Here is a 92,288-nt window from a genome sequence, read left to right on the forward strand (position 1 = left end):
CAGCGCATTGCCGGACGCGCACTCACGATGCGCTTCCTGCCGCCGCGCCCCGACCTCGTAGCCGCGATTGATACGCTCGCCGCCGAAGGCGACTGGGACCGCCGATACTACGCGCGCGCCTCCGAGGAAGCCCGACCGGGAGACATCGTCGTAGCCGAACTCGGCGGCGCCGACGGCCACGTGCTTTTCGGCGGCATGGGCGCCCTCGGCATCAAGCTGCGCGGAGCCGCCGGTGTTGTCGTCGACGGTGGCAGCCGCGACCTGGCCGAACTGGTGGGCGACCAGTTCGCGGACTTCCCGGTCTTCGCCCGTTTCTTCGACGTCACCACGACGAGCTGGCTCGGCGTCGAATGGAACGCGCCGGTGCGGATCGGCACGACGACCGTTCTACCGGGGGACGTGGTCGTCGCCGACGAGACGGGCATCCTCTTCTTCCCACCCGCGCTGGTACCGGAAGTCCTGCGCGCGGCGGAAGAACAGGCAGACGTGGAGGAATACGAGCGCGACCTGCTGCGCTCCGGCGAACACCCCTTCCGAGACGTCTACCCCCTTTCGCCCGAACTCCGGCGCGAATACGAACGCAACCGCTAGCGCGCCGCGCCCGGCGCGTTGTTGAAAGTTCCTCGCGCGCCCAGCCACCTACGTGAGGTTCGTGCGGGCGTGTGCGGGCATGGAAGCGACAACCACCTGCGCCGTATCGACGTCCCAGAAGTAGTAGATGCGGAGGCAGCGGGTGCGGTCCCGCGTGTTGCCGCCGTTCTTGATGTGCCACTCGATGTCGACGTTGCGGCCATTCCACTTCATGGGGCTGAAGGGGAGGTCGGCCTCGCCACATGGTTCGTTGTAGAAACCTTCGAGGACGGGCACACGGGGATTGCCGCCACCGTTGCGACGGCGATCGCGATAGGCGGTTGCGAGCCAGACAAGGCAGCGGGCCGCCTGCTCGACATCGCGGAAATCGGGATCCTTGACCCCGCGGCGGGCAAGCGGGGCAAGCACGAGCCTGCCGGCCAGCTTCTCTTCGACCCAGGGCGTCAATGCGGCCCAGGAAGGCGGAACCGGCTCGAACGAGGGAGTCGCCTCTTGCCTGGTGAGCTCCGCCAACCGCGGCAGCTTCCCTTCCAGGTCCCTGATGCGGTGGCGTAACTGATCCCGTTCGGCTTCCACCTCGGCAGCGTGCGCCAACGCCTGCTCCTCGTGCGCACGGGCGGTCTCCATACGGTTCACGGCTTCCGCAAGATCCGATTCCGCCTGCGCCGCTCTCGAAAGCGCCTGCGCCTCCGCCTCAGCCGAAACGGCATCCGCCTCGGGCCCACCGGGCGGCCCCTCAGAAGGCCGAACGCGCAAACCCCTCCATTCGGCGGCGTAGTCGCGGCAGGGATCAAACGGCTCCCCTTTTGGACCTACGATCTCGAGGCACCGCCGGCTGGCCGCGTGCGCCTCCCGCGTCGCCGTGGCGACGGCGTCCAACAGTTCCGCGGCGCGCCCGTCAGCGTCGACGTGAGCCTGCACGCGCGCCATCCCATCCGCCTTCCCGTCACCGTCATCGGGGGTTCCTCCGGTGTAGAGGGCGAGCAGTTCGTCACGCAACGCGAGCCGGCGGTCCTCCGCCTTCCGCCACGATTCGGCAGCGCCGTTCAAGTCCTTGCTCAGGCGCGCGACGTCCTCGCGGAACGCTGACAAGTCGATGGTCTCCCGCATGAGACACGACAGGCGCCACTGGGCGTCTATCTGCTGCAGGGCGGGCCGGAGCCACTCGGCGCCGGTCTCGTCGAGCACCCGTGCGAGCGCGTCCCGCACACCGCCCATGAGGTCGTTCGCCTGGAGTGCGGTCGCCGCTGGCCCGCGCAATTCGTCGAGTCTTCCTACCTGTTCGCACAGGGTCTTCAAACGGCGCGGTTGACGGGGATCTTCCACCAGAATCGCCACGGTACCGACGACGGCGCGGCAGGCATCCGCCCACGTAGCAAGTACTGTCGCGTGGTCGACCACGCCGTTCGGCACTTCCGCGGCGAAACCGGCCCCGGGCATTGTCTCGTTCTCGCCGACTCCCGTCACATCGAGCAGCGGCGCGAACTCATCACCAATTGCCTCGACCGCGCGCCCCGCCCATTGCAACAGCCGCGCATCCTCGAGCAGCGTGGCGACCGCGAAGATCGCCAGCGGAACGGCCTCTTGCACTTTCGGCGCCAGCGCTGCCCAATTGCGGACATCGTCCCGCAGATCGGACAGCACCGCGAGGGCCAGATCCTGCCAATGCGGCGGGCCGAAGACCGAATCGACGATACCCGGGAAGTCGGCGAGCGCGGCCTCCGCGCGTGCTTCTTCCAGCGGCCGGTCGAGCAGATTCGGGTCATAGGCAAGCAACGCTTCGTACTCGAGCGACGGCGGAATGCGGCCGTGACTCTCCTCGCCCATCTCGATGCCTGCCTTCCAGAGCGCCAACCGCTGGTCCGGCATTCCGTAGAAACGGAGCAGAACCTCGCGTTGACGGTCCGCGGTCTGCAGATCCTTTAGGTCCGGTGACCAAATGTCGGGAACGTGCGCGCGCACCTGCCGGATGATTCGCTCCTGCTGCCTTCGGTTCGCGATCCCAAGAAGACGGGTGAGTCTCGTGCGTCCGGCGTCCGGATCGAGGAATGTGGCGGGAAGCCCCGCCGGTATGGGTAGGCGCTTCCTGTGAAAGGGTACTTCGGTACCCTCCGGTGCACGCGGGACCGGTACTGCCCGCGGATCTTCCGGTGTGACTGTGGCGTTTTCGGCCGCGGAATCAGCGGCGTCGGCGCGGAGTGCGGTCTTGCTGTGCTCGTCCATCTCGCATGCCCCCCAGTGGCGAATGCGGATGGGAAAGCAAAGTTCATGCCGTCAAGTCAGCCGGCGATCGACCCCCACGACTCGGCAAGATGCGCGGCCGTCCGCCAGGCCAGCGCCTGGGCGGTCAACGTCGGGTTGCGGGCGCCGCTTGTCCCCATTACCGAGGCCCCGAGGATGCCCAGGTTCGGCACCTCGTGCGAGAAGCCCCAGCGGTCGACGACGTTGGCCTCCGGGTTGTCCCCCATGCGCGTGCCGCCGTACGCGTGTGTGGACGGACCCATGGTGCCGAGACCGGAGCGAATGACCTCCGTGGCCCCGGCCGCGCGGAACCACTCCTCCATCCGGTCCTGCATGAAGGTGGCTATTCGGCGCTCGTTGTCGTGAAAATCGGCGGTTATCCGGCAGACCGGGTCGCCGTACGGGTCGGTCACCGTCGGGTGCAGGTCGAGGTAGTTGCCCTCGTAGGGCAGCGTCGTCTTCTGAATGTAGGTATTGCACCAGCGGTCCGCGTTCTCCTTGATGAACGCCTTCCAGTCGGCGCCCCAGCGCGGTGCGCGGCCGAACGTCGGCATCCGCGCGGCAGCAATTGGGCGGCGGTCCGAGTAGACCCACAGATTGCCGCCACCTATGAAGTCGACATCAGAGTGATCGAAGTTGTCGTCCGCCCAATCGTCGATCGCTACGCCCTGCGCCGGCAGGCCATACCAGCGGTTCAGCCGGTACGGGAAAAGCGCGGTGACGCCCGCGCCGGTCGCATGCGTCATGTAGTGGCGACCTACCTGCCCCGCGTTATTCGACAGGCCGTTCGGGAACGCGGGCGATTTCGACAGGAGCAGCAGGCGCACGTTCTCGTAGGTGTAGCCGGCGAGCAGCACGACGTCGGCCGGCTGGACGTAAGTCTCGCCATCCTTCACGTACGAGACGCCCGTCACGCGTCCGTTGCCATCCACCTCGATGCGGCGCACGTGCGCGTGGGTCACCACCTCGAGCCGCCCGGTCTCCTGCGCGCGGGGTATGGTAGAGACCGCCGTCGAGTTTTTCGCGTCGAGATGACAGCCGCCCCGATCGCAGAAGCCGTGGTAACCACACGCCGCACGGTCCTGGTAACGAACTGAGTTGACGGCGGCGGGACCGGGGAACGGATGCCAGCCGAGGCCGCGCGCCGCCTCCGCCATCTGATCAATGAAGCCGGTCCAGCGTAGCGGCGGCATTGGGTACGGACGGCGCCGCTCCCCTTCGAACGGCGAGCCGCGCTCGTCCATCACGCCGCCAACGTTGCCCGCCTGCCCGGAGACGCCGATCGCGTACTCGACCCGGTCGTAGTACGGCTCGAGTTCTTCCAGGCCGAAGGGCCAGTCCTCCACCGTCGTGCCGGCCGGCAGACGCGACGTCCCGTAGCGGCGGGCCGTCTCGCTGACGACGGCGAAGTCCCACTGGGGCAGCCGCCAGCTCTGCGCCCAGTAGTGGAGCGTGGTGCCACCCACCGCGTTCATCATCGGGTGGAGCGGTCCACGGGGCGAATCGGGCGCAGAAGCGTTCCGTCGATGAACCGGAATCTCGCGGTTGGCTTTCTGCGCCGAGTCCGGCCAGCCACGGTAGTTGTTGTTCAGCTCGTCCGGCGCATGGTCGCTCGCGCGCAACCAGCCACCCGCCTCGAGCGCGACCACGTCGACGCCCGCCTCGGCCAGCGGCAACGCGGCCACGCCGCCGACAGCGCCGATGCCGACCACCACGACGTCGCGCCGCTGCAGCTCAACCGCCACCGATCCTCCTTGCGCGGGCCGCGGCGAATGCCGGGAAGTCGTAGGCGGACACCTGCCGTGCCGGCGGCATCCGATCGATCCGCTGCAGGTCGGGCGGAACGCTGGTTCGCAGGCCCGGGTAACCGAGCAGCTCCCAGCCGATGAAGTCGGCGTTTCCACCGTAGGCCGGGTCGGAGAACGTGCCCTCGATGGTATGCGTGCGCAACAGTTCGAAGAACGCGGATGCGCTCGGCATGAAACCTGTCGCGGCATTCGATTCGAGGGCCGCCAGCAGGCGGTCCTGAACGGAGGCATCGAGGGCGCGAAAGCGCGCACCTCGTTCGGCCTCTGCGTAGCGATCAAGCGCGGCGAGGCCTGCCCGGTACGCCGGAAGCGATGGGGCAAGCGCGCCAGCCAGGGCACGGTCGATATAGCGCGCGGCGCCCGCTTCGAGAGCACCCGGGCCCGCAGCGTCCGAGGGGATCAGGCGGCCGACGACCGCCTCGAGGTTGGCCCCTTCGGCTTCCGTAAGCGTCTCGAAGGGGGTCCCGGACTGGGTCCCCATCCGGGTGGCCGCCGCACCCTGGCCGGGCAGGACGGAAGGCCAGGTTAGCGCGGCGCCAGCCACAACCGTCCGCTTCAGCATCTCGCGTCGCGTCAGGTCCCGGGATGGCATCTCGGCTCCCGCCTACCGTATCACGGAGCCGTCAGGGTGGCCTGTGGTACGATCACCCGGCGTCGGGCCGGGGTTGCGTCTGGCCAGGGGCTATCTGATACGGTTGACCTGGTGTCGCCCGGACTCGGGCCATACGACGCAAGGACTTTCAACTTGGGGCAGCACTATGAATGACCCAAAGACCCGATATACACCGGCTACGGACGCGAAACGTGTGAAGTACGTCAGGCGGCTGGACAAAGTGTCCAACATCCCGCCCGATCTTCTCGAGCGCCTCGAGCCGGTCACCCGTGAGTACGTGTTCAGGGCGAACGACTATTACCTGACCCTCATCGACTGGAACGACCCGGACGATCCGATTCGTCAGCTCATCATCCCGCGCGAGGAAGAGCTGCGCGAGTGGGGCAAGCTCGACGCCAGCAACGAGCAGTCGGTCACCGTCGCCCACGGCGTGCAGCACAAGTACATCGACACCGTCCTCCTGCTCTGCAACGAGGTGTGCGGCGCGTACTGCCGCTACTGCTTTCGCAAGCGGCTCTTCATGGACGACAACGACGAGGTGACGAACGACGTCAGCGCCGGGCTGGCCTACATCGCCGATCATCCGGAGGTGACCAACGTTCTCCTGACCGGCGGCGATCCGCTCCTGATGAGCACGCGCCGCCTGGTGGAGATATTCGATGCGCTGCGTGGCATAGAACATGTCCGCATCATCCGGATCGGATCGAAGATGCCCGCGTTCGACCCGTGGCGCGTGCAGCGCGACGAGGAACTGCAGGCCGCGTTCCGGAAGTACTCGACGCCGGAGCAGCGAATCTACCTGATGGCGCACTTCGACCATCCGCGCGAACTCACGCCGGAAGCAATCGCGGGCATCGACACCTGCATCCGGAACGGTGTCATCTGTGTCAATCAGTGCCCGATGATCCGCGGAATCAACGACGATCCATACACGCTCGCCGACATGTACGAGACGCTGTCGTTCATCGGCTGTCCGCCGTACTACCTATTCCAGGGGAGACCGACGGCGGGCAACGAGCCCTACGAAGTCCCCATCGTCGAGGGATGGCACATCTTCCAGAAGGCGCTCAGCCTTGGCTCCGGACTGGCGAGGCGAGCCCGCTTCGTCATGTCGCACGAGAGCGGCAAGGTGGAGATCCTGGGGGTCGACGAGGAGCACATCTATCTCCGCTACCACCAGGCGAAGGATCCCGACGACCTGGGCCGCTTCTTTGTTCGACGGCGGGACGATAGCGCGTACTGGCTGGATCAGCTCGAACCGGTCGACGCAGCGCTGGCGCTCGGACGCTAGGAGCTTGCGCCGTAGCAGTTTCGCGCCAGCGAAACTTCACAACGCGCCCGCAAGGGCGCGCAAGAAGCCGGCCCCCACCCGGGGGAACGTGCATGCCCGCTCGCCGGGGCCGTTATTCGAAAATCTATGCGCGCGGGCGGTTGCAGTCTGGCCGCGCGTCGGTTAACGTCTGAGATATGGACAGACAGAGACTTACCCTTCCGGCGGTACTGCTAGGGCTCGCGATCCTCACGGCGGGTTGCGCCGAGCCGCCCACGGCCCAGGTGGATGCCGCGAAACAGGCGCTCGGGGCGCTTGCCGGCGATGCGGCGACCTATGCGCCCACGGCGTACTCGACGGCCGAGAACGCAGTGGCGGAACTCGACGCGGAGCTGGCGACACAGGAAGCGAGCTTCGCGCTCCTCCGCGACTACGAGCGGGCTATCGAGTTGGTTGGGGCGGTCGAAGCAGCCACGGGTCAGGTTCGAAACGCGATTTCAGCCGAACGGCAACGGCTGGCCGACGAAGCGAACGGGCTCGTCGCCGACGCGAACCAGACCATCACCGACACTCGAGCATCGATCGCCGAGATCGACGAGGACGATTTGGAGGAGGGCCAGACGGAGGCGTGGGAGGCGGATCTCGCGGACGTGTCCACGTCGCTCGGGGAGGTGGCAAACCTGATCACGGCCGATCAACAGGCCGACGCGCGCCGGGAGGCCGAGGCTGCCGCGGATGCCGCAAGCTCGGTCGAAGGCGCGGTGACGGCGTTCGCAGCCGAACTCGAGGCGGCGCGCCAGGCCGCGGCCGAACGAGCCGCGCGCGGGGAGGTGACCATCCCGCGCTCGGTGATGGTCAATGGCCAGTCTCTGGGCGCCGGGATGTATCTCCTGCGACTCGCTGAGGAAGCGCCGAACGCCGCCGGACGCTGGGTCGAGTTCGTCAGGGAGGACGAAGTAGCCGGACGCGGGCTGGCCGTCGTCATTCCGGATGCCGACATTAGCGAGGTCGAGAAGAGTCCCGGGCCGCGGAACGAGGCGCGGGTCATGGAGTTGAGGGAAGGCGAGTACGTCCGCGTGTGGCTCAACCGCGACGGCACGAACTACCTGCTCCACCTGCCGACGTCGTAAACGCGCGGCCCGCCCGCGCCCGTTAGCCCGAAGCGCCGGTCAGGCGCTCCAGCGTGTCGATCAATGCGTCTATATGGGTGGCGTGGGTACGGAACACTTCGACGCAGGGGCGAAGCCAGAAGTGGTCGTTCAGCCAGCTTCCGGTGACGAAGACGTGTCCGTCGGCATGGATCGCATCCTGCAGGTCGAGCGTCGCCCGATCCGCCTCCTCCTCTGAACTCCCGGACGGACGCCGCCGGAAGCACATCGTGGAGAGTTCCGGGGGCGGACCCGTCTCGAAGCCGTCCAGGGCGTCGATGCGCTCGTGCAGGTAGCGCGTCAGCACCACCTTTTCCTCGAGCGCGGCGGCGAACGGCGCGGTGCCGTGCAGGAACAGCGGAAAGAGCATGCGTAGCCCACGAAAGTGCTTCGTCAGCTCGATCGACTGCTCGGACGGAGACGGATCGGCTGTCTCCGACTCCACCAGGTACGGCGCACGGAAACGGAGGGCGTCGAGGTGCGCGGCGTCGCGGACCACGACGGCGCCGGCGCCGTACGGTACGAAGAGCGACTTGTGCGGATCGAGCACGACCGAGTCGGACTGCTCGATCCCGCGGAAACGCGGCCGGAAGGCCTCCACCAGCATGTAGAAGCCGCCGTATGCGGCGTCGACGTGATGCCACAGGCCTTCAGCGCGTGCGATGACGCCGATTGCCTCGAGCGGATCGATCGCGCCGCTGTTCACTGTCCCCGCGGTGGACAGCACCAGCCAGGGCGTCAGGCCCTTTCGTCGATCCTCTACCACGAGACGCTGCAGCTCGTCCGGCACCATCCGGCGCCGCGCGTCGACCGGCACGGTACGCCAGGACGCCTCGCGCAATCCGACAATGTGCAGCGCCTTGGCCGCCGCGTAGTGCAGCTCCTCGGTGGCGTATACGACAAGCGCCGGAATCTCTGCCGACGCGACCCCACGGGCGTCTCGCGCCGCGAGGATTGCGGTCAGGATGGCCACGCTCCCACCCGACGTGAGCACGCCGCCGGCGGACTCTGGGTAGCCGACAAGATCCGCGATCCAGCGCACCATCCGATGCTCCGTGCGCGCCGCGCCCGGACACGCCGGGGAGTACCCGGCGAAGGTGTTGGACACCGCGGCCAGGTAGTCGCCCAATGCGCTGGCGAAGAGGCCGCCGCCCGGCACCCAGCCGAAGTCGCGCGGATGCGCAGGGTTGACGCCCTGTCGCTCCACCTCCGTGGTGACTAGAGCCAGCAGCTCGTCGATCGAGCGCCCTTCAGGGCCGAGGTCCAGGCCACGCATCGCGGCGCCGTCGTCCGGCGTCCAGTACGCCGGTCCGGTCTCCAGGGCCTCGAGGAACCCCTCGGCATGCTCGACGACCGCCGTCGCCAGACGGCGACGCTCGTCTGGGCCCGGCTCCAGCGCCGCCGCCGCACGGCGCAAGGCCTCCGCCTGGTCTCTCAGGTCGCGCATCCGTCTCGACGGGAGTGGTCCGGCAGCCGCCCAACGGCGTCAGGCAGGGGCCGCCTCCCCCGCGCCGGCGGGCGAAGGAAAGTGGAGCGGCACCGGCTCGTGCCGGGTCAGGTAGCCGAACTCCTGTCGAAACTCTTCCGGCGAGATCCCGACGGTGGCTGCCAGCCGCGAGAGCTGACGGGCGTCGTCGAAATCCTCCCGTCGCAACCGCAGCATGTAGCGATGCGCAATCCGATAGCGCGTCGACCAAAAATCGACGAGCCGCACGCGAAAGCGCCCCTGCTTCCGGTCGATCAGCTCGTCGAACGGGATGGGCACGAACTGACCCGCGTCGATGGAGACAAGGTCCGCGTTTCCACCCGCCAACAGGTGCCGCGCCGCGCAAAAGCCGAGGTCGCGCGTGTACTCCATGTCCGCCGGCACCGGATCCGCGCTCCGCAGCTCGTAGCCGATGTTCTTCGCCACCGTGGTCGCCTTGAGCCCGAAACCGGCGAGGCGTCTGGCCACCTGGGCGCGGAGGATCTCGCCGAGATTCACCTCGGCGATTCGGACATGGCCATGCTCGTCCCGCTCGACGTCGGCGAGCTCGCCCAGATCCTCTTGCGCGATATGGAGGGCCAGTCCCTCCGCGATCACGGCCACACCATCGCGGCGGCCCGTGGCCAGGCGCTGAATGATCGAGCCGGCGAGCGAGTCCACCACCGTCCGAAGGGGCACCCGCCCCTGTCGCCACTCCTCGGGGATCAACGTGATCGTCGCGCCCGCCGCCTTGCCGATGCCGAGCGCGAGGTGCCCCGCCTTCCGCCCCATTGTGATGACGAAGTACCAGCGCGACGTCGTCTTGGCGTCCATCATCAGGTTCTGGACGATCCCGACGCCGACATGGCGCGCCGTCTGGTAGCCGAAGGTGTCGATGTGCGGCGGCAGATCCAGATCGTTATCGATCGTCTTCGGGACGTGGGCGGTACGAATGCGCCCCTTCGCCTTCCGAGTGACTTGCATCGCGGAGAACGCGGTGTCGTCGCCGCCGATGGTGATCAGTTGCGAAACGCCCAACTTGATGAGCGACCGGACGGTTGTCTCGAGCAACGCCGGATCGCTGGTCGGGTTGGCGCGTGATGTGCCCAGCACGGATCCGCCCCGGAAGTGGATCCGGCCCACGTCCTCGATCCCGAGCGGTTGCGCCCCCGAAAGATCTCCCGTCATGATCTCCTGGAACCCATTCCGAATTCCAACCACCCCGACTCCCGCGAGGCGACTTCGGATGGTCGCGGCGCCGATAACGCTATTGATTCCGGGCGCCGGGCCGCCGCCAACCAGGATGGCGAGCCGGTTGGGTTGACTCATGCCGCAAATGCTACTCGCAGGCGGGCGCCAGATGGGTGATGGAGACCAGGTTCAGGCGCGTCCCGGTGTCGTCCTCGATCAGCATGCCCTTCGCCCAGACCTTGTGGCCGACGTGCCGTGCGACGCCGAACTCGTCGAGCGTGCCGATCAGCGCTACGCGGCCCTCGCCGAGCGGCGCTCCGGGGGGTGGCTCGGGCGGAATGCGATCCTGGATGACTTCCGGTTCGGTGACGCGCGCAAGCTGGAAGCCGTTCGCTTCGTCGCCCTCTACGCACCCCACCATCATCATGAGCGGCATTGGTTGGCCTGCGGCGGGCGCCAGAACCGGACCCCCTGCGGACGCCGGGAGCAAAGCGCCCGCTCCGACGATGCTGACGGCCAACCCCGCCGTTGCGAGGGCGCGGCGCCTGTCACCGGCCATCGTCAGTCGCGCCCCGATACGCCGGGCGCGTCCTTGCGCCACCAAGCGTTACCGAAGTTCGTGAAAGGCCCGCCGTCCACCGAGATTCGCGCTTCCACGCGGTAGTGGACCGGCGACACCAACCGTGTAACCAGGCGCAGCACAACCTGGCTACCATCCGCCTCGAACGGAGCGGACTCGTAGTGGATGGTGTAGAAGCCCCCCAGGTCACCGCCTATCCGGCCCGCCATCAACCGCGTAGTGCCTCGACCGTCGGCCTCCTGGCGGACGAACGCGCGTTGGCCTTCCAGGTAGATGATGGTGGCCGAGACCTGGAACGGGCCGTCCGGACCCTCCGCTTCTATCGTCGAGCGGTAGTTCCGGCCGTCGCCGCCCGGATGAAAGGTCTCGATGCCGGTGATCAGGCCGCCGGTACCGAGGGGGCTGTCGGGAACCCGCCACTCGAACGTCCACTCGCCGGGAAAGTACGCGTCGTAGTCGAACGTCGGCACCTCGTCACCCGCCTGCGTCGGGCGTCCCAGATCGGGAATCTGTCCCTGCGGCAGGGGGCGGTCGGGGGGCTGTGCCACCGCCGCGGGGGGCAGATGCAAGAGCCCCGCCATCAGGAGCGTGAGGGCAAACGCCACGGACGCGCGAGACACCGCTCAGCTACTCGTTGTCGTTGTTCGAAGGACGCTGCTTCGTCAGATCCTGGCTCTCGACGGTGTACTCGGTGAACGCCTGGTACATCTCGTCCCAGCTCTGCTGTCCCCAGTACACCTCGAGGTGCGGACCCGGGTTCCAGCGGTTGTTCAGCGAGTTGTCGTACACGCCGATGCCGGTGATCTTGCTGCCGGCCGGCAGGTACAGCGGCTCCTCAAGCTCGTAGTGGATCTGCCAGTTGAAGTCGAACTCGGGGACGTCGAGGATCGTTACCTCGCTGCCGTCGGGGTAAGTAACGACCCACTTGAGGCTCTTGCCCCGCAGGTGCATGTGGGGCGACATCCCGTAGAGCGTGATCGGTTCCAGGATCGGCGTGATGCCGGTGATCTTCCAGTCCTCCTGGTACGGCGGGATGTTCGGGATCTGCGCGCGCCGGAACTTCCCGTCTTCGTCCCGAGTCGGCTTGATCTCCTCACCCTCGACGATATAAATGTCGGTCCCGAACGGATCGGTCGGAAAGGCGTTCCCCGCCTGACGCGTCAATACCTCGTGGGTCACCGGCACGGTGTTCCACCAGAGGCCCAGCTTGCTCCGCTCCCGTTCCGGCTTGCCGGTCGGGTTGTAGTGCATCGTCCAGCGGATCCACTTGCCGGCGGTCACCCGCTTGCCGGTGCCGGGCCGATGCCGCTCGACCCCGCGTCCCGGGACGTACGAGAGGAGCTTGCTCGTCCCCGGCAGGTTCACCTCGTTGAACACCGCCTGGGCGACGCCCCCACCCGTTGCCTCCTCGCTCTCCGGCGCGGCGTTCGGGTCGTCCAGCAGGAGGCCGTCGGGACCGACCATCTTGCCGGCCGGAAGGTCGACCACGTAGGCGCCCGAATGATGCACCACCGCGTAGTTGCTCGGCCGCATCTCGAGCACCTCGGCGAAGCGATCTTCCTCAAACGGGATCTTCACGTAGAAGTCGATGTAGTCCTCTTCGCCCTCGGCCGGAATCTCGTACTCCACCGGAAGCTCGAAGACGTAGTCCGGCTCGCCGCCCTCATAGGTCCAGCCCTCCGGGAAGTCGGGCAGCGCTGGCAGGTCGGCGTCGTTCCCCTTCGGCGCGCCCCCATCCACCCAGGCGACGATGGTGTCGATCTCGAACTGTTCGAGCCGCTTCTCGTTCCTGAACTTCAGGCTGCTCTCCGGATCGGCGGGCCAGGGGGGCATCGTCCGCGATACGACGAGATCCTTAATCGATCGCGCCCACGGACGGCTCTCGACGTACGACGTGAGTGACATCGGCGCAATGTTGCCGGGGCGGTGGCAGGTGACGCAGTTGTCGAACAGGATCGGCGCCACGTCCTTCGCAAAGGTGGGTACGTCGCCCTGCTCCGCACCTGCAGTCGCGGGGGCGGCCAACACGAACACCGCCAGCACCGGTGACACCGCGCCAATCAGAAGCCGCTGCATCTCCATCGTCAGTTCCCCCCGGTTCCCGTGTTCAGGCGGTCGAACAGGTCCAGCTTGGCCCTTCGCACTTCGCGTGTCGTGGCAATGTTATCCCCGAACTCCAGCCACTCGTCGTCCCCCGCGCGGTAGCGAGGCCATGTGGCGAGCCCATCGCCGTTCGGATCGCCCGTCCGTGCAAAGTTGACCCAGTAGTCGGAAAGCGCGTCCGCAAGCTGATGGTCCCAGTCGCTCCAGCCCAGTCCCACGACGCGCGTGTTCGCGAACGCATAGGCGAGGTCGCCGGAGTGGTACGCCCCGTACCCGTCCGAGCCGTCTGGCATCTCTATAGCGGCCGCCTCCGGCGTGTAGAGCCGGAAGACCGGCGGCGGATGGCTGAAGAAATAGAGGTAAGCGTCGTTTCCGCCGGTCTCGATCGCGCGTGCCCAGGTGCGCATCTCCCAGACGAAGCTCCGGTCCGCCTGGATCATCTGCGCGCCCCACTTGGTCGATTTCGCGATCTCCTCGTCGTACAGGTCGCGCACCACTGTGGCCGCATCGCCGTACTGCTCGCCAAGGAGCGTCGCCAGTTCATCCATCGTCCGCTCCGGCATCGTGGCGTAGAGGGTCGAGCCCTCGTTCGCGAGGGCGCCGACGATCACGGGGACGTCGTTCTGCTCGCCCGCCGCGAAGATGGCGGCCGCCGGCCGCGGCATGAAATGACCATCGACGATGGCCCCCGCGTTCAGGTCGGATTCAAGGACCGTCTCGGCGTCGAGTGCCCGGAGCGCGGACAGCGCCTCGGCATCGTCGCCCTCGACGCCCAGCGCCTCGGCCGCCTCGACGGCGGCCGTGTGGGCGCGCTCGAGATCGGGCCGGTCGCGTCCGAAACAGCCTCCCGAGTGGCCAATCGCCCGGTGGAACAGTCCCCTGGCGAGCGGTGAAGCCTGCAAATAGCAGACACTCCACGAACCGGCCGACTGGCCGAAGATGGTGACGTTTCCGGGATCGCCACCGAAGTTCGCGATGTGATCGCGCACCCACTGCAGCGCCGCCACCTTGTCGAGCAGGCCCTGGTTGCCGGACGACCCGTCGGCAGACTCCGCGGTGAGCGCCGGGTGGGCCAGGAAGCCGAACGGCCCGAGCCGGTAGTTGATGGTGACCAGCACCACGCCCTTCTTCGCCAGGTTGGCGCCATCGAAGATCTGCGCGCTCCCCCAGCCGCCGGTGTGCCCGCCGCCATGGAACCAGACCATGACGGGCCGCGCCTCGCCGGCGGTGGAGGCTGCCGTCCAGATGTTGAGATAGAGGCAGTCCTCGCTCCGGTCGAGATCACCGCGCGTATAGACGGAAGTCGCGGGGGTCAGGCGCTGCCAGCAGGCTGAGCCGAACGTCGTGGCGTCGCGAGTGCCGTCCCAGGCGGCTGGCGCGACCGGTGGCTGCCACCGCAGATCGCCCACCGGGGGTTCTGCGTAGGGAATGCCCCGGAAGACGAGGACGTTGTCTTCGCCCGTCACGCGTTCGCCCTCGAGCCTGCCGAGACCAGTATCCACCACGGGACCGATCCCGTCGGACATCGCCTCGGGCGCGGGCCCGCTGTCGCCCGGGCCGCACGCGGCCACCAGGGCAACCAGCACGACGGACAGGAAATCACGGGAATACTGGCTGGTCATCGACTGAGTCAACTCCTCCGGGCGGTCACTTCGCCGCGGCCTCGAGATTGCGGGCCACCTCCAGAATGTGGCGCGCGTCGTAGTTGCCCTCGTGGCAGGCGTACTCGTAGGTCGGCCCCTCGCGTTTCATGAACGGGAACTCCGCCGTCCACGGCTGCGTCCAGGTGGTCGGATCGGTGACGGTGAACTCGTACCGGATCGTCGCGTCGTCAATGCGCGTGAACCGCTCTTCCACGTGCAGACCGACACTTGATCCGTTGAAGTGCACCCTGTCATTAAAGCGCGTCGTTTCGACGACGAGCGTTTCTCCCTCCCAGCGGCCACGCGAATCCCCCGCCCATTCCCGAATTGCATCCGGCGCGTGCGGGCGGCCGTCGAGAGGAATGATCCGCGGAGGATTCGTCCGCATTTCCTGCGCGACGACCACGTAGTCCTCCGTCTGGAAGATCTGCATGAGATCGTTGTACGACGGGGGAAGCATTGGGGGACCTTCGTGGCGCCAGGCCAGGCAGCGCTCCTGCAGGGTGCGGGTCTGGTGACTATCGAACGACTGCACCGGATTGTTGTAGACGAGCCACCGGCTCTCCGCCCTCCGGATCGCCTCGCGCTCCTGCGCCGACGGAATGAGCGGTGGAATCCGGCCGTTCGGCGGATCGGTGATGAGCGAGGTCCGGCGGGTCGTCAGCTTGCGCGGATCCTGCTCGCGCAGCCAGATCGAGTTGTCGTAGTGGATGTTCTCCTGGGTCTGCCGGGTCACCTCGGCCCGTTCCTCATCGGTCTCGGCCGCGAGCACGCTACGCGCGCGGAGTGGGTCGACGCCTTCTGCGGTAAGGAGCTCGTTGAGCTCGGCCAGCTCCTCTTCTGAGAGCAACCCCTGATCCGCGAGGTTCTCGGGGCGCTCCAGCGGCGTGTAGGTGGAACTCGTCCAGTACCCTTGAAGGTCCGGATGACCCCACGGCGTCCGGTCGGACGGCGCATCACCCGATTGTGCGACAACGGGCGCCACCGCCAGCGACGCCGCCGCGAAGGCCCCAGCCGCCAGATGCAACACCACAGGTCGTCGGCGCATGACAACTTCCCCCTTCAGCCGGATCGGACCATCATGGCCTGACCGGGGTCAAGTTGCAATACCGGCCGCGTCGGCCTCAGGCGCCGGGTCTGGGTAGGACGCTCGAAGAACCGGAATCGGACGCGGTGTCCCAACAGGATCCGGCGGGACGGACCGCCCGATTCCGAGTTCGTTGCTGACCGAAGCTCGTTGCTGTTAACATTCACACTTACGCTTGCACGAGCAGCACGATAGATGATGACAACTGCACGTTTTTCTCCTGTACGAATGGCGCTCCGGTTCGCGGCGATGGTGGCGCTCGTTGCGACTCCCGCATGGGCTCAGAGCGGTGACGTTCCGCGCACTTCCTGGGACGACCGGCCCGACCTCAACGGCGTCTGGCAGACCATGAGCACCGCCAACTGGAACCTGGAAGACCATCAGGCCTCGGCCGGTCATCCCGACCTGGGGGCCATCGGCGCGCAGCCCCCGGGACAGGGCGTGGTGGTCGGTGGGGAGATTCCCTACACCGCCGAGGCGCGGCGGCAGCGGGACGAGAACTTCGCGAACCGGATGGGCAACGACCCGGAGGCGAAGTGCTTCATGCCTGGCGTGCCCCGCGCCAACTACATGCCCTACCCCTTCCAGATCATCCAGGGCGACCGGAAAATCCTCATGATCTACGGCTTCGCCGAGGCGAACCGGACGATCCACATGGACAAGGAGAATCCCGAGTCACCGCCGCTTGACAGCTGGATGGGCCGATCGCACGGCCGATGGGAGGGCGACACGCTCGTCGTGGACGCCGAGGGCTTCACCGGCGAGCAGTGGTTCGACCGAGCCGGCAACTTCGCCAGTTCGGGACTGCACGTGACGGAGCGTTACACGCCAATGGGGCCGAACGTGCTCCGTTACGAAGCGCGGCTCGAGGATCCGAACACCTTCACCCAGCCCTGGGACATCAGCCTCCTGCTCTATCGCCGGCTGGAGGAGAACGCGCGGGTACTGGAATTCAAGTGCATCGAGTTCTCGGAGGACCTGCTGTACGGCCACCTGAGGAGGGTGCCGAGCAGGCCGCCACCGGACCAGTAGGACTTTGATGGCCGCATCGACGCGGAGGAGACAGGCCATGACCACCACACGCATTGCACTGACACTATTTGCCGCGGCGCTGTTTGTCGCCGGCGCTCCGGAGATGGTCCGGGCCGCCGAGGCGGACTACCACCATGTGTACATCACCTCGTCCGCGCCTCCCGAATCGGTCCGGTGGTACATTCGGCATCTCGGCTGCGAGGCCATCGCCGACCGGGACGACGCCGCGAACTGCCACGGCGTCGACGTGGCCTTCATCGTGCAGCCGACTATGGGGAGCACGCAGGGCACCGGCGTGAACCACATCGGCTTCTCGTTCGCCGACCTGACGGCGAAGATGGCGGAACTCGAGGCGGTCGGCGTACGCGGCTCGGGCGTCCGGCTTCAGCGCTTCTCCGATGGCTCGACGCTGCGCGAATCGCCGGGCGGCTATCTCCATGGCTACATCTTCGACCCGTGGGGCACGCGTATCGAGATGGTGGAGGATTCTGACAAACTCGGTTTCCATCACATCCATCTGAGTGCGACCGATCCGGCGGCGACGCTCGCCTGGTATCAGCAGATGTTCGGCGGCGAGCAGGCCACGCACGCGGGAACGGACGACGGCCTGCAATTCGACAACCTCTGGATCTTCGCGACCGAGCATCCGGAAGGGACGCCCGCGACGACCGAGGGGCGCGCAATCGACCACATCGCCTTCGTCGTCGACGACCTCGACGCGGCGGCCGAAGAGATGCGCTCGGCAGGTGTCGAGTTCGCCGAGGATCCACAAGTGCCCGCGAACGGCCGCACGTCGGCCCGGCGCGCGCTCGTCCGCGGCCCGGACAATGTCCGGCTGGCGGTGGTGGAGACGGGTTTCGCCGGCATCGACAGTGCGAGCGCGGCGCGGGTCTTTGCCGACGTGACCGAACCGTTCGACACGCCGCAGACACCGTGGGGGGAGCCGGATCTGCAGGGGGTCTGGACCGGCAACGCGTCGCACGGCATCCCGCTTGAGCGCCCCGAGGACCTGGTTGACATCGACTCGCTCACTCCCGAGGAGGCGGCGGCGCGGCGCGAGCGCGGCACGCTCGGCAGCATTTGGGGTTACGAGCGCGAGTGGCGCGACACGACGCTCAGCTACGACAAGAACGCGCCGTCGACGCAGGTGGCGATGATCATCGATCCGCCGGATGGCCGCATTCCCCCGCTGACGCCGGAAGGCGAGCAGCGCGCGGCCCAGGTGGCGGCCGACAACCGTCGCTATTCGACCAGCAACGTGGCCGGGCCGGAGGAAGTATCCCCCTACGTCCGCTGCATCACGCGCGGGTTGCCGAACCTGATGTTCCCGGGCGTCTACAACAACGGCCTGCAGATCTACCAGGGTCCCGGTTTCGTCGCCATTCAGAAGGAAATGATCCACGAGACGCGGGTCATTCCGACGACCGCCCAGCCGCGGCTGGGCGACAAGCTCGACACTTGGCTGGGCGACCCGCAGGGCCGCTGGGAGGGCGACACCCTGGTCGTCGAGACGACGAACTTCAACGGCCGCGCGTCGTTCCGCGGCTCGAGCCCCGACATGGTGCTGACCGAGCGGTTTACGCGGCTCAGCCCGACGCGACTGGAGTACCAGTTCACGGTGAGCGACCCGGCCATCTGGACCGCGCCGTACACGGGTCGCTTCACGTTCGATCTGGACGACGAGCAGTATGAACTGGTCGAGTACGCCTGCCACGAAGGCAACTACGGGATGACGAACATCCTGAGCGGCGCGCGGGCGCGCGAGGCCGAAGAGGCTAGCGGCCGCTAGACCAGCCACACCGACAAACCGAGAGGGCCTGGGAACAACAAGATCAGCGAGGTATTTCACCGATGCGGAACAGACTGACACTGACTTGCGCGGGTATCGCGCTCGCAGTCTTGCTGGCGGGCGGATCGGCGCTCGCGCACCACGCATTCTCGGCGGAGTTCGACGCGACGAAGCCGGTGGCGTTGCGGGGCAAGATCACCAAGATGGAGTGGATCAACCCGCATGCCTGGATGCATCTCGAGGTGACCAAGGAAGATGGCACCATCGAGAACTGGATGATCGAGGCGGGCCCGCCGGGAGCGCTTGTCCGGCGCGGCTGGCGGAAGGACTCGGTCACTCCCGGTATCGAGGTGCTCGTCGAGGGCTACCAGGCGATTGACGGCGCCCTACGCGCCAACGGCCGCGACGTGACGTTCCCCGACGGGACACGCCTGTTCGCCGGATCGTCCGGCACCGGCGCTCCGCTCGACGGTCGCGACCCGACCGAGCCGGCGCGCTAGCCGGGTGCGCCGGCCTCCGGGCCGGCACAAGTCAGTTTCTTCTGGATCTGGAACACGCGGCACCGCCACGCACTCGGCGGCAGCTACCGCGCTGCTTCTTCGGCCAGCCGCGCCGTCCGTAGCATCCCCACGATCGACACGTTCCCCTCGTGGCAGGCGAACTCGAAGAGCGCCTCGTCGCCGCCACGGTCGTGTAGCGGTAGTTCCGCCGTCCACGGCGTCTCCCACGTTGTCGGATCGGCAAGCGTCACGTGGTACATCAGGGTGTCCGCCGCCACCCGGGTGAACCGCTCCACCAGATGCAGGCCTTCCGCTGCCCCCTGGTACTCGCTCTTCGGTGAGAAGTTCGTCGTCTCGACCACCAGAGTGTCGCCTTCCCATCGGCCCCTCGAGTCGCCGTTCCATTGCCGCACCGACTCGGGAACGTGCGGCCTCCCGTCGATCGGAATGATCCGCGCGTCGTGGAAGGCCTCCATCAGAAAGACGACGTGATCCGGCGTCTGGAAGATCTGGTAGTAGCTGTACGGGCCGGCGCCGAAGTTGCCGCCCAGGCGCGGCACACCGGTCGTAATGCAACGGTGGTTGTTGCTCAGGTCCTCGGGTCCGAGCTTCTCGTTCCAGCCCCGATCGACTTCGGCGAGCCGCGCCGCCCCGTCCGGCCGCCGCGGCGGGATCCGCCCGTCCGGCGGGTCGATCACCAAAGAGGTCCGCTCGTCGAACACGAAGCCGATCATGCCGATCGAACTGCTGGTGGACCATGCCTCGTAGGTGTCGACATCCTGGACCGCGGCGCGGAAGGCCCCGTCCGCCGTGGCGAACGCACTCCGGCCGTTGTCGAAGATCCGGTCCGCCCGTTCCTGCAGCGTAGCTACTTCCTCCGCGGTCCACTGGTCGCGGTCCGCCACGTAGGCGGGGCGCTCGAGGGGCGTGCCGCTGTCGCTTACCCAGACTCCCGACAGATCCGGCGTGCCGTCCGGCAGACGCGGCGTTTCCCAGCTCTCGGCCGCTTCCTGCGCCGCGGCCGGAAGCGCGATGAATCCCGCCGCAAACGCCGCCAGCGCGAACGTCACGACCGCCGGCCGCAAGCCGGCGATGCACCGATCCGGCATCCGTTCCTGCATGCGGAGCCTCCCCTGGTACTGGGGCCATCCTACCCCTTTCGGGCACATCTGTGATACGAATAGTGCCGATCAGCGGATGACCGCGACCTAGTGAGGGAGACCGAAGAATGTCGAAGGAAACGACCCGGCGTGATGTCCTGAAAGGAAGCGTGGCAGCGGCAGGTTTCGGGATGGTGGGGCTGCCTCACTGGGCGATGCCCGCACTCGCGCAGGGCGAGACACTGATGGAGTTCACGGACGTTCCGGAGGACACCCAGTGGATCCGCGGACCGGATCGCCGGATCATCGACGTCCGGCAGATCGACGGCCAATTCACGCCGATCAATCAGTTCTTCACGACACAGCATTACGGCCACCCCGAGATCGACACCGCGACGCACCGGCTGCGCGTCTCCGGGCTGGTCGACACGCACCTCGAACTCTCTCTCGCCGACCTGCGCTCCATGCCGAGCCGCGATCTCGTCTTCGGCTTCGAGTGCTCCGGCAACCGCGGCCCCCTCAACGGCCTGTCGAGCAACGGCCGCTGGACCGGCGTCCCGCTGCGCGCGGTCCTCGAGCGCGCAGGTGTGCAGGACGAGGCGCGCGAGTTCGTCTTCTTTGGCGCCGACCGCGGCGAGGAAGAAGTCCTGTGGCGTGGCCGGACGTTCAACGTCGATCAGCAGTACGGCCGGAGCCTAGAGCGAGATCAGGCCCTGGGCGACGAAGCCCTCCTCGCCTATGACCTGAACGGGGAGCCGCTGACCGCACACCAGGGCCGCCCCCTGCGGCTGCTGGTGCCCGGCTGGTACGGCGCGCCGAACGTCAAGTGGCTGGCCGAGATCCACGTGCAGAAGGACCAGTACCTCGGCCGGTGGCAGGCCCGTTCCTACCGGACGCTCAAGGGCGAGATGGTCAACGGCGAGATGAAGTGGAAGGAAACCGCCATCTCGACCATGCGCCTGAAGTCGTACGTCGCGCGGGTGACGGCGGTCGACGGCGCGCACAACGTCTTCGGCGTCGTGCTCAACGACGGGACGCCGATCCACTCCGTCGAGGTGCAGATCGACAACGGTCCGTGGCAGCACGCAACGCTCGACCCGTCCACGATGAGCGAGAGGTACTCCTGGAAGTTCTTCAACTACCGGTGGGAAGGCGCCACTCCGGGTGAGCACACCGTCACGTCGCGCGTGACTGACGCCAATGGCAACGTGCAGCCGACGGCGGAGGAACTCGAGAACAAGATGACGTTCCTCGAGTCCAACGAACAGTTCCCGCGGAACGTGATCATCGCGTAGGCAGCAGGTGCGCCGGCCGGTGCGCCGGCCTCCAGGCCGGCAGGGCCCTACTCGACAGTCGCGCCCGAACAGCTCGACCCGGCGCCCGCCGTGCACCCGAAGCAATGGCGGTCGGTCACGATCGTGCGCGCTTCAAGTGCGCCCAGATCGAAGTCCCCGATGTGCCGCGGCGATCGTCCGTTCACCGGTAGTTCCAGCATCTGATTGAAGTCGCAGTCGTACAGGGTCCCGTCCCAGCCGACCGACAGCGTGTTCCGGCACATGACGCCTCTCGCCGCCGTCGGATTGTAGGCATCGACCAGCCGGTGCATGTAGGACTCGAGGTTGCCCGATTCAATCAGCCATTCCAGGAACCGGCTGATGGGCATATTGGTGATCGTGTACAGCGCGTCGAAACGGATGCCGTACCGCCGATCCAATTCCCGCTTCCATTCCTGCTCCAGCGAGGCCTGTCTCGGCGGCAGGTACGCTCCGACCGGATTCGTGACCAGCACGAGCCGCAATCCGGAGCGACCGGCGCCGTAACCCGCCGCATTCAAGCGCTGCAGCGCCTCGATCGACTTCTCGAAGACGCCCTCGCCCCGCTGCGCATCGGTATTGAGTTGCCGGTAGTGCGGCAACGAACAGACGACCTCCACCCGGTGCCTGGCGAGAAAGTCGACCAGGTCCGCCTGCGACGGCAGATTCAGAACCGTCAGATTGCAACGGTCGATCACGTGGCGGCCGAGGGCGCTGCACTGCTCCACCAGCCAGCGAAAGTTCGGGTTGAGTTCCGGCGCTCCGCCGGTGATGTCGACCGTCGGGATAGCGGTCCCGCGCAGCGCCTCGACACACTGCACCATGGTCTCACGCGTCATCACTTCGCTCCGATCCGGCCCGGCATCGACATGGCAATGACGGCAGGTCTGGTTACAGAGCTTCCCGACGTTGATCTGAAGGACCTCGAGGCTCGTGGGACGCAGCGGATGCAGTCCCCCCGCATGGAGCGCCGCCGCAAACTCCCGGTCGATTGGCAGGCGACGCAACACGGCAAGCTGCTCGCGGGCTCCGGCCAGCGGGGCCTCGCGCGCGGAAAGAGTCGGCAGCGCTATGGCCATATACGTGTCAGCGCCCGGAACCCATAGTGAACGACAGCTTGGCAGACACCCGCGTCACATGCCGATGCGGCCAGCGCGATTCCGCATCTGGACACCGTGAACCAGCGACGCGCCGCCCCGGATGGCCGAGGCGACGTGGACCGCTTCGGTCATCTGGTCCACGTCGGCGCCTTTCTCCAGGGCGTCGGCGCTGTAGGCATCGATGCAATACGGACACTGCACCGCATGGGCGACCGCGAGGGCGATCAGCGACTTCTCGCGGGCCGAAAGGGCGCCGTCTTCGAACACGGCGTTGTACCAGGCGAAGAACTTCTCCGCCAGTTCCGGCCGGTTCTTGCCGATCTCAGAGAACCGTTCGAGGTCGTCCGCATGGTAGTAGGTGTCGTGCATGGCTCCCGGCGCACCTCCCAAAACGGCTGGCGCTATGGCGCCTGACGTTTCTGGTTTCATCGTACTCCAAGTACCCCGAACCTGTACCGTGCGCGTAGGCCCTTGGTCACGGATCTGGTCGGGCTGCCAGCGAGCCACCCCCACGGTCGGCGTACTGACAGAATGTGACAGTCCTACCGTGTAGAAGGGAACCTCAATGAGTCGCCCCGCCCGCCTGCTGGATCTCGTGCAACTCCTGGCCGGACGCCGCGCGCGGCCGCTGAAGGAAATCGCCGAACGGTTCGGGATCTCCGAACGGACGGCCTACCGCGACCTCGCGGAGCTCTCCCTCCGCGGGATTCCGGTCTACCGGAACGACTACGGCTACCAGCTCGTCGAGGGCGCCACGATTCGCCCCCTTGCACTGACCGCGGCGGAACGCGCCGTGCTCAAACTGCTGCTCGACAACCCCGCGGCCCGGAAGGCGCCGGACGTGGTCAAGACGTTGGATCTCGTGGAAGCGAAGCTCGACAAGGCCACCCGCCAGCTCGAGGAAACGCCGGACGCCCTGACCCTCGCGGGCCCGGAACGATCGGGCGCACTCGCGCCGGGGCTGACTTCCCAGCTTGAAGTGGCGATCCGGGAACGCAAACCCATCTCCATCCACTACCGCTCGCTGGCAGGAGGGCTCCTGGCCTGGCGCGGCGTCGACCCGTACGGGCTGTTCCACCGCGAGAACGCGTGGTACCTCGTCGGGCGCTGCCATCTCCACGACGAACCTCGCACTTTCCGGGTCGATCGGATCTCCCAGGCGAGACCGCTGACCGGAACCTTCAACCGGCCAGAGTTCGACATCGACAGATTCCTCGAGAGCACCTGGGCGATCTACCGTGGCCGTAACCTGCACGACATCGTCATCCACTTCGACCCGTCGTTCGCCCCGCTGATAGAGGAGGGGTCCCACCACCCGACGGAAACAGTGGCGAAGCTGGGCAATGGAGATCTCGAGTACTGCGTGCAGCTCTCGCACCTCGAGGAGATCGCCCGCTGGGTCGTCAGCTTCGCTGGCCAGGCCCGAGCGGTCCAGCCCCCGGAGCTCGTCACGCTCGTCCATGAGATTGCGTCTGCCGCCCAGGACGCCCACGACCCAAAGGCCGGCAAACGCCCCAGCCGGCGGCAACGGCCACTCCCCGGCCTTCCCACTCTCGACGAACCGTCGGACCAGCGCCCGTTGATCTGACCCTGGATCGCTCTGACAGGTTCTGACACGTCGGCCCCCTACGGTTGACTTCGTCCGGTCGTCACCCGCCAATCCCGGCGATGTCTGGTCGGAGTAAGGAGTCCGTCGTGCAGAAGCTCACAGTCATCGTTGCCATCGTGACGGTCGTCGTAGCGAGCCTGCCCCCCCTGGTCGAAGCTGGTCCTATTCGCGAATCGGCGGAACGCGCCGCCGTCGCCGCCGCGCGCCGGGCAATCGTCCTTCAGGACTGCGATGCGGCCGCAACGCAGGGTCGAGAAGATGCCAGGGACGCGCAGGGCCGCACCGGTTGGTTCGCGGGAGGTCTGATTCTGGGCGTGATCATGCCGATCGTGGCCCATGTCAGCGCGCCGCAACCAAGCGCCAACATGTTGTCCAGGCAGGATTCAACGACGGTGAACTGCTACACGGCGGGCTACTCCGCCGAAGCCAAGTCGCGCCGGGTAACGAGTTCCTGGCTCGGTACCGCGGTATGGGCCGGGGTCGTCGTTGCTGCCGTAGCGGCGGCTGACGATCCGTACTCCTACTAGCCAACAGGCACTGGTCGCCAACTACATACAGGTTTGCGGTGCCGGAAGTCCCATTCCGGCCCGCTCACCTGCCTTGGAAACGACCAGCAGCTCACATTCCCGCGAGCAGGCTCGCCATCTCACGCAGGCCAATCGCCTCGATATCCTCCGCGATCGGGTAGCGATCCTCGCCGGAGTAGACGACAAACGATCGATCTACTTCCAGGTCGTCGCGCGCGTGGTAGAAACCGCGTGCCAGTGCAGGCGCAAGGCCATGCTTTACCTCGATCGCCCAGCGGCCGCGGCGGCCCGGCAGGTCAAGCACGAGGTCGATCTCTGCTCCCGCGGACGTCCGGTAGAAGCCAGCGTCCGTAAAGGACGGCGCAACGCGCAGCAGGTTCTCGATGACGAAACCCTCCCAACTCGCGCCGACCACCGGATGCCCCATCAGAGCCCCGTAGTCATCGATTCGAAGCAGAGCATGCAGAAGCCCGCTGTCACGGACGTAGACCCTCGGCGACTTGACAAGTCGCTTGCGAACGTTTGCATGGACGGGCCGGAGCCGCCGGACCATGAGCAGGTCGACCAGGAGGTCGACATAGCGGCTGACGGTCGGTGAACTGACCGACAACGATGCCGCGAGCTTCGAAGCGTCCAATAGCGTGCCCTGGCCGTGGGCCAGCATGGTCCAGAGCCGCTCCAGCGTTTCTGCCGGAATGCGCGGCCCGAACTCGGCAACTTCCCTCTGCAGATACGTGCGCACGAGGTTGCCCCGGTAGGCAAAGCTGTCGACGTCGGTGTTCGCAAGGAAGCTGAGTGGGAACCCGCCACGCAGCCAGAGACTTCTGGTGGCCGCCGCCTCGGACGGCACTTCCATTACGTCAAACGGCTGCAGTTCGATGTACTCGATCCGGCCCGCGAGGCTTTCGCCCGACTGACGGAGTAACTCCATCGAAGCCGATCCGAGAACCAGGAAACGGCCGATCCCTCGGCCCTGCCGACGCCCCTCATCGATGATCCCGCGAAGCTCACGAAAGAGCTCCGGCGTCCGGTGAATCTCATCCAGGACTACCAGCCTGTCTTGGTACTCCCGCAGGAAGAGCGCCGGGGACGTCAACTTCTCGCGCGCCTCGGACGTCTCCAGATCCAGGTACAGTGCGTCCGCGCGCGTGGCGATCTGATGCGCCAGCGTTGTCTTGCCCACCTGGCGCGGGCCGATCAGCGCCACTGCCGCCTGACGCCCGAGACCGCGCATCATATCGTCGGCCACCCTCCGATCTATCATCCTTGCAATACTAATGGCGTGCGTTTAAATTGCAAGGTTGGAAGGGAGATACCATGCCCAGACTGAACACCACGCTAACCGTCGCCCTGACACTCTTCGTCCTGACGCCGCCCGCAACCGCCCAGCAATCCGAACAGCCGGAGAAATACCTGCTGCTTGCCACCAACCGCACGGGCACGATGGAAGAGGAGCTAAACGAGGCCGGCGCGCGCGGCTACCGCTTCGCTGGCGCGCAGGGTGGCGAAACCGCCTTCGGAGGTCGTGAAGCGGTCGTCATCATGACACTCGACCCGGAAGGGCGCCGTTTCCGCTACATGCTGCTCGCGACGAACCGCACGGGTACGATGCAGGAAGAGATGAACGCGGCTCCAACCGAGTACGACTTCGCCGGCATGACCGTGTTTTCTTCGACGTTCGGCGGCCGGGAGGCCGCCGTCATACTCGAGGCCGAAATCACCGACTGACTGCCGTCAGCTCCCTGGCTACCGCGGCGACTCTTCGTGGGTGTGCATCTGCCGTTCGCCGGCCTCGACGGCCATCCGCCCCGCCGCCAGCCTATGCTTGTTGGTGACGCCCTCCCAGCACCCTTCCTCGTAGAACTCGTAGGGCTCGTCGGGGATGCGGGTCGTCGTGAACGCCAGCGTAAAGGGCTGCGTAAACACGGTGGGATCCTCGACCGTCGCCTCGTAGTGGAGCGTGTCGGCGTCCGTCAGGGTCCATCGCTCGACCACCCGGAGCGACTCGCTGTAGAAGCTCCCATGGGAATCGAGCCACGGCACGTCGTTGAAGTTCCTGGTGTCGACGACCAACGTGTCGCCCTCCCAGCGGCCACGTGAGTCGCCGTTGAACAGCACGATGTCCTCGCCCACGTGCGGGCGTCCGTCCATCGGGATGATGCGGTAGGCGTGGGCCCATTCGTAGAGAATGACGACGTAGTCGGCGTTCTGACGTATCTGCAGATCTCCGCGATAGTTGCTGCGCGGCACCCCGAGCAGCAGGCAGCGATCCTCCGGATCGATGTGTTCCAGCTCGGTAGGTGTCTCCATATCCCACAGATACTGGTTTCGCTTCTCCAACGCCCACTGCTGGTAGGGAATCCGCCCGTCCGGCGGGTCGGTAATCAACTGAAAGGGAAGCCCCAGGCGCTCCGGCCCGCGGCTCTGCATTCGGGCGTGGATCGGATCGCAGCAACCGTCTTCGATGCTGTGCGACGCGTTGACGGGTCCACCGCGCCAGTACCCCTGCAGGTCGGGACGGCCATCGTCAGTGCGAGGCAATGCCCCGGACGGCTCCTGACCCGCGACTGACAGCGACGCAACGGCAAGAACGGCGGCAAGTGCGAGCACCGTCCGGATCACTCGACTACTCATCGAAACCCCCTCGAACCTGTCAACGTTTGGGTCACTTGTCAGCCGCCAGTTCCCGCTCGGAATAGGCATAGCACTCGTACTCCAGAAGCTGGAGGTGCGCCTCCTGGCGACGGTAGAGCGGCATGCTAATGGTCCACGGCCGCGTGAAGACGTTCGGATCCTCGATGGTTGCTTCGTAGAGCAGATGATCGGGGCCTGTCGGCGTGTAACGCTCGACCACGTGCAGGGCCTCGCTGTGGAAGTTCCCGGCCCGATCGAACCAGGTCCGATCGTTGAAGTGGATGACGTCGACGACCAGCGTGTCACCCTCCCATCGCCCCCGCGAATCCCCCATCCAGAAATCGATGTGCCCCTCCGGGTGCGGACTGCCGTCCATGTAGATGGTGCGCGTGACGTGCAGGTACTCGTACAGAATCAACACGCGATCCGAGAACTGCAGGATCTGAAACGGATACGGCATGTACGTGATCCGCGGGACACCCGGCATGTAGCACTGCGTCTCGGGGTCGGCGGTCAGGCGGTTCTCGTAGTTCTCCTGCTTCTGCGCCAGCGCCCACTCCTGGTACGGGATCTCGTTGCCGACGACGACGCCCTGCCCGGCTGGCACGCCGGCGCTCGCGGAATGGTCCTGAATATCCCAGGCGGCGGTGTTGAGCGCCTGCCAGATCCCCTGGAGGTCGGGATGACCATCCGGCGTGCGCGGGGGAACGTAGGCCTCGTCGGAACTGGCCTGCGCCAAACCCGCCGACGGCAGCAGGACGATCAGGCAGGTGCAGGCGGCCGCGACAACGACCGGCAGGGACCGCATGGATGCGCCGCGTGTCTAGCGCTGGCCAGGTGGCACCGGCGCTCCGGTGCCCGACGACCCGGCGAAAAAGTCGCGGCCGTCCGGGAACGTGATGGTGATGCCGTTGGCGGTCGGCGTCCCGTCCTTGGCCATGTAGCCCTCGACCACGAACTCGATTCCAACCGGGAAGTCGCTGCGTCGCAGGCCACGCCGCAATAGCGCGGTCGGATTACCGAGCTCGACCGCCCAGTTCACGACCTGGCCGTCGACACCCTCCACGTCCATGTGCAACCACCCGTGCGGGTTGACCCACTCGAGTTCGGTCAACTTGCCCTGAAGCGTGATGGGCTTCTCGATGTCGAACTCCGCCGAAAACGAGTGGTGCGCCGATCCGGTTGAAGCCACCAGCAGCACACCGGCACTCACGAGCGCGATCGCCAGCGTTCTCATCGGACTGACCTCCTCATGTACCGCGCCGGCCGCCCGGGGAAGTGGGGCGTCAGCCCGTGGCCGAAGGCCAATGGTGGCGCTCCACGCAACTCTGCCCCTGAAGCTACCGCAAGTGCAGATGCACTGCAACACTTGGCATTCCAATCCCGCCTGCGCGACACTCCCCGCGAAGGAGCGCCATGACGCGCGCTTCGCCCGGCACCGTCGCTCCGGAATAGGTCCGGACCACCGCTCGCGGCTATTGCGCCGGCAGGAGACGGATAATCCGGTCGTCGCCGTGCCGCGGCTCGCCACGGCCATCCCGATTGCCCGTCGCAATGAACAGCTCGCCGTCCGGGCCCGCTACGACGTCGCGCAGGCGACCGAACTCGCCCTTCAGCAGACGCTCGGTTCCGGCGATTCGGTCGGGATCCGCCCGATCGAAAAGCACGCGCAGGAGGTGTGCGCCATCGAGGGCCGCCAGGAAGAGATCGTGCTGGAAACCGCCCATCTCCGACCCTGCGTAGAATGCGGCCCCGCCCACGACCATTGACCCGGAGACAAGCAGGTCGGGCCGACGCATTCCGGGCAGCATCGCTTCGTCGACACCCCCCGGCCACCCGTAGTTGCCCCCCGCCTCGACGCGATTGAGCTCCGTGGTCCCGGGCCGGCCCGGTTCGGCTACCCACAAGGCGCCGGTGACCGGATGCCAGGCGAGGCCGCGCGGGTCACGATGCCCCATCGAGTACACGGGCGACGCACGCGGATTGTCGCGTGGAGTCGTCCCGTCCGGCCGCAGGCGCAGGATCTTGCCGCCGTACGACGCCATGTCCTGCGCCGCCCCGGAATCCGCATCACCCAGCGCCACGTAGAGAAGACCGTCGGGCCCGAATCGGAGCGCGCCGCCGCCGTCCAAGGCAGCCAGCGGCAGGTCATCGAGCAGGATCGCCGCCTCGGCCAGCGTGTTCTCCACCTCGCGGTACCGGACAATTCGCGCCACCGGTGACGCGTTGGGGCCAACCCTGGCCTGAAGCAGATAGACGAGACGGTTGTGCTCGAACTCGGGGTCGAGGGTGATCCCGAGCAGGAGCTCATCGCCGGCAGCGAGCGCTTCGCCGAGCGTCAGCGCCGGTTGCGGCACCAGCCGTCCTTCCTTCACGACTCGCACCCGGCCGGGTAGCTCGGCTACGAACAGACGGCCGTCTGGAGCGAACGCAAGGCCGGTCGGGACTTCAAGGCCGCTCACTACGGTCTTCGTCCGGAACCGCGTTCCGTCGAGAGCCGCGAACTCTCCGCCGACACCGTCCGCGGACCGTGGCGCCGACGGCCCGGGCAGCGACGGACGTTCGGGAACGGCCGTCTCCTGGGCGTCAGCCCGGGGAATCGGATATGTCTTGCCATCGCCGCCAACTGGACGCCCGAAGAAGATGAAGTCGTTGCTGAACAAGCCGTCCGGATTCTGGACCTGCACGAAGTGGATACCGGGCAGTGACTGGAGTTCGATGACAACCCGCTCGCCCAGGCAGTCGGGCAGTTGTCCGCCTTCGCAACGCACATGGCCGGGCACCCGTCTACCGTTGACGAAAACGCTCGCTCCCTCCCGGATGTGCCGGCCACCGACGAGGATGCTTCCGTCCGACGCTGACGGGAATTCCTGGGCGCCCCGCTGCTCCTGAATCGGCCCGACGCTCCAGAGGGCGGGCTGCGGATGGTCGACGTCCACGTTGACGCCGAGACGCGCGGTGAAAGTGCCGACAAAGCGGCCCTCGGCCGCAAGCGCCATCAGCTCGGCGCGGCTGAATGACTGCGCATCATCGCCTCGCACGGAGTAGAAGCCACGGTCGAACTGCAATGCCACCGACGTCGCGGCCGCGCCCGTCAGGAACAGGCCCTCACCCCTGAGGAGAACGGCGCCTTCCCGCGCGGCCAACTCCAGGGCGTCCAGCAGGTCCTCCGTCAACGGAGTCTCGCCGGACGTGTGGTTCAACGTGACCTGCCGGGCAAAAGCCCCGGAGAAGCCGGTGCTACCCTCCACCACCATGTCCCAGAAGACCGCGCGCTGGCCGCGCAGGGCGCCCCACACGCTCCGTTCGGGAAAGGCATTGTCCCGGTCGGACTGGCCTCGAAGGTCGATCACGTTCCAGCGACCCTGCGGCAGGATGAGCCACCGGTCGTAGGCGCCTCGCCACGTCGGTGCGTCCATGCCGGTGAACGGCGTATTCGTACTCACCCAGAACGGCATCCGGTGGCAGTTGCCGCACGTGTTGATTCTGCCGTCGCTTCCGTCGGGCACCCCGTGCATGTGGAAGCGCTTGAACCCGGTCGCCGCATCGTCTGACAGGACGTTCGAATAGGAGCGCCGCTGGGCGGGCGGGTACGGAACACTGAGCAGGAACTTCGCCAGATCATCGCGCTCGGCCCCGGACAGGGCGCCCGCCTTGCCCTCGTCGTTGACGGGGCACTCCCCCACCAAGCACATGGTGGTCCGGAGCGTGGCGTCCACCAGAAACCGCGTGCAGCTCTCCTCATCCCCGATGTCGCAGTTGGGCGCCACGCCCGTCCGCGTACTGGCCGTGTTGACCCCGCCGTAGGGATCGCCCGGAATCCCGTCCCAGTGATAGGGAGCCGTATCGCGCAGACCGCGAATGGGCATCGTCGAGCGGGGCGGGATCTGCGTGCAGCCCTGCCGGTCGCAGACCGGAGTGTTCAACACCCACACCAACTGGTCGGTGTGACCATCCGGATGGCAGCTCTCGCATGAGAAGGTGCCCGTCGTCGACGCCCCGGCGTCGTTGAACGCGACGCGCCCGCGCTTGACGGCGGCATGCGTCGGATCGTCGAGCCCGATGGTCGCAACGACACGCGGGGCGGAGGAATCGGATACGTCGACGTGGGAGACCGTGTTGGCCACCGCGTTGAGGACCCAGGCTCCCGCGGGACCGCCGCCCGCGTTCGATTGGAGCGCGATTCCCCTGGGCGCCGCGTCCACGTCCGTGCGCCCGAGCACGTTCCCGCTCGCCGTATCGACGGTGAAGAGCTTGTCCGAACCGGCCGCGGCAACCACGAGCGTGGAATCATCCTCGCTGATCTGAATCGCGAAGGGCGTAGCCAAGGCCAGGCCCGGCGCCGGATGGACCGGCGGCAGCGGTTCCAGTTCGATGAAGGCGGGCGCACCACAGGCGCCGCCGAGGCAATCAACGCGGGTAATCCGATTGAGGAAGGCGCGGTTCTCCATCTCCGCCAGCCCTTCCTTCTCGGTGCCGGCGCGGCCGTTGGAGTCGTTCCGGGCTTCGGTCTGCGCGACAAAGACGCGCCCCCCGGAGTCGACGACGAGACCGTAGAGCAGCGTGCCCACCGTGCTGACGACGTCGACAAGCCTGTCGTTGCCGGTCTCGAACACGAAAAGGTCGCGGTCCGGAATGCCCGGATGCTTGACGATGTCGACGTCGATGCCCAGGGAGAGCACGTTGTTGTTGTCGACCACGTGCACCTGGGCGTCGAACGTGCAGAGTTCGCCACCAACCCTGCCGCGACAGCCCGAGATCTGCGTCTGATTGTTGGACTCGAACGGGATGACATACAGAAGGCCGTCCCGGACGACGAGGGCGCGCGGATCCTGCGCCGTGATGGCAAGCCGGTTGACTACTTCGCGGGCACCCACGTCGATCACGGCGACCTGGTTCTCGGACGAGAGAGCCACATACGCCTTCGCATTGCTGGCGAAGGCGATACCCACCGGTTCGTCGAAACGGGTCGCTCCGGTTTCCCTGTCGAAATCCTGAACGGTGGCGACGACCTGCAGATAGGTGAGGCTGTCCGGATTGGTGTCGATCACGCTCACCGAGTCCGAGACATGGTTCGCGGCCCATACCTCGAGACCGTCCGGTCGCACCGCAAGCCCCACCGGGTCGATTCCGACGTCGATCCGCGCGACGACGGCGCGGCTGGACGCCTCGATGACGTCGACCGTGTCGGCGGGCGTGTTCGCGACGTAGACGTAGCCGCGATTCACGACGATCGGCGATGCATGGGGGCTGTTGAATGTCGGATGTCCCGCATCGCGCCAGCGATCCTCAGCACCTCGCCCGACCGGCTGGCCGAATCGCAGCGGGGCGGCGACACCGGGCGCGCTTCCGGCGCCCGCGTCGATGGGAAACTGCCGGGCATCCGTCAGGGCGAGCGCTACGAAACCCCCGACGGCAACCAGAATTCCCTTCGACAGCCGTGGCCGCGCCCCTGTCATCAATGGTCCCGCGAAACCAGTCCGACCTCGTAGTAGTATGAAACCGCGGTCAAGGGAGATCTATTGCAGGCTGGAGGTTCGTCCAGGGTAGCGCTGACGGCGGTGCTCGTGGTTGCCGGCCTGGGAGCAACTACCCCGATCAGGGCGGCGGCCGAGCAGGACGCCGCACTCGCTGACGCCGTGCAGCGCGGCGACGCCGAGGTGGTCCGTTCGCTGCTCGCCCGGGGCGCCGACGTCGACGCCGCGCAGGGCGACGGCGCAAGGGCCCTGCACTGGGCTGCCCACCGGAACGACGCGGAGACGGCGGCCACGCTGATCCGCGCGGGCTCCGACGTCCACTCGCCGAACCACTACGGCGTCACTCCGCTGGCCCTCGCGGCGCGCACCGGCGACGCGCGGATCCTGTCGCTCCTGCTCGCCGCCGGTGTCGATCCGAACGACCCCGGCCAAGCGGTCAACGCCGGCGAGACACCACTCATGCTGGCCGCGCGGACCGGCCAGGTCGACGCGGTGCGCGTGCTCGCTGACGCCGGCGCCGACGTCAACGCACAGGAGACCTGGAACGGCCAGTCGGCCCTCATGTGGGCCGCCGCCGAGGGTCACGTCCCGGTCGTCGAGACGTTGATTGCGCGCGGCGCCGACATTGCCGCCCGCTCCAATACCGGCGCGACGCCGCTCCTGTTCGCCGCGCGCAAGGGGAGCATCGGCAGCGTGCGCGCCCTGCTGGAGGCAGGGGCCGAGGTCAACGAGGCGCGGCCGGACAGGGCGACCCCGCTGCTCGTAGCGGTTGTCAACGGGCACGAGGATCTCGTCGACCTGCTGCTCGAACGGGGCGCCGATCCGAACACCGAGGGAGGTTCTACCCGACTGACCGTACAAGGGATGCGGGCCCAGCCGATGCCGCTCGAAATCCGCAAGCTCGGCTACAGCGAGCGCGAGTCGGAGGGCATCATTCCCGGCAACATCTTCGGCCGGGTCCTGCAGGCGGCCGTGCACGTCGCGAACTGGCACATCAGCGATCAGTTCATCTCCGTGAACCTGGACCGCCTGCGCGTGATCCGGGCCCTGCTCAACCACGGCGCCGACGTCAACGGCCGGAATACGATGGAGGAACCCCGCTGGTCGGGCGCACGGTACCGCCGGCATATGACCGGCGCAACGGCGTTCATGCTGGCGGCCAAGGCGGCGGACGTCGAGGTGATGCGGCTGCTGCTCGAGCACGGCGCCGACCCGGCCATCAACACAGAGGACAACATTACGCCGCTGATGGCGGCGGCGGGCATTTCGTGGGCATCGAATCAGGACCGCGCGAGCGAGGCCCAGGTGCTCGAGGCGGTCCGGCTGCTGGTCGAGGAGCTGGGCGCCGACGTGAACGCGGTCAACGACGTGGGCGAAACGGCGATGCACGCGGCGGCGTACCGCGGCGCCAACAGCGTCGTCCAGTATCTCTACGACCAGGGCGCCGAGCTCGACGTGGTGGCCCTCGACGGGCGTACGCCGCTGCGGGTCGCGGACGGCGTGGAGTACGGCAACTCGTTCGCCGCCCACCCCCACACGGCAACCCTGCTGCGACAGCTCGGCGCCAGCGAGATCCCATGCCCGGCGCCCTGCGCGGCCGCGATACCAGAGGAGGCGCTCGGACGGTGAGGGGCCGCGAAGCCGTGGAGCAGCAGGGTCGGAGATTCCTGACGCGGGCGGTGTTGGCGTGCCTGGCGGCCGTGCTCGGCGGGCCTGCCCTGCACGCGCCGCTGGACGCGGCGCCAGCGGCGCCGGCTGCCGCCGCGGCGAGACCGGCCGCCGCGACCGCCGCGCAGGCAACGGAGCCGGCTCCTCGCGCCGTCCTGCAACGCTACTGTTTTACCTGCCACAACGAGCGCCTCCGCACGGGCGGGCTGGCTCTCGACGCTCTCGACATGACGCAGGTCGGCGAGCACGCGGACGTCTGGGAGGCGGTGATCCGCAAGCTGCGGACCGGCGCCATGCCGCCCGCCGGACGCCCGCGGCCCGACCCTGCGACCTACGACGCCATCGTAGCCTGGCTCGAAACGGAGCTCGACCGCGCCGCCCTCGCCAGCCCCGACCCCGGCCGGCCTACCCTGCACCGCCTGAACCGCACGGAGTACCGCAACGCAGTCCGCGACCTGCTTGCGGTCGACATCGATCCGGCCCTGCTCCCCGCCGACAACGCGGCGTACGGCTTCGACAACAATGCCGACGCGCTCACCCTGTCATCGGCCCTTACCGAACGCTACCTGGGCGCAGCCGCGCGGATCGCCGAGATGGCGCTCGGGCGGCCGCGCGGCACGCCCGCACCGGAGACGTTCTTTGTCCCGACCGACCGCGATCAGGACACCCGGGTGAGTGACGAGTTGCCATTCGGCTCGCGGGGCGGCGCCTCGTTCCACTACTACTTCCCGGCCGACGGCGAGTACCTGTTCGAGATGCGGCCGAAGGAAAGCGGCGTCGCGGGCGGCTTTGAAGGGGTAACCGCGGAGCCGCACGAGCTCCATGTAAGCCTCGACGGCGAGAAGGCCTGGACCGGCATCGTGCAGAGGCCGCCGGACGTGCGCGGCGACGAACGGAACCGGCTGATCCTGGAGAGCATGCGTTTCCGCGCACCGGTGTCGGCCGGCTCCCGTCGGGTGCGGGTGTACTTCACCGCCAAGACCTCCGCCTATGTGGAGGACCTGTTCGATCCCTACCTGCGCCGTGATCCGTACCGGGCGCCGAACGGCGAACCGCGAGTATCCAGTGTCACGATTACGGGCCCGTTCCCGGAGACTGCAGCACCCGGAGACTCGCCCAGCCGCCGCCGGTTGCTGATCTGCGCCCCGCCCCCCGCCGCCGCCGAGGCGGAAGCTGCCGCCTGCGCGCACCGGATTATCGCAACGCTGGCCCGGCGCGCCTGGCGGCGCCCGGTCACCGATGCCGACCTGGAGATCCCGCTGGGCCTGTATGGCGACGGCGCCGCCCGGGGCGGTTTCGAAGCGGGCATCGAACTCGCGGTGCGGGGGATTCTGGTCAGCCCCAACTTCCTGTTCCGCTTCGAGGACCAGCCGGCGTCGGTCGAATCCAATACGCCATACCGCATCTCCGACCTGGAATTGGCCTCGCGCCTCTCGTTCTTCCTCTGGAGCAGCGTCCCGGACGACGAGCTACTCGACCGGGCCGTCGCCGGCGAGCTACGCGACCCGGAAGTGCTTCGGGAACAGGTGCGGCGAATGCTGTCGGACCCGCGCTCGCAGGCGCTGGTCGACAACTTCGCCGGCCAGTGGCTGCACATTCGCAACGTGGCGGGGTTCCAGCCGAGCCCGGAGGTGCTGTTCCATTTCGACGACAACCTGCGCCAGGCCTTCGAGCAGGAAACAAAGCTGTTCTTCGAGAGCATCATCCGCGAGAACCGAAGCGTTCTCGACCTGCTGGACGCCGACTACACCTTTCTGAACGAGCGCCTGGCCCGGCACTACGGCATCCCCGGCGTGTACGGCGAGCACTTCCGCCGGGTCGCGCTGCCGCCCGACAGCGTGCGGCGCGGGCTCCTCGGCCAGGGCTCGATTCTCACCGGCACGTCGAGAGCCAACCGGACGTCGCCCGTCATCCGCGGCAAGTGGATCATGGAGAACATTCTCGGCACGCCCCCGCCGCCCCCGCCACCCGACGTCCCCGACCTCGTCGAGGAGCGCGACCCTCGCAAGGTGCTTCCGATGCGGGAGCAGTTGGCGGTCCATCGCGCCAACCCGGTCTGCGCGGCCTGTCACGCACAGATGGACCAGTTGGGCTTCGCGCTGGAGAATTTCGACGCGATCGGCGAGTGGCGCGATATCTATACCTCCGGCCTGCCGATCGACGCGTCGGCGGAATTCCCCGACGGCACCACCTTCGACGGCCCGGGCGAGCTTCGCGAACTGCTGCTCAGCCACTCGGACGATTTCCTGATCACGGCGATCAACCGGCTGCTGACCTACGCACTCGGGCGCGGGCTGGAAGCGACCGACATGCCGACGGTGCGGCAGATCAAGCGGGGCGCGGCGGGCGACCGCTACCGGTTCGAGTCGCTGGTTCAGGGAGTGGTCGCGAGCACGCCATTCCAGATGCGGATGGCCCAGGATCGGACGAACTGATTTTTTGCGTATGATGGCCACGGGAGAGATGCGATGCTGATCACGAAGCAGGCGCTGCCAAGACGGACCTTCCTGCGCGGCATGGGCGCGACGCTGGCCCTTCCGCTGCTCGATGCGATGACGCCGGCCATGTCGGCCCGGGCGCCGGGAGCGCCGCGGTTCGCCGCGGTCTACGTCGGCAACGGCATGAACATGTTCGACTGGACCCCGCCGACCGACGGCGTCGGATTCGAGCTCTCCCCCATCCTGCAGCCGCTGGAGCCATTCCGGAAGCAGATGCTCGTGCTGAGCGGGCTGGACAATTACCCGGCGACCGATCAGGGCGACACCGGCGGCCAACACCCGCGCGCCGCTCCGGCCTTCATGAGCTCCATGCATCCGAAGCAGACCGAGGGCGCGGACGTCGAGGCGGGCACGACGGTTGATCAGATGATCGCCGAGTTGATTTGCGCCGACTCCAAGCTCCCCTCCCTCGAGGTTTCCGTCGACCGCAACGATGTCGTCGGCGCCTGCGACCACGGTTACGCATGCGCCTACATGAATTCGCTCTCGTGGAAGACGCCGACCATGCCGCTTCCGGCCGAGACGAATCCGCGGTTCGTCTTCGAGCGGCTCTTCGGCAGCGGTGACACCCCCGAGGAGCGTCAGTTGCGCGTCGAGGAGGACCGCAGCATCCTGGACGGCCTCACCCGAGAGATCGGGGCGCTGGCCAGCCGTCTCGGCGGACACGACCGCGGGAAGCTGAACGAGTACCTCGACTCCATCCGCGACGTCGAACAGCGCATCGCGCGCGCCGAGTCGACGAACAGCGACTTCGCGGTGCCGGAACGCCCGGTCGGCGTGCCGGAGACCTTCCGCGAGTACGCCGAGCTGATGTTCGACCTGCAGGTGCTCGCGTTCCAGGCCGACATCACCCGCGTCACGTCGTTCATGCTGGCCCGCGAGAACATCAACCGGTCCTACAACGAGATCGGGCTGCCCGAGGCGCACCACTCGATGTCGCACCACGGGAACAACCCGGAGAAGATGCAGGACTTCACGAAGCTGAACACCTACCACGCCGACACCCTGGCCTACTACCTGGACCGACTGCGGTCGATTCCCGACGGCGACGGGACGCTCCTTGACGCAACCGTCGTCCTCTACGGCAGCGGAATGAGCGACGGCAACATCCACAACAACTACAACGTGCCGGTGGTTGTCGTCGGCGGGCCGGAGCGCGGACTCCAGGGGAACCGCCACCTCGTCTATCCGAAGGGCACTCCGCTCGCGAACCTGTCGCTCAGTCTGATGGCCAAGTTCGGCGTGCACGAGGAGCAGTTCGGCGACAGCACCGGGCGACTGCCTCTGCTCTCCGGCGTGTAGAAACGCCGAAACGAGACGCCGCGCCGTCACCACGACACATCATCGATGACTGACGGCGCGGACTCGTCCCCACTCTACAAGGCGGCGTTTCCGTTCGCCGACGACGTCCTGGCGCTGCCCGTTCAGGACATCGATCGGGCCGCCGAGTGGTACGGCGCCAGGTTCGGACTCGTCGAAACAGAGCGACGCACGAGCCCCACCCCCACCGTGATCATGGAGCGGGACGGCGTCCGCATAGGATTCGCCGTCAACGGTGGCGACCCGAGCCAGGAAGGCGCCGCCATCCTCGTGACCGACATCGCCAGAGCCCGCGACGAACTGAAGGCCAGCGGCGTGAAGGCCGCCAACTGGCGAGTGGACGAGCGCGACGGCCGGAAGTACCAGGTCTTCTTCGTCGTAGCGCCGGACGGGCTCTGCTACTACTTTCACCAGCCACTCCGCCAGACCGGCGCGTAGGTCCGCAAGGGCAGCGGCAGAGCTTTGTTTCTAATGTGGACGAAGTTATATCAGTATAGTGTAATTGTTTCGTTTATACTAGAAATAAATGCAGCTCCTGAGAGAGCACTACCTCGACCGGCTTCGGCAGTTCCTCGACGCACCCGTGATTACCGCAGTCACGGGCATCCGGCGCGCCGGCAAGAGCGTGCTGTTGCGACAGTTCGCAGACGCCCTGCGCAGCGAGCGGCAGGTCGTCTACGTCGACAAGGAATCGCTGGAATTCGAGCCCGTGCGCACGGCCCGCGACCTGATCGATCACGTCAACTCAACGACGCACCGCAACGAGCCACGCGTCGTGATCGTCGACGAGGTGCAGGAAATCGATGGCTGGGAACGCGCGATCGCCTCCCTCAACGGCGAGCACAAGACACAGGTGGTGCTCTCGGGCTCCAACGCCAGGTTGCTTTCGGCAGAGCTTGCGACGCTGATTGCCGGCCGCTACGTCACGCTCCGGGTCTTTCCGCTCACGCTACGCGAGTTCGGCGAGCTGTACCGGCAACGCCCCAACGCGTCACTCGATGATGCGGGTCTGTTCCATCTCTACCTGCGCGTCGGGGGGCTGCCAGGCGTGCTCCACACCGACCTCAGCGACCCGGTGGTTGATCAGATGCTGGGCGACATGGTGAACACGATCGCCATCCGGGACGTGATCCGACGGCACCGGATCCGCGACGTCGCGCTCTTCGAAGCGATAACGCGCTTCGCCGTCGACAGCGTCGGCAGTCCAGTGTCCGCCAAGCGCATCGCCGACTTCATGAAGAGCCAGCGCCGAACAACCGCGGTGGATACGGTGCTCAACTATCTGGCTCATCTGGGCGATGCGTTCCTGCTGGAGGCAGTTCCCCGCTTCGATCTTCGTGGCCGGAAGCTGCTCCAGGTCAATCACAAGTACTTCCTGGGCGACGTAGGGCTGCGTAACGGAATCGTCGGCTACCGCGAGAGCGACATCGGCGGAGTCCTCGAGAACCTCGTGTTCCTGGAGCTGCGGCGTCGAGGCTACACGGTGACGGTCGGTATTGCCGGCAAGCACGAGATCGACTTCGTGGCGGAAAAGCGATCCGGGCGTTGCTACGTGCAGGTGGCCTATCTGCTCGAGTCGCGGGCCACCATCGCGCGCGAGCTCAACGCCTTCGACGCCGTCCGGGACGCTTATCCGCGGGTGCTGCTCTCGCTCGACCCGCATCAGCCGGCCGACTTCGAGGGCGTCCGGCACCAGTCGTTGACCACTTTTCTTCGGGGTGCGCCCCTCGGCGCGTCGACCGCCACATAACGGTCTGGCGCCCGGCGGGTGGCCATGGCAAGATTCACCTGCACCGAAGGGCGAGGCGAAGGAGACCCGTAATGTCGAAGAAACGTAACCCTGACCGCGACGATCCGCGCATCGCGAACGAGCGCGGGGTCAGCCGGCGTGACTTCGTCAGGACGGGGACGGCGGCCGGACTGGGGGCCGGCGCACTGCTGACGCCAGACCCGGCGAACGCGCAAGCCACCGCCGGACGCGGTGAGGACATCGATTGGGACTACGAAGTGGACGTCGTCGTCGCGGGGGGCGGGTGCGCAGGTCTGACCGCCGCCATTCGCGCGCGAGACCTCGGGGCCAGCGTGCTGGTGGTCGATCAGAACTTCGACCTCGGCGGCAGGATGCTGCACAGCGGGTCCTTCGTCTCGCTCGGCGGCGGCGATCCGGTTCAGCGCCGCGACATGCGGGGCGAGGGCGACAAGGAGGGATTGATACAGGTCGATCCCGTCGAGGCGCCGGAGGAGCTCGACGACAGCGTCGACCTGCTGTTCACCGACCTCACCGACTGGTCGGTCGTCGACGGGAAGGCCCAGAGCCCGTACCGGTACAACGAGCGGGAACTCTCCCGCTCGTGGGCAGAGAACTGCCCGGCCACGCGGCAGTTCCTCATGGACAACTACGTCCGGTTCACGCGAGTCAACGGCACCCACGGCGGCGGCGGCCTGTCGCGAGCGCGAGGCGCGCGCTGCTTCCTCATGCTGGGTGACCGGACAGACATGAAGGCAGGCACGATTACCCCGGAGGACGCAGGCGTCGCGGACCCGGAACGAACGAGCGCCTTCGCACCCGTGCAGATGAACGACGCGAGACGCTTCGTCGGCCCCGGCGCCGTGAGCAACGGCGTGGCCCTTTCCCGGCCGCTGGAGTTCTCGGCGCGGGAGAAGGGCGTCGAGTTCATGCTGCATCGCCGCTTCGCCGACCTCATTCGTGAACAGCCCTTTGCCGGCAGAATCGTGGGCGTCACAGCCCATTACTCGCCGCGGCGCCACCCCGAGACCGGCGAGATCCTGCAGAGCTACTGGCAGAACGGCAACATCGACGAGCGGCGCGAGACGGTGACGATCCGTGCACGCCGAGGCGTCATTCTGGCGAGTGGCGGTCATGCCGGCAATCCGCAGGTCCGGAGCATGTTCTACCCCGCGATGCGGGAGCCTGCGTTCCCCACGAGCGGCGTCGCCCTGCAGGGCCCGCACGGCCAGGATGCCAGTGCGCTCGTCGCCGGTCTGAAGGTGGGCGCCAATCTGGCCGGAATGCAACAGAACCTTTCGTATCCCACCACCTTTCACATCTCGACCCGTCTCGGCACGCGAGACGCCTACACAACGATGATGCCCGGGCATCCGACCTTCGGCTTCCGGGGCTCCGCGGGCGTCAACGTCGGCAGCGCCGGCTTCGAGGAGTTCATCGCGGTGAACCAGGTCGGCAAACGCTTCTTCAACGAGGTCCGTCTGCCCGCCAGGCCCCGCGGGAGCCGATACCCCGGCGATGGCGCCGCCCCGGGGCAGGGCCTCGACCACAAGCCGCTCGACTGGCGCAACTGCCAGCAGAAGTGGGTCCGGGAGATGTACGACTACGACCACGGCCTCGACGCCGCGCTGGCCATGAACGAGGGCTCGGAGCCCCCGGACTACTACTCGGGTCCGCTGTGGGCCATCTTCGATGAGGAGGCGGTCGAGCGCACCGGGTGGGAGCTCCGCCATCCCTACGTGGCCGACAACGGCTACTTCTTCCAGGCCGACACCCTCGAGGAACTGGCCGAGAAGATTGCCGCCGGCCACGAGTTCCAGCGGGTGCCGCTACGTTATCTGGCCGAGACGGTGGCCAGGTGGAACGATTGCGTGGACGCCGGCGCCGATCCCGAGTTCGAACGCGAGGCGGACGCGCCGATGTATCGCATCGAGCGGCCGCCGTTCTATGCGCTGTCCATCATGGTGATCTGGCACGACTCCTATGGCGGACTGCGGGTCAACGGCCGGCAGCAGGTCGTGGACATGCAGGGCCAGGTCATTCCGGGCCTCTACGCCGGAGGCGAGGCGGTGGGAGGATTCAACAAGCATGGCCTCGGCAAGGGCCACGTCCAAGGCTATATCGCCGGCACGCACGCCGCCGAGGAACCCCACGGGTAGGTCCCCTTACCCCGGAGATGGCCGGCCGGCCATGGCTGCTGTGGAAGACCACGTCGAATCGCACGACACGCGCGTAGTCGTCTGGGATGTGCCACCGGCCATCGTGCGCGGGAAGTCCTTTGCCATCCGGCTCGGTGTCGCCTGCTCCGCCCGGTGCGGGCTTACCGGTCTGGCGGTGGTAGTGCGTGACCACCACGGCAACCGGCGGACGATGGCTACCCTCGGGGACGCCCCCTGGTCCGGCACCGACGCGCTGCATCATGCGCAGGTCGCCCTGAACGCCCCGGACACTGAAGGTCTGTACCACTGGGAAGCCTCGGCGCTGACGGACGACCTGCCGATCGCACACACCGACAGTCGAGCGCGCTTCGGCGTCCGCGTCGTGGCCCCGCCGGCCTGCCAGGTGACCGTCGTCGTCGTCGACGCGCAGAGCGGGACGCCGGTAGAGGGCGCAAGGGTGGTTGCGCAACCGTATCGGGCGGTCACGGATGACCGCGGCCGGGCGGGAATGCACGTTCCGGCCGGCGAATACCGGCTCTTCGTGTCCGGCAAGGGCTACGTCCCTTTCCGCTTCGAGGGAGAAGTGACGGCCGACAGGACCATTCGCGCCGAACTGACACGGGATGTGGAACTCTCGGATGCCGACATCTGGTCCTGATCTTCGTCGCCGGGGCGGGATGGCGGTGCGCTGGACGGGATGGGCCGCCATCGCCGCCCTGGGTGCTGGCTGTCTCGTCTTTCCTGCCGCCGCCAGGGCGCAGCCCGACGACGCCGCGATCTCCGACCGGGGGCAGCAGCTCTACGCCGAGCATTGCACGCGGTGCCACGGCGCCACGGGCGAAGGGAATCCCCCGACATTTCCGGCCCTGAGTGGCAACAACCAGCTCGAAGACGCCGCCCGGATCGTCCAGGTCATCGGCCAGGGTTCGGGCAATATGCCACCGTTTCCGACCCTGACCACGGCGGACATCGCGGCTCTGGCGAGTTACGTCCGCAACGCGTGGACGAACAGCTTCGGCGGTGTGTCGGCAGACACGGTCGCCGCGGAAGCAAGTCTGTCCGCGGATGCGGACCGGACCACGTCCGTCTGGGACGGCGTCTTCACCGACGACCAGGCGGTGCGGGGCCAGTCCGCGTATTCCGGCGCGTGCAGTTTCTGCCACGGCCGGCGACTGAACGGAGCGCCGGACGATCCCGATATGCGGTCCTCGCCCCCGCTGGCGCGGGCGCGGTTCCTCCGCGAGTGGGAGGGACGGTCGCTGGCGACCCTCTACGAGTACACGCGCCTGACGATGCCCGAGGACAATCCGAACTCTCTGGCCGACGAAGAGTACGCCGACATCATCGCCTACCTGCTCTCGGCCAGTGGAATGCCGGCCGGAGATGACGAACTCGCGCCCGACTCACGGAGCCTGGCGCGCATCGTCATCCGGCAGCAGCAATAGGCTTCAGCTCTCCGGGGCGGCTTCCATCAGGAGGGCCAGGGCGCGGCGCAACGCGCGGCCCCCGTCACCCGCTCCGCTGTAGTGGCCCTGGCGGACGACGACCAGATCGTGCGACGGGATGATCAGCGTGGTCTGCCCACCCGCGCCCGACATGTAGTAGGCGTCCCGCGGCACGGGGAACGTGCCGGTCGTGTTGAGCCAGAAGAACCCGCCGTAGATGGGCCGCCCGTCCGCTTCCCAGGCGGGGGCGACGCTGCTCACGAAGTCGACGAAGCCCTCGGGCAGGATCCGCTCGCTCTCCCAGACGCCGTCCTGCAGGTAGAGGTTGCCCAGCCTCGCCCAGTCGCGGGCCGGAGCCAGCTCGTAGCCCTGCAGCAGGTAGTTGCCGTAGGGGTCGGTCTCCAGGACGAAGCCGCGGATGCCCAGCTTGTCGAACAGTTCGCGCTGCGGGAACGAAAGGTAGTCATCGCCCCGGCCTTCGACGCCGAGACGCACGAGGTAGTTGGTCAGCACCGGGTCGGAGTTGCGGTAGCGGCCGATGGTGTTGGGCGGCCACTGCTGCGGGCGGGTCGCCGCCCACTCGAAGGAGTTGGCCGAGCCGGTGTAGACGTAGAGGTGATCCGGATAGCCAAGAGACGGATCGAGGTCCGGGTCGGCGACGCCGCGGAAGCGCAGGCCGCTCGACATGCGGAGGATGTCGGAGATCCGGATCTCCTGGCGTGGGTCGCCGGGTGTCTGCCACTCCGGGACCGGCGCGGGTTGATGCAACTCGTACACGCCCTGCTGAATCAGCACGCCCATCAGCGTCGCGGTCAGGCTCTTCCCCATCGACCAGCTCTCGAGCGGCGTGTGGGGCGTAATGCCGGGGCCGTACCGCTCGGCGATCAGGCGGCCGCGATGGGTGATGACGAACGCCGCCGTCAGCCCCTCTTCCGGGTCGAATGCGGCATCGACCGCCTGCTGCAGTTTCTCGCCGTCGATCTCCATCGGCAGGGGACCATCCGGCATCCGATCGCCCATCGGCCAGGGAAGGGTCTCGGCGGGCGCGAGCGTGGTGCGGATATCGACGGGATCGAAGAAGACATCCTCCTCCCCCACCGGCAGGGTGACGCAACCATGGTCGCCGTTCAGCTTTGCGGTCCGAACCGTGCCGTCCGGCAGCGTCAGGTGGACGCGCCGGCCGTCCTGATCGACCTCGCGCCGCGTGACATGGCGGCGGTGCTGGTACGGTCCGCTGAAGAAACCGACGTTCTCGGCCGCGAAGTCCGCGTCCAGGCCGGTTACGAAGACGGCCGAGCAGAGGGTCTTGGCGAATCCGGAGATGTGGTGCGAGAGCGGATCGCCCGGCGGCGCGACGTATTCGGTGTCGAGTTCCGCCTCGGCGGCTCGCGCCAGCATCGCCGTTCGCTGATCCTGGCCCTGCCCCGTGGCGGCAAGAACCGCGACGGCGGCGAGCGCCACGACGCACAGCCCGGCGCTCCACGTCCGTTTAGTCGGCTTCCGCATTGATCCCTCCCCGCCTCAGGCCGTCAGCGTAGCACGAGGGCGGTGCTACAATGCGGCGCATTGACGGACACATCCCGAGGAGCTGCCATGCTGCCAGACACTCGCCTGATCCGGACGTTCGCCGCCGCCGTTTTCATCCTCTTCAGCGGGGCCGCCTTCGCCGGCGCGCAGATCCTCGACGGGCCCGATCCGGCGCAGATGGAAGATGCGCCGCACCTCGGCTATCACCCGGTCGAGACCGGACTGCAGATTCCCGCCAACGTCGAGATGGGCGCGCCTTCCAGCGTCGGCTGGACGTCGACGGGCCGGCTGCTGGTGTTCAACCGTGGCCCGAACCCACTGATGGAGTTCGAACCGGACGGCACGTTCATCCGGTCGTGGGGGCAGGGGCAGTACGACCGGCCGCATGGCATGCGCATCGACGGCGAGGGACACATCTGGACCACCGACGTCAACGGCGACACCATCCGCAAGATGGATCCGCAGGGCGACATCCTGATGACGATCGACTCGGACGACACGCCGCTCCTCGAGGAACCGACGGACCTGGCGATTGGCCTCGAAGGCGAGGTCTACGTCCTCGTCGGCCACGGCCAGGGCGTGCCGCGGGTGCTCAAGTTCAATCCGGAAGGCGAGCTGATCCACAACTGGGGCGGCCCCGGCACCGGGCCGAGCGAGTTCGACACGCCGCACTCGATCGTCGTGGACGCCGAAGGGCTGATCTACGTCGCCGACCGGCAGAACCGCCGCGTGCAGATCTTCGACAGCGAGGGGACCTACGTGAAGGAGTGGGCCTACAAGGGCCTGCCGTGCGGGCTCTTCATCAACAGCGACGGGACGATGTACATGGTGAGCGGCTTCGCCGGCGAGATCCTGGAGCTGGACGAGAACGGCAAGGCGGTCGGCGCGACCGGACAGCCGGGCCGCGGGCTGGGCGAGTTCGGCGAAGCCCACTACATGACGATAACGCCGTCAGGTGATATCTACGTCGCCGATACCGTGAGGCCGGCGCTTCACAAGTACGTCAGGGACTAGCAGCAAGGATGCCGGGCTGGAGCCCGGCGCACCAGGCTCGCGCGCCACTGCGGGCGCATCGGGAGTTTCGCTGGCGCGAGACTCTGAGTCGCAAGCTCCTAGCGTTGGGGTTGAGCAGCGGCTTCCTGCTCCTCCTCGACGATCTTCCGCCAGTCGACGCCGAGGTCGAAACCGATCGTCGTGTCGGCGCCCAGCGCCGCCAGCGCTTCGCCCGTTTCCTCGTGGCGGTAAAAGGACCCCGCGCGGTACTCGCCCTGCGCGGCAATCATCCAGGGCGTCTGGCCGCGGCCGTTGATCACGTCCATCTCGGCCCCCTCCTCCACCAGGTACGGCGCGATGAGCGTCCCGCCCATATAGACGGCGCCGTGTAGCGGCGTCTGGCCGTCGTCGTTTACCGCGTTCAAGTCGAGACCCAGTTCCAGGCAGTACTTGACCGCCTCGAACGCGCGCCGCTGCAACGTCTCGTAGTAGGCGGGATACGAGCGGAAGCCGTACTTGTCCTGCCCTTCCACATAGTCGGCGCCGGCCGCGACCATCAACGAGGTCGTGTTGTCGACGGTGGTCAGGAAGGGATCGGCGCCTCCTTCCTCCACCAGGATCCGCATGATCTCGACATCGCCGAAACTGGCCGCGAGCAGGAACGGCGTCGAACCCTCGGTCTTCGGCGTGAGGCCATTCGCCTGCGTGATTCGGCGCGACACGAACGGCAGCCGCTCCTCCAGGCGGGCGTCCGGGGCGGCGCCCGCCGCGAGCAACGCGCGCACCACGTCCGGCATCTGCCGCTGAACCGCAGCATGGAGCGGCGCTCGTCCGGCGCCGGCGTGGTTCGGGTCGGCGCCCCGCTCGATCAGAAACAGCGCCATCTCGGCGTGGCCGCTGTCGATGGCGACAAGGAGGGCCGAAGCGTCGGTATCCTCACGGAACAGCACGCGCGCGTTGGTGTCGCCGCCAATCCCGTCGGGCGCCGATTCATGGACGCTGGCGCCGGCGGCGAGCAGAAGGCGGGCCACCTCGGTGTTCCCCTGCTGCGCCGCGAACAGCAACGGCGTGAAGCCGTTCGTCGATCGCGTCGTCGCGCCGCCCCCCGTCTCGAGGAGGACACTCGCCGCCGCGGTGTGGTTCTCGGCGAGCGCCCACATCAGGGCCGTCTGGCCGCGCAGCGATTCCGCGGCGGTGGGGTCCGCGCCCGCCGCCAGCAGCCGGCGCACTACGTCAACGTTCCCGACGCGCGCCGCCGTCATGAGGGGCGTGACGCCGGTAACGCGGGCCAGATTCGGGTCCGCGCCGCCATCGATCAGCAGTTCCACCATCGGCAGACTTGCGTTGAGCACGGCGAGCGCGAGCGCCGTCACGCCATGGTCATCCGCCGCATCGACCCGCGCTCCGGCGCCCAGCAGCAACCGGGCCGCATCCAGGTGGTCCCGGTGCGCCGCCCAGTGCAGCGCCGTCGCGCCATCTCCCTGGGGCAGGTTGACGTCCGTTCCGCCGGCCACGAGTCGTTCCGCACGTGGCAGATCGCCCAGCCTGATGGCCTCGATCAGCGGCAGTTCGGCTGGCGCGGCCGAGGCGGCAACTCCCAGAAGCAGAAACGCAGCCGCGATGAACGACGGGACGCAACGACGCCGGTCACTCATGTCTGACCTCTCCGGTGCAGTGCCTTCACAAGCGGTCGCCAGGGTCGCCCCCGCCCGCTTGACCTCCCCGAAACACGTCATGATAATGCACTGATACTCAGCCCGTTACAAGGCTTCTTCAGCACCCGGCAGGGGTATACATGCGCGTCATGCCGAAGCGGCGATCATCCTGCGTACGGCCCGGCATCACCGCCGCCGTACTGACGGGCGCCCTCGTTGCTAGCGGCCTGGCCGCCGGCCCCGCCGCGGCCCAGGGCACCCCGGCTTCGACCGGCGGCGCCGAAGCGACGGAGTACCGCCAACTGCTCAACCGCTACTGCGTCGGCTGTCACAACGACCGGACGCTTACCGCCGGCCTGACGCTCCAGCGACTCGACCTGGCCCGCGCCGGCGAGGATCCCCACGAGGCGGAAACCTGGGAAAAGGTCATCCGTAAACTCCAGACCAGATCCATGCCGCCAGCCGAGCGTCCGCGCCCCGACGAGACGACCTACGAGGCGTTCACGGCCTGGCTTGAGGACCGTGTCGATAACGCGGCGGCGCGCAACCCGAACCCGGGCCGCCGCCACGCAGTCCACCGCTTGAACCGCTCGGAGTACGCCAATGCGATCCGCGATCTGCTGGACCTCCGAATCGACGCGCCGACGCTGCTTCCGCCCGACGATTCCGGATTCGGCTTCGACAACATCGCCGATGTCCTGTCGATGTCGCCGATGCTGACCGAACGCTATCTTGCCGCGGCGCGCAAGATCAGCCGCCTCGCGGTTGGTGACGTCTCGCTGCAGCCCACCACCGACGTCTACGAGGTCGACAAGCACCTGCGCCAGGACCAGCGCGTCAGCGACGAACTGCCCTTCGGCTCCCGCGGCGGGCTGGCCATAGAGCACTATTTCCCGCTCGACGGCGACTACACGGTGCGCATCTTCCTGCTGCGGACCTACGACGGCGAGGTGCGTGGCCTCCTCGACGAGCATCAGCTCGAGATTCGGCTCGACGGCGAACTGATCGACACCCTGACCGTCGGCGGACCGATCTTCGACGAGAACGGCGAGGAAGTGCGCCGGGACCTGCGCAACGTTCCGGACGACGGGCAGCAGGTCCGCTTCACGGCGAAGGCCGGACCGGCCACGCTCGGCGTCAGCTTCGTCGATCAGACCGCCTACCTCGAGGGCATGCTGCGCCCCGACTACCGGGTCACGAGCTACGAATACGCCGGCGACCAGACCATCCCGCCGGCCATCGCCAACGTCGAGGTGAGCGGGCCGTACGAGACGACCGGCCGGGGCGACACACCGCCGCGCCGGCGCATCTTCTCGTGCCGCCCCGACCCCGGAATGGACGAGATCGGTTGCGCGTCCCAGATTGTCTCGCAACTTTCACGGCTGGCGTTCCGCCGTCCCGTGACGGGCCACGACATGGCGATGCTGCTCGACTTCTACCGGCAGGGGCGGGCGCAGGGGGACTTCGAAGCCGGCATCGAGATGGCCCTCCGACGCATTCTGGTGAGCCCGGACTTCCTTTTCCGTCGTGAGTCGGACCCGGAAGGCGTCGCGCCCGGCGCCGCGTACCCGATTACCGACATCGAGCTTGCCTCGCGCCTGTCCTTCTTCCTCTGGAGCAGCATTCCGGACGACGAGCTCCTGTCGGCCGCCGAGCGGGGCGAGCTGCGGGACCCGGACGTGCTCGGCGCACAGGTCCGCCGGATGCTGGCCGACCCACGCGCAAGGGCGCTCGTCGACAACTTCGGCGGGCAGTGGCTCTACCTCCGGAACATCCGGCTGGTCACACCCGACCCGCAGGCATTCCCGGACTTCGATGCGAACCTCCGCGAGGCAATGGAGCGTGAGATGACGCTCTTTCTCGACAGCCAGATCCGGGACGACCACAGCGTGCTCGACCTGCTGACCGCCGACTACACCTTCGTCAACGAGCGTCTGGCGAGGCACTACGGGATGCCGGGTATCTACGGCAACCACTTCCGGCAGGTGGAACTCGACGGACGGCAGGACGCCCGCCGCGGTCTGCTCGGCAAGGGGAGCCTGCTGACGGTGACGTCCTACGCGCACCGCACCTCCCCGGTGCTGCGCGGCAAGTGGCTGCTCGAGAACGTGCTCGGCACGCCGCCGCCACCACCGCCGCCCGACATCCCGGCGCTCGAGGAAAACGACGAGCCGGGCGTCGCCCCGCGTTCCGTGCGGGAGCGGCTGGAGGCGCACCGGGCCAACCCGGCCTGCGCGAGTTGCCACCGAATCATGGACCCGCTCGGCTTCGCGCTCGAGAACTTCGACGGCATCGGGCGGTGGCGCGACGCGGGCGACGGGGGCGATCCGATCGACGCCAGCGGAACGTTGACCGACGGCGCCGCGGTCGACGGCCCCGCGACGCTCCGGCAGGCGTTCGTCGACCGGGGCGAGAACTTCGTCACGACCGTTGCGGAGAAACTGCTGACTTACGCCGTCGGACGAGGCGTGGAATCGTTCGATGGCCCCGCCGTTCGCGGCATTGTGGACGCCGCCGCGGAGGAGGAGTATCGTTGGTCAGCACTCATCGCCGGTATCGTCCAGAGTACGCCGTTCCAGATGAGGAGATCAGCCGAGCCATGACGCTTCCGAAGCCGAACGTCCCGAAGTCGCCCGTCGTGCCGTCGCGCGGCGCTACCCCGGTGACCGGCCTCGCGCTGCACCGCCGCACGTTCCTGCGCGGTGTCGGCGCCACGCTCGCCCTTCCGCTGCTCGACAGCATGGTCCCCGCCTTCGCCGCCGTGCGGAACACCGCCGCGAAACCGGTGCAGCGGTTCTTCACGGGCTACGTTCCCAACGGCATCATCATGAAGGAGTGGACGCCGGCGACCGAGGGCGCCCTGGGCGACCTGCCGTCGACGCTTGAGCCGCTCACTCCGTTCAAGGACCGCCTGCTCGTGGTGAGCGGCCTCGCCGACGCGCCCGCCTTCCCGCTGCCGGGCGAAGGGACCGGCGATCATGTCCGGGCCGCCGCCACCTTCCTGACCGGCATCCACCCGAAGAAGACCGACGGCCCGGACATTCGGGCCGGCAAGTCGATGGATCAGATCGCGGCCGAGAAGTTGGGGACCGAGACGATGCTCGCGTCCCTGGAACTCGCGATCGACCCGAACGAGCTGATCGGCGCCTGCGAAGCGGGCTGGAGCTGCGCGTACGCGAACACGCTGTCGTGGCGGACGCCGACCAACCCGCTCCCGATGGAGAACCAGCCGCGCGCCGTCTTCGAGCGGCTGTTCGGCGACACCGACAGCACGACGCCCGAAGCGCGCCTCGCGCGGATCCAGGAGGACCGCAGCATTCTGGATTCGCTCGTGCACGAGGTGGCCGACTTCCAGCAGCAGCTCGGTCCCGGCGACCGCACCAAGGTGACGCAGTACCTCGACGCCATCCGCGACATCGAACGGCGCATCCAGTTCGCCGAGGCGCAGAGCGAGCGGGAACTGCCGGAACTGGCGCGTCCCGCGGGCGGCATCCCCGACACGTTCGCCGAGCACGCCCGGTTGATGTTCGACCTGCAGGTGCTCGCCTTCCAGGCCGATCTGACGCGGGTCAGCACGTTCATGATGTCGCGCGAGGTGAGCCCGCGCACCTATCCCGAGCTGGGGATCCCGGATCCGCATCACGGGATGTCACACCACCAGAACCGGCCCGAGCAGATAGTCAAGCTGGCGAAGCTGAACCGGCATCACATCGAGCAGCTCGTCTACTTCATCGAGAAGCTTGAGGCGACGCCGGACGGCGACGGCACGCTGTTCGATCAGGTGCTCATGCAGTACGGCTGCGGCATCAGCGACAGCAACCAGCACCTGCACGTCAACCTGCCGGTCCTCGTCGCCGGCGGTGCGGCGGGACGGATCAAGGGCGGACGCCACCTGCGGGTCGTCGAGGAAACGCCGCTCACCAACCTGCAGGTCGCGCTCCTCGAGAAGCTCGACGTGCCGATCGAGTCGCTCGGCGACAGCACCGGCGCCGTCAAGCACCTTTCGGGCGTCTAGCCGGTGCGCCGGCATGGTGCGCCGGCCTCCAGGCCGGCATCTAACGGTGCGCCGGTGTCCACGCCGGCACTACGGATTGCCATTCCCAAAGGGATCTACCAGCTTTCCAGCAATTGCCATTTGTAGAGGAAAATGGCACTCATAAAATCTAGTGCCATCACAATCTACTAATGCCATTGCGTGCCCTTTGAGCCAGACAGCAGAAAACTACCACTAGGAGCCCGTGGTGAAATACCGCGTTGGCCACGCTCCCTACCACAGCCAATAGAACAGGAAGATGTTGAGCGGGACACAGCACCCGATCGGATACAACACCGCCGCTTCACACAGCATCTCCATCGTCGAGTCAGGCTCTTCTCGCTCCCGCTCCAGTACTTTCAGGTGGCGTATCAACCTGTTCTCGGCCGCGATGCCACTGGAAACCCAGAAGGCCACACCGACTGACAGGGCTGTGTGCAACCACGTGGACGTGCCAGGCCCCGCGACGCTGTAGAACAGCAGCACCCCAAGCGTCACACAGAACAAGAATTACGCCTGTATGCGTACCTGGCGTAGGGTGCCCAGCTTGTATCTCATTCGCACATGCTACTGTTGGCTGTCTCGCCATGGCTGGCCCATCCCCGCCGATGATTCAGGCCATGGGCCTGACGAAGCGCTACGGCGCCACGGCGGTCGTCGATGACCTGACCCTCGACGTCGGCGCGGGCGAGCTGGTGGTCCTGCTCGGCGGCTCCGGATCCGGCAAGACCACCACGCTCAAGATGATCAACCGGCTGATCGAACCGACGGTCGGTTCGATACACCTGGACGGTGTCGACGCCGCAACGTTGCCGCCGCACGAACTGCGCCGCCGCATCGGTTATGTATTCCAGCGAATCGGCCTTTTCCCGCACCTGACGGTCGGCGAGAACATCGCGGTCACGCCAACCTTGCTCGACTGGCCGGCGGACCGGATCGCGGCCCGGGTCGACCAGTTGCTCCGCCTGGTCGAACTCGATCCCGCCCTGCGCGACCGGTGGCCGCGACAACTCTCGGGGGGCCAGCAGCAACGGGTGGGCGTGGCGCGGGCGCTGGCCGCGGAGCCGCGCGTGATGCTGCTCGACGAGCCGTTCGGCGCGCTCGATCCGGTGACGCGCGAACGGCTGCAAGCGTCGTTCCTCCGGATCCGGGAAGAGCTGAACCTGACGGCGCTGTTCGTGACGCACGACATGACCGAAGCGCTCACCCTGGGTGACCGGATTGGGGTAATGCAGGACGGCCGGCTCGTGCAGGTAGGAACGCCGCAGGAGCTGCTCACGCAACCGGCGGACCCGTACGTGGAACGGATGATGAGCACGCCCCGGCGTCAGGCGGCGGCGGTAGACGCACTGATCGCGGGCGCCGGCGAGGGTGGCGCCGGGAACGGTGGGCCCGCCGATGGCGGGACGGGCGCGCCATGCTGAGTGAACAGCTCGCCCTGCTGCCGGGCTACCTGACGGCGCATCTGCAGCTCACGCTGCTCGCCCTGCTGCTCTCGACGGCCATCAGCGTCCCGCTCGGCATTGCCGCAACGCGCATCGCCTGGCTGGAACAGCCCGCCCTGGCCGTCGCCGGCGTCATTCAGACAGTGCCGAGCCTGGCCCTGCTCGCGGTGATGGTGCCGGTGCTGGCCGCGCTCGACCTCCAGAGCATCGGTTTCCTGCCCGCGGCGATCGGCCTCACGCTCTACGGAATCCTGCCGGTGCTTCGGAACACGGTGACCGGGATTGCCGGGATCGACCCGGCGCTCAAGGAGGCGGCGCAGGGGGTCGGCATGACGTCGCGGCAGCAACTGACGCGCGTGGAACTGCCGCTCGCGATGCCGGTGATCGTCGCCGGCATGCGAACCGCCACCGTCTGGGTGGTGGGCATCGCCACACTCTCGACGCCGGTCGGAGCAACCAGTCTCGGCAACTACATCTTCAGTGGACTCCAGACGCGCAACTCGGTCGCGGTGCTGGTCGGCTGTGTTGCCGCGGCCGGCCTTGCCCTGTTGCTCGACGGCCTGGTCCGCGCCATCGAGGTGTCTCTCGCCGCGCGCCGCCGCGGCGTGCTCGTCGCGGCGCTGACTGCCGTCGCCGTCCTCTACGCCTACGCCGGCGCGACATTCGCGGCGCCGTTTCTCGGTGGGCGCGACCGGCCGGTGGTAGTCGGCGCGAAGGGCTTCACCGAGCAGTACATCCTGAGCGAGGCGATGGCGCGCTGGATCACGCGCCAGACCGGCCGGCCGACCCGCCTTGTGCAGGCGCTGGGGTCGACCGTTACGTTCGACGCTCTGGAAGCCGGCGAAATCGACCTGTACGCCGACTACACGGGGACGGTCTGGGCGAACATCATGGGCCGGGGCGCCGACGGCGTGATACCCCGTCGGCAAGCCGTGCTGGCTGAAGTGCAGGGCTTCGTCGAGAGCCGCGACATCGCGCTCACCGCTACGCTCGGCTTCGAGAACACGTACGCTCTGGCGGTCCGCACCCCAGATGCCGAACGGATGGCCCTCGAAACCATCAGCGACCTCGTGCCGGTCGCGCCGCAACTGTCGATCGGCAGCGACTACGAGTTCTTCATTCGCACCGAGTGGCCGGCCCTCCGCGACAGCTACGGCCTCGCTTTTGCCGAGTTGCGCACCATGGACCCGACGTTGATGTACGAGGCGGCGGCGACGGGCGAAGTCGACGTGATCAGCGCCTACTCGACCGACGGCCGGATCACCGCCTACGACCTCCATCTGCTGGTCGACGACCGGGAAGCCATCCCCCCTTACGACACGATCATTCTGACGGGTTCGCGCCTCGCCCGTGACGCGCCGGACGTCGTCGAGGCGATCCGGCAGCTCGATGGTGCGATCGACGCGGAAGCGATGCGCGCCATGAACCGGGAAGTGGACCAGGACGGCGAGGCGCCGGCCAGCGTCGCCGAGGCATTCGTCGAGAGGCTTGCAACCGGAGTACGCTGATCACCATGCCTATTCTCGACTTCCTCGGTCTAACCGGCGGCGCCCCTCCGGCGCGCGACGAGTCGGCGGAGGCGGATGTCGTTCGCCACATCGTCGAGGAGCTGGAAGCGCTACCGGAATCGCGCGCCCGGTATCTCGCGACGTTCGCGTGGGTCCTCGGGCGCGCCGCGCATGCGGACGCGGGGGTGAGCGACGCCGAAAAGCGCAAGATGGAGGAGATCGTCCGCGTCCTGGGCCATTTGCCGGAGCCGCAGGCGGTGCTGGTGGTGGAGATGGCGCGGCACCAGGTGCGCCTGTTCGGCGGCACGCAGAACTACACGATCACGCAGGAGTTCCGGGAACTGTCGACGCCGGAGCAGCGGGTCGAGTTGCTGGAGTGCGTATTCGCGGTGTCGGCGGCTGACGACTCGATCACGGTGGCGGAGGAAGGCGAGGCCCGCAAGATCTCCAAAGAATTGAGACTGACGCACGCCGAGTTCATGGCGGCGCGGGCGGCGTACGTTGAGCACCTCGAAGCGTTGAAGTCGTTACGGGCCGTGCGTGACGAAGGGGCCGACCGCGCCGGCTAGCGCTTGTCCTGCACCTGCCCCGTCGACCTCGGTTTGAGCGGGCGCGGCCCGCGTCACTCCTTCGCCGCCGGCTGGGGAGCCGGGTTGGCGTCGAGCAGGATGGCAACCCAGCGGAACTCCCGGCTGTTCTCCAGGACGATCTTCACGGCCATGGTCAGGGGCACGGAGAAGAGCATGCCGACCGGGCCCCAGACCCAGCCCCAGAAGACGAGCGAACCGAAGACGACGAGCGTCGACAGGCCGAGGCGCCGGCCCATCAGCGTCGGCTCGATGCCGTTGCCGAAGATGACGTTGATTGCCAGGTAGCCTGCCGCGATTACCGCCGCCCGGCCCGGCCCGAACTGCACGATCGCCAGCATCACGGCCGGGACCGCGGCCACGATCGATCCAAGCGTCGGGATGAAGTTGAACAGGAAGGCCAGCACCCCCCAGAGCAGAGGGAAGTCCAGGCCCATCAGCGCCACCCAGATCCCCACGGTGAGGCCGGTTGCGGCGCTCATGGCGGTCTTGACGACGAGATAGGTCTGCACCTGCTGGGCCATGCGGGTGAACTGGCTGAACGATTCGCGCGGGGCGCCGAAAGCGGCGGTGATCTTCCGGCTGAAACCGGCCGCCTCGAACAGGATGAAGATCACCGTCAGCAGCACGAGAAACGTGTTCGACAGGAACGCGCCGACGGCCCGGACGGTGTCTCCGATGACCCCGCCGAGGAGGTCGAACACCCCGGACGGGGCCAGGTCGAGCGACGTCCACTGCTCCACCGGCAGACCGAACCGCGCACCGACCCCCATCAGCGATTCCGCCAGCTCGCCCAGCCGCGCCTGGTAGGCCGGCACCGCGGCGGTCAACTGGTTGATCGATCCCGCGAGCACCGCCACCAGCGCCCCGATCACGGTGACCGCCATCAGGATCGTCCCCAGCACGGCCAGCGGCTTCGGCACCTTCATCCGGACCAGCCAGTTCATCACCGGGACATTCACTATCGCCAGAAAGACCGCGACCAGAAACGGGAGGATCAGCTCCGCCGCCGCGCGGAGACCGGCGATGATGATGACGAGGCAGGCGGCGGCCACGAGATACCGCACGCTCATTCCGCCCATCGCCCGATGATCGGCTGCCGGATCGGTCATGCCACGTCAAACAGCGTCAGCGCGAACCGCGTCTCCTCCTCGATCCACTGTGCCCGCCGGACGAAACCGGCCCGCTCTCCCAGGTCCACGATCTGCTCCGGCTCGTACTTGTAGGAGCTCTCGGTCCAGATACCTTCACCTTCGTCCAGCCGGATGCAACAGTCGATCTCCCGGAAGCAGACTGTCTGGTCCGCCTGACTCACCAGGTACGACTCGACTCGCGACCGCCGGGCGTTCCAGACCACCTGGTGGGTGAACTGCTCCACGTCGAAGTCGGCGTCCAGCTCGCGGTTCAACCGAACCAGCAGATTGCGATTGAACGCCGCGGTGACGCCGAGCGGATCGTCGTAGGCAATGATGAGATCCGCTTCCGGCTTCACCAGGTCGGCGCCCAGCAGGAAGCTGTCGCCCGGACGGAGACCCTCACGGATCTCGGCGACGAAGCGATCCGCCTCATCGGGATGCAGATTGCCGATGTTGGACCCGAGGAAGAGCACCATCGCCGACCGGTTCGGCTCGAGTCGTGCGGTCGCCTCCCGCAGCCCGGCCGCGTACTCCGCGCGATGGCCATGGACCCTCACCGTCCCGTAGCGGGCGACCGTCTGGCACGCCCGCTCCAGAGCGGTCGCGGAGATGTCAATCAGGTGGACGTCGGCCGTGCGTCCCGCCAAGGCGAAACCCTCGGCCAGGATCGCCAGCTTCTCGCCGTTCCCGCCACCCAGCTCCACCAAGGTCGCCGGCGTGTCGAGGCGGTCCAGAATGGCATCCCGTTCGCGCGCCAGGAGCGCGCACTCCCCCCGCGTGATGGGGTACCACGGCAGCTCACAGATGGCCTCGAAGAGTTGCGACCCGAGGGCGTCATAGAGATAGAAGGGCGGGATCTGCTTCGGTTGCCGCCGCAGCCCGTCGACGACGTCAGTGGCCAGTCTGGCGGCTTCGAGGCCCTGCCGCCGTTCCGTCGCCGCCGCGCCGGCCGAGCCCTCCACCATTCCGCGGCTACGCGTCGTCCCGGGCGCAGCGGAACGTGGCGTACATGTAGGGATAGTACGGACGGAACCAGTTCCGGAAGCTGCGGCGGATCAGACCGGCGGGAGTCGCGGGCGACGCACCCTTCACCACGAAGTGGTCCCCGTCGAAGAAGTCCGCCGAGTATTCCGGGTAGGAGGCCATCGCCTCGAAGCCCGGGAACCCGTCGAAGGCGGTCGACGTCCACTCCCAGCCGTTGCCCACGAGGTCCTGAATGCCCCAGGCGCTCGCGCCGACCGGGTGCGATCCAGCCGGCACCGGATCCCACTGCCGGAAGTCGAAGTTGCCGTGCGCGGCCGCGGGCAGCGTCTCGCCCCACGGATGCGTCCGTTCGGTTCCCGCCGGCGTGCCGTAGGCGGCGCGGTGGAATTCCGCCTCGGTCGGAAGCCGCAGCCCACGCCAGCGGGCATAGGCGGACGCCTCGTCGTGCGTGACCCAGACCGGCCAGGCGGGCGGGAGCGGTACGCAATGAAACATGCCGCGCCAGTACCACCGCTCGCCCTCGCGTTCCCAGAAACGGGGGTGGGCGCGACCGGAACCCTGCTGCCGCGCCCAGGCCGACTCGGACCAGACGGACCGCATCGTGTAGCCACCCGCCTCGACGAACTCGAGGAACCGGGCGTTGGTGACGTCATGGACATCGATCGCGAACGCGGGCACATCGACCGGACACTCCGGAAACTCGTTGTCCCAGCCGAACGGGATGTCCTCGATCCGCGCACCCAGCGTCGTCCGGCCCGCCGGCACTGCCGCCATCTCCTCCTGCGGCGGCGCGGGCGCATCGAGCCCAACCGGTTCGTAGCCGGCAGGACAGCGCTTCTGCGACCCTTCGAGCCAGTGCCACATATAAAGCAGCGTCTCCTGGTGCATCGCCTCGTGCTCCAGGATCGTGAAGACCCCCTGACCGCGCCGGACCACCCCGTTCGCCGTCCCCTCGATCGGCCCCGAAGCGAGGGCGGAGAGAATGGCCTGGTCGGCCTTCGCGACATAACGCTCCACCGCATGGCGCGACGGCCAGGCGTCGCGGGCCGAGCTGGCGGCGGCCGAACGATCCGCAGGGTCGATGCCCCGCGCGAAGAGCATCTCGAGATCGTTGTCGATCCCGGGATGGCCCAGGCCGCGCTTCAGCAGTGCGTTGACCGCGAAAGCGGGAATATGGCCGTCGTAGAAGACCACCGGATGCCGAAGCGGGATCGGATGCGCGTAGTACGCGTCGGGCGTCAGCAGGTCGAAGAGCGCCTGCGTCCGGGCGCGGTTGTTGCGGTAGGCCTCGACCGCCTCTTGGCGGTCGACGATCGCTCTCGCGCGGGCGGCGAACGCCTCCTGCCCGTCGACAACCCCTTGTGCGGCGGACAGCGACGCGTCCATGTCGGGATCGTAGCAGACGTGCTAGGCTGGGGCCGGCTACCCATGCGAAAGTGGCGGAATTGGCAGACGCGCCGGATTTAGGATCCGGTAGCCGCAAGGCTATGGGGGTTCAAATCCCCCCTTTCGCACCAACCTGCGCGCCCTCACCACCCCGCACCCGGTAAATCATGAAAACCGAAGTAATGGACGTCGGCGCCTGCCGGAAGCAGATGACGGTCGAGATCCCGGCCGACCGGGTCGATCGGGCGATCGACCGGCTCTCGAACCGTTACCGCCGGACGGCGAAGCTGCAGGGATTCCGCCCCGGCAAGGCGCCGGCCAAGGTGATCCGGACCCGTTTTCGCGATCAGATCCTCCGCGAGGTGGCCGAGGATCTGGTGCGTGAGGCGGTCGACGAGGCAATCGACAACGAGGAGATTCAACCCGTCGCCACCCCCGAGATCCGCGACGTCGAGGTAGACGAAGGCAAGCCGCTCACCTTCACCGCGCTCTTCGAGACGTTGCCCGCCATCGATCCGGGCGACTACACGGCCTTCACGTTGCGGCAGTCACCGGTCAACGTCGAGGGCGAGGCCATCGATCAAGCCATCGAACGGCTACGGCAGCGCGCCGGCCGCCTCGAACCGGTCGAGGGCCGGGTGGCAGCCCGTGGCGATATCGTCACCCTCGACCTCGACCGGCGCCTGGCCGACAGCAAGGGCGGGAAGGGGTCCGAGCATCTCGACGGCGTTCGGATCGAGATCGGAAGCGATGTCAACCCGCCCCGCTTCGATGCCGAACTGACCGGCCTGTCCGTGGATGACGCCCGTTCGTTCACGGTCACCCACGCCGAGAACGATGCGGTAGAGCGGCTCGCCGGCCGTGAAGTGACCTACGACATCAAGGTAACCGCCCTCAACCAGCCGGTGCTCCCGGACGTGGACGATGCGTTCGCGCAGGGCCTGGGCGATTTCGCCGACCTCGCCGCGCTCCGCACCCGCATCGAGGAAGACCTGAAAGCCGCCGCCGAGCAGGACGCGCGCCAGGAGGTGCGCGGCGATCTGCTGCGCCAGCTCGCCAACCGGGTCACCGTCGACGTTCCGACGGCGCTGGTGGAGCGCGAGCTGGACCGCCGCATCGAGCAGGTTGTGCAGCGCATGGCCGCCGAGGGTGTCGATCCGCGCAAGGCGCCGGTCGACTGGCAGGGTTTCCGGGAACAGCAACGCCCGTCGGCCACCGACGCGGTGCGGAGCACGCTGGTGCTCGACGAGATCGCCCGGCGCGAGTCGATCGAAGCGAACGACGACGACGTCACCCGCGAGATCGATCGTCAGGCGAAACTATCGGGGCGGACCCCCGCCGCGGCCCGTGCGCTGCTCGAAAAGCAGGGGGGAAAGGCCCGCCTGCAGTCCGGGCTGCGCCGCGAGAAGGCGGTCGAGTTCCTGATGTCGCGTGCTACGATCATCCATGCCTGATCAGCACGCGCAGCTCATCCCGATGGTGGTCGAGCAGACCAACCGCGGGGAGCGAGCCTACGACATCTACTCGCGCCTGCTGAAGGACAGCATCGTCTTCATCGGCTCCCCCATCGACGATGGCCTGGCCAATCTGATCATTGCGCAGATGCTCTTTCTCGAGGCGGAGGATCCGGACCGGGACATCATGCTGTACATCAACAGCCCCGGCGGGTCGATCTCCGCCGGCCTCGCCATCTACGACACGATGCAGTTCATCAAGCCCGACGTGCAGACCACCTGCATCGGGCAGGCGGCTTCGATGGCGGCGGTGCTCCTCGCGGCGGGCACGCCGAAGAAGCGTTTCTCGCTGCCGAACTCCCGCATCGTCATCCACCAGCCGCTGATGACAGGGCTGAGCGGACAGGCCACCGACATCGATATTCACGCCAAGGAAATCCTCCGGATGCGGCAGGGACTGAACGAGATTCTCTCGTCGCACACCGGCCAGCCGCTCGATCGGATCGCCGAGGACACCGAGCGCGACTACATCATGAACTCCGAGCAGGGGCGCGAATACGGTATCATTGACGACGTGATTCGCCAGCGCGCCTAGCAGCCCGTGGTGAAACTCCGCGTCACACCGAGAGCGGCGAGGCGCCCGGCTGACGCACCGTGATGGCCAAGCAGTCCGAGAGCGAGACCCTCCGTTGTTCGTTCTGTAACAAGGATCAGAACGACGTCCGCAAGCTGATCGCGGGCCCCACGGTCTTCATTTGCGACGAGTGCGTCGACGTCTGCAACGACATCATCGCTGACGACGCCCGGTTCGACAGCAAGGGCGGGCTTCGTTCCGGACTGCCGGTTCCCGGCGAGATCAAGAAGTTCCTCGACCAGTACGTCATCGGCCAGGAGGTGACCAAGAAGAAGCTCGCGGTCGCCGTCTACAACCACTACAAGCGGGTCGAGATCCAGAAGCAGTCCCGGAGCCGCAACGATCCCGAGCTCAACAAGTCGAACATCCTGCTGATCGGACCGACCGGCACCGGCAAGACGCTGCTCGCGCAGACACTCGCCCGCCTGCTGTCGGTTCCCTTCACCATCGTCGACGCGACGACGCTGACCGAGGCGGGGTACGTCGGCGAGGATGTCGAGAACATCATCCTCAAGCTGCTGCAGGCCGCCGGCGGCGACATCGAAAAGGCCCAGCAGGGGATCATCTACATCGACGAGATCGACAAGATCTGCAAGAAGGACGAGAACCCGTCCATAACCCGCGACGTCTCGGGGGAAGGAGTGCAGCAGGCGCTGCTCAAGATTCTCGAAGGGACGGTCGCCAACGTGCCTCCCCAAGGCGGACGCAAGCATCCCCACCAGGAGTTCTTCCACGTCGATACGACCAACGTGCTGTTCATTTGCGGCGGCGCGTTCGTCGGCCTCGACAAGCAGATCCAGCGGCGGCTGGGACGGAAGACTCTCGGCTTCCGGGCCGACATCCGCTCGGCCCGTCAGGCCGACGTCGGCACGCTGCTGCAGCAGGTCGAGCCGGAGGACCTGATCAAGTTCGGTCTGATCCCCGAGTTCGTCGGCCGGCTGCCGGTGCAGGGGACGCTGCACGAGCTGGACAAGGCAGCCCTGATCCAGATCCTGACGGAACCGCGAAACGCCATCACTCGGCAGTACCAGAAGCTGTTCGAGTACGAAAACGTGAAGCTGCGGTTCACGGACGACGCCATCGAGGCTATCGCCGAGCAGGCGCTCAGCCGAAAGATCGGTGCGCGTGGCCTCCGCATGATCATCGAGGACCTGATGCTCGATATCATGTTCACGTTGCCAGGCAACAAGAAGGTGACCGAGTGCGTCATCACGCGTGACGCGGTGTTGGCCCAGGATCCGTCGCTCACGCTGATCGAAAAGGCCGGATAAGGCGGCCGGAACGTTACACGCTTATGGAGTCTTACGAAACCCTGCCGATCGTGCCGCTACGGGACGTCGTCGTGTTCCCGCACATGATGATCCCGTTCGTTGTCGGACGCCCCTCGTCCACGAGGGCGCTGGAGTACGCGCTGGCGAGTGACAAGCGGATCTTCCTCGCGGCGCAGCGCGACGCGGCGAACGACGATCCCAGCCCCCAGGACGTCTACACGATGGGGTGCATCGCCAACATCGTCCAGAGCCTGCGTCTGCCCGACGGCAACGTGAAGGTACTGGTCGAGGGCGTCGATCGCGCGCGGGCGATCGAGTGGAAAGACGACAAGGGCTTCCATCGCGTAGTCGTCAAGGTGCTCGCGGCAGGCCGTGATTCAGCCGACGATCTCGACGAAGCGATGGCGAAGGTCAGCTCGCAGTTCGAACAGTACGTGAAGCTGTCGAACAACCCGCAGTACGAGACGATGATCAACGCGGTTCGGGTCGACGACCCGAGCAAGCTGGCCGACACCATCGCCGGCCACCTCGCGATCGGCGTCGACGAAAAGCAGAATCTGCTCGAGATCGTTTCTCCGCTCGAGCGCCTTACGCGTATCGGCAGCATTCTCGACGGCGAGGTCGAGAAGCTCCAGGTCGACCGCCGAGTGCAGTCCCGCGTGAAGAAGCAGATGGAGAAAGCGCAGAAGGAGTACTACCTCAACGAGAAGATGAAGGCGATCCAGAAGGAGCTGGGTCGCAAGGAGGATCGCGGCAACGAAGTGGACGACCTGCGCAAGAAGATCCAGAAGGCGAAGATGCCGAAGGACGTGGAGGAAAAGGCGCTGCAGGAACTGAAGCGCCTCGAGGCGATGCCGCCGATGTCAGCGGAGGCGACCGTCTCACGCAACTATCTCGACTGGCTGATCGCGGTTCCCTGGTTCAAGAAGACACGCGAGAGCCGCGACCTGAAGCGCGCCGAGCAGATCCTGAACGAAGATCACTACGGCCTGGACAAGATCAAGGACCGCATTCTGGAGTTCCTCGCGGTCCGCTCGCTGGTCAAGAAGCCGAAAGGGACGATCCTGACGCTGACCGGCCCGCCCGGAGTCGGGAAGACATCACTCGCCAAGTCGATCGCACGGGCGACGCGGCGCAAGTTCGTCCGGCTGTCGCTCGGCGGCGTGCGCGACGAGGCTGAAGTGCGGGGTCACCGGCGAACCTACATCGGCGCGTTCCCGGGTCAGATCATCCAGATGATGAAGAAGGCGGGAACGATGAACCCGGTCTTCCTGCTCGACGAGGTCGACAAGATGTCGATGGACTTCCGCGGAGATCCGTCGGCCGCCCTCCTCGAGGTGCTCGATCCGGAGCAGAACAACACCTTCCTCGATCACTACCTCGACGTCGAGTACGACCTGTCGCACGTCATGTTCGTCTGCACGGCGAACGTCCTGCACACGGTGCCGCAGGCGCTCCGGGATCGGATGGAAGTGCTTGAACTGTCGGGCTACACCGAACTCGAGAAGACCGAGATCGCGAAGCGGTTCCTCCTGCCGAAGACGCTCAAGGCAACCGGCCTGACGACGGACAACGCCACGTTCACTACCGATGCCTACGAGACGATCATCCGCCGTTACACGCGCGAGGCGGGCGTTCGCAATCTGGAGCGCGAGATCGCTTCGGTCTGCCGGAAAGTCGCCCGCCAGGTGGTCGACCAGGGAACGACGTTCAGCACCGAAGTGAACGCGACGTCGATCACCGAGTATCTCGGCGTGCCGAAGTTCCGGCCGACCGATGCCGGGGAGCGGAACGAGATCGGCATCGCGACCGGCCTTGCGTGGACCGAAGCTGGCGGTGAGCTGCTGCTGACGGAGTCCACGCTCATGCCGGGCCGCGGCCAATTGACGCTGACCGGCAAGCTGGGCGACGTCATGCAGGAGTCGGCCCAGGCGGCGATGAGCTACGTACGGGCGAAAGCGGAGGAGTTCGGTATTCCGAAGGAGTTCAACCGGAAGACGGACGTCCACGTTCACGTCCCGGAGGGGGCCATTCCGAAGGACGGCCCGTCGGCCGGCATCACGATCACGACCGCGCTCGTTTCGACCCTCACCCGCATACCAACACGGCGCGACGTCGCGATGACCGGCGAAATAACGCTCCGGGGCAAGGTGCTGCCGATCGGCGGCGTCAAGGAGAAGGTGCTCGCCGCCCACCGGGCGAACCTCAAGACGATCATCCTGCCGAGGGACAACGAGAAGGATCTCGCCGACATCCCGAAGTCCGTGCTCGACGCGGTCGATCTCCACATGGTCGACACCATGGACGAGGTGCTGAAGCTCGCCCTGACCGAGAATCCCACCCCCAAGCTTCCGGCCCTCGAAGCCGAAAAGGTGGAGCCGGTCGCGGAGGATCAGACCACCCACTGATACCCGGCGGGCCCGGGGGACCGCCCGGTGAAGATCCTCGACGCCGCCTTCGTCACCAGCGTGCCGGCCGATGGGCGGCTGCCCGCCGACTGCGGGCCGACGGTAGCCCTCGTCGGCCGCTCGAACGTGGGCAAGTCGAGCCTGATCAACGCCCTGACCGGCCGCCGCATCGCCCGCGCCGGCCAGAAACCGGGCACGACTCGACTCGCCAATCTCTACGCGCTGCACACCAGCGAACCGGGACGCAAGCCGCAACGCGTGACCCTGGCCGACCTTCCCGGCTACGGCTACGCGCGGGGAGGCGGGAACGCCCGGCGTCAGTTCGACGAGCTGACCCGCACTTTCTTCAGCCAATTGGCCAGGCCGGACACCGCGGACCGGCCCGTCGGCACGGCCTGGCTTGCCGGCGCCCTGCTGGTCGTCGACGCGCGCCACCCCGGCCTGGGCAGTGACCGGGACGCGCTCGCCTGGCTCGAGGACATCGGTTCCCCGATCACGGTCGTCGCCACCAAGATCGACCGGCTCTCCCGGAGCGCGCTCGCCGCCGCCCGGCGCGCCCACCCAACGGCGCTTGGCGTTGAGGTCTTCCCGCTATCCAGCCGGACGGGCGAAGGAGTCCGCCCCGTTCTGGCCGGACTTGCCGCGATGCTCGACGCCTGAGCGACACCCGGCCAACCGCCACCGCGTGGCGCGCCACCGTAAACTATGGGAAGCAAAGCAACATGGTGTTAACAGGCCGAGCCGGTGGGGCACGCGACGTCCCCGCGCTCAGCGTCGCCCTGCTCTGGGCTCTCGTCGTAACCCTCGCGGAACCCTTCGTGGCATTGGCCCAGCAGGAAGCCGCGGGCGCGCAGGCCGAGAGCGAGCAGGAAGCCGACGCTACGGAGACGACCGACGATCCGCTCACATTCCTGGACTCCGTAACCGTCAGCGCGACGCTCCGGCCCGCACCGGTGCGCGATACGCCCGGCATGGTGTCGGTAATCGACGCCGACACGATCCAGGAACGCCTGGCCGAGAACTTCGCCGACCTCGTCAAGTACGAGCCGGGCGTCTACATCGAGAGTAACGTCACCCGGCTCGGCTTGAACGGCTTCAATATCCGCGGCATCGGCGGCAACCGCGTGATGACGCAGGTGGACGGCGTCCAGATGTCGGAGCAGTTCGACTTCGCGCCGTTCAGCGTGCATCAGGCCAGTCTCGATGTGGATGCCCTCAAGTCCGTCGAGATCGTCCGTAGCGCCAATTCGGCGCTCTACGGCAGCGACGCGCTCGGCGGTGTCGTTTCGCTCTTCACAAAGGATCCGGCCGACTACCTTCGTGGCCGGAACTTCCACGTCGGCGCCAAGACGACGTGGGACGGCCGCGCCAACGACGTGAGCGGCAACATCTCACTGGCCGGCGGCAACGACCGGCTGCAGGGATCGCTTTTCACGAGCGTGAACCGCGGACACGAGATCCGGAACATGGGTACCGTAGAGACGCAGGACAACACCCGTACCGTGCCTAATCCGCAGGATGTCCGCGGGGCGCAGTTCCTCGCCAAGCTGGTCTACACGGCCTCGCCGGGCAACGTCTGGCGCGTGGCGATGGAGCGGTACGACACGCGCGTCGACACGGAGTGGCTGTCGGATCAGGGAATGGTCTACCTCGGACCCTTCCGGTGGAACACGGTCACGTCGAATGCCCTCGATACCCAGGCTCGCACACGCGCGTCGCTCGACCACAGGCTGCTGGGCGGCTGGCTCGATTCAATATCGTGGCGTTTGTACGTCCAGTCGAACGACACCGCCCAGACCGTCGACCGCGAGCGGCTGACGTTCGGCGCCGGCCCGCCGGTCCCGCTGTTGCGCCACGGCACGCTCACCTACGAGCAGGCGGGCTACGGCGGCTCGACCCAGGGCCAGCAGTGGATCGGCAACCAGGACGACGGGATGCTCCTCACGTTCGGGGCCAGTTACAAGACCGACTACTTCGACATACTGCGCGACCGGACGGAAACCCACGCCGTCACCGGCGACCCGATCCCGACCGACCTGATCCTGCCGACCAAGTACTTCCCGGAGAGCGAGGTGGTGGAAGGAGGCGCGTACCTGCAGGGAGAACTGCAGTTCGGCCGATTCAGCCTGGTGCCCGGCGTTCGCATCGATCACTATGCGCTCGACGCGAACCAGGCAGACCCGGTCTACGTCGCCAGCCTCAATCCGCCGGCGTCGGACTTCTCCGACACGGCGATATCGCCGAAGCTCGGCATCGCCGCCCGTGTATCCGACGTCGTAACGGTGCATGCCCAGTACGCCGGCGGCTTCCGGGCGCCCCCCTACAGCGACGTGAACACCGGCTTTACGAACCCGAGCGCCAGCTACACAACCCTTTCCAACCCCGATTTGCTCGCCGAGACGAGCGACAACCTCGAGGTGGGAATCCGGACCTCTTTCGAGCGGGCCAGTTTCGGCTTTACCGCGTTTTCCAATTGGTACGACAACTTCATCGAGCTGACCCAACTCGGTTTCAATTCGATGACCCGGTTGCTCGAGTTCCAGAGTCAGAACCTGGAGGAGGCGGAGATCCAGGGAATCGAGTTGCGCGGCGAGGCGTACCTCACGGACAACCTGATGCTCCGCGGCAGCTACGCATGGATCGAGGGCGCCGAGATCCTGAAGGACGCCGCCGTGGCGCCGATCGCCACCCAGACGCCACTCGGATCGATCGCGCCCGACGAGGGCGTGGTGGGCATCCGGTACGCCCCGCCATCGAACCGCTGGGGCGGCGAACTGTCCATCCGGTTGGTCGAGTCGTACCAGGGCGCGCCCGGAGAGAATCAGTTTGCCCCTCAGGCCTATCAGGTTGTCGACCTGGTGGGCTTCGTGTCACTTGCCGACGATCTCCGGCTGCGTCTGGGTGCTCTCAACCTGACCAACAGCACCTACTTCGAGTGGTGGAACGTCCGCGGCCGCCTTGCGAACGACCCCGTCATCGATCGCTATTCCAGCCCTGGCCTGAGCGTCATCGGGTCGCTGGCATACGACTGGTAGCGGCGCCAGGAGGCCCGTGGTGCGATCCGCCACACTCGAGCGGCGAGGCATCCCGGTTGGACAGCGTTGCCGCTGCTATAATGTTCGTTTGTACAGGGAGCGGAGGTAGAGAGCGTGAGGGTCGAGATTCACCCGGAATACCATGAGGTCGACGTCCGGTGCGCCTGCGGCGCCACCTGGAAGACCCGGTCGACCAAGCAGCAGCTCCACCTGGAGATCTGCTCCTCCTGCCATCCCTTCTTCACCGGCAAGCAGAAACTGGTCGATACCGAAGGCCGCGTCGATCGCTTCCGGAAGCGCTTCGGCGAGGTGACGGTCGCGAGCCGGCGCAAACAGCAGCGCGCCCGCCGTTGAAACTCAAGCTCTTTGTGAACGGTCGCCTGGTCGACAGCCGCGCGAGCGGCATCGACGTGACCGATCCCGCCACGCAGGAAGTCATCTGCGAGGTTCCGTTCGCCACCACCGACGAGGTGGACGACGCGGTCCAGGGCGCGAAGGCGGCGTTCCGGACCTGGCGCGACGTGCCGACGCCCGAGCGCGCGCGGCTGCTGTTCGCCTACCAGGACATCCTGAAGAAGAATCAGGACGACATCGCCCGCCTGCTCTGCCGCGATACCGGCAAGACCTGGGAGGATGCGCGCGGCGAAGTGTGGCGCGGCATCGAGGTCGTGGAGCACGCCTGCAGCATCGCCTCGCTGATGATGGGCGAGACGGTGGAGAACGTCGCCCGGGGCATCGACACCTACAGCCTCGTGCAGCCCGTCGGGGTCTGCGTCGGCATCTCCCCGTTCAACTTCCCCGCCATGGTGCCCCTGTGGATGTTTCCGCTCGCCGTCGCCTGCGGCAACACGTTCGTGCTGAAACCGTCCGAGCAGGATCCGACGGTCCCCAACCGGCTGATGGAGCTCCTCACCGAAGCCGGCGCCCCGGACGGGCTGGTGCAGGTGATCCATGGCGGCAAGCCGCAGGTCGAGGCCCTGCTGGACCATCCGGACGTGCGCGCCGTCAGCTTCGTCGGCTCGGCGCCTGTCGCCAGGGCCATCTACACCCGCGCCGCCGCGAACGGAAAGCGGGTCCAGGCGCTCGCCGGCGCCAAGAACCACCTCGTGATCCTCCCCGACGCCGACAAGGACCAGGCCATCGCCAGCCTCGTCGGCGCCACCTGCGGCGCCGCCGGCCAGCGCTGCATGGCGATCAGCGCCGCCGTGCTGGTGGGCGAGGCGGCGGACTGGCTCGACGACCTGAAGGACGCCATGGCCGCGGTACGTCCCGGCCCCTGGGACGATGCGAGCGCTGCCTACGGCCCGCAGATCACCCGCGCCGCCCGGGAGCGCATCCTCGGCTACATCGACCGGGGCAAGGCCGAGGGAGCGCGGTGCGTGCTCGACGGCGCCGGCTGCACGGTGGATGGCTATCCCGACGGCAACTGGGTCGGCCCGACGCTCTTCGCCGACGTCAACCCCGAGATGTCGATCTACCGGGAAGAGATCTTCGGCCCGGTGCTGGTCACCTCCCGCACGGAAACGCTGGACGATGCGATTGTGCTGGTCAACGGCAATCCCTACGGCAACGGCGTCTCCCTCTTCACGTCATCGGGCGGCGCCGCGCGCCGGTTCCAGCGCGAGATCGAAGTCGGGCAGGTGGGAATCAACGTGCCGATTCCGGTGCCCTTGCCGTTCTTCTCGTTTACTGGCTGGAAGGACTCCTTCTTCGGCGATCAGCACGTCTACGGCAAGCAGGCGGTCCGGTTCTACACGGAAACGAAGACCGTCACCGCGCGCTGGTTCGACGACACGCCGGTCGATCGCCCCAACATGACCATCCGGTTGCGATAGCGACCATCCGGCCCGGCCCGTCGAGCGCGCCTGGCAACCCGTGGTGGAACCCCCGCTACATTCGAACGGCGATGCGCGGGGTTTAACGACGGGCTGCTAGATCAGAGACCGCGACTGGCAGCCGTCGACGGTAACGGCAGCTCCGCTCACCCAGCTCGCGCGGTCGGACGCGAGGAACGCGACGACGTCCCCCACCTCTTCCGCCCGGCCGAACCGGCCGAACGGAAGCTGCGCCCGGACGAAGGCCGCCATCCCTTCGGGGTCTTCCTGCTGCCGGCGGTGCCACGACCCGCCGGGGAAGGAGATGGAACCGGGACAGACGCTGACGACCCGGATCTGTTCCGGCGCCAGTTCCTGGGCCATCGACTTCGCGAGGCTGATCTCGGCTGCCTTGACGGCATTGTAGGTCATCCGGCCGCCCGATTCGCGTCCCCAGATCGACGCGATCATGATGACGACGCCGCCTCCTCGCGCCCGCAGGTGCGGAACCGCGCGGCGCGACGCGCGGATGGCCGGCCATAGCGTCTGGTCCAGCGCGGCGCGCCAGTCATCGTCGGTCGCCTCCGCGATGCCCCCACCTGCCGCACGGCCGACGTTGTTCACCAGGATGTCGAGTCCGCCGAAGGCGTCGACGGTCCGGTCGATGACGGTTGCGATGCCCGATTCGGTGGCCAGGTCCGCTTCGATCGCGATGACGCGATCCGCACCACGCCCGACGGCGCTCGCCACCTGACGCAGCTCGGCAGCCGCCGCACTGAGCCGATCCGCGCCTCGCGCGCAGATCGCGACCCGGGCTCCCTCCGCGGCGAGGGCGCGGGCAGACGCGAAGCCGAGTCCGCGGCTCGATCCGGTCACCAGCGCCACGCGGTCGGTCAGGTGCAGATCCATGATCTCCCAGCCTCCCCACTGCCGGTTCCGACCCGCAGGGAGCGCGGCATGATACAACAGAGGTCATGCTGGCCGCCGCCGCCGCCGGGATGTTCCTCTACGGCGTCTACGCCGTCTTCGCGGGAATCGCCGACCTGCTCTTCATCGGCGCCCTCGAATGGTGGGCCAATCTGTGGGGCATCTTCGCCGGCGCCATCCTGGCCCTCGCCGCCGTCTTCGTGCGGATCTCCCTGCCGGGCGGCCTGGCGCTGGCCGTCGCCGGGCTGCTGGGCCTGCAATCCATCAGCCTGCACAACGACAGTCTTTACTACGGCCAGTTGCTCTGGACACAGGCCGCCCGCGCCGGGTTTTCCATCCTCCTGGTCGCGCTCGCCTGGTACGGCTGGGAGCCGATTCCCGGCGGCAAGTTGCCCGAGGAGCAGTAGATCGAGCCGGCAGGCTCCTACGCGCAGCCGCTCGTGGCGCCGCAGTTGATGCACTTGTAGCAGGCGCCGTTGCGGATCATGATGGCGCCGCAGGTGGCACACGACGGCGCGTCCTGATCGTTCTGGATCGCGAAGTTCGTCGCCGTCGACGGCCCCTTCAAGGCTGGACCGCCGGAGGCCGTCGCGGACGCATCGCCGCCGCCATTCACGGGCGGGGCGTCGGTAAACGAGAGCTGCTCGCCATCCTGTCCCTCGGCAACCGACGCAACGTTCACGCCGGCGGCGTGCTGCGCTTCCGCCGAGAGGAACTTCGAGGCCATCCAGCGGAAGATGTAGTCGACAATCGATTTCGCAATCCGGACGTCCGGATTCTTCGTCAGGCCGGCCGGTTCGAAGCGGACGTGGCTGAACTTGTCCACCAGCACCTGCAGCGGAACGCCGAACTGCAGCGAGTACGAAATCGCCTGCGCGAACGCGTCGGCGAAGCCGGAAATCGTCGACCCCTCCTTCGCCATCACCAGGAAAATCTCTCCCGGCGAGCCATCCTCGAACAGCCCCACCGTGATGTAGCCCTCGTGCCCCGCGATGTCGAACTTGTGCGTAATCGCCTGGCGTTCATCCGGCAGCCGGCGCCGGACCGGCTGACCGGGCAGGGCGTCGACCGCCGCTTCCGCCGCCGCGCGCGCCGTATTGAGCGGCTGTGTCCGCTTGCTGCCGTCGCGGTAGATCGAGACCGCCTTCGTCCCCAGCCGCCAGGCGTCGATGTAGGCCTGCTCGATGTCCTGGATCGTCGCGTCGGTCGGGACGTTGATCGTCTTCGAGATGGCGCCCGAGATGAACGGCTGCGTCGCTCCGATCATCCGGACGTGGCCCATGTAGTGGATGAAGCGATCGCCGTTGGCCGGCTTGAAGGCGCAGTCGAAGACCGAAAGATCCTCTTCCCGCAGGTGCGGCGCGCCCTCGATGGTGTCGTTGTCGTCGATGTGCTCGACGATTGCCTTCACTTGTTCGTCTTCGTAACCGAGGCGGCCCAGCGCGGCCGGAACCGTCTGATTAACGATCTTCATCATGCCGCCGTCGACCAGCTTCTTGTACTTGACGAGCGCGATGTCGGGCTCGACGCCGGTGGTGTCGCAGTCCATCATGAACCCGATGGTGCCGGTCGGCGCGAGCACGGTCGCCTGCGCGTTCCGGAAACCGTGCGACTCGCCCAGGGACACGGCGTCGTCCCACGCCTCGGCCGCAGCGCCGTACAGGTCGTCCGGAACATGTCCGGCGTCAACGTCCCGGAGGGCGTCGCGGTGCTTGCGCATCACGCGGAGGAAGGGTTGCTCGTTCTTCGGATAGCCGCTGAACGGCCCGCCGCAGTCGCGCGCGATCCGCGCCGACTGCGCGTAGGCTTCGCCGGTCATCAACGCGGTAATCGCCGCGGAGTAGTCCCGTCCCTCGTCGCTGTCGTACGGCACGCCGCGCGACATCAGCAGCGCGCCCAGGTTGGCGTAGCCGAGGCCGAGCGGCCGGTACGCGTCGGAGTTGCTGCCGATCGCCTCGGTCGGGTAGCTGGCGTTGCCGACAATCACCTCCATCGCGGTAATCAGCGTGCGCACCGCGGCGCGGAACCCCTCGACGTCGAACTCGCCCGACCCATCCTCGCGGACGAACTGCATCAGGTTCAGTGACGCCAGATTGCAGGCCGAATCGTCCAGGAACATGTACTCGGAGCAGGGATTCGACGCGTTGATCCGGGCGGTGTTGGGACAGGTGTGCCAGTCGTTGATCGTCGTGTCGAACTGCATCCCCGGATCGCCGCAGACGTGCGTCCCGTCCGCCACCAGGTGCATCAGGTCGCGGGCTCGATAGGTCTCCATCACCCGGCGATCTTCGGTGACCGCGCGGGTCTGCCACTCGCCGTCGTCCACCACCGCGCGCATGAACTCGTCCGGTACCCGGATGCTGTTGTTCGAGTTCTGGAAAAAGACCGAGCTGTACGCCGTGCCGGTGAAAGACCCGTCATAGCCCGCGTCGATCAACGCCCACGCCTTCCGTTCCTCGTCCACCTTGCAGTTGATGAAGTCGACGATGTCAGGATGGTCCGCGTTCAGGATCACCATCTTGGCGGCGCGGCGCGTCTTGCCGCCCGACTTGATGACGCCGGCGAACGCGTCGTAGCCCTTCATGAACGAGACCGGACCGGAAGCGGTTCCGCCGCCCGCCAGCAGCTCGCGCGACGACCGGATCGGTGACAGGTTCGTCCCGGTGCCGGAACCGAACTTGAAGAGCATCCCCTCGGTCCGGGCGAGGGTGAGGATCGAGTCCATCGTGTCGTTGACCGAGTTGATGAAGCAGGCGGAGCACTGCGGCGCTTTCTCGAAGCCGCAGTTGAACCAGACCGGGCTGTTGAACGCCGCCTTCTGATGCAGGAGGAGGTGCTTCAGGTCGCCGCTGAAGGCCTGCAGGTCCTCGGGGGTGGCGAAGTAGTCCTGCCGGTCGGCCCAGCCCGTGATCGTATCGACCACCCGTCCGATCAGCTGACGGACGCTCCGCTCGCGCTCCGGCGAGTTCATCTGGCCTCGGAAGTACTTCGAGACGACGATGTTCGTCGCCTGCTGCGACCAGAACTTCGGGATCTCGACATCGCGCTGCTCGAAGACCTTCTCGCCCTTTTCGTTGGCGATCACGGCCGAGCGCGACTCCCAGTCGATGTCGTCGAACGGATCGACTTCCGCGCGGCTGAAGACGCGCGGAAACTCGAGTCCCTCTGCCTCCGGCGCCGCCACCTCTGACAGCGCCGCGTCCGATTCCTGCATGCCTGCTCTCGCCACGAACACCCCTCCCTGCCGTTGAGACGGACAAGCCCGCCTCCGCTCAAATTACCTTCTAGGCAACTTGGATGTTAGCGGAGGCAGCGAAAGCTAGAGGCGTTAGGACTCGCAGGAAGCCAGCGGCGTTTAGGGCGAAGGAATGCGGCGCGAAGCGAGGTTTCGGCAGAGACCTGCACGCCAGTGGAAACCCTCATCAGGGGTAGCAAGAAAAACAGTACTGGAACACAACATTTTGTGCCGACTCGGCATAACGGCCCAAGATATACCACAGAGGCATAGGGGGATTCAAGGTCGGTCCAGTGCTCCTGCTGCACCCCTCCGGCCAGGCTGCTACAGTCGTTCCGTGACGCAGCACGTTTGGGCGGTCCCCCCGGTGGCGCTCGGCCTTCCCCCCGTTTCACGCGCGGCCTGGCGTCGAGACGTGCTCCGCGCGATTGCCGAAGTGGTGCTCTGCTCCGGCTTCCCGACGCAACTCGCGATAGCGGCGGTGCTGAGCGCCGCCGGTCTCGCCGCGCTCGCGCCGAATGGCTTTCCGTCGTTCACCTACGTCGTCATCCTCTCGTTCGTCGACGCGGCGGTTCTGGTGCTGCTGATCGTCCGCCTGCTCCACCTGCGAGGCGAGACGGTCCGCGGGCTGCTGCTCGGACGGCTGCCGATCCGGCGCGAGACCACCATCGGCCTGGCGCTGACTCCGTTCTTTCTCGTCGCCGCGACCGGCGGGATTCTCCTGATCGGCGCACTGGCGCCGTCGCTCCGTAATGTTCCCGACAACCCGTTCGCCGGCATGCTCACCACGCCCGCGCAGGTGGCCATCTTCGCCCTCGTCGCCGTCGTTGCGGGCGGCCTGCGCGAGGAACTGCAGCGAGCGTTCATCCTCCGGCGGTTCGAACAGCATCTCGGGGGCGGCTGGGTCGGCCTCGTGATTTTCAGTACGGCCTTCGGGCTCGGTCACGCGCTGCAGGGCTGGGACACCGCGATCGTCACCGGCCTCCTCGGCGCCGCGTGGGGGGCAATCTACCTCCGCCGCCGCAGTGCGGTCGCCTCCATGGTGAGCCACGCCGGCTTCAACCTGCTGCAAATCGCGCTGGCGATGGCCGCAGCCTGACCCGTCCGTCGGCTGTGGTTTGACTGTAGCCTCTCACCTGGTTGCCCCGTCGACAGGTGCCGGGGTGGGCGGGGGCGGCTCGCACGCCTCGCCGGTCACGCGCGACCGCCATGCGCAGTCGATCGCGCGATGCACCCCTCCTCCGTTCGAGCCGTTGGTCATGACGACGAGGCCGTCGCCCGTCGCGGGCGCCAAGTTGAGCAGCGCCATCCATCCGTGATTGGCCCCGCCATGACCGACGAGAGCCACACCCTCGGACACTTCGTAGGTGTAGCCGAAGCCATAGTCGCGGCTGGGCTCGACCGGGAGCTGCATGAGGGCCAGGGTCTCACGGCCAAGGACGCCGGCTGTCCCGTGCTCGCCGCTCAGTCGGCCCAGGCTGGCCAGCGCGAACCGGGTGATGTCATCCAGCGTCGTCTGGAGCCCCGCCGCCGCCATCGCCGTGAACCGCGGTCCCCCGATCGGCTCGCCCCGCGGCCCGTACGGCGTCGCCGCGATACGGTCGATGTCTTCGTCCCAAACGTAGGAGCTCGAGCGCATGCCCAACGGCTCGAGGACCTCACGCTCCATGTACTCGGCGAACGGCCGCTCCGTCACCTCTTCGATGATCAATTGGGTGAGCGTGTATCCGCCGCCCGAGTACTCCCACCGCGAGCCCGGCTCGTACGCGACGAACAGGCCGCCCGTTCCGTTGGTCGCTCCCGACAGGGACTCCTCGACCGTAGGTAACGGCTCGTCCGGCTGGAACCCCGGATACCAGGACAATGAAAGCCCTGCCGTATGGCTCAACATCCGACGAACCGTCACGCCGTCGTGGTCGAAGGCGGACTCGGGAAGTTGCCAGCGCGTGAGATACCTGCTCGCCGGCGCATCCAGATCGAGGTCTCCCGCCTGAACCAGCTTCATGACGCCCCATGCGGCCACGGTTTTCGAGATTGACCCGATGTTGAACGCCGTGCCCGCGTCGACGCGGCGGCCGCTCGCGACATCCGCGTAGCCGAATCCGCGCTGCATCCAGATCTCGCCCTCGTGGATGATGCCGACCGCGGCGCCCGGCACCGCGAACGCGTCAAGCAGCGTCGGGACGAGCGAATCGAGCTCCGCCTCGAGACCCGCCAGCGGGCCAGGCTCAGCGACTTCCCCGGAACTGGAACGGTCGCACGCCGAGATGGCGATAGCGACGCCTATCAGTGCGGCAACCAGTGCGAGCAAACGAGCTGGGGATCCCATCAGTCTCCTCGCGCCCTTGACGCGAACCACCGCATCGTAAGACTCGCCGCCCCAGCATGCAATGGCTGAGCTGTGCTCCGGGCTATCCCGGAGCAAAACTGGACGACCATCGTCCCGACCGCCTCTCAGGATTCCCTCCCGCTATTGATCGCACCGCGCGATGTCGGCGCGGCGGGCGAGGGGAAGTCGATCGTCGACTACATCTTCCGTTGGATGGCCTCGAAGCTCCTCTCGGCGGAAGCGCAGCACGCCGCCGGCGTCAACGTTACGTCGGCCGCCGAGGGCCAGGATGGCGAGCAGCTCTCGTTCACGGATGCTCCGGCAGTGAATGGCTGCCGCGATGCGCCCGCGACAGCTTCCGGCGGTCCAGCCCCGGAGGCGCCTTCGACGGCGACGAACTTCGCGATCCAGAACGATCAGGACGCGCCGTCGTGCGCCACCTGCGGCGCCATCATGATCCGCAACGGCGCCTGCTACAAGTGCATCAACTGCGGCGCCACGAGCGGCTGCGCGTAGGAGGACTACCCGGCGTCGGCACCGCGGCAGGCGTCCTCTAGAAGCCCAAGCCGCCAGTCAGCGCCAGGCGATTGTAAGACCAGCCCGACGTCATGACGATGCGCTCGCCGGCGACTTCGACGTTGAGCGGTGCCGACATGTGGGGCGCACTCGTCACCGACATACCTACCCGCAGGCGCCGGGAATCGGCGCGCCGGATCGCCAGTTCACTGAATGGCATGACCATCCGCCCCGCACCAAGCGCCATCCCGTAGCTCACCCGGGTATCCACGGACGCTGCGTCGTTCACGAACTCTCCCAAGGACCTCCTCCCGGCCAGATGATCGCGCCAGAGCGTAGCCCCACCAGCCCCGGTTCCCCACTGCGGTGTCACCGCCACCGATAGTCCCTGGCCGCTCGTGCCACCCGGGGTCCAGAGTGTCATCACGCTCAGTCCGCGCTCCTGATAGCGATGCGTCGTGTGCATCGCCAGCATGTGGCCCCGCGCCTCGATCCCGAGGCCTGTTCCGGCGTGCGTCACTCGAACCCCGCCCTCCAGTTCCAAGCCGTTGCCCGTCAGGCCGTCGCCGCTGTCGTGACGCGCGCCTACAACCACGAACGACGTTGCGTCGGCGGCGCGCGCCTGCTGGGTGTGCGACACCTCCATACCGATGCGATACCGCTGCACCGTGGCCGACAAACCGTCGATGACCTCCTCGCCATCACCAGTTGCGAGCTGCACGACGCCTGCGTCGCCACGCACCGCCAGCTCCGTTTGGCCCGGCGACACCAAGGTCTGACGCCCGCCGACGACACCCAACCTCATGGACAACTCGCCCGTCTCCTGCCGATCCCCGACAAGTCGGCGGAGGTTGTGCACCGAGCCCGTGCCAGCACCTGCGATCGTCCAGACGGACGTGCCATCGCGCGGACTCCATCGCAGATACGGCTGCACACTCGTCAGTGTCATCGTCAACTCGCCCGCCCCGGTCCCAGCGCCAACGGGCTCGTTGCCGTAGCCGCTGAAACCATAGGACGCCTGCCCCGTGCTTCGCGACACCACCGTTCCGGCCAGCCACCGTTCGGTGCCTACGTCCAAGCCGACGTGCCCGGCCAGCAGGTGCCCGTCGTAGGCCGCGTCGTCCGCCGGTTCTCCCTCGAAAGACTGCAGGTCCCCGCCGCCCCATACCGTCCAGCGCACAGCCGGTGGCTCCGCGGCACCACCGCTCTCGTCAGCCGTTCCCTGGTCGTCGAGCGCCAACAGGAATTGGCTGCCGCGGAGCAAGTCACCCCCGCGCAGGCGGCCTGCGGGCGGGCTGCCGGGAAACATCGCCGGTCTGTCCGAAGCGGGCAGGGTCGAATCCGCACTGTGCGCCAGCCCGGCCATTGGAACACTGCGCCCCGCGCCATCTGACACGGCGCCCGATGTTCCAAGAGGAAGCTGCCGCCCGGCAATCATGAGAGTCGTCTGACGGGGCGTGGCGTCGAACCGCCCCTCGATCGTCCGAGTCACGCTTGCAAGCAGGTTCCGACCGAACGCGGCCAGGGTGTGCTGCAGCACAATCGTCTCCGCAGGGTCGGTCACCACTGTGACCTCGAGATGCGCGTTAGCCACCTCGGTCGCATTCCGAGCCGTCACGTCGATCGTCGCCGTGCCCTCCAATAGCGGAGACACTGTCAGCACGGCGTCCGAGATGGCTACCGCCGCCACCTCCGGATTCGAAGACACGGCGGTGGCCGACACGATCAGCCCATGAAACACCTGTGACAGATCTACCGCCGTCGCCTCATGACCCGCCAGGAGTCTCAGGGGCGGTGTCCCGACCGCGGTGAGGGGGCGGCCGTCCACCCTATGGGACGGATCGTTGGTAATCGCGTGCGCACCCAAGTTGAAATCCATGAGATCCGTGACGTCCCGTCCCTGCCCGTCGTAGATCGTCCATCCCCCCACGAAGCGCAATGCGTCTGGTGGAATACTGATGCCATCGGGATCGTAGTCCGACACCTGCACCTCGTAGCGAAACAACCCTACGCCGCTCGCCCGTTTCTTAACGCCACCGACCTGAATCGCCAACTCAAAGGGCTCATGACCGGAGGGGCCGAAGAAGAACAGGGTTTCATCGAACTCGATCCGTACTTCGATCGTCTCCCCTCGCCCGTACGTATCGTCGTGCAAGGGCTCGGACAACACCGCGACGAGGTCAACACCCGGAGCGTACACGGCGCGGCCGTCCACCTTGTGTCTCGGGTTGTCCGTAATCGCCCAAGCGGCCAGATCTGTCGGGACATCGTTGCCGCTGTCGTCGCGGATGCTGCCCCCGTTCAGACGCAAGGCGTCCGCGCCGACACTGATACCATTCGTGTCCACATCCGTCGCTTGCACCCGATACGCGAAGAAATGAGCTTCCGGGTCGAACTTTGCAGGATAGTGAGTGGCCTCCCGAATCTGAGAGCCAATCTCTATCGCCAGTGTTGGTGCCCCTGTAACGGTGACGTGCTCATCGAACCAGACGATGACGCGGATCTCCTCCCCGAGCCCGTACGTGTCATTAGCCTTCGGTACCGTGTTCAGCCCCATGGACGAGATCATCGGCGGATGATCCAGGCCGCCATCGACCTTGTGAATCGGATCATCAACAACCGCATGAGGACCGAGACTCACGTCGGCATCGTTACCCGCAAGGTCGCGGATGCGCGTTCCGTTGAGCCGTATGGCGTTCACCTCGATTGACAAGCCGTCTGGATCGTAATCCCCGGCCTGTATGTAGTAGTCAGCCCAGAACCCCTCAATGGGGCCCCCGCAACGGTAGTGCCCCCGGCGCTGGCCGACACAGGAATCTATCGAGGCGTAGCGGGTCTCGTTTCCAATCTCAAGTGCTAGCCGTAACGGGGGCGGCCCACCGCCCTGCCACATCATCGTGACTTCTTCATCGAACACGACTTGTACAGTGACCCGGTTGCCAAGCCCGTAAGTGTCGCCGCGCTGAGGTCGACTCTGAATGTTCACGTCCTCTACTTGAGGAGGAGTCGTGTCGTCCGCGGCTGACTGTCTGGCGATATCCGTGCGCTCGCGCCCCGAATCGAATCCGACGGTAGTGCGGGTTTGCTGCGCACCGTCAACCCAGATCTCCGCAACGGCTGCCGTGGCGGCCTGTTGGGCCACTATGGGCACCTGTGACACACCAGCCATCCCGATAGCTATGCCGCAAGCAAGAACGTCTCGCAAGATCAAGGCGCGCTTTGCCATCAAGCGAGGATAGCAGCAAGGCTACCGATCGAACCGCGCGATGTCGGCGCGGCGGGCGAGACCGGCCAGCCAGTCCGCAACCGGCGCCGGCCGCGGTCCCGCGAGGCGGACCGATGCGCCGAACCGGTCAGCGAGGTACGCCTCGAGACGCGCATTGTCGCTGAGCATCTGCCGCAGGTCGTCCAGGTCCAGGCCGACCGCGGCAAGCAGGCGCATGAACGCGGCCTCGTCGGCGAAGCCTGCGCGGACCGCCGCCAGGTTCTCTTCGACGCGCGCGGCTGAAGGCCGAACCGGACCGTAGCGCTCTACCTCGTCGAGGGCGAGCCGGCGGTCAATCAACAGGGAGAGCGCTGCCGACTCACGAGCCTCGGGATCCGACGTATCGACCGCGAACAGGCCCAGCTCGAGAAAGGCGCGGACATCGGACGCCAGTATCACCTGGCCCGACACGACCGCGAGGACGCGGTCGAGACTCTGGGTGGTAGCGACGGAACACGTAAGAAAAAAAACCGCCCAGGTGATGGCGCCGACGAAGCGGCCGGCGGCCGGCTTGCGGCGGTGGGCGGGCCGATCAGAACGCCTGTCCGAAACTGAAGTGCAGCGCCCAGCGCTGCTCGGGTTCGGGGTTGCGATGGTCACCAAAGAGGTACCGTTCGCCCAGCTTGAAACCGATGTCGAAGCCGAGCGGACCGACCGGCGAGTGATACCGCACGCCAAACCCGGCGCCGGACCTAACCCGCCGGAGACTCATATGCTCGATCCGATCATAGACGTTCCCGGTGTCGAGGAACGTCACGAGTCCGACCGCGCGGGTGACGCGGACCCGCAGCTCCGTGTTGAAGATCAGCATCGCGTTGCCTCCCTGTGGGAAGCCGTCCTGATCGATCGTGCCACCCGGTTCCGTCCTCGGGCTGCCCAGACGATCCAGGGCGAAACCACGAACCGTGGTGTTGCCGCCGGCAAAGAACCGTTCGCTGATCGGCAGCGCCAGCGCGCTACGGGTCACATCCGCCGCCGCTTCGGCGCCCCCCACATCGATCCGTCGGGGAAAGCCCCACGCAAGGCCAATCCGGGCTCCCGCCGCCACCACCAGGCGGGAGACTCCGGGGACCTGCCGGTACCATGCGCCGGATGCAAAGCTCTTGGAAAAACCCACCTCCGACCCGATCGCGCGCGCCGCTACCTCGGTCTCCAGGCTGACGAACGTGCCACGACGAGGATCGACCGGGTCGTCGCGCGTGTCGCGCACCTGGCTCGCCGTGAACGATGACAGCCGCACGTTCGGAAACAGCCGGTCGACGATGTCGGAGTCCTCGCGGTTGAGCACCCGGTTCGACGTGTCGTTGTTGCCGAGGCGATAGCCGACCGTCGTGTTCGCCGAAACATCCGTCGACCGGGTCAACTGGGCCGTGATTCCGCGCGTGAACAGGTCGAAGCCGGGACGGATCGCGCGCTCGACGTAGCCCGACATCACGATGTCCCACGCGAGGCCGAGCGCCCGGGGCTCGCGATACGTGGCGAGCACGCGATACTCGTTGAAGCCGAGAGTCCGAGTCGATTCACCGGGCGCGAAGACCACCGGATCGTTCTTGCGGCGGACGCTGACACGCGTGAACAGGTCGATCGAGCGATTCTTGCCCCAGAGGTTGCGCCGTCCAACCTCGAACGAGCCGCGCGGTGCGAACTCGATCCGCTCCACCGCGGCGCTCCGCGCCCCGCGCACCTCGCGCCGGAGCCGCTGCGACAATTCGAACCCGCCACCGTACCCGATGCGCGTCCCCGGCGCCTCGTCCACTTCGATGATTACGTCGCGCCGATCGTCGCGGCCGTGGCTGAACTCGCGGATGTCGAGTCGGCGGAACATGCCGAGCGCGTTGAGTCGCCGGCGCGTCTCGGCGACATCGTCGAGGCCGAGCGGACTGCCCGGCGTCAGCGTCACCTCGCGGCGGATCGTCTCGGCGTCCACCTGGCGATTGCCGACGATCAACACATGGTCCACCAGCACCTGTGCGCCCTCCGCGATGAGATAGGTGAGGTCGACCAGCGTCAGATCGTCGCTGAAAGCGGCGTCCACGTTGATTCGGACCCGATCGAAACCCTCGTTGAGGTAGCGGGTCAGCAGCGCGTCGCGGTCCGCATTGACCTGTGGCGCATAGTAGGGACCGCCATCGGCCGCACCAATCACCTGGGCGAGGGACGCCGGCGGCAGCGCTATCGCCCCGTCGAAGGCGACCGAGCCGACCACCGTGCGCACGCCCTCCACGATGGTGATCGCCATCGACTGCATGACCGATCCGTCCGCCGGCGCCTGGCCGGCGCCAGCCGCGGCGGGAACGCCGTTCGCGGCGGGAACGCCGTTCGCGGCGGGAACGCCGTTCGCGGCGCCACTGCCGTTCCCGTTGCCGTCTGCCTCCGGCGCGGCAAGGTCTTCCCGGGTCGCCCTGACCGTTGCGTAGCCGAGCCGCGCGTAACGTTCCTCGATCTCCGCCAGCCCGGCGTCCAGATCGCGCACCACCAGCGGGTCGCCCTCGGTGAGATCGAGGATCGCCTCGATCTCGCCCGTGGGAATCGCTTGGTTCCCCCGAATCTCCACCTGCCCCACGCGGTAGAGCGGGCCGCGCGCGACATCGAACGTGATCGACAGCGCGTCGGCGTTGCCGTCGCGGGTGTTCGTGACGACGGCGTCGCGGTAGCCGAGGCCGCGGAGATGCGCCGCGATCCGCTGCTCCGCATCCTCCACCAGATCCTCGTCCGCGCTCGCCTCCCGTGCGAACGGCGCCAGGTCCGCAACGTCGGCGCCGGGCACCTCGTCACCCGTGAACGTAACGATGATCCGCGGACCTCGGCGCGCGAACAGGAGCACGTCCAGTTCCGCCTCGCCCAACGGCTCGATGTCGTGTGACAGCCGGGCCTCGTAGTAACCCTCGCCGCGGAGATCCGCTTCGTAGTCGGCCAACTCCCCGTCGAGCGTCACGCCGTCGTAGGGCACACCGTCCACGAGGCCAAGGCGGGCACGGACCGTGTCGTGGAACGCAAGCGGCCCCGTGATGGACCAGCGGCGGACCCGCGCAGCGGGTCCCGCGTCTATCGTCAGGCGCAACGTGCGACGGTCGCCCCGGCCCAGCAGTTCCGGCGTGATCCGGGGCGCGAGGTAGCCGCGCGCGGCGTAGAAGGCGCGGACCGTTTCGACCACCGCCGCCGTCCGGTTGCTGACGAACGTGCCCCCGTGAATGCGAGTCACGGCGACACGGATCTCGTCGTCGTCGAGGACCCGCGGCCCCGAGAACGCAATGCGCTCTATGACTTCGATCGGCTGTAGTTCATACAGCAGGGCGACGCCGCCGCCGAGCGCGCTCGCGGCCACCTCGGCGCCGCCGTAGCGCCCCAGGCTGAAGAGATGCGTCAGGGTCTCGCGCACCTCACGCATCGACAGCGGTTGGCCGACCCGCGTCTCGGTCAGGTCCCGGAGCGCGGGATCGTCGAGTTCGCGCCCGTCGCTCGCGAAGCGGACCTCAACCACGGTCTGGCCGATCAGTGGGTCCGGCCCGCCCTGCGCGGCCGACGCGTCAAACGAATCGCCGCCCAGGACGGCAAGGGCCAGTGCGAGCGGGAGGATCCGTCGGATCCGCATCAGAAGGCATGCCGAACGCGGACATCGAGCGCGTAGGTCCGATCTTCGTTCTGCGACAGCACCCACGACAGTCGGTCGCTGGCATCGTACTCCAGCATGACGATCAGATCCTGGTTCGTGCCGCTGACGGCGCGCGAAAACGTGAGATACGCGCGATCGGAGATCCGCTTGCCAATCCGGACGCGCGCGGTCGGCACGAGCTGCGTCGACTGCAGCGCCGCCGGATCGTCGAGGGCCGGCGTGATCTCGAAGTTGTCGATACCGAGTGAGCGTTCAACGACGCCGCCGACGCCGGCCGCGAGGGGATTGTTGAGCAGCCCGGCCCCCGCCGCCTGCAGCAGCCTCTCCTGCTGTGAAGCCTCCGGTGACCGCAAGGTCCGGATCTCCGCCTGCTGCGGGTCGCGCCGGTCGCCGAGGAGCAGGCCGATTATCTCGAACTGCTGCAGCGGCGGATCCGATTCCAGGGTCGGCTGCTCCAGCCGGTCGAAGGTGCCGTTCAGACCCAGCGTCACCCGGTACGTCTGCCCCGGCACGCGGATATCGGTCTCCGCTTCGATGTCGAAGATCGGCTCCACCTCGACCGGGTTCGCGAACCCGATGATGCCGCGCGTGATCCGGTAGCGGTTCCCCTCGAAGTAGATCTGCCCCCGCTCTATCTCGGCGTTCCCGAGGAGCGAGGGCCGGTCGTAGGTCCCGGTCAGGGTGAGGTCGGCGCTCGCGACGATCTGCGCCTGGTTGTCGGCGAACCGCAGGCTCGACGGCGCCTCGATGCGCAGGTCGAAGCGGAGCGGAAGCGATTCCGTGCCGTCGTCCGGCCCGAGCGCGGCGTCGGAGGTCTCGAAGAAACCGGCGTCCGACTGGAACAGGTCGAGCCAGACCGCGTCCTGCACGGTGACGACGCCGCCCAGCGTCGGCGCATCGACGGTGCCGGTCAGCGTCAGTTCCCCGTCGACCTCCGAGCGAATTCCCTCGGGGTAGCGAAGCGCGATGTTGCGGCCCGACGCGGTGACGTTCAGATCGCCGATACCGTAGCCGTCCAGTCCGACGCGTCCGCCGAAAGTGATTGGCCCGCCTCCCAGCTCCGCCGTCAGCTCGTCGAATCGGACGCCCCCGGGCTCCAGCACCACGCGGCCATTGAGCGCGTCGAGGGCGTGCGGCAGGGCCAGGTGACGCAACCGGCCGTCGGTAATCCGCGCCTCACCGTTGACCACGGGCTGATCGAACGAGCCTCCCACCTGGGCCGTGAGGCGCATGGCCCCACGGCTCCGGACATCGGAGAGGAATCCCTGCAGGATGCCGAAGCTGGCATCGCCCTCTATCGCAAGCGCCACCTGTTCGTCGGCAAGCGACATCGAACCGGTCACGTCCAGCTCCGTCCCCTCGCCGCCGAGGCGCATCTGGTCCACCCGGATGACGTTGTCGCTGAGCGACAACCGGACCGGGCCGTCGTTCCGCACGGTGTAGTCGAAGAGGCCGAGCGCCATTTCATCGACGGAGACGTCGACGTCGAGCTCCCCCATGTCGTCCAGTGGCCCCTCGACGAGGAGGGTTCCGCTGGCCAGCAGGGCCGCGCCGGGGAGCAGGTCCGGATACCTCGCGCGAACGAACGGATCGAGCCGCGTGTTCGTGACGTTGAAGCGCAACTCGGACGAGGCGCCCTCGAATCCGATCCGTCCCGCCCCGGAAACGGCCACATCGGCCGACGCCGCTTCGAGCTCGACCGCCATGGCGTTGGCCTCCACGCCGATTCGGCCCGACACCTGCCCGAGCGGCGCGCCATCGATGGCGACGTCGCTCATCGTGCCGCGCAGCGCGTAGCTCGGATCGTCGAATGGGCCCGCCCCCGAGATTGCCGCATCGAGCCGGCCGTCCACGGGAAGCCCGAAGCCGCCCAGGAAGTTGGACACCGAGAGATCGAGGTTCCTCGCGTCGGCGTTCACCGAGTAGGTGGCATCCCACCGGACATACATCGCGCCGGTCACGTCGCCGTCGCCCTGGCGGACGGTCAGGCCGTCGAGCCAGACACCGGTCCCGTCGAAGCGGAGATCGGCCTCCGCGTCGTCGAACGGCTCGCCGTACGCCATCCCTTCAGTCAGACGGAGGCGGCCGAAGCCGAACGGCTCGCCGTACGGGCCATACAGCCGGATCTGTCCGTAGGCCGGCGCGTCGATCGCATAGCCCTCGAGTTCGAACGCCGCCCGCACGCGCTCGGTCGGGAGCCCCTCCAGCTCGAAGCGCACGTCCAGCTCCTCGCTGCCGGGCGGCGGCGGGCCTATCGCAAACGCTCCGTCGATCGCCAGCACCGCCGCGCCGTCGTCGAAGCGCCCCGCCGTCACGTCCAGGATGTTGTCTTCCAGGACGAAGTCTCCCTCACCGTGACCCCAGTCGACGTTCCAGGCATGGATCCCGTCGCCGTCGAAGGTGGCCTCCACCCGGGGCGAGCCGATGTCACCCAGCAGGAGGCCGTTCATCGAGCCGTACCCGGCCAGCTCCAGCTCGCCGGTCGGCCGGTCGAAGGCGGTGAGCATCGCCGCCAGCACGCGGTCGCTCTCCTGCCAGTCGGCGCTCATGACATCGAACGGGATGCGGGTTGTCTCCGGTTCGTCTATGCGTCCCGCATCGAACCGGATCGCGGTGAGCGGCGTCGCCATCCACCCCGGTTCGACGAGCACGCCGTCCTCCGGCGCGAACGTGAAACTCGCCTCGCCTCCCATCGGAAAGCGCCACGGTCCGCCGTCGGGCTCGAACCGCTGGGTGGCATACGCCCAGCCGACCCCCTGCGACGACGGGCGGATCCCGCGCGGCAGCAGGGCGACGCCCTCCGGGGGTTCGATCCGGACCGTCGCATCGCCGTACCGCTCCGCGATGGCGCCGAGCGGCCATTCCAGACGCGCCTCGCCGTCGAGCCGCCCGAGCGGGCGCACGCCCGCCACCTCGAGCGCCTCCAACAGTGGATCGAGGCTGGCTCCGGTGACGCGCGGAAGGAAGGTGGCCACTCCCGGCTCCGGCGCACCGAGCGGCTTCATCGCGTAGGTGAAGTCGAGGTCGCCGTCGTAGAACGACGACCGCGCGCGTGTGATCTCGAAGCGGTCCCGCGTCCAGATCAGGTCGCCGTCGAGGTCCGGAAACGCGAGGTCGTTCAGGGTGGGATCCGGCGCGGTGAACGTGCCGGTCAGCTCGCGTCCCCCATCGAAGATGTGCCAGGTTCCGGTGAACGCCGCATCGCCGGTCACCGTGAAGTTGTCGCGCGCGAAGAAGATCGTCTTCATGATCGGCAGGTCGATCGCCGAATCGCGTACGTGATAGAGCTGCTCCGGCCAGTTCAGCATGTCGACCGTGCCGTCGACCCGCGCCTCGAATCCGCCCGCGAAGAAGTCGGCGCGGATCAGCTCGACCAGGCCGCCGTCGAGCCGGTAGTCGGCATCCATGGCGATCGTCATCGGCTCGTAGTCGCCGATCACGAGCGTGCCTTCGCTGAACGCCGCCCGGCCGCCGTAGCCGGTCGTCTTCGCCAGCGTCATGTCGATGTTCGGGGCGACGATGCTCCAGGGCGCGCCGTGATCCTCGTAGATGAATGCGCCGTCGTGCGCGCGGAGGTACTGCACGGTGGTGACAATCCGCCGCGCGGACTCCTGCTCCGCTGCCTCGTCCGGGATCGCCGGGGCGTCCGGTGGCGACGCCTCGTCCGAGTCGCTCCGGGCCACGAACGCGGGGAACGTGTGCCGGCCGCCCTCGAAGCCCTCGACGAGCATTCGCCACCCCTGCAGGTCGACCGAATCGACGAGGACTTCCCCCTGCAGCAGCGGCAGCCATTGCGTAGTGATGACGAGACTGTCCGCCGTGAAGAAGTCGCGCTCGCCCGGGTTCTGCCCGCCGATCACGAGGTCTTCGATCAGGAATCGTCCCGGTAGCAGGTAGGTGCTGAGCCGGCCTATGGTCACCGGCCGATCGATCGCGTTGGCGAATTGCTGCTCCGCCCGGACCCGCAGGCTGGGGCCGAGATCGACGGTGACGGCCGAAACGAGGCCACCGGCGACCAGGGCAACGACGGCGATCACCGCCCACTCGCTCCGCCGGCGCACGCCGTGTTTCACGGACCGCCATCGATGCAGCAAGGCCCCTGGCCACGTGCGGCCTGCTTCTTCGGCGCTCGCCTCGGCGGACGGTTCGGACTCCTCGGCCGCGGCCAGCGTGGTGTCGGGCGCGTCCGGCTCGGTCGACTTCGCGTCGGGCACGTCCGGCGTCCCGTCGGACGCGTTCTCCGGCGACGCGGCCGATTCCGCGGGCGTCTCTGGACCGTCGTCCCCGCGCGTCAGGTCATCCGCCATGGCCAGCGCTCACTCGATGGTGGCGAGCAGGCGGCCCGCCTCCACCGACATGCCCTCGCTCACCTCCACCCCGGTGACGGTGCCGGCGCGGGGGGCGGTCATCTCGTTCTCCATCTTCATCGCCTCGACCACCACCAGCGGCTGCCGCGCCTCGACCGTGTCGCCCGGCGCCACCAGCACGCGCACCACCCTGCCCGGCATCGGCGCCGTCAGCCGCGCCGCGCCCGACTCGGCGCCGCCGACGCTGCCGGCAAGACGCGCGCGGCTGCCGTTGATCACCGCCTCGATCTCGACACCGCCGAACCGGATCGCGGTCACCGCCGGACGATCCGTCGGCGCGCAACGCGCCAGCCGGCTCGCCGCCACGCCGCCGTCGGTCCGCACGAACGACAGCAGCAACCCGTGGCGGCTCCGCTCCACCACCCGGGCGTCCACCTCCCGCGACACGCCGCCCCACGAGACGACGTAGCGTCCCGGCGACGACGACTCGACGGTCACGTCATGCGTCGTGCCGCTCACTTCAACCTCGACCCGCATCGTCCGGCTCCCCGGCCGCCTAGCGCAAGCCCTCGACGCGAGCCGTCTGTTTCCACCGGCTGGCGCCCGGCCCGACCGACGACGACGACGCGCCGCCATCCGATGCGTCCGTCGCTCCGCCGAGCGCGACCGACAGCGCCGCGGTCAGAATCGCGGTCTCCTCGCCGTCATCCGGCGGTTCGAGGAACGGCTCGCCGTGCCGGTCCGCCAGCACGCGATCGAGGAATGTCGTATCGAACCGTGCCGCCACCACATCGTCATGCGCCAGTAGCCAGCGGAAGAGTGGGATCGTGGTCGGCACGCCGCCGATCTCGTACTCCGAGAGCGCCCGATCCATCCGCGCGATCGCCGTCGGCCGATCCGACGCATGCGCGATCACTTTCGCCACCATCGAGTCGTAGTGGACCGGCACTTCGAAGCCGGTCGCGACGCCGGCGTCCACGCGGATGCCGGGGCCGGCCGGCGGCCGGTGCGCGGTCAGGAGTCCGGGGCACGGCATGAAGCCGGCATCCGGATCCTCCGCGTAGACGCGGCACTCGATCGCATGGCCCTCGGGCGTCAGCGCCTTCGCGGGATCGATGTCCAGCCGCTCCCCCTGCGCGATCCGCAACTGCCAGCGGACGAGATCAAACCCCGTCACCATCTCCGTCACCGGGTGCTCCACCTGCAGGCGCGTGTTCATTTCGAGGAAGTAGAACGACCCGTCCTCGTCGTACAGCATCTCGATCGTGCCAGCGTTCGTGTAGCCCACTTCCCGGGCGAGGCTGGCTGCGGCCTCGGCGAGCGCCCGGCGGGTCGGCGGGGTCACGACGGGCGAGGGCGATTCCTCGATCACCTTCTGGTGCCGCCGCTGAATCGAGCATTCGCGCTCCACGAACGGCACGACCGTGCCATGCGCGTCAGCCAGCAGTTGCACTTCGATGTGGCGGCCGTGCTCGATGAACCGCTCCAGGTAGACGGACCCGTCGCCGAACGCCGAAGCCGCCTCGGAACGCGCTCCCTCGATGGCGCGGAGCAGCAACTCCGGCTCGCGCACGAGGCGCATCCCCTTCCCGCCGCCGCCCGCGACCGCCTTGACGAATACCGGGTACCCAACGGCTTCTCCCGCCGCCTGGAGTTGCTCCGGCGTCGCATCGTCCGGCAGAGGGCCGCCGCTTCCCGGCACAATCGGCACCCCGGCGCGGGCCGCCGCCGCGCGGGCCGCGGTCTTGCCCCCCATGAGGTCGATGACGTCGGCGGGCGGGCCGATGAACGTGAGCCCCGCCTCCTGCACGGCGCGCGCGAACGCAGCGTTCTCGGCCAGGAAACCGTAGCCGGGATGCACCGCGTCGGCGCCGGTGCGCGCCGCCGCGTCGATGATCTTCTCGATCCGGAGGTAGCTCTCGCCGGGCGCGTCCGCTTCCAGTCCGACCGCCTCGTCGGCGTAACGCACGTGCGGCGCGAGGCGGTCGCAGTCCGACCACACCGCCACCGTCGGCAGCCCCATCTCGCGGCAGGCGCGCATGATCCGGACCGCGATTTCGCCCCGGTTGGCAACGAGGACCTTCACTAACCGAGTGTAGCACCTGCCCCGTGGCGTCCGAAGCTGCTGCATCCCGCTCGGAGGCTGTCACACAAACAGTAATCGGACGGCCAACGACGCCATCAGAGCTTGTCGTCGTGCGCGCCATCTGTTGCGCTCCGAGACTATTGAACAGGGGATGTGTTCTCCACATCGATGTTCATCAGCCCACAACCTTGGTGAGCATGGCGGGGAAACGTTGTTGCGCTTGGAGACTCTTAGATATGGCGATGGTGCCACCACTTAAGTTGGATCGGCGACTACCTGGACTGTTGCGTGGTCGGCTGCCGTGCGGTCGATTAAGATTCGGTGGCTCTTCTAGGTGACGCAAGGGTTCTGGCGGGCTGTTCGTCAACCGCCATCGCGTGCAGCATTTCCTAAGCAGAGCGCGGGCCACATGACGACGATCTTCCGCGGAACAGCGATCGCGATCCTGCTGTTGATGGCGGCAGGGTGCGCCGAAGATACCCTCCGCCTGCGCGCCCGGTTCATCACGTCGTGCGCGGTGGGCGAGACCGAATCACCTGCCCCGTTCGGCGACGGGCGCATCGGTGTCAACACCACCTTCCGCGCCGCGGCATCGGCTACGCCGTTCGACCAGAACATCCTGGATCTCTACTTCCACAACACCGAGACGGGAGAGACGGAGACTCCCGGAGGCGACGTCCTGGCCGGGCGCGTGTGGGTGGTCGATGAGCATGACGCGCACGAACGCTACTTCTACCGCGAGGAGGGCGTCGTGGTCTGTTACAGGATCAACGAGTAGCTCGGGCAGGTTGGCGGTGGTGGGAAGGAGAGGACAACCATGCTTGGATCGATACTGATCACTATCGGTCTTCTGCTGGACATCATCGGCGTCTGGATCCTGGCCCGTGGCGTCATTGTGACCGACGAGAAAGCCAAGGCGCTCACATCAACGAAGTGGAACGGCAACAAGGCGCTTGAGGAGCGGTTCCGAAAAGACGCACGAGATGCGCGCATGGGCGTCGGCATTCTCATGGTCGGCTTCATCTTGCAGATTGAACCGTACCGGGTTTCCTGGAGGCTCCATTTCTTGGGAGGATGGAGTCGATGGGAAGACCGAGTCGGTACTCACCTGAGGTACGGGAGCGGGCAGTGCGGATGGTGCTTGAACACGCGCCGGAGCACGGCTCGCAGTGGGCTGCCCTGTGCTCGATCGCGTCGAAGATCGGCTGTTCGGCGGAGACGCTGCGCAAATGGGTTCGGGCGATGGAACGTGACACCGGGCGCCGCCCCGGCTTGACCACGGAGGAACGGCAGCGCCTCAAGGCTCTTGAGCGGGAGAATCGCGAGCTGAAGCGTGCGAACGAGATCCTGCGGAAGGCTTCGGCGTTTTTCGCACAGGCGGAGCTCGACCGCCGACCGAAGTGATGGTCAGGTTCATCGATGCCCACCGGGCCGCCTACGGGGTCGAGCCGATCTGTGCCGTGTTGCCGATCGCCCCGGCGACGTATCACGCGCACAAGGCGAGGCAGGCGGACGCGTCGCGTCTGCCGGCGCGTATGGTGCACGACGACGGGCTGAAGGCGGAGATTCGTCGTGTCTGGACCGAACACCATGGCGTGTATGGGTCGCGCAAGGTCTGGCGGCAGTTGAAGCGAGAGGGCTTCGCGGTTGCGCGGTGCACGGTCGAGCGGTTGATGCGCGAGTTGAATCTGCAGGGTGCGGTACGCGGCCGGCGGTTCAAGACGACGATTCCGGCTCACGCGGCCGAGCGGCCGCAGGACCTGGTCGAACGCAACTTCACCGCCACACGTCCGAATCAGTTGTGGGTAGCCGACGTGACCTACGTGGCGACGTGGCGCGGCTTCGTGTACGTGGCCTTCGTAATCGACGCCTTCGCCAGGCGAATCGTCGGTTGGCGAGTTACCCAGACGCTGCGGACGGACCTGGTGCTCGACGCGTTGGAGCAGGCCCTCTACGGCCGACCGCTGGACTCGGCCCAGGGCTTGGTGCATCACAGCGATCGTGGGGTGCAGTACCTCTCTATTCGCTACACCGAACGTCTCGCCGAGGCCGGGATCGAGCCCTCAGTGGGCAGCCGCGGCGACTCGTACGACAACGCCCTGGCCGAATCCGTCATCGGTCTCTACAAGACTGAGGTCACCAATCGTCGTGGACCGTGGCGCAGCGTCGAAGCGGTTGAGCTGGCCACCCTCGAGTGGGTCGACTGGTTCAACAACAGTCGCCTCCTCGCCCCTATCGGATACGTCCCTCCGGTCGAGTGCGAAGAGCAGTACTATCGCCGTCAGGAGACTCCAGCCATGGTGGCCGGAGTCACGTAATTCAGTCTCTGGAAAACCCGGTACGGTTCAGATAGTGGGCGCGTGGTCGTAGTGGCTGGCCTAGCGTAAGGGCAGCTGGGAACCAATTGACTTGCAACTGAGGTTCAGCGACTGGGCTTGATCCACTTTCGTGGACACATTCCGAAAGGCGGATACGATGTCCA

At 67.3% G+C, this 92,288-nt stretch carries 70 protein-coding genes, 1 tRNA gene and 1 other annotated feature (1 of these 72 only partly in view); of the genes, 38 read left to right on the forward strand and 33 right to left on the reverse strand.

Annotated elements, in window-relative coordinates:
- Positions 1-591 carry the 3' portion of a hypothetical protein gene (locus tag F4Y45_13855; protein MXY25586.1) on the forward strand. Its footprint begins 285 nt before the window's first position, so 591 of the gene's 876 nt are visible here — the last part of the coding sequence; its start codon lies off the left edge, out of view; it ends in the stop codon at positions 589-591.
- A gap of 48 nt (positions 592-639) precedes the next feature.
- Here the strand turns inward: F4Y45_13855 and F4Y45_13860 are convergent, their stop codons facing one another.
- The 3 genes from F4Y45_13860 to F4Y45_13870 all read right to left on the reverse strand — a co-directional run bounded on the left by F4Y45_13860 (position 640) and on the right by F4Y45_13870 (position 5,232).
- On the reverse strand, positions 640-2,553 hold the full coding sequence (locus F4Y45_13860; GenBank protein MXY25587.1) for a hypothetical protein: 1,914 nt from the start codon (positions 2,551-2,553) through the stop codon (positions 640-642).
- 317 nt (positions 2,554-2,870) lie between these two features.
- A complete protein-coding gene (locus tag F4Y45_13865) occupies positions 2,871-4,577 on the reverse strand; it encodes a GMC family oxidoreductase (protein ID MXY25588.1) in 1,707 nt (568 codons plus the stop codon).
- Positions 4,567-5,232, reverse strand: a complete 666-nt coding sequence (locus tag F4Y45_13870; GenBank protein MXY25589.1) for a gluconate 2-dehydrogenase subunit 3 family protein — start codon at positions 5,230-5,232, stop codon at positions 4,567-4,569. The genes F4Y45_13865 and F4Y45_13870 overlap by 11 nt, the downstream gene beginning before the upstream one ends.
- 166 nt (positions 5,233-5,398) lie before the next feature.
- Here F4Y45_13870 and F4Y45_13875 point away from each other — a divergent pair, with 166 nt between their 5' ends.
- Positions 5,399-6,544 (forward strand): 4Fe-4S cluster-binding domain-containing protein, encoded by a 1,146-nt coding sequence (locus F4Y45_13875; GenBank protein MXY25590.1) that lies wholly within the window; start codon positions 5,399-5,401, stop codon positions 6,542-6,544.
- A 176-nt stretch (positions 6,545-6,720) separates the two neighbouring features.
- Positions 6,721-7,653, forward strand: coding sequence for a hypothetical protein (locus tag F4Y45_13880; protein MXY25591.1), 933 nt, complete (start codon positions 6,721-6,723; stop codon positions 7,651-7,653).
- Positions 7,654-7,675: 22 nt separating this feature from the next.
- Here F4Y45_13880 and F4Y45_13885 read toward each other — a convergent pair whose 3' ends face one another.
- The 7 genes from F4Y45_13885 to F4Y45_13915 all read right to left on the reverse strand — a co-directional run bounded on the left by F4Y45_13885 (position 7,676) and on the right by F4Y45_13915 (position 15,701).
- Complete coding sequence (locus F4Y45_13885; GenBank protein ID MXY25592.1) at positions 7,676-9,118, reverse strand: aminotransferase class V-fold PLP-dependent enzyme; 1,443 nt, start codon at positions 9,116-9,118, stop codon at positions 7,676-7,678.
- Between the two features lie 39 nt (positions 9,119-9,157).
- Positions 9,158-10,465: a 6-phosphofructokinase gene (locus F4Y45_13890; GenBank protein MXY25593.1), complete on the reverse strand. Its 1,308-nt coding sequence runs from the start codon at positions 10,463-10,465 to the stop codon at positions 9,158-9,160.
- A 10-nt stretch (positions 10,466-10,475) separates the two neighbouring features.
- On the reverse strand, positions 10,476-10,763 hold the full coding sequence (locus F4Y45_13895; GenBank protein MXY25594.1) for a hypothetical protein: 288 nt from the start codon (positions 10,761-10,763) through the stop codon (positions 10,476-10,478).
- A gap of 125 nt (positions 10,764-10,888) precedes the next feature.
- The gene (locus F4Y45_13900; GenBank protein ID MXY25595.1) at positions 10,889-11,527 is read right to left on the reverse strand and encodes a hypothetical protein; all 639 of its coding nucleotides are present in this window, start codon (positions 11,525-11,527) and stop codon (positions 10,889-10,891) included.
- 7 nt (positions 11,528-11,534) lie between these two features.
- Complete coding sequence (locus tag F4Y45_13905) at positions 11,535-12,989, reverse strand: hypothetical protein (GenBank protein ID MXY25596.1); 1,455 nt, start codon at positions 12,987-12,989, stop codon at positions 11,535-11,537.
- Between the two features lie 2 nt (positions 12,990-12,991).
- Positions 12,992-14,632 carry a carboxylesterase family protein gene (locus F4Y45_13910; protein MXY25597.1) on the reverse strand — a complete coding sequence of 547 codons (1,641 nt, stop codon included), beginning with the start codon at positions 14,630-14,632 and terminating at the stop codon, positions 12,992-12,994.
- A 25-nt stretch (positions 14,633-14,657) separates the two neighbouring features.
- Positions 14,658-15,701: a hypothetical protein gene (locus F4Y45_13915; protein MXY25598.1), complete on the reverse strand. Its 1,044-nt coding sequence runs from the start codon at positions 15,699-15,701 to the stop codon at positions 14,658-14,660.
- A 234-nt stretch (positions 15,702-15,935) separates the two neighbouring features.
- On the opposite strand from F4Y45_13915, the gene F4Y45_13920 reads away from it, so the two are divergent.
- From F4Y45_13920 to F4Y45_13930, 3 genes are all read left to right on the forward strand, one after another.
- Positions 15,936-16,772 (forward strand): hypothetical protein, encoded by an 837-nt coding sequence (locus F4Y45_13920; protein ID MXY25599.1) that lies wholly within the window; start codon positions 15,936-15,938, stop codon positions 16,770-16,772.
- Positions 16,773-16,779: 7 nt separating this feature from the next.
- Positions 16,780-18,561, forward strand: coding sequence for a VOC family protein (locus F4Y45_13925; protein ID MXY25600.1), 1,782 nt, complete (start codon positions 16,780-16,782; stop codon positions 18,559-18,561).
- Between the two features lie 62 nt (positions 18,562-18,623).
- A complete protein-coding gene (locus tag F4Y45_13930; protein ID MXY25601.1) occupies positions 18,624-19,061 on the forward strand; it encodes a hypothetical protein in 438 nt (145 codons plus the stop codon).
- An 83-nt stretch (positions 19,062-19,144) separates the two neighbouring features.
- Here F4Y45_13930 and F4Y45_13935 read toward each other — a convergent pair whose 3' ends face one another.
- A complete protein-coding gene (locus F4Y45_13935) occupies positions 19,145-20,182 on the reverse strand; it encodes a hypothetical protein (protein ID MXY25602.1) in 1,038 nt (345 codons plus the stop codon).
- A 107-nt stretch (positions 20,183-20,289) separates the two neighbouring features.
- Here F4Y45_13935 and F4Y45_13940 point away from each other — a divergent pair, with 107 nt between their 5' ends.
- Entirely contained in the window at positions 20,290-21,456 is a 1,167-nt protein-coding gene (locus tag F4Y45_13940) for a molybdopterin-dependent oxidoreductase (protein MXY25603.1), read from the forward strand.
- A gap of 47 nt (positions 21,457-21,503) precedes the next feature.
- On the opposite strand, the gene F4Y45_13945 is transcribed toward F4Y45_13940, so the two are convergent.
- Both F4Y45_13945 and F4Y45_13950 read right to left on the reverse strand, forming a co-directional pair.
- The gene (locus tag F4Y45_13945) at positions 21,504-22,553 is read right to left on the reverse strand and encodes a radical SAM/Cys-rich domain protein (protein ID MXY25604.1); all 1,050 of its coding nucleotides are present in this window, start codon (positions 22,551-22,553) and stop codon (positions 21,504-21,506) included.
- A gap of 54 nt (positions 22,554-22,607) precedes the next feature.
- Positions 22,608-22,943: a 4-carboxymuconolactone decarboxylase gene (locus tag F4Y45_13950; protein MXY25605.1), complete on the reverse strand. Its 336-nt coding sequence runs from the start codon at positions 22,941-22,943 to the stop codon at positions 22,608-22,610.
- Between the two features lie 196 nt (positions 22,944-23,139).
- Between F4Y45_13950 and F4Y45_13955 the strand changes: the two genes are divergently transcribed.
- A complete protein-coding gene (locus F4Y45_13955; protein ID MXY25606.1) occupies positions 23,140-24,162 on the forward strand; it encodes a WYL domain-containing protein in 1,023 nt (340 codons plus the stop codon).
- 107 nt (positions 24,163-24,269) lie between these two features.
- The gene (locus tag F4Y45_13960) at positions 24,270-24,710 is read left to right on the forward strand and encodes a hypothetical protein (GenBank protein MXY25607.1); all 441 of its coding nucleotides are present in this window, start codon (positions 24,270-24,272) and stop codon (positions 24,708-24,710) included.
- A gap of 91 nt (positions 24,711-24,801) precedes the next feature.
- Here F4Y45_13960 and F4Y45_13965 read toward each other — a convergent pair whose 3' ends face one another.
- The gene (locus F4Y45_13965) at positions 24,802-25,974 is read right to left on the reverse strand and encodes an ATP-binding protein (protein ID MXY25608.1); all 1,173 of its coding nucleotides are present in this window, start codon (positions 25,972-25,974) and stop codon (positions 24,802-24,804) included.
- 53 nt (positions 25,975-26,027) lie between these two features.
- Between F4Y45_13965 and F4Y45_13970 the strand changes: the two genes are divergently transcribed.
- The gene (locus tag F4Y45_13970; GenBank protein ID MXY25609.1) at positions 26,028-26,438 is read left to right on the forward strand and encodes a hypothetical protein; all 411 of its coding nucleotides are present in this window, start codon (positions 26,028-26,030) and stop codon (positions 26,436-26,438) included.
- 18 nt (positions 26,439-26,456) lie between these two features.
- Here the strand turns inward: F4Y45_13970 and F4Y45_13975 are convergent, their stop codons facing one another.
- The 4 genes from F4Y45_13975 to F4Y45_13990 form a co-directional block, all read right to left on the reverse strand.
- Positions 26,457-27,344 carry a hypothetical protein gene (locus tag F4Y45_13975; GenBank protein ID MXY25610.1) on the reverse strand — a complete coding sequence of 296 codons (888 nt, stop codon included), beginning with the start codon at positions 27,342-27,344 and terminating at the stop codon, positions 26,457-26,459.
- A 31-nt stretch (positions 27,345-27,375) separates the two neighbouring features.
- Positions 27,376-28,083: a hypothetical protein gene (locus F4Y45_13980; GenBank protein ID MXY25611.1), complete on the reverse strand. Its 708-nt coding sequence runs from the start codon at positions 28,081-28,083 to the stop codon at positions 27,376-27,378.
- A gap of 84 nt (positions 28,084-28,167) precedes the next feature.
- Positions 28,168-28,581 carry a hypothetical protein gene (locus tag F4Y45_13985; protein MXY25612.1) on the reverse strand — a complete coding sequence of 138 codons (414 nt, stop codon included), beginning with the start codon at positions 28,579-28,581 and terminating at the stop codon, positions 28,168-28,170.
- A 238-nt stretch (positions 28,582-28,819) separates the two neighbouring features.
- Entirely contained in the window at positions 28,820-32,803 is a 3,984-nt protein-coding gene (locus F4Y45_13990) for a hypothetical protein (protein MXY25613.1), read from the reverse strand.
- Positions 32,804-32,866: 63 nt separating this feature from the next.
- Between F4Y45_13990 and F4Y45_13995 the strand changes: the two genes are divergently transcribed.
- The 8 genes from F4Y45_13995 (at position 32,867) to F4Y45_14030 (ending at position 43,658) form a co-directional block, all read left to right on the forward strand.
- The gene (locus F4Y45_13995) at positions 32,867-34,450 is read left to right on the forward strand and encodes a hypothetical protein (protein MXY25614.1); all 1,584 of its coding nucleotides are present in this window, start codon (positions 32,867-32,869) and stop codon (positions 34,448-34,450) included.
- Positions 34,399-36,924 (forward strand): DUF1592 domain-containing protein, encoded by a 2,526-nt coding sequence (locus tag F4Y45_14000; protein MXY25615.1) that lies wholly within the window; start codon positions 34,399-34,401, stop codon positions 36,922-36,924. Before F4Y45_13995 ends, F4Y45_14000 begins: the two co-directional genes overlap by 52 nt.
- 33 nt (positions 36,925-36,957) lie before the next feature.
- Positions 36,958-38,289, forward strand: a complete 1,332-nt coding sequence (locus F4Y45_14005) for a DUF1552 domain-containing protein (protein ID MXY25616.1) — start codon at positions 36,958-36,960, stop codon at positions 38,287-38,289.
- Between the two features lie 45 nt (positions 38,290-38,334).
- The gene (locus tag F4Y45_14010; protein ID MXY25617.1) at positions 38,335-38,745 is read left to right on the forward strand and encodes a VOC family protein; all 411 of its coding nucleotides are present in this window, start codon (positions 38,335-38,337) and stop codon (positions 38,743-38,745) included.
- An 88-nt stretch (positions 38,746-38,833) separates the two neighbouring features.
- Positions 38,834-40,057 carry an ATP-binding protein gene (locus F4Y45_14015; protein MXY25618.1) on the forward strand — a complete coding sequence of 408 codons (1,224 nt, stop codon included), beginning with the start codon at positions 38,834-38,836 and terminating at the stop codon, positions 40,055-40,057.
- A 71-nt stretch (positions 40,058-40,128) separates the two neighbouring features.
- Positions 40,129-42,213, forward strand: a complete 2,085-nt coding sequence (locus tag F4Y45_14020; protein ID MXY25619.1) for an FAD-dependent oxidoreductase — start codon at positions 40,129-40,131, stop codon at positions 42,211-42,213.
- Entirely contained in the window at positions 42,038-42,871 is an 834-nt protein-coding gene (locus F4Y45_14025) for a carboxypeptidase regulatory-like domain-containing protein (GenBank protein MXY25620.1), read from the forward strand. The genes F4Y45_14020 and F4Y45_14025 overlap by 176 nt, the downstream gene beginning before the upstream one ends.
- A complete protein-coding gene (locus F4Y45_14030) occupies positions 42,837-43,658 on the forward strand; it encodes a c-type cytochrome (GenBank protein ID MXY25621.1) in 822 nt (273 codons plus the stop codon). The genes F4Y45_14025 and F4Y45_14030 overlap by 35 nt, the downstream gene beginning before the upstream one ends.
- Before the next feature lie 3 nt (positions 43,659-43,661).
- Here F4Y45_14030 and F4Y45_14035 read toward each other — a convergent pair whose 3' ends face one another.
- Entirely contained in the window at positions 43,662-45,164 is a 1,503-nt protein-coding gene (locus F4Y45_14035) for a serine hydrolase (GenBank protein ID MXY25622.1), read from the reverse strand.
- An 87-nt stretch (positions 45,165-45,251) separates the two neighbouring features.
- On the opposite strand from F4Y45_14035, the gene F4Y45_14040 reads away from it, so the two are divergent.
- Positions 45,252-46,199: a hypothetical protein gene (locus tag F4Y45_14040; protein ID MXY25623.1), complete on the forward strand. Its 948-nt coding sequence runs from the start codon at positions 45,252-45,254 to the stop codon at positions 46,197-46,199.
- 98 nt (positions 46,200-46,297) lie between these two features.
- Here F4Y45_14040 and F4Y45_14045 read toward each other — a convergent pair whose 3' ends face one another.
- Complete coding sequence (locus tag F4Y45_14045; GenBank protein ID MXY25624.1) at positions 46,298-47,914, reverse strand: hypothetical protein; 1,617 nt, start codon at positions 47,912-47,914, stop codon at positions 46,298-46,300.
- Between the two features lie 59 nt (positions 47,915-47,973).
- On the opposite strand from F4Y45_14045, the gene F4Y45_14050 reads away from it, so the two are divergent.
- Together F4Y45_14050 and F4Y45_14055 are read left to right on the forward strand one after the other, a co-directional pair.
- A complete protein-coding gene (locus F4Y45_14050; protein MXY25625.1) occupies positions 47,974-50,436 on the forward strand; it encodes a DUF1592 domain-containing protein in 2,463 nt (820 codons plus the stop codon).
- Entirely contained in the window at positions 50,433-51,848 is a 1,416-nt protein-coding gene (locus F4Y45_14055; protein ID MXY25626.1) for a DUF1552 domain-containing protein, read from the forward strand. Before F4Y45_14050 ends, F4Y45_14055 begins: the two co-directional genes overlap by 4 nt.
- A gap of 252 nt (positions 51,849-52,100) precedes the next feature.
- On the opposite strand, the gene F4Y45_14060 is transcribed toward F4Y45_14055, so the two are convergent.
- Positions 52,101-52,352 carry a hypothetical protein gene (locus tag F4Y45_14060; GenBank protein ID MXY25627.1) on the reverse strand — a complete coding sequence of 84 codons (252 nt, stop codon included), beginning with the start codon at positions 52,350-52,352 and terminating at the stop codon, positions 52,101-52,103.
- Between the two features lie 122 nt (positions 52,353-52,474).
- Between F4Y45_14060 and F4Y45_14065 the strand changes: the two genes are divergently transcribed.
- From F4Y45_14065 to F4Y45_14075, 3 genes are read left to right on the forward strand one after another with little or no spacing between them, the layout of a single operon-like run.
- Positions 52,475-53,290, forward strand: a complete 816-nt coding sequence (locus F4Y45_14065; GenBank protein ID MXY25628.1) for an ABC transporter ATP-binding protein — start codon at positions 52,475-52,477, stop codon at positions 53,288-53,290.
- The gene (locus F4Y45_14070; GenBank protein ID MXY25629.1) at positions 53,284-54,819 is read left to right on the forward strand and encodes an ABC transporter permease subunit; all 1,536 of its coding nucleotides are present in this window, start codon (positions 53,284-53,286) and stop codon (positions 54,817-54,819) included. Before F4Y45_14065 ends, F4Y45_14070 begins: the two co-directional genes overlap by 7 nt.
- 5 nt (positions 54,820-54,824) lie before the next feature.
- Positions 54,825-55,388, forward strand: a complete 564-nt coding sequence (locus tag F4Y45_14075; protein MXY25630.1) for a hypothetical protein — start codon at positions 54,825-54,827, stop codon at positions 55,386-55,388.
- A gap of 53 nt (positions 55,389-55,441) precedes the next feature.
- Here the strand turns inward: F4Y45_14075 and F4Y45_14080 are convergent, their stop codons facing one another.
- The 3 genes from F4Y45_14080 to egtB are packed head-to-tail and all read right to left on the reverse strand — an operon-like array spanning position 55,442 to position 58,912.
- A complete protein-coding gene (locus F4Y45_14080; GenBank protein ID MXY25631.1) occupies positions 55,442-56,518 on the reverse strand; it encodes an AI-2E family transporter in 1,077 nt (358 codons plus the stop codon).
- A complete protein-coding gene (gene egtD, locus F4Y45_14085) occupies positions 56,515-57,507 on the reverse strand; it encodes an L-histidine N(alpha)-methyltransferase (GenBank protein ID MXY25632.1) in 993 nt (330 codons plus the stop codon). The genes F4Y45_14080 and egtD overlap by 4 nt, the downstream gene beginning before the upstream one ends.
- Positions 57,508-57,514: 7 nt before the next feature.
- Complete coding sequence (egtB, locus tag F4Y45_14090) at positions 57,515-58,912, reverse strand: ergothioneine biosynthesis protein EgtB (GenBank protein ID MXY25633.1); 1,398 nt, start codon at positions 58,910-58,912, stop codon at positions 57,515-57,517.
- 44 nt (positions 58,913-58,956) lie between these two features.
- Here egtB and F4Y45_14095 point away from each other — a divergent pair.
- The 9 genes from F4Y45_14095 to F4Y45_14135 all read left to right on the forward strand — a co-directional run bounded on the left by F4Y45_14095 (position 58,957) and on the right by F4Y45_14135 (position 69,549).
- Positions 58,957-59,043, forward strand: a tRNA-Leu gene (locus F4Y45_14095).
- 36 nt (positions 59,044-59,079) lie between these two features.
- Complete coding sequence (gene tig, locus F4Y45_14100; GenBank protein MXY25634.1) at positions 59,080-60,366, forward strand: trigger factor; 1,287 nt, start codon at positions 59,080-59,082, stop codon at positions 60,364-60,366.
- The gene (locus F4Y45_14105; protein MXY25635.1) at positions 60,359-60,961 is read left to right on the forward strand and encodes an ATP-dependent Clp protease proteolytic subunit; all 603 of its coding nucleotides are present in this window, start codon (positions 60,359-60,361) and stop codon (positions 60,959-60,961) included. Before tig ends, F4Y45_14105 begins: the two co-directional genes overlap by 8 nt.
- 62 nt (positions 60,962-61,023) lie before the next feature.
- Positions 61,024-62,271 carry an ATP-dependent Clp protease ATP-binding subunit ClpX gene (gene clpX, locus F4Y45_14110; GenBank protein MXY25636.1) on the forward strand — a complete coding sequence of 416 codons (1,248 nt, stop codon included), beginning with the start codon at positions 61,024-61,026 and terminating at the stop codon, positions 62,269-62,271.
- 23 nt (positions 62,272-62,294) lie between these two features.
- Positions 62,295-64,679 carry an endopeptidase La gene (locus F4Y45_14115; protein ID MXY25637.1) on the forward strand — a complete coding sequence of 795 codons (2,385 nt, stop codon included), beginning with the start codon at positions 62,295-62,297 and terminating at the stop codon, positions 64,677-64,679.
- Positions 64,680-64,706: 27 nt separating this feature from the next.
- The gene (gene ysxC, locus F4Y45_14120) at positions 64,707-65,339 is read left to right on the forward strand and encodes a ribosome biogenesis GTP-binding protein YsxC (GenBank protein MXY25638.1); all 633 of its coding nucleotides are present in this window, start codon (positions 64,707-64,709) and stop codon (positions 65,337-65,339) included.
- A 62-nt stretch (positions 65,340-65,401) separates the two neighbouring features.
- Positions 65,402-67,714, forward strand: a complete 2,313-nt coding sequence (locus tag F4Y45_14125; protein ID MXY25639.1) for a TonB-dependent hemoglobin/transferrin/lactoferrin family receptor — start codon at positions 65,402-65,404, stop codon at positions 67,712-67,714.
- Positions 67,715-67,828: 114 nt separating this feature from the next.
- Positions 67,829-68,068, forward strand: coding sequence for a 50S ribosomal protein L31 (gene rpmE / locus F4Y45_14130; GenBank protein MXY25640.1), 240 nt, complete (start codon positions 67,829-67,831; stop codon positions 68,066-68,068).
- Positions 68,065-69,549, forward strand: coding sequence for a CoA-acylating methylmalonate-semialdehyde dehydrogenase (locus F4Y45_14135; GenBank protein ID MXY25641.1), 1,485 nt, complete (start codon positions 68,065-68,067; stop codon positions 69,547-69,549). The genes rpmE and F4Y45_14135 overlap by 4 nt, the downstream gene beginning before the upstream one ends.
- A 96-nt stretch (positions 69,550-69,645) precedes the next feature.
- Here the strand turns inward: F4Y45_14135 and F4Y45_14140 are convergent, their stop codons facing one another.
- Positions 69,646-70,437, reverse strand: a complete 792-nt coding sequence (locus F4Y45_14140; protein MXY25642.1) for an SDR family oxidoreductase — start codon at positions 70,435-70,437, stop codon at positions 69,646-69,648.
- 65 nt (positions 70,438-70,502) lie between these two features.
- Between F4Y45_14140 and F4Y45_14145 the strand changes: the two genes are divergently transcribed.
- A complete protein-coding gene (locus F4Y45_14145) occupies positions 70,503-70,862 on the forward strand; it encodes a hypothetical protein (protein ID MXY25643.1) in 360 nt (119 codons plus the stop codon).
- A gap of 17 nt (positions 70,863-70,879) precedes the next feature.
- Here the strand turns inward: F4Y45_14145 and F4Y45_14150 are convergent, their stop codons facing one another.
- Positions 70,880-73,669 carry a vitamin B12-dependent ribonucleotide reductase gene (locus tag F4Y45_14150; GenBank protein ID MXY25644.1) on the reverse strand — a complete coding sequence of 930 codons (2,790 nt, stop codon included), beginning with the start codon at positions 73,667-73,669 and terminating at the stop codon, positions 70,880-70,882.
- A gap of 154 nt (positions 73,670-73,823) precedes the next feature.
- Here F4Y45_14150 and F4Y45_14155 point away from each other — a divergent pair, with 154 nt between their 5' ends.
- Positions 73,824-74,789, forward strand: coding sequence for a CPBP family intramembrane metalloprotease (locus tag F4Y45_14155; protein MXY25645.1), 966 nt, complete (start codon positions 73,824-73,826; stop codon positions 74,787-74,789).
- Positions 74,790-74,822: 33 nt separating this feature from the next.
- On the opposite strand, the gene F4Y45_14160 is transcribed toward F4Y45_14155, so the two are convergent.
- Positions 74,823-76,019, reverse strand: a complete 1,197-nt coding sequence (locus tag F4Y45_14160; GenBank protein MXY25646.1) for a beta-lactamase family protein — start codon at positions 76,017-76,019, stop codon at positions 74,823-74,825.
- 144 nt (positions 76,020-76,163) lie between these two features.
- Here F4Y45_14160 and F4Y45_14165 point away from each other — a divergent pair, with 144 nt between their 5' ends.
- Complete coding sequence (locus tag F4Y45_14165; GenBank protein MXY25647.1) at positions 76,164-76,535, forward strand: hypothetical protein; 372 nt, start codon at positions 76,164-76,166, stop codon at positions 76,533-76,535.
- 37 nt (positions 76,536-76,572) lie between these two features.
- Here the strand turns inward: F4Y45_14165 and F4Y45_14170 are convergent, their stop codons facing one another.
- The 6 genes from F4Y45_14170 to F4Y45_14195 all read right to left on the reverse strand — a co-directional run bounded on the left by F4Y45_14170 (position 76,573) and on the right by F4Y45_14195 (position 89,851).
- Positions 76,573-79,521, reverse strand: coding sequence for a hypothetical protein (locus F4Y45_14170; protein ID MXY25648.1), 2,949 nt, complete (start codon positions 79,519-79,521; stop codon positions 76,573-76,575).
- 261 nt (positions 79,522-79,782) lie between these two features.
- Positions 79,783-80,211, reverse strand: a complete 429-nt coding sequence (locus F4Y45_14175; GenBank protein ID MXY25649.1) for a hypothetical protein — start codon at positions 80,209-80,211, stop codon at positions 79,783-79,785.
- A 121-nt stretch (positions 80,212-80,332) separates the two neighbouring features.
- Positions 80,333-83,392: a BamA/TamA family outer membrane protein gene (locus F4Y45_14180; protein MXY25650.1), complete on the reverse strand. Its 3,060-nt coding sequence runs from the start codon at positions 83,390-83,392 to the stop codon at positions 80,333-80,335.
- Positions 83,392-87,720 (reverse strand): hypothetical protein, encoded by a 4,329-nt coding sequence (locus F4Y45_14185; GenBank protein MXY25651.1) that lies wholly within the window; start codon positions 87,718-87,720, stop codon positions 83,392-83,394. Before F4Y45_14185 ends, F4Y45_14180 begins: the two co-directional genes overlap by 1 nt.
- Before the next feature lie 9 nt (positions 87,721-87,729).
- Positions 87,730-88,257 carry a hypothetical protein gene (locus tag F4Y45_14190; GenBank protein ID MXY25652.1) on the reverse strand — a complete coding sequence of 176 codons (528 nt, stop codon included), beginning with the start codon at positions 88,255-88,257 and terminating at the stop codon, positions 87,730-87,732.
- A 19-nt stretch (positions 88,258-88,276) separates the two neighbouring features.
- Complete coding sequence (locus tag F4Y45_14195) at positions 88,277-89,851, reverse strand: acetyl-CoA carboxylase biotin carboxylase subunit (GenBank protein ID MXY25653.1); 1,575 nt, start codon at positions 89,849-89,851, stop codon at positions 88,277-88,279.
- Positions 89,852-90,215: 364 nt separating this feature from the next.
- On the opposite strand from F4Y45_14195, the gene F4Y45_14200 reads away from it, so the two are divergent.
- Both F4Y45_14200 and F4Y45_14205 read left to right on the forward strand, forming a co-directional pair.
- Positions 90,216-90,584, forward strand: a complete 369-nt coding sequence (locus F4Y45_14200) for a hypothetical protein (GenBank protein MXY25654.1) — start codon at positions 90,216-90,218, stop codon at positions 90,582-90,584.
- Between the two features lie 305 nt (positions 90,585-90,889).
- Positions 90,890-92,124 (forward strand): IS3 family transposase gene (locus F4Y45_14205; GenBank protein MXY25655.1). Its coding sequence is split into 2 segments (ribosomal slippage): positions 90,890-91,178 and positions 91,178-92,124, totalling 1,236 coding nucleotides; the frame shifts between segments, so codons are not numbered across the junction.
- Positions 91,168-91,284: a sequence feature (AL1L pseudoknot), on the forward strand. It overlaps the preceding gene by 117 nt.
- Positions 92,125-92,288: the final 164 nt, after the last annotated feature.

The organism is Acidobacteriota bacterium (assembly GCA_009838525.1).
Taxonomy (GTDB): domain Bacteria; phylum Acidobacteriota; class Vicinamibacteria; order Vicinamibacterales; family UBA8438; genus VXRJ01.

Bases quoted from the DNA above. Each gene is read 5' to 3' on its own strand.
- F4Y45_14020 (MXY25619.1), top strand. From the start codon at position 40,129: ATGTCGAAGAAACGTAACCCTGACCGCGACGATCCGCGCATCGCGAAC.
- F4Y45_14030 (MXY25621.1), top strand. From the start codon at position 42,837: ATGTGGAACTCTCGGATGCCGACATCTGGTCCTGATCTTCGTCGCCGG.
- F4Y45_13905 (MXY25596.1), bottom strand. From the start codon at position 12,989: ATGGAGATGCAGCGGCTTCTGATTGGCGCGGTGTCACCGGTGCTGGCG.
- F4Y45_13870 (MXY25589.1), bottom strand. From the start codon at position 5,232: ATGCCATCCCGGGACCTGACGCGACGCGAGATGCTGAAGCGGACGGTT.
- F4Y45_13985 (MXY25612.1), bottom strand. From the start codon at position 28,581: ATGAGAACGCTGGCGATCGCGCTCGTGAGTGCCGGTGTGCTGCTGGTG.
- F4Y45_13930 (MXY25601.1), top strand. From the start codon at position 18,624: ATGCGGAACAGACTGACACTGACTTGCGCGGGTATCGCGCTCGCAGTC.
- F4Y45_13920 (MXY25599.1), top strand. From the start codon at position 15,936: ATGATGACAACTGCACGTTTTTCTCCTGTACGAATGGCGCTCCGGTTC.
- F4Y45_14045 (MXY25624.1), bottom strand. From the start codon at position 47,914: ATGACGTGTTTCGGGGAGGTCAAGCGGGCGGGGGCGACCCTGGCGACC.
- F4Y45_14000 (MXY25615.1), top strand. From the start codon at position 34,399: ATGCCCGGCGCCCTGCGCGGCCGCGATACCAGAGGAGGCGCTCGGACG.
- clpX (MXY25636.1), top strand. From the start codon at position 61,024: ATGGCCAAGCAGTCCGAGAGCGAGACCCTCCGTTGTTCGTTCTGTAAC.
- F4Y45_13910 (MXY25597.1), bottom strand. From the start codon at position 14,632: ATGACCAGCCAGTATTCCCGTGATTTCCTGTCCGTCGTGCTGGTTGCC.
- F4Y45_13990 (MXY25613.1), bottom strand. From the start codon at position 32,803: ATGACAGGGGCGCGGCCACGGCTGTCGAAGGGAATTCTGGTTGCCGTC.
- F4Y45_13895 (MXY25594.1), bottom strand. From the start codon at position 10,763: ATGCCGCTCATGATGATGGTGGGGTGCGTAGAGGGCGACGAAGCGAAC.
- F4Y45_14160 (MXY25646.1), bottom strand. From the start codon at position 76,019: ATGGGATCCCCAGCTCGTTTGCTCGCACTGGTTGCCGCACTGATAGGC.
- F4Y45_14070 (MXY25629.1), top strand. From the start codon at position 53,284: ATGCTGAGTGAACAGCTCGCCCTGCTGCCGGGCTACCTGACGGCGCAT.
- F4Y45_14080 (MXY25631.1), bottom strand. From the start codon at position 56,518: ATGACCGATCCGGCAGCCGATCATCGGGCGATGGGCGGAATGAGCGTG.
- F4Y45_14040 (MXY25623.1), top strand. From the start codon at position 45,252: ATGCTGCCAGACACTCGCCTGATCCGGACGTTCGCCGCCGCCGTTTTC.
- F4Y45_14015 (MXY25618.1), top strand. From the start codon at position 38,834: ATGCAGCTCCTGAGAGAGCACTACCTCGACCGGCTTCGGCAGTTCCTC.
- egtB (MXY25633.1), bottom strand. From the start codon at position 58,912: ATGGACGCGTCGCTGTCCGCCGCACAAGGGGTTGTCGACGGGCAGGAG.
- F4Y45_14190 (MXY25652.1), bottom strand. From the start codon at position 88,257: ATGCGGGTCGAGGTTGAAGTGAGCGGCACGACGCATGACGTGACCGTC.
- F4Y45_13885 (MXY25592.1), bottom strand. From the start codon at position 9,118: ATGCGCGACCTGAGAGACCAGGCGGAGGCCTTGCGCCGTGCGGCGGCG.
- tig (MXY25634.1), top strand. From the start codon at position 59,080: ATGAAAACCGAAGTAATGGACGTCGGCGCCTGCCGGAAGCAGATGACG.
- F4Y45_13950 (MXY25605.1), bottom strand. From the start codon at position 22,943: ATGCACGACACCTACTACCATGCGGACGACCTCGAACGGTTCTCTGAG.
- F4Y45_14035 (MXY25622.1), bottom strand. From the start codon at position 45,164: ATGCGGAAGCCGACTAAACGGACGTGGAGCGCCGGGCTGTGCGTCGTG.
- F4Y45_13880 (MXY25591.1), top strand. From the start codon at position 6,721: ATGGACAGACAGAGACTTACCCTTCCGGCGGTACTGCTAGGGCTCGCG.
- F4Y45_13935 (MXY25602.1), bottom strand. From the start codon at position 20,182: ATGCAGGAACGGATGCCGGATCGGTGCATCGCCGGCTTGCGGCCGGCG.
- F4Y45_14075 (MXY25630.1), top strand. From the start codon at position 54,825: ATGCCTATTCTCGACTTCCTCGGTCTAACCGGCGGCGCCCCTCCGGCG.
- F4Y45_14055 (MXY25626.1), top strand. From the start codon at position 50,433: ATGACGCTTCCGAAGCCGAACGTCCCGAAGTCGCCCGTCGTGCCGTCG.
- F4Y45_13975 (MXY25610.1), bottom strand. From the start codon at position 27,344: ATGAGTAGTCGAGTGATCCGGACGGTGCTCGCACTTGCCGCCGTTCTT.
- F4Y45_14140 (MXY25642.1), bottom strand. From the start codon at position 70,437: ATGGATCTGCACCTGACCGACCGCGTGGCGCTGGTGACCGGATCGAGC.
- F4Y45_14065 (MXY25628.1), top strand. From the start codon at position 52,475: ATGATTCAGGCCATGGGCCTGACGAAGCGCTACGGCGCCACGGCGGTC.
- F4Y45_14150 (MXY25644.1), bottom strand. From the start codon at position 73,669: ATGCAGGAATCGGACGCGGCGCTGTCAGAGGTGGCGGCGCCGGAGGCA.
- F4Y45_14050 (MXY25625.1), top strand. From the start codon at position 47,974: ATGCGCGTCATGCCGAAGCGGCGATCATCCTGCGTACGGCCCGGCATC.
- F4Y45_14185 (MXY25651.1), bottom strand. From the start codon at position 87,720: ATGGCGGATGACCTGACGCGCGGGGACGACGGTCCAGAGACGCCCGCG.
- F4Y45_13875 (MXY25590.1), top strand. From the start codon at position 5,399: ATGAATGACCCAAAGACCCGATATACACCGGCTACGGACGCGAAACGT.
- F4Y45_14180 (MXY25650.1), bottom strand. From the start codon at position 83,392: ATGCGGATCCGACGGATCCTCCCGCTCGCACTGGCCCTTGCCGTCCTG.
- egtD (MXY25632.1), bottom strand. From the start codon at position 57,507: ATGGTGGAGGGCTCGGCCGGCGCGGCGGCGACGGAACGGCGGCAGGGC.
- F4Y45_13915 (MXY25598.1), bottom strand. From the start codon at position 15,701: ATGCGCCGACGACCTGTGGTGTTGCATCTGGCGGCTGGGGCCTTCGCG.
- F4Y45_14155 (MXY25645.1), top strand. From the start codon at position 73,824: ATGCGGCGCGAAGCGAGGTTTCGGCAGAGACCTGCACGCCAGTGGAAA.
- F4Y45_14145 (MXY25643.1), top strand. From the start codon at position 70,503: ATGCTGGCCGCCGCCGCCGCCGGGATGTTCCTCTACGGCGTCTACGCC.
- F4Y45_14125 (MXY25639.1), top strand. From the start codon at position 65,402: ATGGTGTTAACAGGCCGAGCCGGTGGGGCACGCGACGTCCCCGCGCTC.
- F4Y45_14195 (MXY25653.1), bottom strand. From the start codon at position 89,851: ATGCAGCAGCTTCGGACGCCACGGGGCAGGTGCTACACTCGGTTAGTG.
- F4Y45_14200 (MXY25654.1), top strand. From the start codon at position 90,216: ATGACGACGATCTTCCGCGGAACAGCGATCGCGATCCTGCTGTTGATG.
- F4Y45_13940 (MXY25603.1), top strand. From the start codon at position 20,290: ATGTCGAAGGAAACGACCCGGCGTGATGTCCTGAAAGGAAGCGTGGCA.
- F4Y45_14115 (MXY25637.1), top strand. From the start codon at position 62,295: ATGGAGTCTTACGAAACCCTGCCGATCGTGCCGCTACGGGACGTCGTC.
- F4Y45_13890 (MXY25593.1), bottom strand. From the start codon at position 10,465: ATGAGTCAACCCAACCGGCTCGCCATCCTGGTTGGCGGCGGCCCGGCG.
- F4Y45_13965 (MXY25608.1), bottom strand. From the start codon at position 25,974: ATGATAGATCGGAGGGTGGCCGACGATATGATGCGCGGTCTCGGGCGT.
- F4Y45_13970 (MXY25609.1), top strand. From the start codon at position 26,028: ATGCCCAGACTGAACACCACGCTAACCGTCGCCCTGACACTCTTCGTC.
- F4Y45_14005 (MXY25616.1), top strand. From the start codon at position 36,958: ATGCTGATCACGAAGCAGGCGCTGCCAAGACGGACCTTCCTGCGCGGC.
- F4Y45_13955 (MXY25606.1), top strand. From the start codon at position 23,140: ATGAGTCGCCCCGCCCGCCTGCTGGATCTCGTGCAACTCCTGGCCGGA.
- F4Y45_14025 (MXY25620.1), top strand. From the start codon at position 42,038: ATGGCGGACTGCGGGTCAACGGCCGGCAGCAGGTCGTGGACATGCAGG.
- F4Y45_14010 (MXY25617.1), top strand. From the start codon at position 38,335: ATGACTGACGGCGCGGACTCGTCCCCACTCTACAAGGCGGCGTTTCCG.
- F4Y45_14105 (MXY25635.1), top strand. From the start codon at position 60,359: ATGCCTGATCAGCACGCGCAGCTCATCCCGATGGTGGTCGAGCAGACC.
- F4Y45_13925 (MXY25600.1), top strand. From the start codon at position 16,780: ATGGCCGCATCGACGCGGAGGAGACAGGCCATGACCACCACACGCATT.
- F4Y45_13945 (MXY25604.1), bottom strand. From the start codon at position 22,553: ATGGCCATAGCGCTGCCGACTCTTTCCGCGCGCGAGGCCCCGCTGGCC.